An 82,578-nucleotide genomic window follows, 5' to 3' on the forward strand; every position below is an offset into this window, starting at 1 on the left:
CCCCGGCGCGTTGCGCGAGGCCGCCGCGAACAAGCACACGTGGTGGGTCTCGTTCCTCTACATCGGAACGTTCGGCTCGTTCATCGGTTACAGCTTCGCCTTCGGCCTGGTGCTGCAGACCGAGTTCGGCTTCACCCCGCTCCAGGCCGCGAGCTGGACCTTCCTCGGCCCGCTGATGGGCTCGGTGTCCCGGCCGTTCGGCGGCTGGCTGTCCGACCGGCTGGGCGGCGCCCGGGTCACCCTCGGGGCCTTCGCCGGCATGACGGCGGGCACCGGGGCGCTGCTGTTCGCGTCGTCGCAGGGCTCCTTCGCGCTCTACCTCGCGGCGTTCATCGCGCTGTTCGTGCTGACCGGCATCGGCAACGGCTCGACCTACAAGATGATCCCCGCGATCTTCGCCGAGGAGGCCGAGGACGACGTGACCGACGGCGGCGAGGCCATCGCGGCTTTCGCCCGGGCCCGGCGGATGTCCGGCGCGGTGATCGGCATCGCCGGCGCGATCGGTGCGCTCGGCGGCGTGGGCATCAACCTCGCCTTCCGGGCCTCCTACGGCGGCGCGGCCGCTAACGGCGATGCCGCCCTGACGACGTTCCTCGGCTACTACGTGGCGTGCGGGCTCGTCACCTGGGTGGTGTACCTGCGCGGACCTCTCAAGAGCGCGCCCGCACCGCGGCCGGCTCAGGAGCCGTCGAAAGCCGAGGTCGGTCGTGCCTGACATCCGGACCGTTGCCACCCACTGCCCCTACTGCGCCCTGCAGTGCGGCACCCGGCTGACGCGCGAGCGGCGCGGCGTGTCGGTGCGGCCGACGGACTTCCCGGTGAACCGGGGCGGGCTGTGCCAGAAGGGCTGGACCGCGCCCGCCCTGCTGGACGTCCCGGACCGGCTGCGGAACCCGCTGGTGCGCCGCGGCGGCGAGCTCGTGCCGGTCGACTGGGACACCGCGCTGGGCACCGTCGCCGCCGGCATCGACCGGGTGCGGCGCGAGCACGGGCCGGACGCGGTCGGGGTGTTCGGCGGCGGCGGGCTGACCAACGAGAAGGCCTACCTGCTCGGCAAGTTCGCCCGGCTGGCGCTGGGTACCAGCCAGATCGACTACAACGGCCGGTTCTGCATGTCCTCGGCCGCGGCCGCCGGCAACGCCGCCTTCGGCGTGGACCGGGGACTGCCGTTCCCGGTCACCGATCTCGGCGGCGCGGACGTGGTGCTGCTGGCCGGGGCGAACCCGGCCGAGACCATGCCGCCGCTGATGCAGCACCTGAACGCCGCGCAGCTCGTCGTCATCGATCCCCGGCGCACGGCGACCGCCGAGCGCGCCGCACTGCACCTGCGGCCCGCCCCGGGCACCGACCTGGCGCTGGTGCTCGGGCTGCTGCACGTCGCCGTGGTCGACGGCTGGGCCGACACCGCCTACATCCGGTCCCGGACCACGGGTTTCGACGCGGCGTGGCAGCGGGCGACGACCTGGTGGCCGGAGCGCGTCGAGCGGGTCACCGGGGTTCCGGTGACGGCGCAGCGGCAGGCGGTGCGGATGCTCGCCGAGGCCGAGAGCGCTTACGTGCTCACCGGTCGCGGGGCGGAGCAGCACAGCAAGGGCGTGGACACCGTGTCCGGGTTCATCAACCTCGCCCTCGCGCTCGGCCTGCCGGGCCGGCCCGGTCGCGGCTACGGCTGCCTCACCGGTCAGGGCAACGGTCAGGGCGGGCGCGAGCACGGCCAGAAGGCCGACCAGCTGCCCGGGTACCGGATGATCATCGATCCCGCCGCGCGGGCGCACGTGGCCGGGGTCTGGGGCGTGCCGCCCGAGGTGCTGCCCGGTCCGGGCCGCAGCGCCTACGAGCTGCTCGACGCCGCGGGCCGCGCCGACGGGCCCCGGGCGCTGCTGGTCTTCGGCTCCAATCCGGCGGTTTCGGCGCCCAACGCCGGTCACGTCGTCGAGCGGCTGTCCGCTTTGGACCTGCTGGTGGTGGCCGACTTCGTGCCATCGGAGACCGCGGAGCTGGCCGACGTGGTGCTGCCGGTGACGCAGTGGGCCGAGGAGGAGGGCACCATGACCAACCTCGAAGGCCGCGTGCTGCGGCGCCGCCGGTTGCAGGTGCCGCCCGGCCACGCCCGCAGCGATCTCGAAGTGCTGCACGGCCTGGCTGTCCGGCTCGGCGAGCCAGGCCACCGCTACCCCACTTCGCCCCGGGAGGTCTTCGACGAGCTGCGCCGCGCGTCGGCCGGTGGCAAGGCCGATTACAGCGGCATCACCTACGACCGCCTCGATTCCGGCGAGGCCCTGCACTGGCCCTGCCCCGACCCGGCACATCCCGGCACCCCGCGCCTCTTCCTCGACGGCTTCGCGCATCCGGACGGGCTGGCCCGGTTCGCGGCCGTGGAGCACCGCGATCCGGCCGACACGCCGCAGGAGGCGTTCCCGCTGACCGCGACCACCGGCCGGGTGCTGGCGCAGTACCAGTCCGGGGCGCAGACGCGGCGGGTGGCCGAGCTCAACGAGGCGTCCGCCGAGGCGTTCGTGGAGATCCACCCGGACACCGCCGACCGCGCCGGCCTCGCCGAAGGCGCCCTCGCCCGGGTCACGTCGCCGCGAGGCAGCGCGCTGGCGCGCGTGCGGATCGTCGCCACGATGCGCACCGACACCGTGTTCCTGCCGTTCCACTTCCCCGGCCCCGGGCGGGCGAACCTGCTCACCGGTGACGCGCTGGACCCGCGCAGCCAGATGCCGGAGTTCAAGGTCAGCGCCGTGCGGATCGAGCCCGCCGGGGAGGTGGCCGCCCGATGAACCGCATCGTCATCGTCGGCAACGGGCCCGCCGCACACCGGCTGGTCGAGCGGCTGCGCGCGCACGGCCACGCGGACCCGATCACGGTGCTGGGCCGCGAGGAACACCCCGCCTACAACAGGGTTCTGCTCGGCGCGGTCCTGGACCGGACGCTGGCCCCCGCCACCCTGGCACTGCCCATCGTGGACGCCGAGGTGCACCTGCGGGTCACCGCCACCGAGATCGACCGCGCCCGGCGCGTGGTGCGCACCGACACCGGCGACGAGCACCCGTACGACGTGCTCGTGCTGGCCACCGGCTCCCGGCCCCGGCTGCCCGAAATCCCCGGGCTGGGCGGCGAACGCCTGCAGGCGCTGCGCACGCTCGCCGACTGCGCGCGGATCGGCTCCGCCGCAGGTCCGGTCGCGGTGCTCGGCGGCGGGATCCTCGGCGTCGAGGCGGCGCGGGCGCTGCTGGCTCGCGGGCACGAGGTGACGCTGGTGCACCCGAATCCGCACCTGATGGACCGGCAGCTCGACGACGTCGGCGGGCGCCTGCTCGCCGAGCGGCTGGGCAAGCTCGGCGTCGAGCTCCGGCTCGGCCGCCGGGCGGTCTCCTACCGGCGCGGGCGGCTCGTCCTGGACAGCAGCGATGTGGTGCCGGCCGGCCTCGTCGTGGCGTGCACCGGAGTCGCTGCGGAGACCGGGCTGGCGGTGCGGGCGGGATTGCCGGTGCGGCGCGGGATCGTCGTCGACGACCGGCTGCGCACCAGCGATGCGCGCATCCATGCCATCGGCGACTGCGCCGAGCACGACGGCAAGGCGTCCGGCCTGATCGCCTCGGCCTGGGAGCAGGCCGACGCGCTGGCTGAGCTGCTCGCCGGCGGCGACGCGCGCTACCGCGGGACGCGCACCGTCACCCGGCTCAAGGCCCGCGGCATCGACCTCGCCTCGATCGGCTCGGTCGACTGCCTCCAGAGCACGGACGCCGAGGTGGTGACGCTGTCGGACCCGGCCCGCGGCCGCTACGCGAAGCTCGCGCTGCGCGAGGAGCGGATCGCCGGCGCGGTGCTGTTCGGCTTCCCGGAGGCGATCGCGGCGGTCAGCCAGCTGCACGACCGCGACCTGCCGGTGCCCACCGACCGCCTCGCGCTGCTGCTGGGCACGCCGGCCGCCGTGCCGGGCGCGCCCGCCGAGCTGCCCGACGACGCGGTGATCTGCCGCTGCAACAACGTGACCAAGAAGGCCCTGACCGCCGCCTGGCAGGGCGGCGCCCGCTCGGTCCCCGAGCTGGCCAGGGCGACGCGGGCGACCACGGGCTGCGGAGGCTGCGTCGACGACGTCGGCCGCCTCTGCGGCGCGCTGGCCGACCGCACCGAACACCAGAAGGAGGGCGCGGCATGACCCGCACGCTCGTCGTCGTCGGCCACGGGATGGTCGGCCACCGGCTCGTCGAAGCGCTCCGGGAGCGCGACGCGGACGGCACCTGGCGGATCGTCGTCCTCGGCGAGGAATCCCGGCCCGCCTACGACCGGGTGGCGCTGTCGTCCTACTTGGACGGCAAGAGCGCCGAGGACCTGAGCCTGGTCGACCACGAGCTGCTGGACGACCCGCTGGTCGACCTGCGGCTGGGCATCGGCGCCACCGGCATCGACCGGACGGCCCGCACGGTGTCCACATCGGATGGTGCGGAACTGAGCTACGACGCGCTGGTGCTGGCCACCGGCTCGCGGCCGTTCGTGCCGCCGGTGCCCGGCCACGACCTCGACGGCTGCTTCGTCTACCGCACCATCGAGGACCTCGACGCGATCCGCGCCGCAGCGACCGAAGGCGAGCCGGGCGTCGTCATCGGCGGCGGCCTGCTCGGGCTGGAGGCCGCGAACGCGCTGCGCCTGCTGGGGATGCGCGCGCACATCGTGGAGATGGCGCCGCGACTGATGCCCCTGCAGGTGGACGAGGGCGGCGGCCAGGTGCTCGGCCGGCTGGTCGGCGATCTCGGCCTGACGGTGCACTGCGGCGCCGCGACGAAGTCCATCGACGGCGACGGGCGCGTCCGCGGGGTCGCGCTGGCCGACGGCACCGTGATCGACACCGAGGTCGTGGTGTTCTCCGCCGGCGTCCGGCCGCGCGACGAGCTCGCCGAGCTCGCCGGGCTGGCGCGCGCGGAACGCGGCGGGTTCCTGGTCGACGCGAGCTGCCGCACCAGCGACGAGAACATCTGGGCCATCGGCGAATGCGCCGCGGTGGAAGGCCGCTGTTACGGCCTGGTGGCGCCCGGCTACAGCATGGCCGAGGGCGTCGCGGAGCAACTCCTCGCCGTCGGCGAGGGGACCTTCCCCGGCGCGGACCTGTCCACCAAGCTCAAGCTGCTCGGCGTCGACGTCGCCAGCTTCGGCGACGCCCACGCCCAGACCGACGGCGCCCTGGAGGTCGTCTACGCCAACAACGCCGCGGGCACCTACGCCAAGCTCGTGCTCAGCGACGATGCGCGGATCCTGCTCGGCGGCGTCCTCGTCGGCGACGCGACCGCCTACTCGGTGCTGCGGCCGCTGATCGACCGCGAACTGCCCGCCCCGCCGGAACAACTGCTGCTGCCCGCGGGCTCCGGCGTCGACGCGGGCGCGCTGCCCGCCGACGCGACGGTCTGCTCCTGCAACAACGTGTCCAAAGAGGACATCACGTCGGCGATCGCCGGGCAGGGGCTCACCGACGTGCCCGGGATCAAGGCCTGCACGAAGGCCGGCACCAGCTGCGGCTCGTGCGTGCCGATGCTGAAGAACCTGCTCGCCGAATGCGGCGTGACCGCCTCCAAGGCGCTGTGCGAGCACTTCCCGCAGTCCCGCGCGGAACTGTTCGAGATCGTCCGGGCCACCGGGATCGGCTCGTTCTCCGAGCTGATCGGCAGGCACGGCAGCGGTCACGGCTGCGACATCTGCAAGCCCGCCGTCGCCTCCATCCTGGCCAGCCTCGGGCACGGCCACATCCTCGACGGCGAGCAGGCCGGGCTGCAGGACACCAACGACCGGTTCCTGGCCAACATGCAGCGCAACGGCACCTACTCGGTGGTGCCCCGGGTGCCCGGCGGCGAGATCACGCCGGAGAAGCTGATCGTGCTCGGCGAGGTCGCCAAGGACTTCGGCCTCTACACCAAGATCACCGGCGGGCAGCGCATCGACCTGTTCGGCGCCCGGGTGGAGCAGCTGCCGCTGATCTGGCGGCGGCTGGTCGACGCCGGGTTCGAATCCGGCCACGCCTACGGCAAGGCGCTGCGCACCGTGAAGTCCTGCGTCGGCAACGACTGGTGCCGCTACGGCGTGCAGGACTCGGTGAGCATGGCGATCCGGCTGGAACTGCGGTACCGGGGCCTGCGGGCGCCGCACAAGATCAAGGCCGGCGTGTCCGGCTGCGCCCGCGAGTGCGCCGAGGCCCGCGGCAAGGACTTCGGCGTGATCGCCACCGACAAGGGCTGGAACCTCTACGTCGGCGGCAACGGCGGCTTCACCCCGCGGCACGCCGACCTGCTGGCCGTCGACCTCGACGACGAGCGGCTGATCAGGATCATCGACCGGTTCCTGATGTTCTACGTGCGCACCGCCGACCGGCTGCAGCGCACCTCGGCGTGGCTGGAGGCGCTCGACGGCGGCCTCGACCACCTGCGGGAGGTGGTGGTCGAGGACTCCCTGGGCATCGCCGGGGAGCTGGAGGCCGCGATGCACCGCCACGTCGAGAACTACGCCGACGAGTGGGCCGGGGTGCTGGCCGATCCCGGCAAGCTCGCCCGCTTCGTGTCCTTCGTCAACGCCCCCGACGCGCCGGATCCGACGATCCGCTTCGTCCAGGAGCGCGGCCAGATCCGGCCCGGCCCGGTCGCGCTCCCGATGCCCGCCATCCCGAACCAGGAGGTGCTCACGTGAACTGGCAACAGATCTGCGAACTCGACCTGCTGCGGCCCGAGTTCGGGCTGCCCGCGCTGATCAGCGACCACGCGGTGGCGCTGTTCCGCACCCGCGACGACGAGCTGTTCGCCGTCGGCAACGTGGACCCGTTCTGCGGGGCCGGCGTGATGAGCCGCGGCATCGTCGGCGACCGCGACGGCGAACCCACGGTCGCCTCGCCGATGCTCAAGCAGGTCTTCTCGTTGCGGACCGGGCTGTGCCTGGACGACCCGGGCGCGCGGCTGCCGGTCTACCCGGTGCGGCGCCGGGCCGACGTGGTGGAGGTCGCCGTCCCTTGATCGACGAACTCGCTGGTTACACCGTCGCGGTGACGGCGGCGCGACGGGCCGACGAGCTCGGTTCCCTGCTGGAGCGCCGCGGCGCGCGGGTCGTGCACGGCCCCGCGCTGCGGATCCTGCCGCTGGCCGACGACGCGGAGCTGCGCCGCGCGAGCCGGGACTGCATCGCCGTCCCGCCGGACGTGGTCGTGGCGACCACCGGCATCGGGTTCCGCGGCTGGATCGAGGCGGCCGAGGGCTGGGGCATCGGCACCGAGCTGCTCGACGCGCTGCGCCCGGCGCAGCTGCTGGCCCGGGGGCCGAAGGCGCGGGGGGCGGTCCGCGCCGCCGGGCTGCCGGACCCGTGGTCGCCCGCCTCGGAGTCGTCGGCGGAACTGCTGGAACACCTGCTCGACCAGCCGCTGGACGGGGTCCGGGTGGCGGTGCAGCTGCACGGCCAGCCGCTGCCCGACTTCGTCGAGGCGCTGAGCTGCGCGGGCGCGGAGGTCATCGAGGTCCCGGTGTACCGCTGGACCGCGCCCGCCGACATCACCGCGCTGGACAACCTGCTGACCTCGGTGTGCGCGCGGGAGGTCGATGCGGTGACGTTCACCAGCGCGCCGGCGGCGGCAAGCCTGCTGTCGCTGGCCGCCGAGCGGCGCTGCCAGGAGGCCCTGCTCGACGCCCTGCGCGGGCCGGTGCTGGTCGCCTGCGTCGGGCCGGTGACGCACGCCCCGCTGGCCGATCACGGCGTTCCCGCGGTGATCCCGCAGCGGTTCCGCATCGGCGCACTGGTGCGCGCGCTGTGCGTCGCGCTGCCGGGCCGGGCACCGACGCTGCCGGTCGGCGGCAGGCAACTGCAGGTGCGCGGGCACGCCGCCGTCGTCGACGGTGTGGTGAAACCCCTTTCACCGCAAGGGAAGACGCTGCTGCTCGCCCTCGCCGAACGGCCCGGCCGGGTGGTGTCGCGGCGCGGCCTGGCCGAGGCGCTCAACGGCGCCCGGAATCCGGCAGACGAGCACGCCGTGGAGCAGGCTGTCGCGCGGCTGCGGGCCGCGCTGGGCGCGCCGGAGCTCGTGCAGACCGTGATCAAGCGCGGATACCGACTTCCGCTGGAACCGATGGGGAACGCACCGCGATGCGCCGATCCGCAACCCTGACTCCTCCGCTGCTGCTGGTCGCCCACGGCACCCACGATCCCGCCGGGCCGCGGGTGGTCGAACGCCTCGCCGAAGCCGCGGCCGCCCGCCTGCGGGTGCCGGTGCACGTCGCGTACGTGGACGTCATCGGCCCGACCGTCGCGGAAGCCCTGCGGGCGGCCGGTGACGGACCGGTTGTCGCGCTGCCCGCGTTCCTCGCGGCCGGCTACCACGTGCGCACCGACCTGCCGGCGCAGATCGCCGCGACCGGGCACGAGGACGTGGCGGTCTGCGCACCGCTGGGACCAGCGCCGGAGATCGTCGAGGCGATGCTGCGGCGGTTGGCCGCCGCCGGGTGGCGGCCCGGCGACCGGGTCGCGTTCGCCGCGGCCGGTTCGTCGGACGAGCGGGCGCTGGCCGACGTGCGGACCGCGGCGCGGCTGCTCGGCCGCCGCGTCGGCCGGTGGCTGACGCCGAGCTACGTCGCCACCGCCGCGCCGGCGACCGCCGACGTCTGCGGCCCGGCCGACTTCGTCGCGCCGTACCTGCTGGCCCCGGGGTTGTTCCACCGGCGGCTCGCGGAGCTGCCGGTGGCCGGCGTCGCCGAGCCGATCGGCGCGCACCCGGGCGTGATCGACCTGATCACCCGCCGCTACCGGTCGGCGGTGCGCGATCGCGTCTCCGCCGCCTGAACTCCCGGCACCGGGATTCATCCGCGCGGATCGGGGTACTTCAACGGGATCGGCTTCAAGGCGATCTGACGTCCGGCGCGGCCTGAACGGCTGCGGCTCCGGAGGAGGGGGTGTCCCAACCATGGCCACCACGACAAGTCCGAGCACCTCGTCGACGAGCTCGGGCACCTCGCACCGCACTCGCAAGCAGCCCGCGACCAGGGCCGCCCGGGCGCGTGGCGGCACGGAGATCACCCTCCCCTACGTCACCGCCGAGCTCCACACCACCAAGGTCCACCTGCCCGGGCTCCCCGGGATGCCCGGCCGCAAGGAACTGGCCTCCGCCGTCGACACCGTGCGCGGTCAGCTGCCCTCCCGCGAGCAGGCGCTGTTCTACGGCGGGCTGACCGCCGCGGCCGCGTTCAGCCTGATCGAGTGGCCGGTGGCCGCCGCGATCGGCATCGGCAACGCGCTCGTCCAGCGCAGCGTGCACAAGGAGATCAGCGAGGCCTGATCGCGAAGGATCTCCGATGCCGCTGGGTTGGCTCCTGTCGAAGGCCGCCGAGGTCATCGCGCCGGTGGCACACGCGGCCCGCACTGTGGCGGCCACACCGGCCGACCGGCGGGTGTGGGCTGGCCGCAACCGCAGCCACCTGGAGATGCGCGGGGTGCACAGGCCCGGCACCGAGGCTGCGGCACGCGACGTCGAGCGGCGGCTGCGCGACGTCGACGGGGTGCGCGACGCCGAGGTGAACGGCGTGTTGGGCCGGGTCGTGGTCACGCACGATCCGGAGGTCGTGAACATCGCGGCGCTGGCCCGCGTGATCGCGGAAGCTGAGGCCGAGCACGGCTTGGACGACGAGCCGATGTCGCCGCGCAGCGCGGCGCACCCGGGAAACGCCGAAGCGGTGCTCCGCGACGTGGGCGCCCTGGTCGCGGGCGTGGCCGGGCTCGGCTACTCCGCGGTTGGGGCGTTGCTGCCGGTGCGGGCCGTTTCGCCGCTGGTTCCGGCCGTGGTGTCGCTGGTGGATTCGGTGCCGTGGATGCGCGGTGGCTTGGAGCGCAAGCTCGGCCGCGCCCCGGTCGACACCACGCTGGCGCTGGGCGGCGCCATCGCCCACGGCCTGGCCCGCCGCCCGCTGGGCGTGCTCACCGACATGTGCGGGCGGTTCTGCGCGTCCCGCGAGGCCATCGCCCGGCACCAGGCCTGGCAGCGGTGGGAGCAGGTCTCGCACCGCTGCGATCCAGTCGCGGTCCCCGACCGCCCACGTCCGATCCCGGACGGTCCGGTGGAGCGGGTCGCCAATGTCTCCGGCGGCATGGCGCTGGCCGGGTACGGCATCGTTCTCGCCGGGTCGCGCAACCCGCAGCGTGCCCTCGCGGCGTTGCTGGCCGGTGTGCCGCGTCCCTCGAAGGCCGGTCGCGAGGCCTTCGCCACCCACCTGACCACCGCGATCTCGGCGCGCGGCGGGCTCGTGCTGGAGCCCGACGCGGTGCGCCGGCTGGACCGGGTCGACACCGTCGTGTTCGACGCACCGGTCCTGCTCACCGGTCGCCGGGTCCTGGACGCCGTGATCCCGCTGGACCCCGAAGCCGATGCCGCGGAGCTGTTCGCCCGCGCCGGTGAACTCGTCGATCCCAGTGACCCGTTGGCCGAGCAAGTCCGCGACGGGTGGTCGACGGCGCCGCTCCCCGACGACCTCCCGGACGCCGCCCGCGACGTCGTCGAGGCCGAATCCTCGCGCGGCGCAACGGTATTGGCGCTGAACCGGGACGCCACCCCGGTCGCCCTGGTGAGCGTCGCCGACGAGCTCGACCCGCTGGCCGAGGCGCTGGTGGAGGCCGCGCGCGCCAACGGATCGGCGGTGGTGGCCGGGATCGGCAGCCGGCTGGACCAGCGGCTGCCGCTGGATCGGCTCGTCGCTGGCGGCAACAACCTGGCCCGCTCGGTGCGGCGACTGCAGGCCGACGGTGCCGTCGTGGCCGTCGTGTCCAACCGCGCGCACTCCGCGCTGGCCGCCGCGGACGTCGGCATCGGACTGTCCGAAATGGACACCCAGCCGTGGGGCGCCGACGTGCTGTGCCCGAGAGCCGATGTGGCCCACATGCTGCTGGCCGCAACCGAAAGCGCTCGCCGCGCCAGCCGGTACGCCGCGATGCTGTCGGTGGCCGGATCCTGCATCGCGGCGCTGTTCGCGGCGTTCGGCCCGGCGGTCGGCGCGCCCGGCCGGGCCTCGATGCCGGTGCACGCCGCGACGCTGGCCGCCTTCGTCACCGGCACCTGGGCCGGGATGTCCGCGTCGAACCGCGCTCCCCCGGTCCCGCAGGAACGCACCCCGTGGCACGCGATGCCGCCGCCCGCGGTGCTGTCCGCGTTGTCCAGTTCCGAACAGGGGCTCAGCGAGTCGATCGCCGATTCCCGGCACCGGCCGCAGGACGGTGGTCGGATCCCGCCGACCGTGGCCGGGGCCACCGTGGAAGGCCTGATCACCCCGATCACCCCGGTGCTCGGGGCGGGCGCGGTGATCTCGGCGGGCCTGGGTTCGATCATCGACGCCGCGCTGATCGGCGGCGTGCTGCTGGCCAGCGCGCTGGTCGACGGCGTGCAGCGGGTCGCCACGGACCGCGAGCTGACGCGGCTGCTCGACGCCGGCCAGATGCCCGCGCGGCGGCGGCGCGACGGGATCGCGCGGCTGGTGCCCGCCGACCAGCTCGTGCCCGGCGACGTGATCGAGCTGCGGGCCGGCGACGGGGTCCCCGCGGACTGCCGGCTGCTGGCGGTCGAGGCCCTGGAGGTCGACGAGTCCAGCCTCACCGGCGAATCCCAGTTGGTCGCCAAGGAAATCGAGGCCACGACCGCGCCCGCGGTCGCCGACCGCGCGTGCATGCTCTACCAGGGCACGGCCATCGCCAGCGGCTCCGGCACCGGGATCGTCGTGGCCGTTGGCACGTCCACGGAGCTCGGGCGCACCGCGCAGGGCACCGTGGCCGAGCACGACGGCGGCGTCGAGGCCAGGCTCGGCGAGCTGACCAAGCGGGTGCTGCCGATCTCGGTGGGCGCCGGCGCCGTGCTCTTCCTCGCCGACCTGGTGCGCGGCATCCCGCTGGCCCAGACCGTCGCGCGCTCGGTCGGCCTGGCCGTGGCGGCGGTTCCGGAGGGGTTGCCGTTCGTCGCCACCCTCGCCGAGCTCGCCTCGGCGCGCCGACTGTCCAAGCGCGGCGTCCTGGTGCGCAGTCCGGCGATGATCGAGGCGCTGGGCCGGGTCGACGCGCTGTGCTTCGACAAGACCGGAACCCTCACCCAGGGGCGGATCACGCTGCGCCAGGTGTCCGACGGCCGCACCGGCCAGTCCACTGAGGACCTCGACGACGGGCACCGCGAGATCGTGGCCGCCGGCGTGCGGGCCACGCCGCGCCAGCACGACGAGCACCCGCTGCCGCACCTCACCGACCGGGCGGTGCTCGACGGCGCCCGCGCGGCGGGCGTCGTGGCGGATGGGGCCGTGCTGGCCGAGTTGCCGTTCGAGCCCTCGCGCGGCTTCCACGCGGTGCGGACCCGCGATCTGCTGTCGGTGAAAGGGGCGCCCGAGGTCGTGCTCGACCGATGCACCGGCTGGCGAGATCGCGGGGCGTTCGACGCCGAGGCCCGCGCCGACGTGGAAGCGGAGATCGAGCGCCTGGCACTGCGCGGCTACCGGTTGCTGGCCGTGGCCGAACGCGCCGTCGAGGCGGGCACCGATCTCACCGAGTCCGATGTGGACGGCCTCGAGTTCGTCGGACTGCTGGGCCTGGCCGATCCGGTGCACCCGACCGCCGCCGACGCGGTCGCGCAGCTCGGCGGGGCGGGTGTGGACGTCATCATGATCACCGGCGATCACCCCAGCACCGCCGAGGCCATCGCCGCCGAACTCGGCATGCTCGGCGACAAGCGGGTGCTGACCGGCGCGGAGCTGGATCAGCTCGACGACGAACAGCTCGCGGGCGAGCTGCCGAAGGTCTCCGTGTTCGCCCGGGTCAGCCCGGCGCAGAAGGCGCGCATCGTGCGCCGGCTGCGAGCCGGCGGCCGGGTCGTGGCGATGACCGGTGACGGCGCCAACGACGTCCCGGCGATCAACCTGGCGCAGGTGGGCATCGCGTTCGGGTCCCGCGCCACCCCGGCGGCCCGGCAGGCGGCCGACCTCGTGGTCTCCGACGACCGCATCGAGACGCTGACGGACGGCATCGTGGAGGGGCGCGCGATGTGGACCTCGGTGCGCGACGCGCTGTCGATCCTGCTCGGCGGGAACCTCGGCGAGATCGGCTACGCGCTGGGCACCGGGCTGGTCAGCGCCGGCGCCTCGCTCAACGCCCGGCAACTGCTGGTGGTCAACCTGCTCACCGACATCATGCCGGCGATCGCGATCGCGGTGCGGCCGCCACCGCAGGCCACCCCGGAGAAGCTGCTCGCAGAAGGCCCGGAGGCCTCGCTCGGCTCGGCGCTGGCGCGCGACGTCTCCGCCCGCGCGGCCGCCACCGCCGGCGCTGCGGGGCTCGCCTGGATGCTGGCCAGGCCGCTGTCCACCGCGGCCCAGGCCCGCACCACCGGCCTGGTCGCGCTGGTCGCCGCGCAGCTGGCGCAGACGCTCGCGGTCCGCGGCCGCACGCCGCTGGTGCTCGTCGCGGGCGTGGGATCGGCGCTGGTCCTCGTCGGGCTGGTGCAGGTCCCCGGCGTCAGCCAGTTCTTCGGCAGCAGCCCGCTCCTGCCGCACCACTGGCTCATCGCGGTCGGCACCTCGATCGCGGCGACGCTGGCGGTGCTGCTGTGGCAGAAGTGGTCGCAGAACGGCCCCTGACCTGCACTGTTCTGGCTCGATTCACCTGCGCTTCATCTCCCGCGCAACCACGGCTAACCCGTTCGGCGCACAGTCGGTTCGTAACAACGCAGCAACGCGGGAGAAAGCAGACCGATGCCCCAGTTCCTCACCACCGTCCTGACCGGCGTGGCCATCGCGCTCATCGAGACCCTGTTGATCCACCTGGTGAAGTCGGCCATCCGCACCGCCTGACCTACACCCCGGCCAGCTCGGCGGACTGGGTCTTCGCCGGTGCCGCGCGCTGCGCGACGAAGGCGCCGACGAGGATCAGCGCCCCGCCGACCAGCTGGATCGGGCCCAGCGCCTCGGCCAGCAGCGCCCACGCCAGCACCGTGGCGACCACCGGTTCCAGGAACGCGACCGCCCCGGCCACCTGCGGCGAGAGGCGGCGCACCGCGACGATCCCGGTCAGGTACGCCAGGACCGTGCTCAGCACGACGATCCAGCCGACCGCGAACAGCGCCGGGAACTGGTATCCGGCAAGCTCGACCTGCCCGAGCAGCAGCGCCCAGTCCAGCTCCCACGGCTGCGCGAGCAGCGTGACGACCGCGGCGCCGAGCAGCAGCCCGAAGCCGGCGAGGGCGAACGGGTTGACCTCCGGCCCGCTGTCGGACAGCAGGAAGTAGGTGGCCTGGCAGCCCGCCGCGCCCAGCGCCAGCAGCAGGCCGACCGGGTCGAAGCTCAGCCCGGACCACAGCTCCACCACGCAGGCCAGGCCGACCATCGCGATCGCCACGCCGATGGCCGCCGAGCGGGTCACCGGCTTGCGGCGGACGAACCGGATCCAGCCCAGCACCATCACCGGGCCGAGGAACTCGATCAGCAGCGCCACCCCGACCGGCACCCGGGCGATCGAGGCGAAGTAGAAGACCTGCACCCCGGCGATGGCGAACAACCCGTACCCGGCCAGCAGCTTCGGCGCCCGGCGCACCGCGGGCGCGTAGCGGATCACGAACGGCAGCATCAGCAGCGCGCCGCCGGCCAACCGCAGCCAAGCCACCTGCAGCGGGGTGAACCCCGCGGTGATCAGCGGCTTGGCGAACGGCCCGGAACCGCCGAAGCAGAACGCGGAAACGATCGCGACCGCCACACCGGCGGACTTCGCGTTGTCGGTCAGGTTGCGCATGCGCCAATCGAAGCACGTCCCTCCGACGCCCCCGCAACGGCTTTCGGTACTTCCGTCCCAATCTCTGGGAAGTCCGGAAAAACGGCGGTTTTGCACGCCGTGGTACATGTGATCGAGAGTTTGCCGACCCTTAGTTGAGGGCGAATACAGGACAAGCGTACTGTTAGCAGCGAAGAGAGCGGGTCCCCGCGCATGCTCGCTCGACGTGCGCGAGACTCGCAATCGTTCCCGAACTTGCGCCCGTCGCGAGATGGAGTTGAACGTGACTGCACCTGCGAGCAAGGACAGCTTCGGCGCCCGCGGCACGCTGAACGTCGGTGACGCCTCTTACGAGGTGTTCCGGCTCAGCGCGGTCGACGGCGCGCAGCGGCTGCCCTACAGCCTCAAGATCCTCCTGGAAAACCTGCTGCGCACCGAGGACGGCGCGAACATCACCGCCGACCACGTGCGGGCCCTCGCCAACTGGGACGCCAAGGCCGAGCCGGCCACCGAGATCCAGTTCACGCCGGCCCGCGTGATCATGCAGGACTTCACCGGCGTGCCCTGCGTGGTCGACCTGGCCACCATGCGCGAGGCGGTGGCCGACCTCGGCGGCGACACCGCCAAGGTCAACCCGCTGGCCCCGGCCGAGCTGGTGATCGACCACTCCGTGATCATCGACGTGTTCGGCAAGCCGGACGCCTTCGAGCGCAACGTCGAGTTCGAGTACGGCCGCAACAAGGAGCGCTACCAGTTCCTGCGCTGGGGCCAGGGCGCCTTCGACGAGTTCAAGGTCGTCCCGCCGGGCACCGGCATCGTGCACCAGGTCAACATCGAGCACCTGGCCCGCACCGTGATGTCCCGCAACGGCCAGGCCTACCCGGACAGCTGCGTCGGCACCGACTCGCACACCACCATGGTCAACGGCCTGGGCGTGCTGGGCTGGGGCGTCGGCGGCATCGAGGCCGAGGCCGCGATGCTCGGCCAGCCCGTGTCGATGCTCATCCCGCGCGTGGTCGGCTTCAAGCTCACCGGCGAGATCCCGGCCGGCGCCACCGCCACCGACGTGGTGCTGACGATCACCGAGATGCTGCGCAAGCACGGCGTCGTCGGCAAGTTCGTCGAGTTCTACGGCTCCGGCGTGGCCTCGGTGCCGCTGGCCAACCGCGCCACCATCGGCAACATGAGCCCGGAGTTCGGCTCCACCGCGGCGATCTTCCCGATCGACGAGGAGACCGTCCGCTACCTCAAGCTCACCGGCCGCTCCGCCGAGCAGGTCGCCCTGGTCGAGGCCTACGCCAAGGAGCAGGGCCTCTGGCACGACCCGAGCCACGAGCCGGAGTTCTCCGAGTACCTGGAACTCGACCTGTCCACTGTGGTCCCGTCCATCGCCGGCCCGAAGCGCCCGCAGGACCGGATCGTGGTGTCCGAGGCCAAGCAGTCGTTCCGCACCGCGCTGACCGACTACGTCAAGGTCGAGACCGCCGACGACCGGGCCGTGGACGAGGCCGGCGAGGAGTCCTTCCCCGCCAGCGACGCCCCGGCGGTCACCCACCACGAGTCCGCGCCGGCCGTCGTCTCGGCCGCCAACGGCTCCCACGGCCGGATCTCCAAGCCGGTCACGGTGTCCTCCGACGAGCTCGGCGAGTTCGAGCTGGACCACGGCGCCGTGGTGATCGCCTCGATCACCTCCTGCACCAACACCTCCAACCCGTCGGTGATGCTGGGCGCGGCGCTGCTGGCCCGCAACGCCGTGGACAAGGGCCTGACCCGCAAGCCGTGGGTGAAGACCTCGATGGCCCCGGGTTCGCAGGTCGTCACCGACTACTACGAGAAGGCCGGGCTCTGGCCGTACCTGGAGAAGCTCGGCTTCCACCTGGTCGGCTACGGCTGCACCACCTGCATCGGCAACTCCGGCCCGCTGCCGGAGGAGATCTCCGCCGCCGTGCAGGACAACGACCTGTCGGTCGTCTCGGTCCTGTCGGGCAACCGGAACTTCGAGGGCCGGATCAACCCCGACGTCAAGATGAACTACCTGGCCTCGCCGCCGCTGGTCATCGCCTACGCGCTCGCGGGCTCGATGGACTTCGACTTCGAGAACGACCCGCTGGGCACCGACACCGAGGGCAAGCCGGTCTTCCTGCGCGACATCTGGCCGTCGCCGCAGGAAGTCCAGGACACCATCGACTCGGCGATCACCAACGAGATGTTCACCAAGTCCTACGAGGACGTCTTCAAGGGCGACGAGCGGTGGCGGTCGCTGCCCACCCCGGAGGGTCAGACCTTCGAGTGGGCCGCGGACTCCACCTACGTGCGCAAGCCCCCGTACTTCGAGGGCATGGCGATGGAGCCGGCGCCGGTCACCGACATCTCCGGTGCCCGCGTGCTCGCGCTGCTCGGCGACTCGGTCACCACCGACCACATCTCGCCGGCCGGTGCGATCAAGCCGGACTCGCCCGCGGGCAAGTACCTCACCGACCACGGCATCGACCGCAAGGACTTCAACTCCTACGGTTCCCGCCGCGGCAACCACGAGGTGATGATCCGGGGCACCTTCGCCAACATCCGGCTGCGCAACCTGCTGTTGGACGACGTGCAGGGCGGCTACACCCGGGACTTCACCCAGGACGGTGCCCCGCAGGCGTTCATCTACGACGCCGCGCAGAACTACGCCGCCCAGGACATCCCGCTGGTGGTGCTCGGCGGCAAGGAGTACGGCTCCGGTTCGTCGCGCGACTGGGCGGCCAAGGGCACCCGGCTGCTGGGCGTCCGCGCCGTCATCGCCGAGTCCTTCGAGCGCATCCACCGCTCGAACCTGATCGGCATGGGCGTCATCCCGCTGCAGTTCCCGGAGGGCCAGTCGGCCAAGTCGCTGGGCCTGGACGGCACGGAGACCTTCGACTTCGCGGGCATCACCAAGCTCAACGAGGGCGAGACGCCGCAGACGGTGAAGGTGACCGCGACCAAGACGGATGGCTCCACTGTGGAGTTCGACGCCAAGGTCCGCATCGACACCCCCGGTGAGGCGGACTACTACCGCAACGGCGGCATCCTGCAGTACGTGCTGCGCAAGATGATCCGCTCCTGATCCCCTGCCGATCCGGCGGGCACTACCGAACGGGCCCGGTGCGCCACAAGCGCACCGGGCCCGTTCCCGTTGGGGCGCCCCGGGCAGCGATGAGTCCCGTCGCGGACGTGGCCCGTGAGTGTTTTGGGGCGCCATAGCACCCCAAAACACTCACGGACCCAAGCACTTTCGGCACCGCAGCGTCGGCCCGTGCCACCCCTGCCTGCGAAGCACCGTCACGACCTCGCGCGCAACCGAACACGGGCTGCGGTCGACGTCTTGCCAGCCGTACACCAGCCGAGCCGTTCCGCTGAGCTCGGCGGCGTTGTCGCGCCTGCGGTCCCGGAAGGCCGTCTCGGCATCGCTGTGGTAAGCACGGCCGTCCAACCGGATGATCAGTGAAATCCCGAGGTCCTCGTAGCCGCAGTCCTCCAAGAGCTTCCGGCCGAACACCGATGCGGGAACCTGCCGTCGCGCCCTGGGAATCCCGTGCGCCCGCTCGACGTCGAGGAAGTACCGGGCTTCCAGCATCGAGGTGAGCCCCTCGTCGAGCAATCGCACAGCCCGGTCGAGAGCGGCCCCGTAGCGGTAGGCCGACCTTGCGGCCAGCCTCGCCCGGATCTCGCCGGCCGGAACACGGTTCGCCGCGGCCACCGTCAACAAGGTCCGCTCTGCAGCCGCCTCGTTCAGTTCGGCGGCGGCCAAGTCGACAACGGTGTCCGCACGCGACGTCCGGGGTGGCTCGTGGGCTACGACGATGTGCCGGAATGCTCGGCTGCGGTGGACCAGCACGCCTTCCTGCGGCATGGCCGAAGTCCCGTAGGGAACCGTGACGTGGATCGGGCCGTCGTCTTTCGGCAGCCAACCCCATTCCTGCGCAGCGGTCTGATGGCTGAGCACCGCCGGAAGACCGGCGTACAGCAGTGCGGCACTGATCCTGGCGCGTCGCGGAAGCGGGCCGCTGAACAGCGCGATGACGCCGCGATGACGCCGCGATGAACGCGTTGCCAGCGGTTCGCCCTGATGTTGGCCCGCACCGTGTCGTGGCTGATCCCGAAGCTTCTCAGCTGCTTGCGGGTGAAGACGGCGTGCTGGCCGCGGTTCAGCAGCTCCCACTCGGCCAGGTCTGGTTCTCGGATGTGAAGAGGCACATGGATGTAGAGGCGGCAACCTGCCGTGCAGATACAGCTGGACGCCTGCTGGAGATCGATAGCACCCCAAAGTGCGTGGCCCGTGAGTGTTTTGGGGCGCCATAGCACCCCAAAACACTCACGGACCGCGCTCAAAGTTGGCGGGGGCGGCGGCAGACGTAGATGCGGGCCGGCGGGACGTTGCGCCACACCGTGCGCGAGGTCAGCACCTCGTCGAAGCTCAGGTCCAGGCGGCGGCGGAACTGCTGCGCACCGGCCATGCCCAGGGCGTGCACGTAGGCGAAAGTCGTGAAGGCGCCGCCGGGCGCGAGGACCGCGCCGACCTGGCCCAGGATGTCGTGCTGCAGCTTCGCCGGGAAGATCGACCACGGCAGGCCGCTGACCACCGCGTCCACCTTGTCGATGCCCGCGTCGGCGAGCAGCTCGCCCAGCCGCGCCGCGTCGCCCTGGATGACCTCCAGCCACGGCAGTTCGGCGCCCAGGTACTCGACCATCCCGGCGTCCAGCTCGATCGCCACCTGCCGGCCGCCCGCGGGCAACCGCTCGGCGATCGCGCCGCTGAGCGCCCCGGTGCCGGGCCCGAGCTCCACGACCACCGGGTTGCCAGAAGTCGGCACCACGGCCGCCATCTCGCGGGCCAGGTTCGGTGAGCTGGGCGCGACCGCGCCGACCAGGTTCGGCTTGCGGACCGCGCGTTCGATGAACGTCCGGTAGTTGGCCAGCACCGATCCGGAGCCCGAACGGGGCAGCACCGGACCACCCGGCTGTGGACCGCTGGACTGTTCGACTGGACTCACGGATGCCCTTCCCGATCGGCGTGCTGACCTCGTTCGGCTCACCCTATCGGTCGCCGCACCCGCCGCGCCCCGCATGTGCGGCATCACATGTCGATCATCGCGCGCCGATGCACCCGCGACGCTAGTTACCTTTGCAAACAACCGGTGCCGATTAAACGCGGAATGAACGTGATGCAGTCAATCCGAAAATGCACCCGGAATTGGGTAACGAAAACCGGCCGGGCGACGATTGGATTCGCCGCCGTGGCCGGTCCGAGGTATGCGGGCTCGTTCCCACCGAGGGGAGCGAACCCGCTGCGCGCTTGCTCAGGCGATGCGCTCGGCCACGGGGCCGACGGGCTCGATCGCCTGGTCCGGGGTGCCCGGCCGAGGCCGCCACGCCCACTTGGTCATCGCTCCCGCCACCGCCAGCAGCACAACCGACTCGGCCGCCAGGGCCACCCACACCGTTGTCACTTCTTGCCTCCCTTCTGCAAACCTCCCCGTCTTCCGCACGCGCGCGCGAGGCACCGCCCGGCAAAGGGCAGGACGAACGGAAGAAGGTTTGGGGAACCACCGCTTTCGGAATCAATCGTAGGGCGTTGTTTCGGTGGAATTAAAGCCACCCCACGGGTGTCTTGCGTCGCACTCTCTTGGCCTATCGGAACAACTCCGCAGGCAGTGGCACAGACCACCTCGCGCGCGGGAAGATTCCGCCGCGGCGGCTGTTCTGGTGGGTGTGGAGGACATCGACGTCGTGGTGATCGGGGCCGGCCAGGCGGGCCTGACCGGCTCGTACCACCTGCAGCGAGCCGGCATCGACCACGTGGTGCTCGACCACGGCGACGGACCCGGCGGCGCGTGGCGGCACCGCTGGCCGTCGCTGCGCCTAGGCGGCGTGCACGGCATCCACGACCTGCCGGGCAGCCCGCTGCGCGAAACCGACGGTGCCCGCCCCGCCGCCGAAGTCGTCCCGGAGTACTTCGGGACGTACGAGTACGAGCAGGAACTCCCGGTGCTGCGGCCGGTGAAGGTCGACGCGGTGCGCGACGGCGGCGAGCGGCTGCTGGTGGACAGCTCGGCGGGGACCTGGGCCGCCCGAGCGGTCCTCAACGCCACCGGAACCTGGGAGAACCCGTTCTGGCCGCACTACCCCGGGCAGAGCTCGTTCGCCGGCCGCCAGCTGCACACCGCCGACTACCGCGGACCCGAGGAGTTCCGCGGCCGGCGCGTGATCGTGGTCGGCGGCGGGATCTCCGCGGTGGAACACCTGCTGGAGATCGCCGACGTCGCCGAGACGACCTGGGTGACCCGGCGGCCGCCGGAGTTCACCGACGCCGAGTTCACGCCGGTCGACGGGCGGGCCGCGGTCGCCGAGGTCGAGCGCCGCGTCCGGCTCGGCCTGCCGCCGGGCAGCGTCGTCAGCGCGACCGGGCTCCCGAACACCCCGGCCGTGCAGGCCGCGCGCGAGCGGGGCGTGCTGAACCCGCTGCCGATGTTCGAGCGGATCACCGCCGACGGTGTCGAATGGGCCGACGGGCGCTCGCGGCGCGCGGACGTGATCCTCTGGGCCACCGGCTTCCGGCCGGTCATCGCCCACCTCGCGCCGCTGCACCTGCGCGAACCGGGCGGCGGCATCCGGATCGCCGGGACCCGCGCGGTCGCCGAGCCCCGGCTGCACCTCGTCGGCTACGGGCCGTCGGCCAGCACCATCGGGGCCAACCGCGCCGGCCGCGCGGCCGCCCGGGAAATCACCGAGTTCGTGCGGGAAAGATCAAGAAAACCTTAATCGGTCCTGTCCAGGGACCTAATGCCCTGTAACCGGAGCGCCACAGCCAGCAAGCTGCGCTGTGGCGGCTCAACCACGCCGGCGGCGCCATCTCCAGGAGAGGGGGAGGTGGCGCCGCTTCACGTCGCGACTACCGGTCGCCGGTCAGCGACAGCGCGCCCGACGGGCAGACGTGCACCGCCTCCCGGGCCGCCGCGACCAGGCCTGCGTCGCCGTCGTCCACCTCGGCCGCCAGCAGCACCACCCGGCCGTCCTCGTCGTTCTGGTCGAACAGCGCCGGTTCGGTCAGCACGCACTGGCCCGCCCCGACGCAGCGGTCCAGGTCCGCCTCGATCCGCATGATCACTCCTCTCACCAGGTCACGGGCATCTCGTAGATCCCGTAGATGTTCGCGTCCGACTTGAACGGGAGGTCGTCCACGGCGACGGCCAGCCGCAGCCCGGGAAGCCGCCGGAACAGCGTGTCGAAGACGATCTGCAGCTCCAGCCGCGCCAGATTCTGCCCCAGACACTGGTGCGGGCCGAAGCCGAACGCGACGTGCCCGCGGGCGTTGCGGGCGAGGTCCAGCTCGTCGGGCCGGTCGAAGGCCTCGGGGTCGCGGTTGGCCGAGCTGCCCAGCGCGACGACGCCCTCCCCCTCCGGGATCAGCACGCCGCCGATCTCGACGTCCTCCGTCACGGTGCGCGAGGTCGCCGCCTCGACGATGGTGAAGTAGCGCAGCAGCTCCTCGACGGCGGCCGGGGTCTTGGCCGGGTCGGCGACGATCTCCGCCAGCTGGTCGGGGTTCTCCAGCAGCGCCAGGGTGCCCAGCGAGATCATGTTCGCGGTCGTCTCGTGCCCGGCGATCAGCAGCAGTAGCGCCATCCGCACGAGCGCCTCGTGGTCGGCCTCGCCGGCTTCGCGCTGCTTGCGGATCTGCCTGCCGAGCAGGTCGTCGGTGACCTCCTGCTCCTTGGCCGTCACCAGCTCGTCCAGGTACGCCTGGATCTCCTCGACCGCGGCGATGCGCTGCTCGACGGGGGTGGTCTTGCGCAGGATCTTGCTGGTGCGCTCCTGGAAGAAGTCGTGGTCGGCGTAGGGCACGCCCAGCAACTCGCAGATGACCAGCGACGGCACCGGCAGCGACAGCGCCCGCACCAGGTCGACCGGGCGGGGCGCGGCGAGCATCTCGTCGATGCAGTCGTCGACGATCTGCTGGATGCGCGGTCGCAGCGCCTCGATCCGCCGCACGGTGAACTCGCCTAGCACCGAGCGGCGGGCGGCGGCGTGCTCTTCCCCGTCCATCCCGATCATCGACGGAGCCACGGTGCCGACGGTGGCCCGCTGGCCGACCGAGAGCTGCGGGAATCCGGGGCGGCGCCGGTCGGAGCTCATCCGCGGATCGCCGAGCACCTGGCGGACGTGTTCGTGCCGGGTCACCAGCCAGGCGGTGCCGCCGCCCGCCATCGGGACCTTGGCGATCGGTGCTTCGGCGCGCAGTTCGGCGTACTCGGGTGCGGACGCGAACGGGCAGGTGCGGACTTTCGGGTAGGCCGCCGGGTCAACGGCATGTTCGGACATCGTGACTCCCTGATCACCGAGCGAACAAATGGATGACGCTCTTCCGGTTATAGCGAAGCGGAAGAATTTCGTCCACCTACTTTCGGCCCGGAACATGCGACAATCCGCCCACCCGACGCACAGCACGTGAGTGAGGACCATGACGACCGACGCCACGCCACGGCTGCGGGCCGACGCCCGCCGCAACCGGGACCGGATCATCGCTGCGGCGCGGGCCGTCTTCACCGAGCAGGGCACCGAGGTCCCGATGGAGGAGATCGCCCGCGCCGCCGGTGTCGGGATCGGCACCCTGTACCGCCGCTTCCCGGACCGCGAATCGCTGCTCGGCGCCATCGGCCGGGACGCGTTCCAGCAGGTCCTGGACGAGGCCCGGGCGATCGGCGACCACGAATCCGACCCGTGGCGCGCGCTCTGCGACTTCCTGCTGCGCGCGGCCAACCTGCGCACGGTCGTCCGGTTCTCGATGCTGTCCCAGCGGGCCAGGGCGATCCTGGCCGCCGATCCGGAGGTCGAGCAGGCGCGCGAAGAACTGCTGGAGATCCTCGACGGGATGGTGCGCGCCGCGCAGGCGAACGGTTCGATGCGGCGGGACGTCAGCGGCGGCGACCTCGGCATAATCCTTTCGATCGTGCTCCAGGGCGTGCACATCGCCCCGGACGACATCCGCCAGGACGCATCGGCCCGCTACCTGACGCTGATGCTCGACGGCTTGCAGGCCCGCCCCGGCACGCCGCTGCCCGGCAGGCCGGTGACCATCGCCGACATCGCCCTGGTTCGGCACAACGCGGCAGCAGCGGCCGACGAGCAGACCGTCTGACCGGCACGGCTCGCCGCCCCGGTCAGCTCGCCAGGTCGTCGGCCTGGAACATGCCGAAGATGTTGCCCTCGGTGTCCCGGCAGTACGCCACCCAGCCCATGCCGGTCAGCGCGGTCCGCGGCATCGCCACCCGGCCGCCCGCGGACTCCACGATCGACAGCATGGCGTCGACGTCCGCCACCTCCATGGTCGTCGCGAACGCCGCGATCGGCGTCTCGTCGGAGGGCTCGGAGCCCTTGCGGGGCAGCAGGCCGCCGTCGATGCCCGGACCCTCGCCCGTGAAGATCAGCCAGTACTGCTCGTCGCCCCACTGCTGGAACCGCCAGCCGAACACGGTCGAGTAGAACTCGCGGGCGCGATCCACGTCTCCCACGTGGATCTCGAAGTGCACGGGACGCAGCATGGCGGCCTCCTCGACGCCGGTCGTCGTCTGCGAACCTACGACCTGCCGGCCGCGGGCGCACTGACGATCAGCGGCGAGGAGCCGGTCACCCCCGGGCGGGCACCAGCCAGCGCAGCACGTGGTAGCCCAGCAGGGTCACGATGGTGCCCAGCGCGATGCCGCTGAGGCTGAACTGCGGCGTGATCTGCAGCGACACGCCGCCGATGCCGGCCACCAGCCCGGCGGCCAGCGGCATCAGGTTGACCGGGTCGCCGAAGTCGACGCGGTTCTCCGTCCAGATCTTCGCGCCCAGCAGGCCGATCATGCCGTAGAGCACGACGGTGATGCCGCCGAGCACGCCGCCGGGAGTCGCGGCGATCACCTCGCCGAACTTGGGGCACAACCCGAACAGGATCGCCACGAACGCGGCCACCCAGTACGCCGCCGTGGAGTACACCCGGGTGGCGGCCATGACGCCGATGTTCTCGGCGTAGGTGGTCGTGGGCGGGCCGCCGACCGCGCTGGAGAGGGTGCTGGCGAAGCCGTCGGCGAAGATCGCCCGCCCGAGGCTGCCGTCCAGCTTGGTGCCGGTCATCTCCTCGACGGCCTTGACGTGGCCGGTGTTCTCCGCGATCAGCGCGATCACCACGGGCAGCACCACGAGGATCGCCGCCGCGTCGAACGACGGCGCGTGCAGCGTCGGCAGGCCGAACCAGCTGGCGTCGGCGACGCCGCTGAGGTCGAGCCGGAGGTGCGCGCTGACCTCGCCGCTGGCGTTGGGCGCGGTGATCGGGCCGAAGCCGAGGTCGAACAGCCACGACAGGACGTAGCCGGCGACCAGCCCGATCAGCACCGCGATGCGGGACCAGAATCCGCGCAGCAGCACGCTGCAGCCGAGCACCACCATCATGGTGATCAGCGCGATCCACTGGTCCTGCGGCCAGTACGACTCGGCGACCACCGGGGCGAGGTTGAAGCCGATCAGCATCACCACCGCGCCGGAGACCGCGGGCGGCAGCACCTTGTGCACCACCTGCGGGCCGACGAAGTGGATGACCACGCCGACCGCGGACAGCACCAGGCCGAGCACCAGGATCGCGCCGGTGACCGTCGAGCTGTCCCCGCCGCCGGCCCGGATCACCGTCACGACGCCCACGAAGGACGCGCTGCTGCCCAGGTAGCTGGGGATCTTGCCCTGCACGATGAGCAGGAACAGGATGGTCGCCACGCCCGAGACCATGATCGCCAGGTTCGGGTCCAGGCCCATCAGCACCGGGAAGACGAAGGTGGCGCCGAACATGGCCACCACGTGCTGGGCGCCGAGCCCGATGGTTCGTCCCCAGGAAAGCCGCTCGTCCGGGGCCACCGCCTCGCCGGGGCGCGGCGTGCTGCCGTCCCCGTGCAGCTTCCAGCCGACGCCCAGCTTCGCGCCGAGTCCCTGCCGCATGGCGCCTCCTCGTTCCACCCCGCCGATCGGGGCTGCCACTTTCCGGCGGAACTCTACAAACCCGCGGCCGTGTGATCACCGCCGCAGGCCCGCAAGGCGTCAGGACATGGCCGGGATGACGGCATCACCATAGGCGTCCACAGTGGAGTCGAGCGCGTCGTGCATGGCGTAGATCGCGAACTGGTCGACCCCGGCATCGCGCAGTTCCCGCAGCTTGGCCAGGTGCGCCTCGACGGGCCCGAGCAGGCAGAACCGGTCCACGATCTCGTCCGGCACGAATTCGGTGCTCGGGTTGTCGGCGCGGCCGTGGTGCGAGTAGTCGTACCCCTTCCTGCCCCTGATGTAGTCGGTGAGCGCGGTGGGCACCCCCTCCGCGGCGTCGCCGTAGCGGGCGACGAGGTCGGCGACGTGGTTGCCGACCATGCCGCCGAACCAGCGGCACTGCTCGCGGGCGTGGTCGAGGTCGTCGCCGACGTAGGCCGGAGCGGCCACGCACACGGTGATCGACGCCGGGTCGCGGCCGGCATCGCGGGCGGCCTCCCGGACGTGGTCGACCATCCACCGCGTCAGGTACGGGTCGGCGAGCTGCAGGATGAAGCCGTCCGCCTGCCGGCCGGCGAGCTCCAGGGCCTTCGGCCCGTAGGCGCCCATCCAGATCGGCAGCCGGCCGTCGCGCACCCACGGCAGCCGAACCGGGGTTCCGTGCAGCTGCACCTCGCGGCCCTCGGCCAGCTCCTTGATCACGCGCATGGCCTGTTCGAGCGTCGCCAGCGTGGTCGGCCGCCCACCGGTGACCCGCACCGCCGAGTCGCCGCGGCCGATGCCGCACACCGTCCGCGGCCCGAACATGTCGTTGAGCGTGGCGAAGGTCGATGCGGTGACCGTCCAGTCGCGGGTGGCCGGGTTGGTCACCATCGGGCCGACCACGAGCCGTTCGGTGGCGGCCAGGATCTGGCTGTGGATGACGAACGGCTCCTGCCACAGAACGCACGAGTCGAAGGTCCAGCCGTGGCTGAAGCCGAGCCGCTCGGCCCGGCGCATCCGGTCCACCACGGACCACGCGGGCGGGTCGGTCTGCAGAACCAGTCCGAATTCCATCTCTCCCCCAAAACCTGTTCTTGAATCTGATTTGCTTTGCGGTGCGGGTAGCTGAACCTCAGACGCCGCCTGGACTGTGGGGCCCCGACTTGCGTATGACCAATGCGCGGCATCGGGGGCTGTCCTCGCCAGACGACGTCTGAGAACCCGCGGCGGTGCGAGTTGCGTAGGTGGGCTAAGCGGCTGCGCCGCTTCAAAACGAAGGGATTCAGATCAGGTACTGGCAGGTGTCTCGGGCCAGGAACCGGCCGTGCCCGGCCCGGCCCGTGTAGGTGCCGTCGTCGACGACGACCTCGCCGCGGGACAGCACCGTGCGGACCCGGCCGGTGATCCGCTTGCCCTCGTAGGCGTTGTAGTCGACGTTCATGTGGTGCGTCTCGGCCGAGAGCACGTGCTCGGCGTGCGGGTCGTAGATCACGATGTCGGCGTCTCCGCCGGGCGCGATCGTGCCCTTGCGCGGGTGCAGGCCGAACATCCGGGCCGGGGTGGTGCAGGCCAGTTCGATCCACCGGCGGCGGTCGATGCGCCCCTCCACGACGGCCTGGTGCAGCAGGTCGATGCGGTTCTCCACGCCCGGGATGCCGTTGGGGATCTTGGAGAAGTCGCCTCGGCCGAGCTCCTTCTGGTCCTTGAAGCAGAACGGGCAGTGATCGGTCGACACCACCGAGAGGTCGTTGGTGCGCAACGCCCGCCACAGGTCCGCCTGGTGCTCGGCAGGCCGCAGCGGGGTCGAGCAGACGTACTTCGCGCCCTCGAACTCCGGCCGGGCCAGGTCGTCGACCGTGAGGAACAGGTACTGCGGGCAGGTCTCGCCGAAGACGTTCAGCCCGTTGTCGCGGGCCCGGGTGATCTCGGCGACGGCCTCGGACGCCGAGACGTGCACGACGTAGAGCGGGGCACCGGCCACTCTGGACAGCTGGATCGCCCGGTGCGTCGCCTCCGCCTCCAGCAGCGGGTGTCGGACCTGACCGTGGAACCTCGGGTCGGTGCGCCCGGCGGCCAGCGCCTGCTGCACGAGGACGTCGATGGCGATGCCGTTCTCGGCGTGCATCATCGCGAGCGCGCCGTTGCCGGCGGCCTGCTGCATCGCGCGCAGGATCCGCCCGTCATCGCTGTAGAACACGCCGGGATAGGCCATGAACATCTTGAAGCTGGTGATCCCCTCGGCGACCAGCGCGTCCATCTCCTTCAGCGCCTCGTCGCCGATGTCGGAGAGGATCATGTGGAAGCCGTAGTCGATCGCGCACTGCCCGTCGGCCTTGGCGTGCCAGGCGTCCAGGCCCTCGCGCGGCGAGCCGCCGACCGGCTGGATCGCGAAGTCGACGATCGTGGTGGTGCCGCCCCACGCGGCGGCCCTGGTACCGGTCTCGAACGTGTCCGACGCGAACGTCCCGCCGAAGGGCATCTGCATGTGCGTGTGCCCGTCGACGCCGCCCGGGATGACGTAGTGCCCGGACGCGTCGATCACGGTGTCCGCATTGGACACCCACTGCTCGGCGACGGCGGGCGCGGCGATCGCGGCGACCTGCTCGCCGTCGACGAGCACGTCCGCGCGGGTCTCCTCGGTCGCGGTGATCACCAGGCCACCGCGGATGATCGTCCTGCTCATGATCGCCCCGCCTTCTCCAGTGCCGCCAGCAGGATCCGGCCGCCCTCGCGCGCCTCGGCCTCGGTGAGGGTCAGCGGCGGCGCGATGCGCAGGACGTTGCCCTCCAAGCCGCCCTTGCCGATGAGCACGCCGCCCCGGCGGGCCTCTTCCAGCACCTCGGTGGCGATCTCCGGCGCGGGCGTTCCGTCGGCGTGCGCCAGCTCCACGCCGATCATCAGGCCCTTGCCGCGCACGTCGACGACGGCCGGGATCCGGCCGAGCGCTCCGTCGAGCTGTTCGCGCAGCACGCCGCCGACGCGCGCGGCGTTGCCCTGCAGGTCGTGGGCGAGGAGGTAGTCGAGGTTGGCCAGCGCACCGGCCGCGGTGACGGGGCTGCCGCCGAAGGTGGAGATCGAGTTCGCCCGGACGCTGTTCATGATCTCGGCGCGGGCGATGACGCCGCCGACCGACAGGCCGTTGCCGATGCCCTTGGCGAAGGTGACGATGTCCGGCGCGCCGTTGGCGTCGTGCGCCTGCCAGCCCCAGAAGTGCTCGCCCGTCCTCCCCCACCCGGTCTGCACCTCGTCGCTGATCCACAGGATGCCGTGCCGGTCGAGGACCTCCTTGAAGCGGGCGAACATGCCGTCCGGCGGGGTGGCGAAACCGCCGACGCCCTGGATGGGCTCGGCGATCAGGCAGGCGACGTTGCCGTGCAGCTGCCCGAGCACGTCCTCCAGATCGGACACGCACGCGGCGGTGAACTCCGCGTCCGGCAGGCCGGCGAACGGGGTACCGCGCCGGCGGCTGCCGTGCACGTACGCCGTCTGCACCGGCGACAGGCTGGTCGGCGACCAGCCGCGGTTGCCGGTCACCGCCAGCGCCGAGAACGACCGGCCGTGGTAGCTGTTGCGCAGTGCCAGCACCTGGTTGGAGGCGCGGTAGCAGGTGGCCAGCAGCAGCGCGGTGTCGTTGGCCTCGGTGCCGCTGGTCGTGAAGAACACCCGCGGGTCGTCGATGCCCGAGAGCTCCGCGACCCGCTCGGCGAGCTCGATCATCGGCCGGTTCAGGTACAGCGTGGAGGTGTGCAGGATCCGGCCCGCCTGCTCGCCGACCGCCGCGGTCACCTCGGGCAGCGCGTGGGCGGTCATCGTGGTGAGGATGCCGCCGAAGAAGTCCAGGTACCGGTTCCCCTCGGCGTCCCAGACGTGCCGCCCCTCGCCGCGCTCTACGTCGATCGGCTCGTCGTAGTACAGCGCGAGCCAGTCCGGCAGCACCGCGCGGTGCCGCTTGGTCAGCTCTGCGTGCGTGCTCGTCATCGTCGCTCCTCTCACGGCTCGGTCAGCAGTCGGTAGGCGTCCGGGCGGCGGTCGCGGTAGAACGCCCACTTCTGCCGGACCTCGTCGATCAGGTCGAAGTCCAGGTCGCGCACCACGAGTTCCTCGTCGGTGCCGCTGGCCGGCTCGCCGACGAACTGCCCGTACGGGTCGACGAAGTAGCTGGTGCCGTAGAAGTCGTTGTCGCCGTACTCCTCGATGCCGACCCGGTTGATCGCCGCGATGAAGTACTCGTTGGCCACCGCCGCGGCGGGTTGTTCGAGCTTCCAGAGGTAGGAGGAGAGCCCGCGGCTGGTCGCCGACGGGTTGTAGACCAGCTGCGCGCCGGCCAGCCCGAGCGCCCGCCAGCCCTCCGGGAAGTGCCGGTCGTAGCAGATGTAGACGCCGATCCGGCCGACGGCGGTGTCGAAGACGGGCCAGCCGAGGTTGCCGGGGCGGAAGTAGTACTTCTCCCAGAACCCGGGCAGGTGCGGCAGGTGGTGCTTTCGGTACTTGCCGAGGTAGGTGCCGTCGGCGTCGATCACGGCGGCGGTGTTGTAGTAGAAGCCGGGCCCGTCGACCTCGTAGACCGGCACGACGATGACCATGCGGAGTTCCCGCGCCAGCGCGCACATCCGCTGCGTGGTCGGCCCGTCGGGCACCGCCTCGGCCCAGCGGTAGTGCTCCGCCTCCTGCACCTGGCAGAAGTAGGGGGCGTTGAAGACCTCCTGGAAGCCGATGATCCCGGCGCCCTGCCCGGCCGCGGCGCGGGCGTGCTTCTCGTGCTGGTCGACCATCGAGGCGGTGTCGCCGGTCCACTTCGCCTGGACCAGCGCCGCACGAACGATGTTGGGCATGGTTGCGCTGCACCCCTTCGGTCGGTGATGCCCTCTGGGACGACGTTCGGAGGGCGACCATGACGAGCCGGTCGGCCCGTCCATCGAAGGTATGACCAGTAGCCATGACGCGCAATGATCAAGCGATTGCGCAGTGTTCCCATTTCGGCGCGGCGGAACCGGGACACGTGCCGCGGCTAGGAGGAACGCCCGCGGAGCGGGCCCGGACCGCGTCCCCGAATTCCCCCGAGAAGGCGAAGCGCCGGTGTGTCGTGCACCGGCCGGTCAACTGCCGAGGCCGATGCCGCGGCTGTCGAGGAAGCGCAGCCAGCGGCCGCGGCGGCCGCCGTTCTCGTCGGCCCGGGCTAGGGCGCGGCGGGTGTACTGGACCAGCGGCCAGCGCAGGGGTTCCGGCGGGAACGGGATGGGACGGTCGCGCACCATGCTCAGCCGGGTGCGTTCGGTGTCCTCTCCCCACAGCAGGTCCAGCGCGGTCTGCGCGCCGAAGCGGGACGCCGCCACGCCCAGGCCCGTGTAGCCGACCGCGTGGGCGACCCCGCGGTCGCAGCCGATGACCGGCGTGAACCGGACCGTGGAGTCGATCGGCCCGCCCCAGCGGTGGGTGAAGCGCAGCCCCTCCAGCTGGGGGAAGGTCCGGAAGAAGTTCCGCGCCAGCGCGCGGTGCGCGGCGTCGTGCCGGGCCAGGGCCGGATCGGTGCGGCCGCCGTAGTAGTACACCGCGTCGTAGCCGCCCCACAGGATCCGGCCATCCGGTGTCGGGCGGTAGTAGTGGAAGCGGTTGGCGCCGTCGGTGACGCCCTGCCGCTCCCGCCACCCCAGCGAGTCCCACCGCGGTGCCGACAGCGGCTCGGTGACCAGGACGTAGTCCCAGATCGGGAGCACGTACCGGCGGATCGAGCGCAGCGGCGCGGGAAACGCGTTGGTCGCGAGCACGACGCCGCCGGCCCGCACCGTCCCTTGTGGAGTCTTCAGCCGGACCCCGGCGTCGCGGCGCAGCGCGCGCACGGGGCTGCCTTCGTGGATGCGCACCCCGAGCCGCTGCGCCGCCGCGGCGAGACCCCAGGTCAGCCTCGCCGGGTCGACGAGCCCGCCCGCGTCCGGCAGGCGCACGCCCGCCCGGTAGGTCGGCGAGTTCACGTCCGCGCGAATGCCGCCGGCGCCCAGGAACCGCGCCGCCATCCCGTGCTCGCGGTACAGCTCGGCCTCGTCGCTGAGCTCCTCGACCTCGTGGGGCTCGGTCGCGACGCTCGTCTTGCCGCACAGCCGGAAATCCGCGTCGATCGCCTCGTCCCGCACGAACTCGCCGATAGCTCGGAGGTTCTCCCGCCCCAGGCGCACCAACCGGTCGTTCTCCGCCGGCCAGCAGAAGCGGCCGTGGGCGAGCCCGTGCGTCAGCGACTCCGACACGAAGCCGCCGTTGCGGCCGCTGCCGCCGTGCCCGAGCCGGTGCGCTTCCAGCAGCAGCACGTCGAGGTCCGGCCGCCGCCGCTTGGCCAGGATCGCCGCCCACAGCCCGGTGAATCCGCCGCCGACCACGACGAGATCCGCGCGGTCGTCGCCGGTCAGCGGTTCGCGCGGGGCGGGCGCGTCCGCGCGATCCGTCCAGTACACGGCGATTTCGGCGTCGCGCAACGCCGGGTCGAGCTCGTCCATCCGGCGCTAGTCCCACCACGGGCGGTAGCCGACGCCGTGCTTCGCCGCGCGGCTGACGTCTCGGCGCAGCTCCCGGGTTTCACGCGCGACGCCGGGCGGGAAACCGTGCTTGATCGCCCGGTGCTCGGCGGTCTCGCCCATGTAGCAGACCGAGTAGAACAGCCCGACCAGCAGACCCAGCAGGATCGAGGTGAGCCGGATCCACAGCGGACCGGGCATCAGCACGAGGAGGCAGAAGGGCGCCAGCTGGGTCAGGGCGCGGGCGAAGTGCCGCAGCACCCAGGTCGAGCAGGTGACGTCGTGCAGCACCCACTCCGCGCACCGGTCCGGCAGCCTGCCGCCGAAGGCGTACCAGACCCACTGCGCCGGATTGGGTCGATTGGTCGCCATGTTCTCCAGGCTAGTCTTCGCGATTCCGGTCACCAGCCGTCCATTCGGCCGGATCCGAGGACGCGGCAATCCTAGGCCCGGCCGGGCACGGCAACCTCATCCGGCCGGAAATGCGTCCCGCGACACACCTGGGGGATACCGGTAACGAAGGCCGCCCCTGATCGATGTTATGGGCAGAAGGGGTGAGTGATCGTGTTCGTCGTCGTTGTCGCCTTGTTGCTCGTGCTTGTCCTGGGTGCCGTCATGTTCACCGACGTGCTGGACCGCAAGGGTTCGCCGAGCCGTGGCCTGAAGAACGCGGTGGCCCAGTTGCGGCGGGACATCCGCCTGCTCGGCCACCGCTGATCGTCCAGAGTGGACTCCGGCCTCGCCTCGCGGCGAGGCCGTTCCCGTTCCCGGCCCCACCACCTGCAGCCCTCCCACCAGCGATGATCTTGCGAATCACCGACCAGGGGGGCTGGCCACGCCAGCCGGCGGTGACGTAGGGTGCGACCGGCCGCCATCACTCGTTTGGGTGAAGGCGACGCCGCGAACAGACCAATCGGCCGGACAGGTGGGGTGGCAGAAGTGGGTAATTCGTCGTTGCCGCGAGCCCGCACTCGGGGCCGCCACCGGCGGGTGGAGCCCAAGACGTGGCAGCACGCCACTCCCCCGCGGGTGATCGGCTACGCGGTCGCGGTGTTCCTCACCGTGATCGCGGTCAGCAGCGCCTACCACCGCACCGACGCGCCGCAGGCAGCCCCGGCGCCGGCCCCGCAGCCGGCCGCCGCCCAGCCCGCCGCGCAGTTCCTCGCTCCGCAGGTCACGGCCACGGCGCCGGACCTGGCTCCCGCGACGCCGGAACCACGGCTGCTCGCCAGCGAAACCCCGGCCTCGGCTCCCGCCAAGACACCGGTCGCCGAGCAGCAGACCGAGGAAGCCCCGGAGACAACGAAGGCGCCGAAGGCGACCACCCGTACCGCGGCGACCTCGCAGCCCGAGGAGCCGACCCGGACCACGCAGCCGTCCGACGAACCGGCGCCCACCACGCAGCCGTCCGAGCCGCCGAGCGAGACCGCCCCGCCGTCGCAGTCCGAGCCGCCGAGCAACTCCGGGCCCGAACGCCCGGGCCTGCTGCCCACGATCGGCGGGATCGTCGACGGGCTCACCGGTCCGCTGCTGAAGCCGTAGCCGTCGCGACCTCGGCACCCCGGTGGGACAGTTGATCCGGAGGTGCCGAGATGGACACAGTCGCGATCACCGGCGGGACCGGACACCTCGGGCGCGAGCTGGTGCGCCTGCTCAAGCCCGCGCACCGGGTGCGGATCCTGACGCGCCGGCCCGGCACCGATCCCGAGCTGGAGTGGGTGCAGGGCGACCTCGCCACCGGTAACGGGGTCGCCGAAGCGGTGGCCGGTGCAAACACCGTGGTGCACGCGGCGACGTGTTCCCCCGTCGCCCAGCGCGGTTTCATGCACCCGGTCGACTTCTGGCGCAGCCCGCCCGACGTCGACGTCGACGGCACCAGCCGGTTGCTCGAAGCCGCCGCGGCGGCCCAGGTCCGGCACTTCCTCTACGTCTCCATCGTCGGCGTGGATCGGCCGGCCATGCCCTACCTGCGGCTGAAGCACACCGCCGAGGAGCTCGTCAGCGTCGCCGACGTGCCGTGGTCGATCGTGCGGGCGACCCAGTTCCACTGGCTGCTGGACCGGATGCTCAACCGCGCCGCCCGGCTCCCGGTGCTGCCGCTGCCGGGCGCGCTGCCCACGCAGCCGGTCGACACCCGCGACTTCGCCGAGTACCTGGTCGAATGCATCCGCGATGGCGCCGGGCAGCGGCGGGAGGACTTCGGCGGCCCGCAGGTGCTCACCCTCCGCGACGCGCTGCGCACCTGGCAGCGCGTCCGCGGCACCGACCGCCGGGTGATCAACGTGCCCGCGCCGCGGCGGCTGCGCCGGATCGCCACCGACATGACCTGCCCCGGCGGTCGCCGCGGCAAGATCAGCTGGGCGGACTGGCTGCAGTCGCACCCCGCTGAGTGACCGCCGCGCGGCGGGCTCCGGCCGCTCTCCTACGATCTGAGGCGTACGGAGTACGGAGAGGGCGCGATGGCGACGGAGTACAGCGGCGGCGGAGATCCGGCACGCAGCCTGGCGCTGCTGTGGCGGACGCAGGACGGGCCGACCAGCGGGCGCAAGGGGCGGTCCGATCTGGGCGTGGGCCGGATCGTGCGGGCGGCGATCGAGATCGCCGACACCGACGGGCTCGCCGCGCTGTCCATGCGCCGGGTCGCCGACCACCTCGGCGTCGGCACCATGTCGCTGTACACCTACGTGCCGGGCAAGGCCGAACTGATCGACGTCATGCTCGACACCGCCTACGGCGAGACCGCCCGCCCCGAGCCCGGCCCCGCCTGGCGAGACCGGTTGGCGCAGGTGGCGCGGGAGAACTGGGCGATGTACCACCGGCATCCGTGGATGCTGCAGGTCGCGGCCGGGCGCGCCGTGCTCGGGCCGAACGCGATCGCCAAGTACGACTACGAGCTGGGCGCGGTCGCGGAGCTCGGGCTCGCCGACGTCGAGATGGACTCCCTGCTGAGCCTGGTGCTGGGGCACGCCGAGGCCGCCGCCCGGCGGTCGGTGGAGATGGCGCAGGCCGAGCAGCGCAGCGGGATGAGCGACGAGCAGTGGTGGCAGGCGCACGCCCCGCTGCTCGGGCAGCTGGTCGACCCGCAGCGCTACCCGACGGCCACCCGGGTCGGCGCCGCCGCGGGCGAGGCCCACGGCTCGGCGCACAACCCGGAGCACGCCTTCGAATTCGGCCTGCAGCGGATCCTCGACGGCATCGAGGCGTTCGTCGCGGGCCGCGGCTAGCGGTCAGGCGATCTCGACCGGCCTGGACCCGCAAACCTGGCCGGCACGGGTGGATAGGCTTGAACAATGGTCCAACCAAAGGCAGAGCGGTCGATCATGGCGCTGGCCGACCTGGCCACCCCCATGGCGATCCGGGTGGGGGCGACGCTGAGCCTGGTCGAACACGCAGGGGGTGAGGGCGCGACGGCGGAGCAACTCGCCGCCAGAACCGGAACCGCGACGCAGGCGATGCGATGCCTCCTCGATCACCTGGTCACGATCGGCGCATTCGATCTCGATGCGGACTCCGGCCGCTATCGGCCCACGAGTCTCGGCGCCCAGATGGGCGAGGACGCCCCGGAAGGGGTCAAACCCCTGCTCGACATCACTTGCGCGGGTGGTCGCGGCGAACTCGCCTTCGTCGATCTCCTCGAGACGGTCACCACCGGCGCGCCCGCCTATCCGCACCGGTACGGGCGCGATTTCTGGGCGGACCTCGACGCCGATCCGAAGCTGCGGCGCACGTTCGACGCCCAGATGAACTGGCGGTTCCGCGAGCAGGCGCCGCAGATCGCCACGAGCTTCGACTGGAACCGCTTTCCCGACATCGTCGACGTGGGCGGCGGCGACGGGCCGTTGCTCATCGAGATCCTGCACGCCCATCCCGGCGTCAGGGGCCGGATCCTGGACCTGGCATCCACGGCGACCGCTGCCGCCGGGAGGTTCGCGGCCCTCGGACTCGAGGACCGGGCGAGCGCTGTCGCCGGCAGCTTCTTCGACCCACTGCCCGCGGGAGCCGACGCCTACCTGCTCTCCGACATCCTGCACGACTGGGACGACGAGCACGCCCGAAGGATCCTGGCCGAGTGCCGGCGGGCGGCCACCCCGAACGGCACCGTGGTGGTGATCGAGCCGGTGCGGGGCCACGGGGTAGGCACGGCCATGGACCTGTTCATGCTGATGTGCTTCGGCGGCAGGGAAAGGACGGTCGACGAGTTGACCGAGCTCGCCGCCGGCTGCGGGCTCCTGCTCCACAGCTCCGTTCCGGTGACGGAAGGGCGGATGGCACTGGAGTTCAGAGTCGCGCCCGATCTTGCGGATGAACCGCCGCAGGCCCGGTAGCGCTCTGACGTTGCCCCGCATCATCACCTGTACGCCAGTTCGACCTCTCCGACGGACAACGCCGTCGCGCGCGGGCTGACAGCCGCCCAGTGATCGACTGCAGTACGCACTTTCGGGAGTCAACCGAGAGCCGAATTTTCAACCAGTGCAGCGCGACAAGCGCCGCTAGGAGGAGCGGTTCAGCGCGGCTTTCAGGGTCTCGCGGGTGTCTTCCGGAGTGAGCGCGTCGGAGGTGAGGCGGTGCAGAGCGGCGCTGTGGACCTCGACGTCCTCGGGTTTGTCGAGGTAGAGGGCGCCGCAGAGATGTTCCAGGTAGACGATGTCGGGGATTTCCGGCTGGGCGAAGCGCAATAGCGTGAAGGGGCCCTCCGCGCCGGAGCGGCCGACGTCAAATGGCAGTATCTGCAGCGAGACCGCGGACATCGTGGTCGCCTCGAGCAGATGCTCGATCTGCTCCCGGAGCACGTCCGGGCCGCCGATCGGCCGGTACAGCACCGATTCGTCGATGACCGCCCACAGCCGCGGCGGCTTCGGCCGCGTGAACAGCTTCTGGCGCTGCATGCGCAGCCGTACTCGCCGGGCCACCTCGTCATCCGGGAAATCCGGGCGGCCCTGGGTGGCGACCGCGCGGGCGTACTTCTCGGTCTGCAGCAGGCCGGGCACGAACTGGATCTCGTAGGTCTGGATTCGGGAGGCCGATTCCTCCAGGCCGACGTAGTCCTGGAACCACAACGGCATCAGATCGTTGAAGCGGTGCCACCAACCAGGTTCGTTGGACCGGCGCACCAGGTTCAAAAAGGACTCGTGCTCCGCCTCGTCGGTCACCCCGTAGAGGTCAAGCAGGTCAGCGACGTCGCGCTCCTTGAAACCGACCCGGCCCAGTTCGAGGCGGCTGATCTTCGATCCGGAACCGCGGATGGCGTAACCAGCGTCCTCCCGGGAGATCCCTCTCGCCTCGCGCAACCTGCGCAGCTGGGTACCCAGTACAAGACGCCGAGCAGTGGGTCCGCCTTCCGTGGCACTGTCCTCGGCCACGTGAGACCTCCTCCACAGGGGGCTGCAACGCCAGCATGGTAGCCGACCCGCGCAGCCGGCATCCCTCAAGTTGACGACCGGCAACGCGACGTTCCTGCGGCTGCCGCGGTTGCTGGACCACCTCGAAAAGCTGCCGACCGGCAAGCCCGTTCACCTGGACCTGACGACTATCCGGCACCTCGACCGGGCCTGCCATCAGGCCGTCGAGCACTGGGTCGCGCAACGACGGCGCAGCGACAGCACCGTCGAAGTGGCCCTGTCCGCCCGGGTCGGCTGAGGAGGACGTAGCGGACGAGCCGGCGGAGACGCTGGGTGCGGGATCTCCCCGCACCCAGCGCCCTGGCCGTTGCGGGGCGTTGGCGTTGTCGTACGAGGGGTGGCCGGTGGCGCGGCCAGGCCGTCGGTGAGGCGATCAGCTCAGCTTCCGCAGTGCTGCGCGCACTGCGGCGAGGCTGGCGTTGGGTTCGTCCCAGAAGACCATGTGCCCGGCTCCGGGGACTTCGACGAGTTCGGCGGAGGGATTGGCCTTGGCGGCTTCCTCCGCGCCGGCGGCGGTGACGACCGGGCTGTCGGCTCCGTAGAGGAGAACCGCGGGGGCGGGCACTTTGGGCCAATGGGCGAAGAAGTCCTCGGATTCGAACCCGGCGTGAGTTGCCGCGATCGCGGTCCGCGAGCAGGAGGACAGCCAGCGGGCGCGCAGCTCCTGTTCCCTGCGGGGCCAGCGCGGCCAGGACTGCGCCACCTCGTCGGCGTTGGTGCCGTCGCGGGCTTGGTCGAGTTGGCGGAGGAAGGCTTCGAGGGTCGTGGGGTAAGGATCCCTGCCCGGGCCGCTCATCGGGGGGTCGACCAGAACGGTCCCTCGCAGTTCGTGATGGCCGGTGGTCGCGGCCAGCGCCGCGATCCGCGCACCCATGGAATGTCCGAGCAGGATGGGGCTTTCCAGCTGCAGCCCGGACACGACCGCATCAACGTCCGCGGCGTAGCCGGCGAGGTCGTAGCCGTGCAGTGCAACCGCACCGTTCGCCGCGATGGGTTCGGGCGGGTTGTCGGAGAGTCCGCGGCCTCGGATGTCGAGCACGAGTGGGCGCACGAGGTCGGTCAGTTCTCGCGCCACGAAGTCCATCGTGATGGCGGGGCTGGTGATGCCGGGAAGGATCAGCACCGGCACGCCGTCGGCCGGGCCGTAGTCGAGCAGGTGCAGCCGGAGTTCTCCCGAACGCACCCAACGGCTCACCGCGGGGACGGCGCCGAGATCGGCCAACGCCGGTTGGCTCATGGTGCGGGCGGTCGGTGCTTCGGTCGGGATCGACGGGAGGGACGTGGTCACGAGTGGCCTTTCCGTGTCGGCGAGTCGGCTCAGCGTTCGGCGCGCTACCCGGCCGCCGGTGCGAGGGGTGCGGCGGTGTTGTCGAGGTAGGCCAGGGCGTCGTAGAGGCCGATGACATCGGCGTACTTGGCTTGCAGGTCGAACAAGGCGGCATCGTGCGGGCCTTGCGCTCGGTCACCGCAGGCTTCTCGCACGACGAGGGTGTTGAAGCCGCACTGCACGGCATCGACCGCGGTGGCGCGGACGCAGCCGGAGGTGGTGGCGCCGCAGACGAGCAGCGTGTCGGTGCCCAGGCTGGTCAGCAGGGTGGCCAGGCCGGTTCCGTGGAATGCGGAGGCGCCCTTCTTCAGGACGAGGTGGTCGCAGGCCTGCTGCTCGAGCCGGGGATCGAGAGCGACCTCTTCGCTTCCTTCCCGCAGGGCTCGCATGCCCGGAGCTTTGCGGAGCCAGGCGATGGAGTCGCCGTCGGCCTCGGCGGGCGTGTAGCTGATCGCGGTGTGGATCACCGGCACGTCGTGTTGCCGGGCCGTGGTCGCGAGGACGGCCGCCGCGGTCACCTCCCGGGTGAGGTCGGATCCGGAGGCGAAGCCGGGTTCGGTGAATCCGCGGGTCAGGTCGACCACGACCAGTGCCGGGCGGCTGCCGCGGGGAACAGCGGCGCCGAACCCGGCCCGGTCGTAGGTGGCATCGGTCTCGGCCCCGTGCAGGCCGGCGGATCGGTGGTCATCGACGGGCACGCTGCAACTCCTTGATCAGTTTGTCCTGGGTGCGGATCCGGCCGAGCAGCCAGCCCTGGAAGAACCCGAGCGCTGCGGCGGCCGCCAGCGCGGCGTATCGCCGGGTCTCGGGCGGAAGCAGCATCGCCAGCCCGTCGAGGCTGTCGTTCGCGGCGGGGCTCGCGGCCGGAGCGGGCGCGACGCCGTTGCTGCCCGGGGTTCCGAGGGCCGGTTCCGGGGCTGCGGCGCTCGGCCCCTGCTGCAGTTGAACGGCGAGGTTGCGGGCGAACTGGTCGAGCAGCCGGTTGGACACGGTGCTGATGGCGCCTTTGCCGAACTGGGCGAGCTTTCCGCGCACGGACAGGTCGGTGCGCAGGTTGAGCGTCGCTCCCCCGGGAGCTTCGAGCACGGTCAGGGTGACATCGGCCTCGGCGTCGCCGTTGCCGTGGCTGTCCGCTCCCCGCGCGAGCAGTCGCAGCCGGCGATCAGCGGCAGCGACCTCGCTGAACCTCACCGTGCCGGAGTAGGCGGCGCTGATCGGGCCGACCTTGAACTTGACGCGGCCGCGGTAGGTGTCGCCGTCCCGCCCGTCGAGGGTCGCGCCGGGCAGGCAGCCCGCCACCCGCTCGACGTCGTTGATCAGGGTGAACACGGCATCCGGGTCGGCCGGGACTTCGAGTTGGTTTTCCAGGATCACGGTGTCGCTTCTTTCTCGGCAGGGATGCCGGCCGGGCAAGCAGGTTCGGTGTCCGAAGTGGACCGGCGGCGCTCAGCGGTCGCGGCGATCGCGTCGACGATCGTCTGGTAACCCGTGCAGCGGCACAGGTTGGCCGAGACCGCTTCGCGGATCTCCTCGCGGTCGGCGTCCGGCTGCTGCGCGAGGAAACCCTCGGCGAGCATGAGGAATCCGGGAGTGCAGAACCCGCACTGCAGTCCGTGGTGGTCGCGGAAGGACCGCTGCAGATCGGAGAGCTCCCCGTCCTCGCCGAGCGACTCGACCGTGCGGATGTCGCTGTTCTCGGCTTGTACGGCGAACATCAGGCAGGCCCGCACCGGTTCGCCGTCGACGAGGACTGTGCAGGCCCCGCACACCCCGTGCTCGCATCCGACGTGGGTGCCGGTGAGACCGAGGTCGTGGCGCAGGGCGTCGAGCAGGGTCTTCCGCGGTTCGACGAGGGCCTCGTGCGTCGCACCGTTGACGTTCAGCCCGATCAGGTGTCGCTCGCTCATGACGGGGTGGTCGCCTCCTCTCGGCTGGACAACTGCGGGGAAATGGCCGCGTCCAGCGCGGCCAGCACGGTCTGCGGGTGCACGGGCGTGGTGTCGAGTTCGACTCCGGTGTGGCGCAGTGCGTCGTTGATCGCGTTCAGCACGGCGGCCGGCGCACCGATGGTGCCGCCCTCTCCGGCACCCTTGGCGCCGCTTTCGGTGAAGGCACAAGGTGTTTCGAGGTGGGTGACGGTGATGTCCGGGATCTCCGTCGCGGTCGGCACGAGATAGTCGATGAAGCTGGCGGCCGAGGGCTCGCCGTTGTCGGCGTAGGTGACCTCCTCGAACAGCGCTCCGGCGATGCCCTGGGCGATCCCGCCGCGGCACTGGCCATCGACGACCTGCGGGTGGATCAGCACTCCGCAGTCCTCCACGCAGGCGTAGCGCAGGATCTTGATCCGGCCGGTGCCCGGATCGGCCTCGACGACCACCGCGTGGGTGGCGTTGGAGAACGTGCCGTCACCGGCGACGTCGAAGCTCGCGGTCGCCGTCAACGTCGGTTCGACGCCCTTGGGCAACAGGTGGCTGCGCAGATAGGCCACGTCCGCGATGTCCTCGAAGGACACTCGCTGCGCGGGGTCGTCGATCTGGACGACTCCCCCATCGCCGTCCAATCGGACGTTGTCCGGGCGCGTCTTGAGCAGGTGCGCGGCGATGGTGCACAGCAGCTCGCCGAGCCGTCCGGCCGCGACGGACACGGCCGACCCGCCGATCGTCACCGACCGCGAGGCGAAGGTTCCCCATCCGTAGGCGATGCGCTCGGTGTCGCCCTGCCGCAGCTTGACCTCGTCCAGGTCCAGTCCCAGCCGGTCGGCCACGATCTGGGCGAGGGTCGTCTCATGCGACTGCCCGTGGTTCATCGTGCCGCTGGTGACCACCACCGACCCCGTGGTGTCCATCCGGATCTCGGAGACGTCGAAACCGGGGACCACCTGCATCTTGCGCTTGGCGAAAGCGTCGGAACCGTAGCCGGTCCGCTCCGAGAAGCAGCAGTAGCCGATGCCGATGTGCCGCCCCTCGGCGGCGGCCCGCTCCCGGAACCCGTACCAGCCCTCATCGCGGAGGGTGGCCTCGGCGAGGTCGAGCGATTCCCGGTAGGTGCCAGGATCGTAGGTGACGTCGTTGACGCCGGTGTAGGGGAATTCGGTGATCACGTTGCGCCGGCGGACCTCGACCGGGTCGATGCCGAGTTCACGCGCGGCGCGCTCCATGACGCGTTCCATCGCCATGACGTACTGCGGACGGCTGACCCCGCGGTAGGGCGCGGTCGGCGCCTTGTTGCTGGTGATGGCGCGGCCGCGGACCCGGTAGGCGGGCACCTGGTAGACGCCCGGCATCTCGGCGGAGGCCATCAGCGGTTCGATGCCGGCCGTGAACGGGTAGCAGGAGTAGGCGCCCATGTCGCAGACGACGTCGACGTCCAAGGCGGTGATCCTGCCCTCGGCGTCGAACGCCGCGCGGGTGCGGTAGCGCTGCTCTCGGGCCAGGAATGCGGCGGTCAGCGCCTCCCTGCGGTCCTCGATCCACTTCACCGGGCGGTCCAGCTTCCGGGCCGCCGCCGCGACCGCGATCTCCTCGCGGCCGACCACGCACTTCTGGCCGAATCCGCCGCCCATGTCGGGGACGGTGACCCGCACGGTGCGCTCCGGGACGCGCAGCGAGCGGGCCAGCACCGTGCGCACCTGGTGCGGGACCTGCGTGCAGGTCTGCACCAGCAGCTGGTCGTCGCGGTCGTCCCAGGAGGCGACCACACCGCGCGTTTCCAGCGGCAGCGCGTTCTGCCGCCCACTGCGCGTGACGACCTCGACCACGCACCCCGGTCCGGATTCGGCGGCCTCGAACGCGGTGTCGACACCGGGTGTGTCGAACATCGACACGTCGAGGAGGACGTTCCCGGGCGCTTCCTCGTGCACGAGCGGTGCGTCCGCGGCGAACGCGGTCTCCTCCGAGACGACCGCGCCGAGGGGTTCGTAGGTCGCCACCGCGGCTTCGATGCCGTCTTCCACGCTGTAGGGGTCGCGAGCGATGACCACGGCCACCGGTTCGCCGACGAAGCGCACCTTCTCCTTGGCGAGGATGGGCATCGCGGTGGGCGCGAACTCCTCCGGCGGGCGATCGAGCAGCGCCACGATGTCGCCGAGGTCGAGGTCCTCAGCGGTGTAGGCGGCGACGACGCCCTCGACCTCGCGGACCGCGGAGAGGTCGATGCCGAGGATCCGGCCGTGCGCGACGGTGGAGCGGACGAAACCCGCGTGCAGCATCCCGCTCAGCTGGACGTCGTCGATGAACCGCCCCCGACCGCGCAGCAGGCGGGGGTCTTCGCGCCGGGGGACGGCGGCCCCGACCCAGCGCTTCCCGTCGGGCTGCGGAGATCCGTGTCGGACACCGGTATCGCGCCCGGTCATCGGGTCTCTCCTTTCTCCCACGCCTCGTGCAGGGCCTGGGCGACGAGCGTCCGGGTGAGCCGACGGCGATAGGCGCCGGTACCCGCTGCGTCGTCGGGTGGATCGATGGCCGCAGCGGCAGCCTCCCCGCACGCGGTGAACAGATCCGGCCCGGGGACACCACCGGCCAGCACGGCCTCGGCCTCGGGTACCCGGATGGGCGCCGGGGCCACGCCGCCGAGCACCACCCGGCCTCCGGTCAGCGGACCCGCTTCGGCGACGGGGTCCGCGTCGAGCACGACCGCTGCGTCGACGGTCGCGAAATCCCCGTGGCGGCGGGCGAACTCGGTGAGCGCGGCTCGCGGCGCCGGGCGCGTGAAGCGCACTTCCACGACGACCTCGTCGGGTTCGACGGCCGTGGCGTAGAACCCGTAGAACATCTCCGCGGCCGGGATCTCCCGTTGCCCGTTCGGGCCTTCGGCGACGATCACGGCGTCGAGCAGCAGGGCGAGCAGGCACCACTCGGCGGTGGCGTCGCCGTGCACGATGCTGCCCGCGACGGTGCCGCGCGAGCGGATCGGCAGGTGGCCCACCCACCGCATGGCCCGGGAGATCACGTCGAACTCCGGCCCCAAGGTGCGGCCGGCGATCTCGACCGCACGATGGGTGCTCAACGCCCCGACCCGGAGTTCCGGGCCGTCGCGCCGGATCGAGCTCATCGCCGGATCGCGGCGCAGCAGTCCCATGTCGACCAGGACCGTCGGCCGGGCGAGCCGGAAGTTCATCATCGGTATCAGGCTCTGGCCGCCGGCGATGAGCTTCGCCTCCTCGCCCGCTGCGGCGAGTTCGCCGAGCAAGCCGACGGCATCGGCGACGTCATGCGCCCGGTGGTAGCTGAACGCAGCGGGCTTCACGCGGTCAACCTCCTCGTTGTTGGATGCCTGGAACGGGTTTCGCCGTCAGCGCGCCGAAGTCTCCGTAGTGGCAGCGGCTTTCACGACCGTCGGCTCGGCACCGAGATCGGTGATGCGGTCGAGTTCGCGACCTCGGGTCTCCGGCGCGGCGACCATCATGAACACGACCGCGGCCACCACGAGCACACCGAGCACCGTGAAGGTCAACGGCAGGCCCAGCACCGGCCACAGCACGCTGCCGAACAGCAGCGGGGCGAAGCCGGTGACGGCGCGGCTCGACGACGACGCCCAGCCGAAGCCCGAGGCGCGCAGCTCCGTCGGGTAGAGCTCGGAGACGTAGGCGTACATGACCGGGATGACCACCAGGGCGAACAGACCGAAGGCGCCGATCGCCACGACTGCCAACGCAGGCGTCCCCAGCAGCAACGAGAACACCACCAGCATCACCGACATGATCGGCCCCGCGGTCGCGATGACCCGCTTGCGGCCCACCCTGTCCACGACGAGCACCGCCAGTGCGACGCCGACGATGCCCACCGCGTTCATCAGCGCGGTCGAAGCGAAGGCCGCGATCTCGCCGAAGCCCTCCGCCTTCAGGATCGACGGCATCCAGCTCAGCGCGGCGTAGTACACCAGCATCACGCTGGTGAACAACGTCCACGACATCGCGGTGATCCGCGGGTTGAAGGCCCACACCCGGCGAAGCTGGTCGAACGCTGCCGCCAGTGCCCCACCGCGGGTGTCCTCCGCGACCGCCGCCGGAATCACGTAGGGCTCCGGCTGCGCTCCGGTGCGCCGGACGAGATCGTCGATGACCGCGCGAGCTTCTTCCTCACGGCCCTTGCGGACCAGGTACAGCGGAGACTCCGGAACACCGCGTCGCACCCAGATCAGCAGAAGCGCCGGCAGGATCATCAGCACCAGCATCCAGCGCCAGTTCCCGTGCACCGGGACCAGCAACGTCGCCGAGACGCCTGCCAGCGTGGTCCCCACCGGCCACCAGCCGTCCATCGCCGAAAGCACCCGTCCCCGTTGTCGGCGGGGTGAGAACTCGCTGACGATCGCGTAGTCGACCGGAATGCACCCACCGAGACCGACGCCGGCGAGGAAGCGCAGGAGCAGGAAGATCTCAAGGTTCGGCGACAGCGCCCCGACTGCGGAGAACAGCGCGAAGAGCAGCAGCGTGATGCTGAACGCCCGCTTGCGGCCGATGCGGTCGGCCACCGTCCCCCAGGCGACCGCACCGACCGCCATGCCGATCAGGTTGGCGGTGGCCACCAACCCCTTCTGGCCCGGTGACAGCCCGAACTCGGTCCCCACCAGCGGGGTGAGGAAGCCGTTCAGCGCGACGTCCCAGGCATCGAACATGTAGCCCAGCCCGCCGATCAGGAAGATCTTGCCTTGCACGTTCCATCGCCAGGGCAGGTCCTGGACGACTTGGTCTCCGGTACGCATGAGTCACTCCGTTGCGCTGTAGCGGCGTCACGCGTCAGCGTGCGAACTGGTAGTGGATGGATTCGGTGTCCGGGTCCGTGAGCGGGCTGCCGTTCCACAGCCAGTCGTAGGACACGTCGGACTCACCATCGAAGCGACGCAGCTTGTCGTCGCGTTCACGCTGCTCCGGGCCATCGGGCAGGTGGTAGAAGCTCATGTTCTGCAGGGACGCATCCTGGACCATGCCCGCGTGCTTCGCCCGTCGATCGACGTAGCGGACCAGGGCCGCCTCGATCCCGTCGCGAGTCACCCGGCCGAGCTCCTCCGCGAGCACGGCGGCGTCCTCCATCGCCTGGGAAGCGCCCTGCGCCTGGTAGGGCAGCATCGCGTGGCAGGCATCGCCGAGCAGGGCGACCCGCCCGTCGACCCAGACCGGGTCGCGGCGCCGGCGATACATCGCCCACACCGACACGTCCTCGTCCTTCGCCTTGGCCAGCACGGCCGGAACGCGGTCGTCCCAGTCCTCGTACTCCGCGGCGAGCTGCGCCGCGGTCGCCGGGCCGCTCCAGTCCCGGGCGATCTCCTCGGTGCACGGGACGATCGCGACGATGTTGAGGTACTGACCGCCGCGGATCATGTAGTGCACCAGGTGCTTGTCCGGGCCGTACCAGATCGTGGAGTGGAAGCGGTCCACGAGGAACCGGGTCGCCGGGTCGGCGGCCACCAGGTCGCCGGGGATCAGCGCGCGGTAGGCCATCTCCCCGGAGAACTCCAGGGTGTCGTCGAATCCCGCCAGGTCCCGCACCGCGGACCGGATGCCGTCCGCCCCGATCACGAGATCCCCGGCGAACCGGCGTCCATCAGCGGTCAGCACCGCCGGGCGCGCCGGATCGGTGCGATCGAGATCGACCACCTGCGCCGAGGTGGCGACCTCGACCACCGGGCCGGGCCCGGTCGGCTCCAAGCACGCCTCCAGCAGGACGCTGTGCAGGTCGGCGCGGTGGTAGTGCCAGTAGGGCGCCCCGTACTGGTCGATCACCCGCTGCCCGAGCGGCAGCTGGGCGATGATGCTCCCGTCGGCCCAGCGACGGCGGACCTGGTCCTGGGGTTCGGTGCGCACGCGCTCGAGCTGAGCGCGAAGCCCCAGCCCGATCAGGATCCGGCTGGCGTTGGGCGCGGTCTGGATTCCCGCGCCGATCTCCCCCAACTGCGCCGCCGCCTCGACCACGGTGACCCGCAGGCCGCGCTGCCGCAGCGACAGCGCGGCGCACAGGCCTCCCAGGCCGGCACCGACAACAACGACTTCGAACGACTGGCTCGCAGCCACGCTGGCCTCCTCGTCCTCGCCGGAACCCGCGTCGGATTCAGGTGATCCGAACACGTACTATCCGGATATGCAAGGTCTTGTTTGAAAAGGTTTTGTTCGCAGGTGATTACCGCTTGATGCGCTTCTGATCAGCGCGAAGAGGGCGCAGGCGATCAGGATGCGGACGAGCGAGCACGAGCTCGCATCGGGTGAATACGCGCAGCGCAGCCCGAGGAGCCGGGACGCCCCGCCAGAGGGCGGTCCCGGCCACGAGCGTCGCGCGCCGGAGGCTCAGACCGCGTGCGTCGGCACGCCCGGGGTGGCGATCGCGCCGCTGAGCAGCTTGCCCGCACCGGGCACTCGGGGTTCGAGTCCGAGTTCGGACAGGATCCGGAAGGTGGTGGCGGTCGCGGCCGAGAGCACCGGGATCCCCACCTCGTCCTCGACCGGCTGGATCGAGGGCAGGGACGGCATCTGCACGCAGGCCGACAGGACCAGCGCGTCAGCGTTGGACAGGTCGAGCTTGCGGTAGTGCTCGCGCAGATCGGCCGGATCCAGCCGCGCCACGGCGAGGTTGTCCGGCACCTCCAGCGAGAGCGCGTCCACCACCTCGATCCCGGCGTCCTCGATGTAGTCCGCCACCGCCTTGGTCAGCGGCTTCATGTACGGCGTCAGGATCGCGACCTTGCGCGCACCCAACGCGCCGATGCCGGACAGCAGTGCACCGGCACTGGAAACGACCGGGGCATCGGAGCCCTCGGCGCGCAGCGCGCGGGTGATGTCGTCCTCCGCGGTGCAGTGGTAGCCCGGCCCCTGCGCCATGATCGCCACCAGGCACGCGGTGGCCACGACCGCCGGGCGAGCGTCGGCCAGTTCCGCCGCCGCTCGTTCGGCCTGCGCGTTCATCGCCCGCAGTTGTTCCGGGGTCACGTGCTGCATCCGCGCCCGCGCGGAGTGGAAGATGAACCGGTCCCCCGGATCGACCTCCTCCCGAGCTCGCAGCATCCGCGGCAGCTCGGTCTCCATGGTGAGGTTCGAGCTGGGCACGATCATTCCGATGTGGTGCTCGCGCACCGCCGCGCCCGCGCTCATCGCCGACCGACCGGGCGCATCTCGGCAACGGTCAGCTCGCCCGCGTCGACGATCAGCTCGTCGTCGAGGTACAGCGAGTTGCCGCGCATCGGGATGTCGAAGTGGCAGGCGGTGTCGTTCGGGCCGCCCAGCTCGTTGTTCGGCCCGATGGAGAACATCACGTTGCCGTAGAAGCTGCGCAGCTCCATGCCCATCCCGCCGGGGAACTGGGTCAGGCCGTGCCAGTGGGCACGCTCGTCGAGACCCCAGCCGACGTGGCTCATGCCGTAGCCGCGCGGGTCGTCGAAGCTCTCGATGTACGAGCGCAGCAGGTCCGCGTCCAGCCCGGACGACCCGGCGCCGCCGCGGATGTCCCGGATGAAACCCTTCTCGACGGTGATCTCCACCGGGGTCTGCACGTAGGTGTTGAACGGCAGGAGCACGTCCCCCGGCGAGAGCACGATCTTCCCGTCGACACCGTCGTCGGCTCCGCCGGTGAACACGAACGCGGCCGGCCAGTGGTCCCATCGACCTGGGGTGTCGGTGTAGCCGTACTCCGACAACGTCGGGTACATGCCGAGCTGGTAGGTGACGTCGGTACCGGCCGGGCTGGTGATCCGCATCGTGCTCGCCTTGGCCAGCAGCTCGGCGCCGATCTCCACCCGCTCGCGCAGTTCCTCGGTCGGCATCAACCGGGCGAGCAGCTCCGGCGGCTCGACGGCGGTCAGGATCCGGACTCCGGCGTCCTGGATGGCGAACTGCTCCTTGCTGAACAGCAAGAAGGTGCAGTCCACGACCATGTCGACGCCCTTGAGGGCATCCACGGCCTTGGGGATGTTCCCGAGGCCGGAGTCGCCCACGGCCCACGCCCCCGAGGCGCTCGCCGGCGAGGGCAACCGCATGTGGAACGCCGCAGCTCCCAACTGCTGAGCGGCCCACAGGAACGCGTCCGCGTACTCCGCGCGCTCCCCGCCGCGGGTGAGCACGACGACCGTCTCACCCTCGTGCACGCCGGACAGGCGCAGTTGCTGCAAGCAGATGTCGTTGAACAGGTTCTGGTCCACCGTTGACCACCTCCGCATGTAATCCGAGCACGGATTATCCGAGCACGCAAGAGTTGTTTTCGCGGAACCCGTGTGCACCCGAACCTGCGAGCCGCCAGTCCTGTACCAGTGCAACCATCCGGGCACGTATTATTAATCGGCACCTAACCCGGGTGCCGAGCTGCATGGGAGGAACGCAATGGGGGAGCCAGCGCGCACGGACCGACGTGTTGCAGATACGTCCGCCGTCGCTCCGGCACCACCCGCCGACCTGCTGGCCGCCCCCGGCTACGGCGCCCGCCGGCTGTACCAGGCCTACCTCGCCGCTTGGAACCGCCACGTCGACTCGGTGCTGACCGGTCCGCAGTTCGCGGTGCTCTCCGCCGTCCGCGCCTATCCGGGCAACGACCAGAGCTCGCTGGCCGGCGCCGCCGCGCTGGACACCTCGACGATGGCCGACTTGTGCCGCAGGCTCGAGCGACGAGGTCTCATCCAGCGCATCGAATCCCCGCGCGACGCCCGGCGCAAACTCCTGTCCCTCACCGAGGAAGGCGAGGCGGTGCTCACCCAGGTGCACCACCGGGCCCGGCAACTGGACGAGGCACTGCTCTCCGACAGCGACATCGCCAGCGACGCCAACATCGCAACACTGCTCAACGCACTCGGCGCCCGCTGGGAAGCCGTCGCAGCATTCGAAAAACTGGACTGAGCCGGGCGCGATACCCGCGCCCACGCAACTGGATCAAGCATTGGTGCTCAGCGAGATCGCGCGACCGCAGGGCAAGCGCTCCGCCCATGCGACAGGCGGTTTCGGTGTGCAGCCTCCCGAGAGGGAGATTCAGCACGGATAGAAGGACAGCGGACACGCGCGCAGTGCGGCCGGCCACTCCACCGCCTGGCGGCTCACGACCTGCTCAGCCAACGGCCCCACCCCGCGCAGTCGCATCCTCGGATGGCATGCACGGAGCGGGGCCGCGAACATCGTCTGGACCGGGGCCGAGACTCGTCGGGCCGCCGGTCGTCGTCGGAGAGAGCTGCGGGAACCTAGCCGGCGTTTGCGATCTTGACCAGCATCTTGCCGGTGTTCTCGCCGCGCATCATGCCGAGGAACGCCTCCGGCGCGTTGCGCAGGCCCTCGACGACAGTCTCCCGGTAGCTGATCTTGCCCTCGCGCAGCCAGCCGCCGACCTCGGCGAAGAACTGGTCCTTGCGGTGCGCGTGGTCGATGACGATGAAGCCCTGCAGCTTCAGGCGCTTGGAGACGATCTTGAACAGGTTGTTCGGGCCGGGCTTCGGCTCCGCGTTGTTGTACTGCGAGATCATGCCGCACTCCGCCACTCGGCCGAAGTCGTTGAGCACCTCGATGGCGGCCTCCAGGTGCTCGCCGCCGACGTTGTCGAAGTAGACGTCGATGCCGTCGGGCGCGGCGGCCTTGAGCTGCTCGACGACCGGGCCGTCGTGGTAGTTGAACGCGGCGTCGAAGCCGAGTTCGTCGACGAGGTAGCGGACCTTCTCGGCCGACCCGGCGCTGCCGATCACCCGGGACGCGCCGCGCAGCTTGGCGATCTGCCCGGCCAGCGAGCCCACCGCCCCGGCCGCGCCGGAGATGAACACCACGTCGCCTTCCTTCTGCGCGGCGATGTCGGCGAGCCCGACGTAGGCGGTCATGCCGGGCATGCCGAGCACGTACAGGTAGGCGCTCAACGGCGCGACCTGCGGGTCGACCTTCACGGCGTGCTTGGCGTCGAACGTCGCGTAATCCCGCCAGCCGAAGTAGTGCAGCACGAAGTCGCCGGGCTGGAAGCCCTCGGCGTTGGCGGCGACGACCGCGCCGACCGCGCCGCCCTGCATCGCCTTGCCCACCTCGAAGGGCGGCACGTACGACCTGCCCTCGTTCATCCGCCCCCGCATGGCCGGGTCGACGCTCATCCAGACGTTGCGGACCAGCAGCTCGCCCTCGCCCGGCTGCGGCTGCTCGACCTCGACGACGTCGAAGTTCTCCTGCGTCGGCCAGCCCTTCGGGCGGGACGCGAGGCGGATCTCCAGGCCCTTGCTCATCGTTGCTCCTCCATCGGTGCGGTCGACACCGACCATACATAAAGTGTCAGTCGCTGCCAATTGTCGCTACGTGACTTATGTCGTCCTCTGGCATAATGACGGACATGAGTGCCCCGACCGACCAGGGTGGCCTGCGCGCCCGCAAGAAGCAGCGCACGCGGGCCGCGCTGATCGACGCGGGCCTGGACCTGTTCCTCACGAAGGGCTACGACGCGACGACCATCGACGAGATCGCCGCCGAGGTGGAGATCTCGTCGCGCACGTTCTTCCGCTACTTCGCGGGCAAGGAGGACGTCGCGCTGGCCAAGGGCGACGAGTTCGACGAGCTGGTGCTCGAAGCCCTCGCCACCCGGCCCGCCGCCGAACCGCCGCTGCTCGCCCTGCGGCACGCGGTGCTGGCGATGATCCACGAGGCCGCTGCGGGTGACGGCGTCCGCCGGTTCCTCCAGGTCCAGCACCTGATCAACAAGACACCGGCGCTGCTGGCCGGCAACCTGCGCCGCGCGGCGGGCAGCGAAGAGCGGCTGACCACCGAGATCGCCGCGCGGCAGGGCGTCGACCAGGCCCACGACATGCGGCCCCGGGTGCTCGTCGGGATGGTCTGCGCGGGCCTGCGCATCGGCCTGGAGACGATGTGCGCCGACCCGCGCCGCGACCTGGAGCGGCTGGTCGAGCTCGTCGAGGAAGCCATCGACCTGGCCACCGCCGGGATCCCGCAGCGCTGGGGCGACGACCCGCACACCTGGTGAACGCGCCGGCTCAGAGCCTCGGCCAGGGGCGCTGCGCGGGGCGGAGCTGCTCGTACGCCCTGGCCAGGGCGAGGGTGCCCAGGTCGTCGAAGCGCTTGCCCGCGATCTGCAGGCCGATCGGCAGGCCCTCCGGGGTCCAGCCGCAGTTGACCGACACCGCCGGCTGGCCGGACATGTTGTAGGGCAGCGTGAACGCGATGTGCTCCATCGCCCGCATCGGATCGCCCGTCGGGTAGGCCTGCTCCGCCGGGAAGGCCGCGATCGGCGCCACCGGGGACAGCACGTAGTCGAAGTCCCGGGCCACCCGGTTGGCCGCCACCGAGATCGCGTCCATCTGGCTGAAGCCGTGGAACACCTCGGCCGCCGAGACGTCCTCGGCGCTGGTCGCCCACTGCGCGATGCCGGGCAGGATCTTGGCGCGGCGCTCGGCGGGCAGCGCCGAGATGTCGGTGAACGACCGGAAGCGCCAGAACAGGTCCATTCCGTCGAGCATCTCGCGGGACAGGAACGGGTCGATGGGTTCCACCGCCGCCCCTGCGGAGGCGAACAGCTGCGCCGCGGCGGTCACGGCGGCGGTGACCGCGGGCTCGACCGGCAGCCCCACCCGGTGGTCGAGCAGCAGGGCGATGCGCAGGCCGCGCACGTCGCGGTCCAGCCGCGTCCAGTCGACGTCGGCCGGGGGAAGCGCCGTGTGGTCGCGCTCGTCCGGGGCCGACAGCACCGACGTCAGCAGCGCGGCGTCCGCGACCGTGCGGGTCAGCGGGCCGATGACCCGGCCGGGATACGGCGGCGAGACCGGGATGCGGCCGAAGCTGGGCTTGAGCCCGACCACCCCGCACCAGCCGGCGGGCAGCCGCACCGAGCCGCCGATGTCGGTGCCCACGTGCAGCGGCCCGTAGCCCGCGGCGGCCGCCGCGCCCGCCCCGGCGCTGGAACCGCCGGGCGTTCGCGTCAGATCCCACGGGTTGCGGGACAGGTGGTGGAAGCTCGACGCGCCCGAGGAGAGCATGCCGTAGTCGGGCATGGTGGTCTTGGCGAAGATCACCGCACCGCCCTCGCGCAGCCGTGCGGGCGCGGGCGCGTCGCCCGCGGCCGGGATCAGCTCGGTGGCCGCGGTGCCCTGCGGCACCGGCGTCCCCTTCGTGGCGATGTTCTCCTTGACCGTCACCGGCACCCCGTCCAGCGGCCCGGCCGGTTCGCCGGCGTGCCAGCGCCGTTCCGACGCCCGGGCCGCGGCCCGGGCGCCTTCGGGATCCGGCGCGTAGAGGGCGCACAGCTTGGGCTCGCGGGAATCGACGCGTGCCAGCACCGCGTCGATGGCTTCGACCGGCGAGGCATCGCCCGCCCGGTACGCCGCCACCAGATCCACGGCCGGGAGGTCGGCCAGTTCTGTCATGCCACGTCTCCTCGTTCGCGTCCGAAGCCCCGAGTCTCGGCCAGCGCGCAGCGCGAGGAAAGTTGGCAACGTGTCCACACCGGGGGCGTGAACCGTGCACAACGTCAGTTGACTCGCGCCGGCCGCCGCGGACCGCGTCCGGTCCACTGTGGATTCCGCGCGTCAGTCCGGCCGAAGTGGATGCCCGGCCGGACCGGCGGTGAACTCCGCGGCTCAGCTCGGGCGGCGCGTTCGGCCCCGGGCCCGCAACTCGACGTTCGGCAGTTCCGGTGCGGGCAGCGCCGGGCCGCCGTAGCCGTGCACGACCCCGAACCGGCCGTCCGGGTCGGCGGCGGCGCGGCCGTGCTCCCACTCCGCCCTGGCCTGGGCGACCTCGTCGTGCGAACGCCCGACGAAGTTCCACCACATGACGATCTCCTCCTCGAACGGGACGCCGCCGAGCAGCATCGCCCGCGCCGGGCCGTCGCCCCGCACCGAGAGCTCGTCCCGACCGCGCCCGAGGTAGAGCATGTTGCCGCGGGCCAGCGGCCGGTCGTCGACGGAGACGCCGTCGGAGACCGCCAGCACCGCGTGCTCGAACTCCGGCTCCACCGGTAGCCGCAGCGTGCGGCCCGCCGCGATCGACAGGTCCGCGCCGACCAGCGGCGTGTAGGTCCGCGCGGTCGACTCGGCGCCGGCGAGCGCGCCCATCAGCACCGTCACGGCACCGTCCGCCGTGGACAGCACCGGCAGGTCGGCGTGGTTCTCGAAGTGCGGGGCGACGTCGCGCCGGTCACCGGGCAGCGCCACCCACAGCTGCACGCCGTGCAGGACCGGGCCGTGGCCGACCGGCGACTCCTCGGAGTGCGAGATGCCGAAACCGGCCGTCATCAGGTTGAGCTCGCCCGGCCGCACCAGCTGCTCGCTGCCCAGGCTGTCGCGGTGCAGCACCTCGCCGTCGAGCAGCCAGCTCACCGTCTGCAGGCCGGTGTGCGGGTGCGGCGGCACCTGCATGCCCGGCGCCCCGGCGATGTCGGCCGGACCGTAGAAGTCGGCGAAGCACCAGGCACCCACCATGCGCCGGTCGCGATTCGGCAGGGTCCGGCCCACCATCATCGCCCGCGGGCCGCCCAGCGGTACGGTGCGCGGTTCGAGAAGTTCGCATTCCCGCCCGGCGGCGGTCGCCACGCCACCGCAGCGCAGTTCGGCCGGATCGTGTTCCACGTTGCTCACCCGGCCAGCCTCCCCCATCCCGGGCTGCGTGCACAATCGACGGGACCGATGCCAATCGCTCTGGAGGCAGAACGTGACCAGTCCGACCAAGCCCGAGGTCGTGGACAACCCCGACGCCAAGCGGTTCGAGATCCGCGCCGACGGCGAGCTGGCCGGTTTCGCCGAATACCGGCTGCGCCCCAAGTCCATCGCGTTCGTGCACACCGAGATCGACTCCCGGTTCGAAGGCCGCGGCCTGGGCAGCGCCCTCGTCCGCACCGCGCTGGAGGAGGTCCGGGAGCGGGGCCTCGCGGTGCTGCCGTACTGCCCGTTCGTCCGCCGCTGGATCAGCACGCACCCGGACTACCAGGACCTCGTCCCCGCCGACAAGCGCGCCGAATTCGGACTTTGACAGTCCTTTGTGGTCAGTCCGGATGGTGAGCGGGGCGGCGCGGCGGGCCTAGGCTGGTGGTGGACCGGAAATCGAGACAACACCGATCGGAGCGCACGTGTCGCAACCGTCCCTGCCCCGCCGCGAACTGGGCCGCAGCGGCCCGCTGGTGAGCGCCATCGGCTATGGCGCGATGGGCCTGTCCGGGGTCTACGGCGCCGCCGACGACGCCGAGTCGGCCCGGCTGCTCGACCAGCTGGTCGACCTCGGCATCAACTTCCTGGACACCGCCGACGTCTACGGCGAAGGGCACAACGAGGAGCTGATCAGCGGCCTGCTGGCGAAGCGCCGCGACGAGGTCGTGCTGGCCACCAAGTTCGGCTCGAACAAGGAGACCGGCGGCGGCCGCCCCGAGTACGTCCGCCAGGCGGTCGAGGCGAGCCTCACCCGCCTGGGCACGGACCGCATCGACCTCTACTACCTGCACCGGCTCGACCCGACCACGCCGATCGAAGACACCGTCGGGGCGCTGGCCGAGCTGGTGCAGGCGGGCAAGGTGCGGTACCTCGGCCTCTCCGAGATCAGCGCCGGCACGCTGCGCCGCGCCCACGCGGTGCACCCGATCACGGCGGTGCAGCAGGAGTACTCGCTGTTCACCCGCGATCCGGAGGCCGAACTGCTGCCCGCGCTGCGCGACCTCGGCGTCGCGCTCGTCGCGTACTCGCCGCTGGGCCGCGGCGTGCTGACCGGCGCGTTCAGCGACATCTCGGACGTCGAGAACTTCGAAGTCCGCAAGAAGCGGTACCCGCGCTTCGAGGAGGAGAGCCTCCGCCACAACATCGAGCTGACCCGGCCGCTGCGCGAGCGCGCCGCGGACCTGGGGATCACCCCGGCGCAGCTCGCGCTGGCCTGGCTGCTCGCCCAGGGCGAGGACGTGGTGCCGATCCCGGGCAGCCGCCGGATCGAGCGGGTGGAGGCCAACATCCACGCCGCCACGACGCGGCTGGACCCGGCAGTCGTGGCGGAGCTGTCCGCGAAGTTCCCGCCCGGCGCCGCCGCCGGCGAGCGCTACACGCCCGCCGGGATGGCCCGGCTGGACCGGTGACCGCTCACCCGACGGTCGCGCCGAAGACCAACCCGAGCAGGTAGGTCACCGCCGCTGCCCCCGCTCCGATGGCGAGCTGCCGCAGGGCGCGGGGCAGCGGTGCCGCACCGGAGAGCACGCCGACGGTCGCGCCGGTGAGCATCAGCGCGAGCCCCACCAGCACGGCGGCGACCAGGACGGCGAGGCCGCCGGAGAGGCCGAACGCGAACGGCAGCACCGGGACCAGCGCGCCGGAGGCGAAGAAGACGAAGCTGGAGATCGCCGCCTTCGCGCCGGTTCCGACGACCTCGTGGTCGTCGGTGGACTTGTCGGCCGGCGGCACCGCCGGTTTGGGATTGCGCAGCAGCGCGTCCGCGCGGCGCTGGGCCTCCTCGGCGGACATCCCCCGGGCCCGGTAGACCAGGGCCAGCTCGTTCGCGTCGACGTCGAGGTAGGGCACCACGGCGCGGGCATCGGGATTCGGTGCCGCCGCTGCCAGCAACTCCCGCTGGGAGCGCACCGAGATGTACTCGCCGGCCCCCATCGACAGCGCGCCGGCCAGCAGCCCCGCCAGGCCGGTGAGCAGCACCGTCGAGGTCGGCACGTTCCCGCCGATGACGCCCAGCACCAGCGCCAGGTTGCTGACCAGGCCGTCGTTGGCGCCGAACACCGCCGCCCGGAAGGTGCCCGACACGCGGGCGCGCCCGCGCGCGGCCAACGCCCGCACCACTTCTTCGTGGATCCGCTCGTCGGCGGCCATCGCCGGCGGCGCGTCGCGGTCGGAGCCGTACGGCGAGCGGCTTTCCGCGCGCTGCGCCAGGGCGAGCACGAACACCGACCCGAACCGCCGGGCCAGGAACACCAGCAGCCGCATCCGGAACTGGCCGCGCCGCACCGGCCCGACCTCGTCGCCGAGCAGCGCCTCCCAATGGGCGGCGTGCCGTGCCTCGGCCTCGGCGAGGCCCAGCAGGATCTCCCGCTCCTCACCGGAGCGCCGGGCGGCCAGTTCCCGGTAGACCTCGGCCTCCTCGCGCTCGTCGGCGAGCCGTCGCCGCCACCGGCGCACCGACCGCGCATCGGCCTTGCCCGCTCGAGATCCGCTGTCCTGCACGCGCCAAGCCTCCCAGCAGAGATCGCCGTCTTCCACTCGAAGCATAGGTCCACTGTGGATTTTCAGCGCCGGATGGGCAGCAACTCCATCGAATCCGCCAGCACCCGGCGCGGCGTCGGCGGTGGTGGCGCCTCGGACGCCGGCCAGCCCAGCCGCAGCACCAGCTGGGGGTGGCCGGCCCCGCCGAGGACCGCCTCCCGGACCCGATCGCGCTCCTCGTCGACCTCGCCGAGGTGGTTCAGCGGGCAGCCGACCAAGCCGTCGCGCGCCGCGGCCAGCAGGACCGCGCTCAGCGCCTCCCCCACCGCCAGCCAGCTGTCGACGCCGTCGCCGCGGGTGGCCAGCACCGCGAACACGGCCTCATCGCCGAGCACCGGGAGCACCGGCTCGGGATCATCGAGCTCCGCGATCGCGCTCTGGTACGCGGCGGATTCCCGGAACTGCCCGGCCTGCCGCAACGACTCCAGCACGACCGAACGGTGCTCGGCGGCCCGCACCAGGACGCCGTGCTCCGTCTCGGCGGCGGCGCGCAGCTCCGCCAGCAGCTCGGGGGCGACGAGCTCCGACCGGAACGACCGCCGCTCGGTGCGCCGCTGCCCCGCCACGCCGGCGAGCGCGACCAGCTCCGGGGCCACTCGATCGCGCGGGCTGAACTGGATCGACGCCAGGTGTCCCGGCTGGGCCGGGTTCGGCAGCCGGTGCACCAGCGCCCGCCAGCCGAGCGCGGCGAACGCGACCCGCGCGTGGTGCAGCACGGCACCGCAGCTGATCACCTGCGCGCGCCCCGTCGGGTCGAGCACCTCGGGCAACCGGGACAGGTCCAGGAACAACTGCACCGATCGCTCGGCGAGCAGCCACCGCCACGGTTGGCAGTTGTGCGCGGAAGGCGCCCGACACGCCAAGGACAGCGCCGAGCACACGGTGTCGTACGACGGTGCCGAGACGCGTGTCATCCCAGCGCCAGCAGCCGCCGGACGCGGCGCGGCAGGCGCGGCAACCACCCGTCGCCGAACCTGCGGCGCGCTCCTCGCGGACGTTTCCCGATGATCGAACCGAACACCACCACCACGACCTCACGCACTCCGGACGGGCCACCATCGTTCGCACGACCGGGCTTATCGGTCCAGAGCAGAAAGTCACGGCGGTCGAGGCTAAGCGGCTGGCGCCGCTTCACATGCCAGAACAGCCCCTCAGTCGCCGAAGGCCGGGGGGCGCTTCTCCAGGAACGCCCGCATCCGCTCGCGCGCGTCCGCGGTCTGCGACGTCGCCGCCATCACCTCGGTGGCGATCGCGTACGCGTCGGCCTCCGGCCGGTCCAGCTGCGCGTAGATGGTCTGCTTGCCGACCGCCTTGGCGTGCCTGCTGCCGCGGGTGGCCCGGGCCAGCAGCGCCTCGACGGCCGCGTCCAGCTCCGCTTCGGGCACCACCTGGTTCACCAGGCCCCACCGCTCGGCGGTCACGGCGTCGACCAGGTCGCCGGTCAACGCCATCTCCATCAGCCGCTTCCGGCCGATGGATCGGGCCACCGGCACCGCCGGGGTGTGGCAGAACCAGCCGCCCTTGCCGCCGGGCAGCGCGAACCCGGCCGACTCGGCGGCCACCGCCAAGTCGCAGGTCGCGACCAATTGGCAGCCGGCCGCGACCGCCGGGCCGTGCACCCGCGCGATCACCACCTGCGGGACCGCGTGGATGGTGCGCATCAGCGACTCGCACAGGCGCAGCAGCTCGCGCATCCCGGCCAGGTCCCGGTCGGCCATGTCGCCGAAGTCGTGCCCGGAGCTGAACACCGGGCCCGCGCCCGCCAGCACGATCCCGGTCGCCTTCGTCTCGGCGGCCGCTTCGAAGGCCCGGCGCAGCTCGGCGAGGTGCCCCGCCGACAGCGAATTGCGGGTCTCGGGGCGGTTCATGGTGATCCGGACGGTCGCACCGTCCTGTTCGGTCAGCAGGTGCTGGTACTCCGGGTTGCTCATCGATGCTCCAGGGAACTCGACTCCGTCGTCGTTCTCCCGAGCCTCGCACAGCGAACACCGCCGCGGCACCCACCTGGCGGGGCAGCCGCAGAATGGGTCCATGTCGGGTTTCGAGACGGACCGGCGCACGCCGCCGGGGTTGCCGCAGACCGCCGACCGCGCCCTGCAGGTGCTGCTGGCCTTCGACCGGGCGAGGCCGGAATGGGGTGTCACCGAGGTCGCCACCGAGTTCGGCCTGCACACCTCGATCGCGCAGCGGCTGCTGGCGACCCTCGCGCACCGCGGTTTCCTGGTGCAGGACACCGCGAATCGCCGGTACCGGATCGGCCCGGCCGCGCTGCACCTCGGCCGGATGTGGGACCAGGCCGGCGCCCTGGACATCCTGGTGCGGCCGCTGCTCGCCGAGCTCGCCGAGGCGACCGGGCACAGCGCCCTGCTGGCGCTGCCGGACAGCGCGCACATGCGCTGCGTCGTGGTCGCGGAGGGCGCCGACGGCAGGCTGCGGGACTACCCGCTGACCAACGAGCTCTACCCGGCGCACGCCGGCGCCACGAGCAAGTCCTTCTACGCGTTCCTGCCCGACGAGCAGCGGTCCCGGATCTTCACCGACCGGCCGCTCGCCCGCTTCACCGACCGCACGGTGACCGACCTGGCCGAACTGGAGGCGCAGTTCGCCGAGGTCCGGGCGAATGGCTGGGCCTACACCGTCGGCGAGTACGACCTCGGCGTGGCGACCCTCGCGGTGCCGGTCTTCCTGCGCGATGAGCCCTACGGGAGCGTGAGCGTCGGCTGGCTGTCCGAGCAGTACCGGCACGACCCCACCGAGTGGGTGGAGTTGCTGCGCGAGGTCAGCTCCCGCGTCAGCCTCCGCCTGACCAGGCCGATCCCCCGGCGGCATCGGCGCGGCCGGTTGTGATCGGCGGTCGGATGTGATCGGCTTCCCCCACGCGGGTGAGAGGCCGCGCGCGGGGGCCCGGTAGGGTCTCGTCGGCGCCGGGGGCCGGACAGGAGGCTGATCTCATGAATCGCAAGGCCGTGATCGTGATCGTGGTGCTCCTGGTCGTCGTCTGCGGCTCGCTGCTGGTGCGCGACCCGATCGGGGCGGCGGACGTGGTCCGGTCCGGGTTCGACATGCTGGTCTCGGCGATCAGCGCCATGGTCAACTCGCTGACCACCTTCCTCCAGCACCTCTTCGCCGGCAGCTGACCGGCCGGGCCCCGCGCGGCGGCCGACAATTCATTCACCAACTGCATTGTCAGATATTTATCAACCTGCCGTCATCCGTGTTGGGTGAAAACGTCGCCATGATTCATTTCCGACACCTGAAGAAGCGGACAGGAATATAAAAGGATCGCGCCCAATACCCACTTGCCCAACACCGGAAACAGGCTTTGGAAAAAGCTAGGGACCAAATACCCGGATCCCTGCGGGCGCCGCGGAAGCAGCGCCGCAAAGACGAAAAAATCCGTCCGGCCAATGCGAAAGTCGGCTTGTCCTCCCCGGGGCGACCGCTTAGGGTGGGAACCGGTCACATCGAGGAAAGAGCCGGCCGAGGTCAGTGCCAATTGACATCGGCTACTGGGGAAGACCGACTCACCGGCGAAGTGGCCCGGCGCGGGGGAAAAGATTTCCGGCCGGTCCGCATGCCACAAAGCTCCCATCGGGCGTACGTTCGATCCAGGGCCCAGATCGAGCTGCCCGGATGGCATGCGGATGACTGGAATTCCCAAGCGCTGCGTGCAAGCGCGCGCCGGATCGCACGATCCGGCACGCGACGTGCATCGATTCCGGAAATGGTGATGGGAATGCAGATCAAGGATTCGTTCAGGTTCGACCGGTTCCGCAGCAACTGGGGCTGGGGAGGCGGCTGGGGCCGCGGCTGGGGCTGGGGCGGTTGGGGCTCCGGCTGGGGCTGGGGCGGCTGGGGCTCCGGCTGGGGCTGGGGCGGCTGGGGCGGCTGGTGGGGCGGCTGGGGCTGCTAGTGACCCCTGACGTCCACTGGACCGTTTCGTCATCGCGTAGCTCCCACCCCGCGGGGGTGGGAGCTACGCCCGTGCATGGGGGGTGAGGATTTGCCGGGCTTGGTGAACTGGCTGTTCCGGCCGGCCGACCGGGACACCGAAGGACTCGTCGAGCGCGCGCCGACGGTGCGGCTGCGAGAAGTCTTCCGCCGCTTCTGGCCGGATGCGCGGCAGTACCGCGGCTGGCTGCTGCTCAGCCTGGTGCTGGTGCTGGTGGCGCCGCTGCTGGACGCCGCCGCGATCTGGCTGTTCAAGGTGCTCATCGACGACGTGCTCACCCCGCGCAATTTCTCCCTCTTCCCCGCCATCGCCGCGGCGTACGCGGTGATCACGCTGGTCTCCGGCGCGCTGGACTTCTGCGGGCAGTACCTGGCGACGTGGATCGGCGAGAACTTCCTGAACAAGTTGCGCACCAAGGTCTTCGCCCACCTGCACACGCTGTCGGTCGGGTTCTTCGACCGCAGGCGCATCGGCGACACGCTGTCCCGGCTCACCGGTGACGTGGCCGCCATCGAGGGTCTGGTGCTCTCCGGCGTCGCGCAGACCTTCGCCTCGGTGGTGAAGGTCCTGCTGTTCGCCGGCGTGCTGTTCTACCTCGACTGGCTGCTGGCGCTGGTGTCCCTGGTCGGGGCGCCGCTGTTCTGGGTCGTCGCCAAGTTCTTCGCGCGACGGATCCGGGAGGCCTCCCGCGAGGTCCGCGGCCGCAGCGGCTCGATCGCCACCGTCGCCGAGGAGAGCCTCGGCAACGCGCCGCTGATCCAGGCCTACGGGCGGGAGCAGTCGGAGATCGACCGCTTCGCCAGGCAGAGCCGCGGCAACGTCGCCGCCGCGCTGGCGTCCGTGCGGGTCGGCGCGCTGTTCTCCCCGCTCGTCGACGTGCTGGAGGTCATCGGCGTGATGGCGATCCTCGGTGTCGGCATCTACGAGCTGTCGGCGGACCGGATCACCCTCGGCGGCCTGCTGGTGTTCCTGGTCTACCTGTCCCAGCTCTACACACCGGTCCGCAGCCTCGGCCAGCTGTCCAACACCGTCTTCTCCGCCGCCGCCAGCGCCGAGCGCATCATCGACCTGCTCGACCAGCGCCCGCTGGTGCAGAACCCGGCGCACCCGATCCCGCTGCCGCGGCGGGTCACCGGCCGCCTGGAGGTCGACCGGGTCACCTTCCGCTACCCCGACACCGCCGACGACGTGCTGCACGGGGTGAGCTTCTGCGCACTGCCCGGCCAGACCACCGCCGTGGTCGGCGCCAGCGGCGCGGGCAAGTCGACCCTCACCAAGCTGCTGCTGCGGTTCTACGACCCCACCCACGGCCGGATCCTGCTGGACGGCACCGACGTGCGGGCCGTGGACATCGCCGCGTTGCGCGCCAACATCGCCATCGTGCTGCAGGAAACGCTGCTGCTGGACGGCACCATCGCGGACAACATCCTGGCCGGGCGCCCGGACGCCAGCCGCGAACGGCTCGTCGAAGCGGCCGAAGCGGCCGACGCGCACGAGTTCATCCAGCGGCTGCCGGAGGGTTACGACACCCGCGTCGGGCAGCGCGGCCGGCTGCTCTCCGGCGGCCAGCGGCAGCGCATCGCGATCGCCCGCGCGATGATCCGCGATGCCCCGATCCTGCTGCTGGACGAGCCCACCACGAGCCTGGACGCCGAAGCCTCGCGGCGGATCCTCGCGCCGCTGCGGCGCCTGATGGCCGGTCGCACCACCATCGTGATCTCGCACAACCTGCTCACGGTGCGCGACGCCCAGCAGATCATCTACCTCGACCGGGGGACGATCACCGAGGCCGGCACCCACCACGAGCTGCTGGCCAACAACAACGGCTACGCCCACCTCTACCGGCTGCACCACCCGGAGACTCCGGCCGAGCCGGAAGCACCGGCCCGGCCGGACGGCCGACTGCCCAACAACTAGCGCCAGGACTCGCCGCGGCGCCGGGCGCGCAACCAGCGCTGCCCGACGCCGGCGAGCCGCTTCCCCTTGCGCACCAACAGGTTCTGGTTGACCAGGTGCTGCTGGTACCGCCACGGCGGCTGCACGCTGTGGCGGCCGGCCATCGCGAAGGTGAAGTCCACCGCGCCGCGATCGGTGTAGCGGTCGATGTTCTCGAACCACGCCATGCTGGTGCGCGCGGCGGTCTGCGCCAGGCGCAGCTGGGCGTGGCCCTCCTCGTCGAACTCCTTCAACGCGGCGGTCGTGTCGCCGTGGTCGAACAGGTACTGCGCGAGCACGATCGCGTCCAGCATCGCCAGCCGGGTCCCGGAGCCGATGGTGAAGTGCGTGGTGTGCGCGGCATCGCCGATCAGCACCATGTTCCCGTGCAGCCAGGTCTGGTTGTAGACCTGGGTGAACCGCTGCCACGCCGCGGGTTTCCCGCGGGACTGGCTGATCAGCGAGCCGCCCTGCAGCGGGCCCGCGAAGATCCGCTCCAGCAGCGCGACGGTGTCCTCCGGGCCCATCTGGTCCAGGCCCAGTCGTCGCCAGGTGGTGTCCTGGCATTCGACGATGAAGGTGCTGATGCCGGCGCTGGAGGGGTAGGCGTGGAACCAGATCCAGCCCTCGGGTGTCTCTTCGAAGTCGAAGGTGAACATGTCGAAGACCCGGTCCGTGCCCAGCCAGATGTAGGGGTTGCGGCCGTGGTCGACCTGGGTGCCGAACTCCTCGGCGTGGCGCTGGCGGGTGCGGCTGTTCGCGCCGTCGGCGACCACGATCAGGTCGGCGTCGGCGAACTCCGACAGGTCATCCGCGGCGTGCTCGTAGCGGACGTCCACGCCCAGCTGGACCGCCCGTTCGGCGAGTATCTCCAGCAGCGGCGCGCGGTTCACGCTGTAGCCGTATCCCCCGAGGTATGCCTTGTCCCGGCCGCGCATGGCGACGACCTGCTCCTGCCACAGCGTCGAGGCGGCGCGGATCCGCTCCGCGCTCTCCCGGTCGTTGCGGTACAGGGTGTCCAGCAGGTTCTCCCAGTACACGACGCCCCAGCCGTAGGTGGCTCCCGGCGGGTCCCGTTCGATCACGGTGATGTCGTGCCCGGCGTCCCTCATCTTGGCCGAAATGGCGAAGTACAGACCGGCGGGGCCGGCTCCGATGCACACAATTCTCACAGCACGACCTCCTGATAACAGGCGGGCAGCTGCGCAGGCGCACCGGGAGGCACGCCGTTGTCCGCGTGACGCTCTCGTTGTACACCGCCGCCCGGTTGGTCGCACTCCCACCCGGTGTGTCGGGGCACCCGCGCGCCGCTACTCCCCCAGGCCCGTGCGCACCGCGGACGAGACCTCCTCCAGGCCGCCGTCCTCCCGCAGCACCAGTGCTCCGGTGATCAGCCCCACCACCTGGCTCATGCTGTGCTCCCGGGGCGTCACCACGCCTACCCGGCGGCCGAGCCGGTGCACGTGGATCCGGTCCGCGATCTCGAAGACGTGCGGCATGTTGTGGCTGATCAGGACCACCGGCAGGCCGCGCTGCCGGATCCGGTCGATCAGCGCCAGCACCTTCCCCGATTCCGCCACGCCGAGCGCCGCCGTCGGCTCGTCCATGATCACCGCCTTGGTGCCGAAGGCCGCCGCCCGGGCCACCGCGACGCCCTGCCGCTGCCCGCCCGACAGCGTTTCCACCGGCTGCGCGATCGACTTCACCGCGATGCCCAGCTCGTCCAGCACCCGTTGCGCCTCGGCCCGCATCCAGCCCTGGTCGACCTTCCGGAACAGCTTCCCGAGCAGCCCCGGGTGCCGCTTCTCCCGCGCCAGGAACATGTTGGACGCGATGTCCTGCGCCGGGGCCAGCGCCAGGTCCTGGTACACCGTCTCGATGCCGTAGCGGCGGGCGTCCAGCGGCCCGCGGAAGTGCACCACCTCGCCGTCCACGCGGATCTCGCCCGCGTCCGGGATCAGCGCCCCCGACAACGCCTTGATCAGGCTCGACTTGCCCGCGCCGTTGTCGCCGACGACGGCCAGCACCTCGCCGGGCCGGACCTCGAAGTCCGCGCCGTCGATGGCGGTCACCCGGCCGTAGCGCTTGACCAGGCCGCGAGCGGAGAGCGTGGGCACCATCAGCCGTTCCTCCTCGTCACCCGGTCCACCACGACCGCCGCGATCACCAGGGCCCCGGTGGCGACGTCCTGGTAGAGCGCGTCGACGCCCAGCTGCGTCAGCCCGGAGCGCAGGACCGCGACGATCAGCGCCCCCATCAGCGTGCCCAGCACCGATCCCCGGCCGCCGAAGAGGCTCGTGCCGCCGAGCACCACCGCGGTGATCGAGTCGAGGTTGCCCAGCTGGTAGGCGTTCGGGTCGGCGTTGGGCACCCGGCCGAGCGCCTGCCAGGCGGCCAGCCCGAAGATCACCCCGGCCACCACGTACACCGACAGCAGCGTGCGGTTGACCTTGATCCCGGCGAGCCGGGCCGATTCCGGCGCGTTGCCGACGGCGTAGACGTGCTTGCCCCAGGCGGTCCTGGTCAGCGCGTACCAGACCCCCAGGTACAGCAGCAGCGCCAGCGTCATGCCGTAGGTGATCTCGATGCCGCCGAAGAGGTAGCGTCGGGTGCCGAGCCAGGTCAGCAGCGCGTCGCCGGTCGGCACCGCCTCGCCGTCGGCGACCAGCTTCGCCACCGCGGTGAGCATCGTGAGCATGCCCAGGGTGACGATGAACGGTGGCAGCCGCACCTGCGTCACCAGCGTTCCGACCACGGCGCCGATGGCCGCGGTGGCCGCGATTCCCAGCAGCAGGGCAACGAATCCGGGCGCACCGCCCAGCGCCAGCTTGGCCATGATCAGGGTGGCCAGCACCGCGGCCGAGGCGTTGGCCAGGTCGATGCCGCCGGTGAGGATGATCAGCGTCTGGCCGAGCGCGAGGGTGGCGATCACCAGCGACTGCTGCACCACCAGCGACAGGTTGTCCGGGTTCAGGAACGTGTCGGTGAACGCCGAGAACACCGCGATGGCGACGAGCAGCGCCAGCGCGGGCCCGACCGCGGGCGCGCGCAGGAGGAACTCCCGCACGCCCGGCCGCTCGCCGGTGTCCGGCGCGCGGAGCGTCGTCACTTGTCGCCCCAGCAGTTCTGCTCGCCCCAGGCGACCGCCTCGCTGCGCACGCCCGGCATCGGGTGGTCGGTGATCACCACGGAGCCGGTGTCGTGGAAGCCGCTGGGCTTCTGCTTCGTCTTGGCGTACTCCACCGCGGCGTCGACGCCCAGTTCCGCCATCTTGCCCGGGAACTGCATCACGGTCGCCCGGATCTGCCCGGCGGCCACGTTCGCCACGCCCTCGCAGCCGCCGTCGATCGACGCCATCACCACCGGGCCCGCCAGCCCGCGCGCCTGCAGCGCCGCATGCGCGCCGCGCGCCGTCGGCTCGTTCATCGTGTAGACGACGTTGATGTCGCTGGCGCGGGCCAACAGGTTCTCCGCGCCCTGCTGGGCGAGGTTCTGGTCGCCGTTGGCGTTCTGGGTGCCGAGGATCTCCGGCGCGCCTTCGGACAGGCCGATGCCCGCCAGGAATCCGTCGTGGCGGAGGGTGTTGACGGACGATCCGGCGGTGCCGTCGATCATCAGCAGCTTCGGCGGCGTCGCGCCGAGCGCGGCCTTGGCGTAGGTGCCTTGCTGCCGCCCGGCCTCGAAGTTGTCGGTGGCGAAGGTCGCGTCGACCGCGTCGACGGGTTCCGTCGCGGTGTCCAGGGCGATGACCAGGATGCCCGCCTGGCGGGCGCGGGCGATGGCGTCCAGCACGCCGGTCGAGGAGTTCGGCGTGATCAGGATCGTGTTCACGCCCTGCTGCACGAAGTTCTCGATAGCCCGCACCTGGCCGTCGTTGTCGCCGTCGAACTGCCCTGCCAGCGCGATGAATTCGGCGCCCCGCGCCTGCGCGGCGGCCTTCGCGGACTCGCGGAGCTGCACGAAGTACGGGTTGGTGTCGGTCTTGGTGATCAGGCCGATCTTGGCCGTGCCCGCCGGGCTCGCCGATCCACCGCCCCATTCGCGTTCGGCCGAACACCCTGCTGCGGTCAGCGCCAGCAGTGCGGCCGCGATCGTCAGGCCCCGTTTGAACATGATGCCTCCACGTCGAGGGCGTGCGTTCAAAGCTCTTTCCGACCGATCAACAACGGCATCGTAGGAACGCGACCATGGCCGGACAAGTCTTTCCCCGGTGGCCACCGGATCGGCCCATTGAGGACGGAAGCGGTGCCGGATTCCTTACGGGTCATTTCGAAATGCGGCGTCAGCCGCATGCGGTGGGGGACTCAGCTCGCACCGCCGCGGGTTCTCAGACGTCGTCCTCGCGAGGACAGCCCCGATGCCGCGTATTGGACATACACAAGTCGGGGATCCCACAGCGAGGCGGCGTCTGAGGTTCCGCCACCCGCACCGCCACCCAAGCCCATTGAAGAAATCACCTCCTACACTGGCGGCGTGGCTGCCCCACCGCGCGGCGTGTTCGTCGGCCTGACCACCCTGGACGTCGTGCACCACGTCGACGCGCGCCCGGCCGCCGACCAGAAGGCCACCGCGGCCGCCCAGTTCGTCGCGGCCGGTGGACCGGCGGCGAACGCGGCGGTGACGTTCGCCGGGTTGGGCGGCGAGGCGGTGCTGGTCACCGCGATCGGCCGCAGCCCGGTCGCGGCGGTCATCCGGGCCGATCTGGCGGCCTGCTCGGTCACCGTCGTCGACGCGGCCGAGGACCGGACCGCGGACGCCCCGGTGTCCGCCGTCGCGGTCACCCGAGGCACCGGCGAGCGTTCGGTCGTCGGCATCGACACCACCGCGCTGCAGGTGCACCGGGCGCCGGACCTGGCCGAACTCGTCGGGTCGGCCGACATCGTCCTGCTCGACGGCCACCACCCGGTGCTCGCCGAGGCGGCCGCCGACGCGGCATCGGCGCCGATCGTGGTAGACGCCGGGCGCTGGAAACCGGCCATGCGGCCGCTCCTGCCGCGCGCGGAGGCGGTCATCGCCTCGGCCGACTTCCGGGTGCCGGGCGCCCCGACCACCGATGCGACGGCCCGAGCCCTCGTCGGTCAGGGCGTGCCGACCGTGATCACCACTCACGGCGGCGGCCCGATGCGCTGGTGGCACGACGGCGACAACGGTGCGGTGCCGTCACCGCGCATCCAGGCGGTCGACACGCTCGGCGCTGGCGATGTCTTCCACGGCGCCTACTGCTTCTTCGCCTGCGAGCCCGGCTCGGGCATCCCGGCCAGGATCGAGCGCGCCGCGGCGGTCGCCGCGCTGAAGTGCGAGACTCCCGGGCCTCGGGCGTGGCTGCAACGCCTCCCCGAGCTCCTGCTACGTCGGGGGGAGTAGGCGGAGGTGCGCTCCTGGGACGACCCGCGCGGCTCGGACATCGCGGAAACTGCGAGCATGCGCGGGATCAAATCGCTGATCGGGGACGCGGTCCTCGCCGCCCTCGTCACGTTGGTCGGCATCGTCGGCACGCTCGGCGCCGACCGCTGGACCGCGACCGCGCACCGACCGGTCGACGCCATCGGCGTGGGTCTGGTGGCCGCCACCGGGCTGGTCCTGGTGCTGCGGCGGCGCCGGCCGGTCGTGACGCTGCTCGTCGCCGCCGGGCTCACCTCGACGTACCTGGTGCTGGGCTACACCTACGGCCCGATCCTGCTGGCGCTGCTGATCGCCGTCTACTCGGTCGCCAGGCACCGCCCGCCGGCGACCTCGGTGCCGACCGCGCTCGCCGCCCTGCTCATGCTGCTGGTCCACATCTTCACCAGCGGCGCGACACTGCCCGGCCTGTTCGGCGTGATCCCGGGTTCGGCGTGGGTCGTGGTGCCGTTCGCGGTGGGGCTCGCGGTCCGGCTGCAGCGCGAGGCGGCGGCCCGGGCCAGGGCCGAGGCGCTGCGCCAGCGCGTCGACGACGAACGGCTGCGGATCGCGCAGGAGGTGCACGACGTCGTCGGCCACGGGCTGGCCGCGATCAAGATGCAGGCGGATGTCGCGCTGCACGTGCTGCCGAAGAAGCCGGAGCAGGCCGAAGTCGCACTGGAGGCGATCAGCCGCACGAGCAGCGATGCGCTGGAGGAGCTGCGCGCGACCCTGGCCGTGGTGCGCCGAACCGCCGCGCAGGGCCCGGCGCCGGGCCTGGCCAGGCTCGACGACCTGCGGAAGCGGATGCGCGAGGCCGGCGTCCAGGTCCAGCTCACCACCACCGGCGAGCCGCGCGACCTGCCCGCCCCCGTCGACCTGACCGGCTACCGGATCCTGCAGGAGTCGCTGACCAACGTGCTGCGCCACAGCGGCGACAAGCGCGCGTCGGTCACGCTCGACTACGCGGCCGACGCGCTGGTCATCACGGTCACCAACCCGCTCACCGGATCCCCGGGCGACGGCGGTGGGCTCGGCGTTCCCGGCATGCGGCAGCGGGTCGCGGCGCTGGGCGGCGAGTTCACCGCGGGTCCCACCGGCGACGGCCGGTTCGAAGTGCACGCCCGCCTGCCCACCGAAGGACATCCATGATCACCGTGCTGATCGTCGACGACCAGGACCTGGTCCGCATCGGACTGCGCACCCTCCTCGACAACGAGGACGACCTGACCTGCGTCGGCGAGGCCGCGGACGGGCTGGCGGCGGTGGCCGCGGCGCGCGAGCACCGGCCGGACGTGGTCCTGATGGACGTGCGGATGGCCGGCGTCGACGGGCTGGAGGCGACCCGGCGGATCACCGCGGACCCGGAGTTGCCGGACACCAAGGTGATCGTGCTGACCACCTTCGAGGTCGACGAGTACGTCTTCGCCGCGCTGCGCGGCGGGGCCAGCGGGTTCCTGCTGAAGGACACCAAGCCGGTCGACCTGCTCCGGGCGATCCGGCTGGTGGCCGGCGGTGAGGCGCTGCTCGCGCCGTCGGCGACGCGGAAGCTGGTCCGGGAGTTCGTGTCGATGGCACCGAAGTCGCGCCGCCCGCACCCGCAGCTGCACACGCTCACCGAGCGGGAGCGCGAGGTGCTCGGCCTCGTCGCGGAGGGCCTGAACAACGAGGAGATCGCGGAGCGCCTGGTGGTCAGCCCGGCGACGGCCCGAACGCACGTCAGCCGGGCGATGATCAAGCTGGGCGCGCGCGATCGCGCCCAGCTCGTCGTCTTCGCCTACCAGTCCGGCCTCGCCGACTAGCGCGCCCGGCTAGTCGGCTCCATCGTCCACGGAGAGTCCGTCGAGACCCGATCCCAAGCCGCACAGCCGCCGCATGATGTTCGACGGTGCGTCGACCAGCTTGTACTTGTCCTGGCGCTGGACGACCGCCTTGACCAGTGGACTGGCCAGGAACTGCAGGGCATCCTCGATGGCCGTTCGCGACGGCCGGGGCGTCAGCTCCTTCCTCAGTACGTAGTGGAGGTTCTCCGCACTGATGAAACCCTCGGCAACCGGGTCCTCTTCGTTCGCCTCTTGGTAGAGCATGTCGACGAGCCGGGTAAGGATCTTGACGGAGTCTTCGGCGGCGTCGTACTGCTCCTCGACTTCCGCGAGATCGGAGTCGGAGTGCTCGAACAGGCCCTTCAGCTCGGGCAGCGTCAGCGGAGTCTTCTGGTGGCGTTCGAGAAGCCCGATCAGCTCGTCCACGGTCAAGAGCGTGAACTTGTTGTTGGCCGCCCATTCCTTGACCCGGTTCGAGAAGTCGGGGCCGACGACCATGCCGAAATCCGCGCGGTGCTTCCGCTGGTGATCCTTGAGCGCGTCGAACTTGATCGAGTTGTCGCCGATCAAGCCGGTAGCCGAAGCCTTGGCGTCGACGATGGAGCGGAAACTGTCCGCGGCCGACAACTCCACGGTCACGAGAACGTCGGTTCGTCCGCTGCCACCGAGGTGTTCGGAACGGAAGCCGAAGAGTTCGAAGGCCCTCGCCACCGCCTGTTCGAAGTCACTGCTGGTCGCGTCGCCAAGCCTGGAACAGCGCCGCAGATCGGCACTCGTCTGGTCCAGCGCGCCGTGGACCGGCCCATCGACCGGTGACTCCTGCTGCGGAGCGGAGTTCGCCGTGGTCGGCGATTCCAGCAGCAGTTCTTCCGCGAGCAACCGGCCGGTCGGGGTCGACCGGTAGCGGGTCCAATCGACGCGTTCGACCAGGCCCGCGTCGGCCATCAGGCTGAGGCGCCTGCGGATCTCGGTACCATCGATCTGGTGGCAACCGAACTGCTCGTTCGCGACCGCCACGAGTTTCGCGACGGGTGTGGTCGATTCCAGGCACGCGAGGAGCTCACCCACGAACCGGTAGCGGGTGTGCAGGAAACGGACGAGATCGACTTCGCTCCCGGCCTGCAACAGCGTCTCCCCTTCGCGGGTGAGCGCGTAGCGGTTGAAGGAGACCATGTCGATTAGCCGCATGTTCCGGAACGTGTGCATGCTTTGCGTGAAAGAGCTCTTCTTCAGCCCGAGTTGCTCGTTGGCTCGCCGGAAGAGCTCGTCGGTGGAAGCTCCGTTTCCCAGCAACTCGACGAAGTTCCGCATGGCTTCCAGGACCCCCGCCTGGCCGGAACCGGTGGGGCGGCCGGAGACCTTCTGCCCGCGCGGGATGTAGCCGATCAGGACCTTGCGCTCGGCGAGCTTCCGGGAGTCGAGGTCCGCGATCGCCTCGGCCACGCTCGCGCTCGCTTCGATCATCTCTGCCGGCTCCTCGTTGCCGTTGGACCCCTGTCCCAGCGCTTCTTCTGGTTGGCACAGCTCGATCGACGACAAGAAATCGCGGCCTTGTTCGGTCACCACCAAGCGGCTGAAGCCCCAGCGTTCCACCAGACCGAGGCTCTGCAACCACCCGAGCCGTCGAAAGATCTGGTCGGGGCTCTCCCAATTCAGCCCATAGCCCCCGGCCAGCTGAAGCAGGTCGGCGGTTCTGGTTTCGTCGTCCACCGCCGCGAGGAGTTCGCCGAAAAGCTTGACATTCGCATGCAGATGTCGGGCGAGGAAAGCGCTGTCGTCGGACTCGAACCAGTGCCGCGCCGCGTTGGTCGCGACCCACTCGAAGTCCGCGCCCCGCATGACCAAGGCACCTCGGGTGAGCTGGTTCCTGCAGAGGCTGTCGCACGCAAGCGACTTGGGTTCGCCCTGGGCCGACAGGAGCTCGATCCGGCTGCCACTCGGAAGCGGCAGTTGGGAGATGACGCGACGGAGCGGTTCGGTCTGCTCGTTGGCCTTCCCCGGCAGGATCCCGATCGTGTTAGACCGCTCGCGCCACGGCTTCATTTCGATATCCGGGGGCGCCCCATTGGTCATGCGATGTACCTCCGCAAGTCTCCGAACGAGTTCGCGAGAACTTACCAAGCACCGCTGACAGGGTTTTATATTCGTGTCATACGGGAGGCTTCGACGCGCACAGCGGGCCTTCGCGTTCTGCCCCACGGCTTGTAGATGGACAGCACCGTCGCCGCCACCAGCATGATCAGGTGGACGACCGGCAAGGCGAGCAGCAGTCCGGCCGACCACGGCTGGGCGCCGAAGAACGTGCCCCCGTCCCGCCACTCCAGGGCCGGTACGGCGCGACGCACGTACCGGTCTTCCAGCTGCACCGCGGTCACGATCACCGCGACGGTCAGCACCAGCTTCGTCACCACCCAGTAGTGCCGCAGCAGGCCCCACCTGGTGCCCAGCGAGAGCACCACGCCGGACAGCAGCGTGGCGATCGCCAGCGGCGGGAACGCCACGTCGACCGCGTCCACCGCCAGGTACAGGCTCTGCGCGCGGGGCGGAGCACCGGTCAGCACGGCGGCCAGGCCGAGCACCAGCTTGGCCGCCGTGACCCCCAGCCACGCGGACGCGACGACGAGGTGCACCGTGCTCCACAACTTGTAGGCGCGCGGCGAAAGCCGGCGCGAGCCGCGCTTGGTCGATGCAGGCCGGTTCGACACGATCGCCTCCCGTTGGTCCCGCGGCGGTCCGGGCGCCGCGGGACCAACTCTGGCCGGGCTCTCCCGCCGGCACATCGGGCCGCAATCGACTCCTGCCGTACGTCCGTCTGCGTACCCGGTCTGCCACCTGAAAAAGGAGGTTCGCCAGTGCCCGGCGTTGGGGCACACTGTGGCCGTGCTCGTCACCCTCACCACCACGCACCGACCGGCCACCGATCTCGGGTACCTGCTGCACAAGCATCCGCAGAAGGCGCAGACCTTCGCGGTGGCCGGCGGAACGGCGCACGTCTTCTACCCGGTCGCCGCCGAGGACGAGTGCACCGCCGCGCTGCTGCTGGACGTCGATCCGGTGAACCTGGTGCGCGGCAAGAAGAACGACGCCTTCGCGCTGGCCCAGTACGTCAACGACCGGCCCTACGCCGCGGGCTCGCTGCTCGCCGTGGCGCTGGGTTCGGTGTTCCGGACGGCGCTGAACGGGCGTTGCGATGCGCGACCTGAGCTGGCGGAGACACCGATTCCGCTGCGGGTCCGGGTTCCCGCGTTGCCGTGCCGGGGTGGTGCCGAGCTGGCCGCGCGGCTGTTCGAGCCGCTGGGCTGGCGGGTCGAGGCCGCGCCGGTCCCGCTGGATCCGCATGTTCCGGGCTGGGGCGACTCCAGTTACGTGGACCTGCGGCTGTCCGGCGACCTGCGCGTCTCCGCCGCGCTCAAGCACCTCTACGTGCTGATTCCGGTGTTGGACAACGGCAAGCACTACTGGGTCGGCTCGGACGAGGTGGACAAGCTGCTGCGTGCCGGTGACGGCTGGCTGGCCGACCACCCCGAGCGGGAGCTGATCAGCAACCGGTACCTGGCGCACCGCAAGTCCTACGTGCGCTCGGCCTTGGCGCAGCTGGCGGAGTCCGGCGAGGACGAGCTGGACGACGCGATGGCCGAGCCGGCGGTGACCGCAACGTCCGAAAAGGACGTTCCGCTCGCCGTGCAGCGCCGCGGAAGCGTGCTGGCCGCGCTCAAGGCGAGCGGGGCGCGGCGCGTGCTCGACCTCGGTTGCGGTGGCGGCGCCCTGCTGCACGACCTGATCCAGGAGCCGTCGTTCACCGAGATCGTCGGCGTGGACTTGTCGGCCCGCGCGCTGGAGGTCGCCGCGCGCCGCTTCGAGCGGCTGCCGGAGCGCCGGCGCGAGCGGCTCGCGCTGCGCCAGTCCGCGCTGACCTACGTGGACACCTCCCTCGCCGGATTCGACGCGGCGGTGCTGATGGAGGTCATCGAGCACGTCGACCCACCCCGGCTGACCGCGCTGGAGCACACGGTGTTCGCCGCCGCCCGGCCCGGCACGGTCGTCGTCACCACCCCGAACGTGGAGTACAACGTGCGCTTCGAGAACCTGCCCGCCGGTGCTTTCCGGCATGCCGACCACCGCTTCGAGTGGACGCGGTCGCAGTTCCGGCAGTGGGCCGGCGGCGTGGCCGGCCGGCACGGCTACGCGGTCGAGCACCTGCCCGTCGGGCCGGAGGATCCGCAGGTCGGGGCGCCGACGCAGCTGGCGGTGTTCACCAGGACGGCGGTGGCGTGATGCGACTGTCCATTCCGGACATGGCGCTGGTGGTGCTGATCGGCGCCTCCGGCTCGGGGAAGTCCACCTTCGCGCGCACCCACTTCGCGCCGACGCAGGTGCTCTCCAGCGACTACTTCCGCGGTCTCGTCGCCGACGACGAATCCGACCAGTCGGCGAGCGCGGACGCCTTCGACGCGCTGCACTACGTCGCGGGCAAGCGGCTGGCGGCCGGGCGGATCACGGTCATCGACGCCACCAACGTCCAGCGCGGCTCCCGGTCCACGTTGATCGAGCTGGCGCGGAAGCACCACGTGCTGCCGGTCGCCATCGTGCTCGACATGCCCGAGTCGGTGTGCCTGGAGCGCAACGCGGCCCGCCCCGACCGGGATTTCGGCGCGCCGGTCGTCCGCCGGCACCGTGCCGAGCTCTGCCGGTCGCTGAAGTCGTTGCAGCGGGAGGGTTTCCGGCGCGTGCACGTGCTGCGCAGCGTCGAGGAGGTGGCGGCGGCCACCATCGAGGTCGAGCCGCTGCTCAACGACAAGCGCGCCGAGACCGGGCCGTTCGACGTGATCGGCGACGTGCACGGCTGCCGGGCCGAGCTGGAGGAACTGCTCGAATCCCTCGGCTACGCCATCGAGCGCGACGACGAGCGGCGCGCCATCGGCGCCGCGCACCCGGAAGGCCGGCGCGCGGTGTTCGTCGGCGACCTGGTCGATCGCGGCCCGGACACGCCCGGCGTGCTCCGCCTGGTGATGGGGATGGCCGGGGCCGGGACCGCGCTGGTGGTGTGCGGCAACCACGAGCAGAAGTTCGTCCGCGCGTTGCGCGGCCGCAACGTCAAGATCGCGCACGGCCTCGCCGAGTCGCTGGCGCAGCTCGCGGCCGAGCCACCGGAGTTCCGCAAGCAGGCGGAGGAGTTCTGCGACGGCCTGGTCGCGCACTACGTGCTCGACGGCGGCAAGCTCGTGGTGGCCCACGCCGGGCTGCCCGAGCACTTCCACGGCCGCGCGTCGGGAACCGTGCGCAGCTTCGCGCTGTTCGGCGAGACCACCGGCGAGATCGACGAGTTCGGGCTGCCGGTGCGCTACCCGTGGGCCAACGACTACCGGGGCAAGGCGATGGTGCTCTACGGCCACACTCCGATGCCCGAGGCGGAGTGGGTCAACGGCACGATGTGCCTGGACACCGGCTGCGTCTTCGGCGGCAAGCTCACGGCGCTGCGCTATCCGGAGCGCGAGGTCGTCTCGGTTCGGGCGCACCACGTCTGGTACGAGCCGAAACGCCCGCTGCTGCCGCCCGAGGAGCTGCCCCCGGCGGCGGATTCGGTGTCGCGGCGGGAGCCGCACGTGCTCAACCTCGACGACGTCGCGGGCCGCCGTTCGGTGGAAACCCGGCACCACGGGCGGATCGCCGTCCAGCCCGAGCGGGCGGCCGCGGCCCTGGAGGTGATGAGCCGCTTCGCGATCGACCCGCGGTGGCTGCTGTACCTGCCGCCGACCATGGCGCCGGTGGCCACCTCGAACCGCCCCGACGTGCTGGAGCACCCCGAAGAAGCCTTCGCGGGCTACCGCGCGGCCGGTGTGCAGGACGTGCTGTGCGAGGAGAAGCACATGGGCTCGCGAGCGATCGTGCTGGTGTGCCGGGATTCTTCGACGGGCGCGTCCAGGCTCGGCATCGACGGTCCGGGCGCGGTGCACACCCGCACCGGACGGCCGTTCTTCGCGCCGGACCAGACCGAGGAACTGCTCGGCCGCGTGCGCGCGGCCGCTGCTTCGGCCGGGTTGTGGGAGGAGCTGTCGACGGACTGGCTGCTTCTGGACGCCGAGCTCATGCCCTGGAGCGCGAAGGCGCGCGGCCTGATCATGGACCAGTACGCCGCGGTCGGTGCTGCGGCGTCGGCGGCGCTGCCCAGCGCCGTGGAGATCCTGGCCGCCGCGTCGCAACGCGGCGTGGACGTCGCCGAACTGCACGCCAAAACCGTTGCGCGGGCGGCGAATGCCGACGCGTACCGCGAGGCGTACCGGCGGTACTGCTGGCCGACCGAGGGGCTGACCGGTGTGCGGCTCGCGCCGTTCCAGGTGCTGGCCGCCGAGGGCCGGACCTTCCACGACCGCGAGCACGGCTGGCACCTTTCGGTGGCGGACCGGCTCGTCGGCGCCGACCCGGAGCTGTTCGCCACGACCCGCAGGCTCGCCGTGGACACCATCGACCCGGATTCGACGGCGGCGGGCGTCGCGTGGTGGGAGGAGCTGACCGGCGACGGCGGCGAAGGCATGGTGGTCAAGCCGGCGGCGAACGTCACCAGGGGTCAGCGCGGCCTGGCGCAGCCGGGCGTGAAGGTGCGCGGGCGCGAGTACCTGCGGATCATCTACGGGCCCGACTACACCGAGGCGGCGAACCTGGAGCGCCTCCGCCAGCGGTCCCTCGGCCGCAAGCGCGGCCTCGCCACCCGCGAGTACGCGCTCGGCCTGGAGGGCCTGGAGCGGGTCGCGAGGGGCGAGCCGCTGTGGCGGGTGCACGAGTGCGTTTTCGCCGTGCTGGCCCTGGAATCCGAGCCCGTCGACCCGCGGCTGTGAGCCGGTCACGCCCCGAGCGGCCACCCGGCGTGCTTCGCCGCGGCCGAGCTGTGGCCCGCAGTCTGATCCGCGATCACTGGCCGATCGGGACGAACTTCGACCAGGCGGTCTCGCTGAGCTTGGTCTTGCCGTCCCAGAGCTCGACCTTGAAGCGGACCTCGCCCTTCTCGCTCAGGTCCAGGTTGCAGTCGACCGGCGGGCCTTCCGCGCTGTTGTCGTCCTTGCACTCGTCCTTGCGGCCGTAGTCGGTCTCCGACAGCGTCTTGACCCACATGCCGTCTTTGCTGGTGTCGTGCGCGAAGAGGTGGTCGCCGACCGCTTCGAAACAGCCGGTGCCGCGCTCCGCGCCCTCGTAGCTGACCGACTGGCACCACTTCGTCTGCGCCGGTGTCGCCGGCGGCGTCTCCGGATCCTCCGCCGGCTCCTGGGTGTCCGGTGCCTGCGTCGCGGTGTCCTGCGCCGGCGGCGGGGCGGGCGCGGAAGACGGCGGCGGGGGCGGCGGCGCGCTGGACGTCGGCGGCACCGAGGTCTGCACCGCGCTCGTCTCCGGCAGCAGCGGCGACGGGTCGCCGACCGGAATCGCCTGGCCCGGCTCGTTGTTCATCGTGGTCGCGAAGGCCGCCACCCCGGCCACGGCCGCGACCACGCCGACCCCGGCCAGGGCGTACACCCAGCGCGCGCCGCCCTTTCGCTTCGGCGCCGCGGGCAGCGCGGCGAACTGCGGCGGGATCGCCGTGACGCTGGTCAGCGCCTGCCGGGCCGCCCTCGCCAGCTCGCCCGCGCTGCCGAACCGGTCGGCCGGGTTCTTCGCCATGCCGCGCGTGACGATCTGGTCGAACTCGCGCGGGAGATCATTGCGGACGCCGGTCGGCGCCGGCGGCGCGTGGTTGAGGTGCGCGTTGATCAGCGACGCCGCGGTGTCCCCGGCGAACGGCTTCGCGCCGGTCAGGCACTGGTACAGCACGCAGGCCAGCGAGTACACGTCCACCCGGTGGTCGACCGGGCCGTCGTCGAACCGCTCCGGCGCCATGTAGGCGAGCGTGCCGACGGTGTAGCCGGTGGAGGTCAGCGTCGCGGAGGCGCGCAGCGACGCGGCGATGCCGAAGTCGACGAGGTAGGCGAACCCGCTGTGGCTGACCAGGATGTTGGACGGCTTGACGTCGCGATGCACCAGGCCTTCCTGGTGCGCGGCGTCCAGCGCCTCCGCGACCTGCTCCAGCACCGCCACCGCGTCCGCCGGGCGCATCGGGCCGTGCGCGGCGAGCAGCGACCCGACGTCGCTGCCCTCCACCAGGCGCATGTCGAGGTAGAGCCGGCCGTCGATCTCGCCGTAGGCGTGGATCGGGATGACGTGCGGCTCCCGCAGCCGGCCGGCCGCGTGCGCCTCCCGCTTGAACCGCTCGCGGAACTCCTCGTCGGCGGCGAGGTTCTCGGCCAGGAGCTTGAGGGCGACCACGCGGTCGTGACGGGTGTCGTACGCGCGGAGGATCTCGCCCATCCCACCCCGCGCGATCAAGCCATCCACCCGGTAAGGGCCGAACTGCCACTTCACGGTGCGTAACTCCTCAAGACCGACATCGGCCGTCATCCTATTGGGTGAGTCACAACGGCGCCGAACACCCCGAGTGCCGCACCCTACCGCGACCTACGGAAGCGATCCGGTCACCCAGTGCCGCCGGTGAAGTTTCCGCTACGAACCGACACCGACCGGTGCGCCGGGCGACCCGGGGCTGCTACAAGAAGTGGATCATGTTCGACCACCCGGCTGCGGAAAGGACCGGTCCACCGATGTCGACCGACGGGACGAACGCACGCAAGATCGATCGAGGCGAACCCGAGGGCGGCTGCCCGGTCAGCCGCGGTTCCGACGGCGTCTGGACGATCCGGGGCCACGCCGCGGCACGCGCCGCGCTGCGCAGCACCGACACCGTCCAGGCCGGCCTCGGGGTGGAGACGGTCGAGAAGATGCCCGCCAAGATCCGGCGCCCGGTGCTGTACCGGGACGGCCCGGAGCACCGCGAGCACCGGCGCCAGACCGCCAAGTACTTCACGCCGCGCCGGGTGGACGAGAGCTACCGCGAGCTGATGGAGCGGGTGGCGGACGCCCAGCTCGACAAGCTCCGCGGCGCCGGGCAGGCGCAGCTGTCGGACCTGAGCTTCACCCTCGCCATCGACGTGGCGTGCGCGGTGATCGGGCTGACCGAGAGCCGCCCCGGCCTCCAGCACCGGCTGGAGCGGTTCTTCCCGGAGGAATTCGGCGAACCGGGCTTCACCAGCCTCAACGGGCTCTACTGGATTTGGCGGCAGGCCACCAACTGGTCCGGGATCTACTTCGGCGACGTCCGGCCCGCCGTCCGCGCGCGCCGCAAGCAGCGCCGCGACGACCTGATCTCGCACCTGCTGGACGAAGGCTGCTCGTCGGCCGAGATCCTCGGCGAGTGCATCACCTTCGCCGCCGCCGGCATGGTCACCACCCGCGAGTTCGTCAACCTCGCCGCGTGGCACCTGTTCACCGACGAGCCGCTGCTGGACCGCTACCGCGCCGCCGAGGAGCCCGAGCGGCTCGCGATCCTGCACGAGCTGCTGCGCCTGGAACCGGTCGTCGGCCACCTCAGGCGGCGCACCACGGCACCGGTCGAGCTGCCGGCGGAGAACGACGAGACGGTCACCGTGCCGACCGGCGAGGTGATCGACATCCAGGTCAGCGCGACGAACACCGACCCGAGCGCGATGGGCGACCAGCCGCTCGCCGTGTGCCCCGCCCGCCCCCTCAACGACGCCTCCGCGCCGGGACTGTCCTTCGGGGACGGTGCGCACAAGTGCCCCGGCGCGAACATCGCGATCATGGAGACCGACGTCTTCCTCAAGAAGCTGTTCGCCCTCCCCGGCGTGCACATGAAGAAGGAGCCGCGCGTCGCGTTCAACGACGCGATCGGCGGCTACGAACTGCGCGACATGGTCGTGGCGATCCCCACCTCGTGAAGCCGCTGTGCGGGGCGTCCATGACCCGGGCGCCCCGCACAGCGCTTCGGTCTCACGACGTCCGCGTCAGCGCGCGCATTCCGTCGATGAGCATCCGCAATCCCTGCTCGAACGCCTCGGGGCCTTCCGGCGGGCCGCCCTCGCGGATCGCGGCCTCCAGGACCGGCAACCGTTCCCGAGGAGCGGCCTCGTCTTCGCGGTCGCGTCGCCCCCGGCGCTCGTCCGCACCCGACTCCGCCCGGTTCCGCCGCTCCTGCGCGGCCTGCTCCTCCAGGACGAACCCGGTGATGTAGTGCCCGATGGCGATGACCGCGCGCATCGCCTGGACCGGGCTGAACCCGAATTCGGTGAGCACTCCCAGTTCCGCGTCGAACATCCGCGCCGCCGCAGGCCCCGGGCTGGTGCCCGAAACCAGCCGCGCACCGTCGCGGCGGGACAGCAGGAGGCCGCGGCGCTCGTGGGCCCGCCGGGCGATCCACTCGGGCCAAGGCTCGCCGTCGAGTGGTCCCGCCGTCCCCTGCTCCGCCTGAAGCCGCTGGGACATCAGGTCCAGCAACTCCTGCTTGTCGCGGAAATGCCAGTACAGCGCGGGCGACTTGACGCCCAGCTCGGTGGCCAGGCGGCGCACGGTCAGGCCGTCCAGCCCGACCTCGTCGAGCAGGTCCAGGGCCGTCGCGACCACCGAGTCGCGTTCGAGTCCGCCGCGCTTGGCATGGCTCAGATCCTCCACGGCTTGACAGCTTAACAGCGCTAAAGCTAGCTTAGCGCTGTTAAGGATTTAGCACCGTTAAGGAGACCGATGCCCACGCGTCCCGACCGGGTCACCCGAGCCCTGCTCGCCTGTGGTTTCGCCCCCCTGCTCTTCATCGTCGTCATCCTGGTCCAGGGCGTGCTGCGCTCCGGCTACGATCCGCTGCACCACTGGGGCAGCGAGCTCAGCCTGGGTGACCAGGGATGGATACAGATCGCCAACTTCATCGCGACCGGCGCCTTGACGATCGCCTTCGCCGCGGGAGCGCGGCGCGCACTCGCCGGCGGGCGGGGCTCGGCCGCGATCCCGGTCCTCACCGGCATCCTCGGCCTGTGCCTGATCGTCCAGGGAGTCTTCGTCACCGACCCCTACGTCGGCTATCCGGTGGGCAGCCAGGGCACCGCCGAACCCACCCTGCACGGCTGGGTGCACGGCCTGAACATGTTCCCGACCTTCGGCGTGCTGACGGCCGCCGTCCTCACCACCGCCTACCGCTCCGCCCGGCGGCCCGGCGAACTGGCCTGGGCCGTCGTCAGCGTCATGGCGGCGATCCTGATCCCCGCCACCCTCTACATGGCCGCCGCCGCGTTCGACATGGACACCCAGACGGGCCAGTACCACGGCGTGTGGCAACGAATCAGCCTGGGCATCGTCGGTGCCTGGTACGCGCTGTTCGCCGTCCGCCTCCTCCAGCAGGGCAGCAATCCCCAGGTCGAGCGCCGCAGCAACGAGAAGGTCCCCGCATCCAGCTGACGGGAATCCTGGTCACTCCCAGTGGATTTCGCCGCCGCCGACGGGGACGCCGAGCGGTGGCGCCCCCCTCGTTCGTCCCGGATCAGGATTCCGGTGCGTCGCTCCCGGCGGGAACGGCGATCGGCCGCAGCCGGGCCCACACCACGAGCGCGGCGGCGAACACGAGCATGCCGATGCCCGAGTAGAGGTTGATGTTGATGCCGCCGGACTTGGTGATCTCGTCCGCGCCGTCGGTCGCGCCGACGACGACCAGCACCGCGCCGAAGATGCCGAACAGCAGCGCGATCACGGTGCGGATGTCGAAGGCACCCGCGGTGCCAGAGGTCTTCGCCATGTCGGTTCCTCCTCAGCCGAAGATGATGTTGAGGGCGATGATCAGGACCAGCGCGATCCCCGCCAACAACCCCGGACGGCGATACCACCCCGCGTCCTCACCACTGGTCGACGCCTGCAAACTCGCCCGCGGCGTCAACCCGTACACCAACCCCACCAACTCCGCCTCCGGCTTCGGCCGCGTCACCAACGACACCACCACGCTCACCACGATGTCCACCACGAACGCCACACCCGCACCCACGAAACTCGCACCCTGCCCCGGCAGATCCAGCACCCCGGTCTCCGACAACCCGAACACCACCACCGCCGACACCGTGCCCAGCACCAGACCCGCCCACCCCGCATGCGGCGTCATCCGCTTCCAGAACATCCCCAGGATGAACGTCGCGAACAACGGCGCGTTGAAGAACGAGAACAACTGCTGCAGGTAATCCATCAAGTTCGAATACCCCGCCGCGATGAACGCCGTACCCACCGCGGCCAGCGTCGCCCCCACCGTCACCCAACGCCCCATGCTCAGGTAATAACCATCCGCCCTGTCCCGCACCACATAGGACTGCCAGATGTCATACGTGAACACCGTGTTGAACGACGACAGGTTCGCCGCCATCCCCGCCATGAACGACGCCAGCAACCCCGCCAGGGCGATCCCCAGAATCCCGTTCGGCAGCAGATCCCGCATCAACAACAAGATCGCATCGTTGTAATCCACACCCCCACCACCGGACCCACC

General features: G+C 71.4%; 75 protein-coding genes (1 of these 75 cut by a window edge). 33 read left to right on the top strand and 42 right to left on the bottom strand.

Annotated elements, in window-relative coordinates:
- The 9 genes from ACWEV3_RS04780 to ACWEV3_RS04820 all read left to right on the top strand — a co-directional run.
- Positions 1–715 carry the 3' portion of a nitrate/nitrite transporter gene (locus tag ACWEV3_RS04780; RefSeq protein ID WP_452612584.1) on the top strand. 677 nt of this gene lie to the left of the window's left edge, so 715 of the gene's 1,392 nt are visible here — the last part of the coding sequence; its start codon lies beyond the left edge, outside the window; it ends in the stop codon at positions 713–715.
- Positions 708–2,783 carry a molybdopterin oxidoreductase family protein gene (locus ACWEV3_RS04785; protein ID WP_452612585.1) on the top strand — a complete coding sequence of 692 codons (2,076 nt, stop codon included), beginning with the start codon at positions 708–710 and terminating at the stop codon, positions 2,781–2,783. The genes ACWEV3_RS04780 and ACWEV3_RS04785 overlap by 8 nt, the downstream gene beginning before the upstream one ends.
- A complete protein-coding gene (locus tag ACWEV3_RS04790) occupies positions 2,780–4,165 on the top strand; it encodes an FAD-dependent oxidoreductase (protein WP_452612586.1) in 1,386 nt (461 codons plus the stop codon). Before ACWEV3_RS04785 ends, ACWEV3_RS04790 begins: the two co-directional genes overlap by 4 nt.
- A complete protein-coding gene (nirB, locus tag ACWEV3_RS04795) occupies positions 4,162–6,675 on the top strand; it encodes a nitrite reductase large subunit NirB (RefSeq protein WP_452612587.1) in 2,514 nt (837 codons plus the stop codon). The genes ACWEV3_RS04790 and nirB overlap by 4 nt, the downstream gene beginning before the upstream one ends.
- Positions 6,672–6,995: a nitrite reductase small subunit NirD gene (nirD, locus tag ACWEV3_RS04800; protein WP_452612588.1), complete on the top strand. Its 324-nt coding sequence runs from the start codon at positions 6,672–6,674 to the stop codon at positions 6,993–6,995. Before nirB ends, nirD begins: the two co-directional genes overlap by 4 nt.
- Positions 6,992–8,134: a uroporphyrinogen-III synthase gene (locus tag ACWEV3_RS04805; protein WP_452612589.1), complete on the top strand. Its 1,143-nt coding sequence runs from the start codon at positions 6,992–6,994 to the stop codon at positions 8,132–8,134. The genes nirD and ACWEV3_RS04805 overlap by 4 nt, the downstream gene beginning before the upstream one ends.
- Positions 8,113–8,805, top strand: coding sequence for a sirohydrochlorin chelatase (locus ACWEV3_RS04810; protein ID WP_452612590.1), 693 nt, complete (start codon positions 8,113–8,115; stop codon positions 8,803–8,805). The genes ACWEV3_RS04805 and ACWEV3_RS04810 overlap by 22 nt, the downstream gene beginning before the upstream one ends.
- A 121-nt stretch (positions 8,806–8,926) precedes the next feature.
- Positions 8,927–9,298: a hypothetical protein gene (locus ACWEV3_RS04815; protein ID WP_452612591.1), complete on the top strand. Its 372-nt coding sequence runs from the start codon at positions 8,927–8,929 to the stop codon at positions 9,296–9,298.
- A gap of 16 nt (positions 9,299–9,314) precedes the next feature.
- On the top strand, positions 9,315–13,616 hold the full coding sequence (locus ACWEV3_RS04820; RefSeq protein WP_452612592.1) for an HAD-IC family P-type ATPase: 4,302 nt from the start codon (positions 9,315–9,317) through the stop codon (positions 13,614–13,616).
- A 214-nt stretch (positions 13,617–13,830) separates the two neighbouring features.
- On the opposite strand, the gene ACWEV3_RS04825 is transcribed toward ACWEV3_RS04820, so the two are convergent.
- Entirely contained in the window at positions 13,831–14,763 is a 933-nt protein-coding gene (locus ACWEV3_RS04825) for an EamA family transporter (RefSeq protein ID WP_452612593.1), read from the bottom strand.
- Positions 14,764–15,013: 250 nt separating this feature from the next.
- On the opposite strand from ACWEV3_RS04825, the gene acnA reads away from it, so the two are divergent.
- A complete protein-coding gene (gene acnA, locus ACWEV3_RS04830; protein ID WP_452612594.1) occupies positions 15,014–17,830 on the top strand; it encodes an aconitate hydratase AcnA in 2,817 nt (938 codons plus the stop codon).
- A gap of 150 nt (positions 17,831–17,980) precedes the next feature.
- On the opposite strand, the gene ACWEV3_RS04835 is transcribed toward acnA, so the two are convergent.
- The 3 genes from ACWEV3_RS04835 to ACWEV3_RS04845 all read right to left on the bottom strand — a co-directional run bounded on the left by ACWEV3_RS04835 (position 17,981) and on the right by ACWEV3_RS04845 (position 20,213).
- Positions 17,981–18,709, bottom strand: a complete 729-nt coding sequence (locus ACWEV3_RS04835) for a hypothetical protein (RefSeq protein ID WP_452612595.1) — start codon at positions 18,707–18,709, stop codon at positions 17,981–17,983.
- A 382-nt stretch (positions 18,710–19,091) separates the two neighbouring features.
- Positions 19,092–19,685 carry a class I SAM-dependent methyltransferase gene (locus ACWEV3_RS04840; protein ID WP_452612661.1) on the bottom strand — a complete coding sequence of 198 codons (594 nt, stop codon included), beginning with the start codon at positions 19,683–19,685 and terminating at the stop codon, positions 19,092–19,094.
- Positions 19,686–20,063: 378 nt separating this feature from the next.
- Positions 20,064–20,213 carry a hypothetical protein gene (locus ACWEV3_RS04845; RefSeq protein WP_452612596.1) on the bottom strand — a complete coding sequence of 50 codons (150 nt, stop codon included), beginning with the start codon at positions 20,211–20,213 and terminating at the stop codon, positions 20,064–20,066.
- A gap of 262 nt (positions 20,214–20,475) precedes the next feature.
- Between ACWEV3_RS04845 and ACWEV3_RS04850 the strand changes: the two genes are divergently transcribed.
- Positions 20,476–21,525, top strand: coding sequence for an NAD(P)-binding domain-containing protein (locus tag ACWEV3_RS04850; protein ID WP_452612597.1), 1,050 nt, complete (start codon positions 20,476–20,478; stop codon positions 21,523–21,525).
- A 130-nt stretch (positions 21,526–21,655) separates the two neighbouring features.
- Here the strand turns inward: ACWEV3_RS04850 and ACWEV3_RS04855 are convergent, their stop codons facing one another.
- Together ACWEV3_RS04855 and ACWEV3_RS04860 are read right to left on the bottom strand one after the other, a co-directional pair.
- Complete coding sequence (locus ACWEV3_RS04855) at positions 21,656–21,865, bottom strand: ferredoxin (protein ID WP_358379066.1); 210 nt, start codon at positions 21,863–21,865, stop codon at positions 21,656–21,658.
- An 11-nt stretch (positions 21,866–21,876) separates the two neighbouring features.
- Positions 21,877–23,085 (bottom strand): cytochrome P450, encoded by a 1,209-nt coding sequence (locus ACWEV3_RS04860; RefSeq protein WP_452612598.1) that lies wholly within the window; start codon positions 23,083–23,085, stop codon positions 21,877–21,879.
- Positions 23,086–23,224: 139 nt separating this feature from the next.
- On the opposite strand from ACWEV3_RS04860, the gene ACWEV3_RS04865 reads away from it, so the two are divergent.
- Positions 23,225–23,902, top strand: coding sequence for a TetR/AcrR family transcriptional regulator (locus tag ACWEV3_RS04865; RefSeq protein ID WP_452612599.1), 678 nt, complete (start codon positions 23,225–23,227; stop codon positions 23,900–23,902).
- A gap of 22 nt (positions 23,903–23,924) precedes the next feature.
- On the opposite strand, the gene ACWEV3_RS04870 is transcribed toward ACWEV3_RS04865, so the two are convergent.
- The 8 genes from ACWEV3_RS04870 to ACWEV3_RS04905 all read right to left on the bottom strand — a co-directional run bounded on the left by ACWEV3_RS04870 (position 23,925) and on the right by ACWEV3_RS04905 (position 32,630).
- Positions 23,925–24,305, bottom strand: a complete 381-nt coding sequence (locus ACWEV3_RS04870) for a VOC family protein (RefSeq protein ID WP_358575898.1) — start codon at positions 24,303–24,305, stop codon at positions 23,925–23,927.
- Between the two features lie 85 nt (positions 24,306–24,390).
- Positions 24,391–25,731 carry a uracil-xanthine permease family protein gene (locus ACWEV3_RS04875; RefSeq protein ID WP_452612600.1) on the bottom strand — a complete coding sequence of 447 codons (1,341 nt, stop codon included), beginning with the start codon at positions 25,729–25,731 and terminating at the stop codon, positions 24,391–24,393.
- A gap of 99 nt (positions 25,732–25,830) precedes the next feature.
- Positions 25,831–26,829, bottom strand: a complete 999-nt coding sequence (locus ACWEV3_RS04880; RefSeq protein WP_452612601.1) for a TIGR03842 family LLM class F420-dependent oxidoreductase — start codon at positions 26,827–26,829, stop codon at positions 25,831–25,833.
- Positions 26,830–27,037: 208 nt separating this feature from the next.
- Positions 27,038–28,438 carry a dihydropyrimidinase gene (gene hydA / locus ACWEV3_RS04885; protein ID WP_452612602.1) on the bottom strand — a complete coding sequence of 467 codons (1,401 nt, stop codon included), beginning with the start codon at positions 28,436–28,438 and terminating at the stop codon, positions 27,038–27,040.
- Entirely contained in the window at positions 28,435–29,733 is a 1,299-nt protein-coding gene (locus ACWEV3_RS04890; RefSeq protein ID WP_452612603.1) for an aspartate aminotransferase family protein, read from the bottom strand. The genes hydA and ACWEV3_RS04890 overlap by 4 nt, the downstream gene beginning before the upstream one ends.
- 11 nt (positions 29,734–29,744) lie before the next feature.
- Entirely contained in the window at positions 29,745–30,587 is an 843-nt protein-coding gene (locus tag ACWEV3_RS04895) for a nitrilase-related carbon-nitrogen hydrolase (protein ID WP_452612604.1), read from the bottom strand.
- Between the two features lie 264 nt (positions 30,588–30,851).
- A complete protein-coding gene (locus tag ACWEV3_RS04900) occupies positions 30,852–32,240 on the bottom strand; it encodes an NAD(P)/FAD-dependent oxidoreductase (protein WP_452612605.1) in 1,389 nt (462 codons plus the stop codon).
- Positions 32,241–32,246: 6 nt separating this feature from the next.
- On the bottom strand, positions 32,247–32,630 hold the full coding sequence (locus ACWEV3_RS04905; protein WP_358575907.1) for a DUF5313 family protein: 384 nt from the start codon (positions 32,628–32,630) through the stop codon (positions 32,247–32,249).
- Between the two features lie 186 nt (positions 32,631–32,816).
- Between ACWEV3_RS04905 and ACWEV3_RS04910 the strand changes: the two genes are divergently transcribed.
- From ACWEV3_RS04910 to ACWEV3_RS04930, 5 genes are all read left to right on the top strand, one after another.
- Positions 32,817–32,975 carry a hypothetical protein gene (locus tag ACWEV3_RS04910; RefSeq protein ID WP_358575908.1) on the top strand — a complete coding sequence of 53 codons (159 nt, stop codon included), beginning with the start codon at positions 32,817–32,819 and terminating at the stop codon, positions 32,973–32,975.
- 222 nt (positions 32,976–33,197) lie between these two features.
- A complete protein-coding gene (locus ACWEV3_RS04915; protein WP_452612606.1) occupies positions 33,198–33,800 on the top strand; it encodes a hypothetical protein in 603 nt (200 codons plus the stop codon).
- A gap of 50 nt (positions 33,801–33,850) precedes the next feature.
- Positions 33,851–34,651 (top strand): SDR family oxidoreductase, encoded by an 801-nt coding sequence (locus ACWEV3_RS04920; RefSeq protein WP_452612607.1) that lies wholly within the window; start codon positions 33,851–33,853, stop codon positions 34,649–34,651.
- Between the two features lie 66 nt (positions 34,652–34,717).
- Positions 34,718–35,482: a TetR/AcrR family transcriptional regulator gene (locus ACWEV3_RS04925; protein ID WP_452612608.1), complete on the top strand. Its 765-nt coding sequence runs from the start codon at positions 34,718–34,720 to the stop codon at positions 35,480–35,482.
- Positions 35,483–35,548: 66 nt separating this feature from the next.
- On the top strand, positions 35,549–36,583 hold the full coding sequence (locus ACWEV3_RS04930) for a methyltransferase (protein WP_452612609.1): 1,035 nt from the start codon (positions 35,549–35,551) through the stop codon (positions 36,581–36,583).
- A gap of 165 nt (positions 36,584–36,748) precedes the next feature.
- On the opposite strand, the gene ACWEV3_RS04935 is transcribed toward ACWEV3_RS04930, so the two are convergent.
- Positions 36,749–37,618: a helix-turn-helix domain-containing protein gene (locus tag ACWEV3_RS04935; RefSeq protein ID WP_452612610.1), complete on the bottom strand. Its 870-nt coding sequence runs from the start codon at positions 37,616–37,618 to the stop codon at positions 36,749–36,751.
- Between the two features lie 70 nt (positions 37,619–37,688).
- Here ACWEV3_RS04935 and ACWEV3_RS04940 point away from each other — a divergent pair, with 70 nt between their 5' ends.
- Positions 37,689–37,895, top strand: a complete 207-nt coding sequence (locus ACWEV3_RS04940; RefSeq protein ID WP_452612611.1) for a hypothetical protein — start codon at positions 37,689–37,691, stop codon at positions 37,893–37,895.
- A gap of 135 nt (positions 37,896–38,030) precedes the next feature.
- Here ACWEV3_RS04940 and ACWEV3_RS04945 read toward each other — a convergent pair whose 3' ends face one another.
- The 10 genes from ACWEV3_RS04945 to ACWEV3_RS04990 form a co-directional block, all read right to left on the bottom strand.
- A complete protein-coding gene (locus tag ACWEV3_RS04945) occupies positions 38,031–38,945 on the bottom strand; it encodes an alpha/beta fold hydrolase (protein WP_452612612.1) in 915 nt (304 codons plus the stop codon).
- Positions 38,946–38,989: 44 nt separating this feature from the next.
- Complete coding sequence (locus ACWEV3_RS04950; protein ID WP_452612613.1) at positions 38,990–39,682, bottom strand: isochorismatase family protein; 693 nt, start codon at positions 39,680–39,682, stop codon at positions 38,990–38,992.
- The gene (locus tag ACWEV3_RS04955) at positions 39,669–40,358 is read right to left on the bottom strand and encodes an SRPBCC family protein (RefSeq protein ID WP_452612614.1); all 690 of its coding nucleotides are present in this window, start codon (positions 40,356–40,358) and stop codon (positions 39,669–39,671) included. Before ACWEV3_RS04955 ends, ACWEV3_RS04950 begins: the two co-directional genes overlap by 14 nt.
- Positions 40,355–40,891, bottom strand: a complete 537-nt coding sequence (locus ACWEV3_RS04960) for a (2Fe-2S)-binding protein (RefSeq protein ID WP_452612615.1) — start codon at positions 40,889–40,891, stop codon at positions 40,355–40,357. Before ACWEV3_RS04960 ends, ACWEV3_RS04955 begins: the two co-directional genes overlap by 4 nt.
- Positions 40,888–43,335, bottom strand: a complete 2,448-nt coding sequence (locus ACWEV3_RS04965; RefSeq protein ID WP_452612616.1) for a xanthine dehydrogenase family protein molybdopterin-binding subunit — start codon at positions 43,333–43,335, stop codon at positions 40,888–40,890. The genes ACWEV3_RS04960 and ACWEV3_RS04965 overlap by 4 nt, the downstream gene beginning before the upstream one ends.
- Entirely contained in the window at positions 43,332–44,228 is an 897-nt protein-coding gene (locus ACWEV3_RS04970; protein WP_452612617.1) for an FAD binding domain-containing protein, read from the bottom strand. Before ACWEV3_RS04970 ends, ACWEV3_RS04965 begins: the two co-directional genes overlap by 4 nt.
- Before the next feature lie 45 nt (positions 44,229–44,273).
- Positions 44,274–45,683, bottom strand: a complete 1,410-nt coding sequence (locus tag ACWEV3_RS04975) for an MFS transporter (RefSeq protein ID WP_452612618.1) — start codon at positions 45,681–45,683, stop codon at positions 44,274–44,276.
- Positions 45,684–45,717: 34 nt separating this feature from the next.
- Positions 45,718–46,989: an FAD-dependent monooxygenase gene (locus tag ACWEV3_RS04980; RefSeq protein ID WP_452612619.1), complete on the bottom strand. Its 1,272-nt coding sequence runs from the start codon at positions 46,987–46,989 to the stop codon at positions 45,718–45,720.
- A 270-nt stretch (positions 46,990–47,259) separates the two neighbouring features.
- The gene (locus ACWEV3_RS04985) at positions 47,260–48,042 is read right to left on the bottom strand and encodes a maleate cis-trans isomerase family protein (RefSeq protein WP_452612662.1); all 783 of its coding nucleotides are present in this window, start codon (positions 48,040–48,042) and stop codon (positions 47,260–47,262) included.
- A gap of 14 nt (positions 48,043–48,056) precedes the next feature.
- Positions 48,057–49,103: a leucyl aminopeptidase gene (locus ACWEV3_RS04990; RefSeq protein ID WP_452612620.1), complete on the bottom strand. Its 1,047-nt coding sequence runs from the start codon at positions 49,101–49,103 to the stop codon at positions 48,057–48,059.
- Between the two features lie 178 nt (positions 49,104–49,281).
- Here ACWEV3_RS04990 and ACWEV3_RS04995 point away from each other — a divergent pair, with 178 nt between their 5' ends.
- Complete coding sequence (locus ACWEV3_RS04995; RefSeq protein WP_452612621.1) at positions 49,282–49,791, top strand: MarR family winged helix-turn-helix transcriptional regulator; 510 nt, start codon at positions 49,282–49,284, stop codon at positions 49,789–49,791.
- A 335-nt stretch (positions 49,792–50,126) separates the two neighbouring features.
- Here ACWEV3_RS04995 and ACWEV3_RS05000 read toward each other — a convergent pair whose 3' ends face one another.
- Positions 50,127–51,140 (bottom strand): NADP-dependent oxidoreductase, encoded by a 1,014-nt coding sequence (locus tag ACWEV3_RS05000; protein ID WP_452612622.1) that lies wholly within the window; start codon positions 51,138–51,140, stop codon positions 50,127–50,129.
- A gap of 104 nt (positions 51,141–51,244) precedes the next feature.
- Here ACWEV3_RS05000 and ACWEV3_RS05005 point away from each other — a divergent pair, with 104 nt between their 5' ends.
- Entirely contained in the window at positions 51,245–51,889 is a 645-nt protein-coding gene (locus tag ACWEV3_RS05005; RefSeq protein ID WP_452612623.1) for a TetR family transcriptional regulator, read from the top strand.
- A gap of 10 nt (positions 51,890–51,899) precedes the next feature.
- Here ACWEV3_RS05005 and ACWEV3_RS05010 read toward each other — a convergent pair whose 3' ends face one another.
- Together ACWEV3_RS05010 and ACWEV3_RS05015 are read right to left on the bottom strand one after the other, a co-directional pair.
- Positions 51,900–53,285 carry an amidase gene (locus ACWEV3_RS05010; RefSeq protein ID WP_452612624.1) on the bottom strand — a complete coding sequence of 462 codons (1,386 nt, stop codon included), beginning with the start codon at positions 53,283–53,285 and terminating at the stop codon, positions 51,900–51,902.
- A 213-nt stretch (positions 53,286–53,498) separates the two neighbouring features.
- Positions 53,499–54,497 carry a pirin family protein gene (locus ACWEV3_RS05015; RefSeq protein ID WP_452612625.1) on the bottom strand — a complete coding sequence of 333 codons (999 nt, stop codon included), beginning with the start codon at positions 54,495–54,497 and terminating at the stop codon, positions 53,499–53,501.
- 73 nt (positions 54,498–54,570) lie between these two features.
- Between ACWEV3_RS05015 and ACWEV3_RS05020 the strand changes: the two genes are divergently transcribed.
- Entirely contained in the window at positions 54,571–54,888 is a 318-nt protein-coding gene (locus ACWEV3_RS05020) for a GNAT family N-acetyltransferase (protein WP_452612626.1), read from the top strand.
- Between the two features lie 97 nt (positions 54,889–54,985).
- Complete coding sequence (locus tag ACWEV3_RS05025) at positions 54,986–55,972, top strand: aldo/keto reductase (protein ID WP_358575936.1); 987 nt, start codon at positions 54,986–54,988, stop codon at positions 55,970–55,972.
- A gap of 4 nt (positions 55,973–55,976) precedes the next feature.
- Here the strand turns inward: ACWEV3_RS05025 and ACWEV3_RS05030 are convergent, their stop codons facing one another.
- The 4 genes from ACWEV3_RS05030 to ACWEV3_RS05045 form a co-directional block, all read right to left on the bottom strand.
- Positions 55,977–57,107, bottom strand: a complete 1,131-nt coding sequence (locus ACWEV3_RS05030; protein WP_452612627.1) for a VIT1/CCC1 transporter family protein — start codon at positions 57,105–57,107, stop codon at positions 55,977–55,979.
- 17 nt (positions 57,108–57,124) lie between these two features.
- Positions 57,125–58,015 (bottom strand): Acg family FMN-binding oxidoreductase, encoded by an 891-nt coding sequence (locus ACWEV3_RS05035; protein WP_452612628.1) that lies wholly within the window; start codon positions 58,013–58,015, stop codon positions 57,125–57,127.
- Positions 58,012–58,143: a hypothetical protein gene (locus ACWEV3_RS05040; RefSeq protein WP_268951841.1), complete on the bottom strand. Its 132-nt coding sequence runs from the start codon at positions 58,141–58,143 to the stop codon at positions 58,012–58,014. Before ACWEV3_RS05040 ends, ACWEV3_RS05035 begins: the two co-directional genes overlap by 4 nt.
- Positions 58,144–58,252: 109 nt before the next feature.
- Positions 58,253–59,032, bottom strand: a complete 780-nt coding sequence (locus tag ACWEV3_RS05045; RefSeq protein WP_452612629.1) for an enoyl-CoA hydratase-related protein — start codon at positions 59,030–59,032, stop codon at positions 58,253–58,255.
- A gap of 100 nt (positions 59,033–59,132) precedes the next feature.
- Between ACWEV3_RS05045 and ACWEV3_RS05050 the strand changes: the two genes are divergently transcribed.
- The 4 genes from ACWEV3_RS05050 (at position 59,133) to ACWEV3_RS05065 (ending at position 62,970) form a co-directional block, all read left to right on the top strand.
- Positions 59,133–59,948 (top strand): IclR family transcriptional regulator, encoded by an 816-nt coding sequence (locus ACWEV3_RS05050; protein ID WP_452612630.1) that lies wholly within the window; start codon positions 59,133–59,135, stop codon positions 59,946–59,948.
- Between the two features lie 104 nt (positions 59,949–60,052).
- On the top strand, positions 60,053–60,238 hold the full coding sequence (locus tag ACWEV3_RS05055) for a hypothetical protein (protein WP_132486206.1): 186 nt from the start codon (positions 60,053–60,055) through the stop codon (positions 60,236–60,238).
- A gap of 599 nt (positions 60,239–60,837) precedes the next feature.
- Complete coding sequence (locus ACWEV3_RS05060) at positions 60,838–61,014, top strand: hypothetical protein (protein ID WP_452612631.1); 177 nt, start codon at positions 60,838–60,840, stop codon at positions 61,012–61,014.
- A gap of 102 nt (positions 61,015–61,116) precedes the next feature.
- Positions 61,117–62,970 carry an ABC transporter ATP-binding protein gene (locus ACWEV3_RS05065; protein WP_452612632.1) on the top strand — a complete coding sequence of 618 codons (1,854 nt, stop codon included), beginning with the start codon at positions 61,117–61,119 and terminating at the stop codon, positions 62,968–62,970.
- Here ACWEV3_RS05065 and ACWEV3_RS05070 read toward each other — a convergent pair.
- The 4 genes from ACWEV3_RS05070 to ACWEV3_RS05085 form a co-directional block, all read right to left on the bottom strand.
- Positions 62,967–64,160, bottom strand: coding sequence for an FAD-dependent monooxygenase (locus ACWEV3_RS05070; protein WP_452612633.1), 1,194 nt, complete (start codon positions 64,158–64,160; stop codon positions 62,967–62,969). The genes ACWEV3_RS05065 and ACWEV3_RS05070 overlap by 4 nt on opposite strands.
- A 138-nt stretch (positions 64,161–64,298) precedes the next feature.
- The gene (locus ACWEV3_RS05075) at positions 64,299–65,108 is read right to left on the bottom strand and encodes an ATP-binding cassette domain-containing protein (RefSeq protein WP_452612634.1); all 810 of its coding nucleotides are present in this window, start codon (positions 65,106–65,108) and stop codon (positions 64,299–64,301) included.
- Entirely contained in the window at positions 65,108–66,097 is a 990-nt protein-coding gene (locus tag ACWEV3_RS05080; RefSeq protein WP_452612635.1) for an ABC transporter permease, read from the bottom strand. The genes ACWEV3_RS05075 and ACWEV3_RS05080 overlap by 1 nt, the downstream gene beginning before the upstream one ends.
- Positions 66,094–67,101 carry a substrate-binding domain-containing protein gene (locus tag ACWEV3_RS05085; RefSeq protein ID WP_452612636.1) on the bottom strand — a complete coding sequence of 336 codons (1,008 nt, stop codon included), beginning with the start codon at positions 67,099–67,101 and terminating at the stop codon, positions 66,094–66,096. Before ACWEV3_RS05085 ends, ACWEV3_RS05080 begins: the two co-directional genes overlap by 4 nt.
- 360 nt (positions 67,102–67,461) lie before the next feature.
- Between ACWEV3_RS05085 and ACWEV3_RS05090 the strand changes: the two genes are divergently transcribed.
- Genes ACWEV3_RS05090 through ACWEV3_RS05100 form a run of 3 tightly spaced genes read left to right on the top strand, consistent with a single transcriptional unit; the run spans position 67,462 to position 70,169 of the window.
- Positions 67,462–68,352, top strand: a complete 891-nt coding sequence (locus ACWEV3_RS05090; protein ID WP_452612637.1) for a PfkB family carbohydrate kinase — start codon at positions 67,462–67,464, stop codon at positions 68,350–68,352.
- A gap of 57 nt (positions 68,353–68,409) precedes the next feature.
- Positions 68,410–69,519: a sensor histidine kinase gene (locus ACWEV3_RS05095; protein ID WP_452612638.1), complete on the top strand. Its 1,110-nt coding sequence runs from the start codon at positions 68,410–68,412 to the stop codon at positions 69,517–69,519.
- The gene (locus ACWEV3_RS05100) at positions 69,516–70,169 is read left to right on the top strand and encodes a response regulator (RefSeq protein ID WP_452612639.1); all 654 of its coding nucleotides are present in this window, start codon (positions 69,516–69,518) and stop codon (positions 70,167–70,169) included. The genes ACWEV3_RS05095 and ACWEV3_RS05100 overlap by 4 nt, the downstream gene beginning before the upstream one ends.
- A 9-nt stretch (positions 70,170–70,178) precedes the next feature.
- On the opposite strand, the gene ACWEV3_RS05105 is transcribed toward ACWEV3_RS05100, so the two are convergent.
- Positions 70,179–72,263, bottom strand: coding sequence for a hypothetical protein (locus tag ACWEV3_RS05105; protein ID WP_452612640.1), 2,085 nt, complete (start codon positions 72,261–72,263; stop codon positions 70,179–70,181).
- Positions 72,264–72,328: 65 nt separating this feature from the next.
- On the bottom strand, positions 72,329–72,895 hold the full coding sequence (locus ACWEV3_RS05110; RefSeq protein ID WP_452612641.1) for a hypothetical protein: 567 nt from the start codon (positions 72,893–72,895) through the stop codon (positions 72,329–72,331).
- 175 nt (positions 72,896–73,070) lie between these two features.
- On the opposite strand from ACWEV3_RS05110, the gene ACWEV3_RS05115 reads away from it, so the two are divergent.
- Both ACWEV3_RS05115 and ACWEV3_RS05120 read left to right on the top strand, forming a co-directional pair.
- Positions 73,071–74,465, top strand: a complete 1,395-nt coding sequence (locus ACWEV3_RS05115; RefSeq protein ID WP_452612642.1) for a 3' terminal RNA ribose 2'-O-methyltransferase Hen1 — start codon at positions 73,071–73,073, stop codon at positions 74,463–74,465.
- On the top strand, positions 74,465–77,023 hold the full coding sequence (locus tag ACWEV3_RS05120; protein WP_452612643.1) for a polynucleotide kinase-phosphatase: 2,559 nt from the start codon (positions 74,465–74,467) through the stop codon (positions 77,021–77,023). The genes ACWEV3_RS05115 and ACWEV3_RS05120 overlap by 1 nt, the downstream gene beginning before the upstream one ends.
- 73 nt (positions 77,024–77,096) lie before the next feature.
- Here ACWEV3_RS05120 and ACWEV3_RS05125 read toward each other — a convergent pair whose 3' ends face one another.
- Positions 77,097–78,575 (bottom strand): serine/threonine-protein kinase, encoded by a 1,479-nt coding sequence (locus ACWEV3_RS05125; RefSeq protein ID WP_452612644.1) that lies wholly within the window; start codon positions 78,573–78,575, stop codon positions 77,097–77,099.
- Between the two features lie 236 nt (positions 78,576–78,811).
- Between ACWEV3_RS05125 and ACWEV3_RS05130 the strand changes: the two genes are divergently transcribed.
- Entirely contained in the window at positions 78,812–80,005 is a 1,194-nt protein-coding gene (locus tag ACWEV3_RS05130; RefSeq protein WP_452612645.1) for a cytochrome P450, read from the top strand.
- 52 nt (positions 80,006–80,057) lie between these two features.
- Here ACWEV3_RS05130 and ACWEV3_RS05135 read toward each other — a convergent pair whose 3' ends face one another.
- Entirely contained in the window at positions 80,058–80,735 is a 678-nt protein-coding gene (locus tag ACWEV3_RS05135) for a TetR/AcrR family transcriptional regulator C-terminal domain-containing protein (protein ID WP_452612646.1), read from the bottom strand.
- A 69-nt stretch (positions 80,736–80,804) separates the two neighbouring features.
- Between ACWEV3_RS05135 and ACWEV3_RS05140 the strand changes: the two genes are divergently transcribed.
- The gene (locus ACWEV3_RS05140) at positions 80,805–81,509 is read left to right on the top strand and encodes a DUF998 domain-containing protein (protein ID WP_452612647.1); all 705 of its coding nucleotides are present in this window, start codon (positions 80,805–80,807) and stop codon (positions 81,507–81,509) included.
- 82 nt (positions 81,510–81,591) lie between these two features.
- Here ACWEV3_RS05140 and ACWEV3_RS05145 read toward each other — a convergent pair whose 3' ends face one another.
- On the bottom strand, positions 81,592–81,843 hold the full coding sequence (locus ACWEV3_RS05145; RefSeq protein WP_358575954.1) for a hypothetical protein: 252 nt from the start codon (positions 81,841–81,843) through the stop codon (positions 81,592–81,594).
- Between the two features lie 12 nt (positions 81,844–81,855).
- A partial coding sequence (locus ACWEV3_RS05150; protein ID WP_452612648.1) for a sodium:solute symporter family transporter occupies positions 81,856–82,578 on the bottom strand: 723 nt, incomplete at its 5' end.

The sequence above is a fragment of the Saccharopolyspora sp. NPDC003752 genome, assembly GCF_053605825.1.

Excerpts from the sequence above, each read along its gene's own strand:
- ACWEV3_RS05145 (WP_358575954.1), bottom strand. The coding sequence starts at position 81,843 with ATGGCGAAGACCTCTGGCACCGCGGGTGCCTTCGACATCCGCACCGTG.
- ACWEV3_RS05045 (WP_452612629.1), bottom strand. The coding sequence starts at position 59,032 with ATGAGCAACCCGGAGTACCAGCACCTGCTGACCGAACAGGACGGTGCG.
- ACWEV3_RS04790 (WP_452612586.1), top strand. The coding sequence starts at position 2,780 with ATGAACCGCATCGTCATCGTCGGCAACGGGCCCGCCGCACACCGGCTG.
- ACWEV3_RS04875 (WP_452612600.1), bottom strand. The coding sequence starts at position 25,731 with ATGCGGCAGGGACTCGGCGCGAAGCTGGGCGTCGGCTGGAAGCTGCAC.
- ACWEV3_RS05105 (WP_452612640.1), bottom strand. The coding sequence starts at position 72,263 with ATGACCAATGGGGCGCCCCCGGATATCGAAATGAAGCCGTGGCGCGAG.
- ACWEV3_RS04865 (WP_452612599.1), top strand. The coding sequence starts at position 23,225 with ATGACGACCGACGCCACGCCACGGCTGCGGGCCGACGCCCGCCGCAAC.
- ACWEV3_RS04930 (WP_452612609.1), top strand. The coding sequence starts at position 35,549 with ATGGTCCAACCAAAGGCAGAGCGGTCGATCATGGCGCTGGCCGACCTG.
- ACWEV3_RS05000 (WP_452612622.1), bottom strand. The coding sequence starts at position 51,140 with ATGAGCAAGGGCCTGGAGATCCGCCTCGCGTCCCGCCCGAAGGGCTGG.
- ACWEV3_RS05005 (WP_452612623.1), top strand. The coding sequence starts at position 51,245 with ATGAGTGCCCCGACCGACCAGGGTGGCCTGCGCGCCCGCAAGAAGCAG.
- acnA (WP_452612594.1), top strand. The coding sequence starts at position 15,014 with ATGGAGTTGAACGTGACTGCACCTGCGAGCAAGGACAGCTTCGGCGCC.
- ACWEV3_RS04995 (WP_452612621.1), top strand. The coding sequence starts at position 49,282 with ATGGGGGAGCCAGCGCGCACGGACCGACGTGTTGCAGATACGTCCGCC.
- ACWEV3_RS04820 (WP_452612592.1), top strand. The coding sequence starts at position 9,315 with ATGCCGCTGGGTTGGCTCCTGTCGAAGGCCGCCGAGGTCATCGCGCCG.
- ACWEV3_RS05055 (WP_132486206.1), top strand. The coding sequence starts at position 60,053 with ATGAATCGCAAGGCCGTGATCGTGATCGTGGTGCTCCTGGTCGTCGTC.
- ACWEV3_RS04960 (WP_452612615.1), bottom strand. The coding sequence starts at position 40,891 with ATGAGCGAGCGACACCTGATCGGGCTGAACGTCAACGGTGCGACGCAC.
- ACWEV3_RS05035 (WP_452612628.1), bottom strand. The coding sequence starts at position 58,015 with ATGACACGCGTCTCGGCACCGTCGTACGACACCGTGTGCTCGGCGCTG.
- ACWEV3_RS04920 (WP_452612607.1), top strand. The coding sequence starts at position 33,851 with ATGGACACAGTCGCGATCACCGGCGGGACCGGACACCTCGGGCGCGAG.
- ACWEV3_RS04880 (WP_452612601.1), bottom strand. The coding sequence starts at position 26,829 with ATGGAATTCGGACTGGTTCTGCAGACCGACCCGCCCGCGTGGTCCGTG.
- ACWEV3_RS04825 (WP_452612593.1), bottom strand. The coding sequence starts at position 14,763 with ATGCGCAACCTGACCGACAACGCGAAGTCCGCCGGTGTGGCGGTCGCG.
- ACWEV3_RS04975 (WP_452612618.1), bottom strand. The coding sequence starts at position 45,683 with ATGCGTACCGGAGACCAAGTCGTCCAGGACCTGCCCTGGCGATGGAAC.
- nirB (WP_452612587.1), top strand. The coding sequence starts at position 4,162 with ATGACCCGCACGCTCGTCGTCGTCGGCCACGGGATGGTCGGCCACCGG.
- ACWEV3_RS04895 (WP_452612604.1), bottom strand. The coding sequence starts at position 30,587 with ATGCCCAACATCGTTCGTGCGGCGCTGGTCCAGGCGAAGTGGACCGGC.
- ACWEV3_RS05120 (WP_452612643.1), top strand. The coding sequence starts at position 74,465 with ATGCGACTGTCCATTCCGGACATGGCGCTGGTGGTGCTGATCGGCGCC.
- ACWEV3_RS05140 (WP_452612647.1), top strand. The coding sequence starts at position 80,805 with ATGCCCACGCGTCCCGACCGGGTCACCCGAGCCCTGCTCGCCTGTGGT.
- ACWEV3_RS04815 (WP_452612591.1), top strand. The coding sequence starts at position 8,927 with ATGGCCACCACGACAAGTCCGAGCACCTCGTCGACGAGCTCGGGCACC.
- ACWEV3_RS05010 (WP_452612624.1), bottom strand. The coding sequence starts at position 53,285 with ATGACAGAACTGGCCGACCTCCCGGCCGTGGATCTGGTGGCGGCGTAC.
- ACWEV3_RS04855 (WP_358379066.1), bottom strand. The coding sequence starts at position 21,865 with ATGCGGATCGAGGCGGACCTGGACCGCTGCGTCGGGGCGGGCCAGTGC.
- ACWEV3_RS04810 (WP_452612590.1), top strand. The coding sequence starts at position 8,113 with ATGCGCCGATCCGCAACCCTGACTCCTCCGCTGCTGCTGGTCGCCCAC.
- ACWEV3_RS04905 (WP_358575907.1), bottom strand. The coding sequence starts at position 32,630 with ATGGCGACCAATCGACCCAATCCGGCGCAGTGGGTCTGGTACGCCTTC.
- ACWEV3_RS04900 (WP_452612605.1), bottom strand. The coding sequence starts at position 32,240 with ATGGACGAGCTCGACCCGGCGTTGCGCGACGCCGAAATCGCCGTGTAC.
- ACWEV3_RS04860 (WP_452612598.1), bottom strand. The coding sequence starts at position 23,085 with ATGTCCGAACATGCCGTTGACCCGGCGGCCTACCCGAAAGTCCGCACC.
- ACWEV3_RS05130 (WP_452612645.1), top strand. The coding sequence starts at position 78,812 with ATGTCGACCGACGGGACGAACGCACGCAAGATCGATCGAGGCGAACCC.
- ACWEV3_RS05075 (WP_452612634.1), bottom strand. The coding sequence starts at position 65,108 with ATGGTGCCCACGCTCTCCGCTCGCGGCCTGGTCAAGCGCTACGGCCGG.
- ACWEV3_RS05060 (WP_452612631.1), top strand. The coding sequence starts at position 60,838 with ATGCAGATCAAGGATTCGTTCAGGTTCGACCGGTTCCGCAGCAACTGG.
- ACWEV3_RS05085 (WP_452612636.1), bottom strand. The coding sequence starts at position 67,101 with ATGTTCAAACGGGGCCTGACGATCGCGGCCGCACTGCTGGCGCTGACC.
- ACWEV3_RS05050 (WP_452612630.1), top strand. The coding sequence starts at position 59,133 with ATGTCGGGTTTCGAGACGGACCGGCGCACGCCGCCGGGGTTGCCGCAG.
- ACWEV3_RS04925 (WP_452612608.1), top strand. The coding sequence starts at position 34,718 with ATGGCGACGGAGTACAGCGGCGGCGGAGATCCGGCACGCAGCCTGGCG.
- ACWEV3_RS04965 (WP_452612616.1), bottom strand. The coding sequence starts at position 43,335 with ATGACCGGGCGCGATACCGGTGTCCGACACGGATCTCCGCAGCCCGAC.
- ACWEV3_RS04890 (WP_452612603.1), bottom strand. The coding sequence starts at position 29,733 with ATGACGAGCACGCACGCAGAGCTGACCAAGCGGCACCGCGCGGTGCTG.
- hydA (WP_452612602.1), bottom strand. The coding sequence starts at position 28,438 with ATGAGCAGGACGATCATCCGCGGTGGCCTGGTGATCACCGCGACCGAG.
- ACWEV3_RS04870 (WP_358575898.1), bottom strand. The coding sequence starts at position 24,305 with ATGCTGCGTCCCGTGCACTTCGAGATCCACGTGGGAGACGTGGATCGC.
- ACWEV3_RS05100 (WP_452612639.1), top strand. The coding sequence starts at position 69,516 with ATGATCACCGTGCTGATCGTCGACGACCAGGACCTGGTCCGCATCGGA.
- ACWEV3_RS05030 (WP_452612627.1), bottom strand. The coding sequence starts at position 57,107 with ATGCTTCGAGTGGAAGACGGCGATCTCTGCTGGGAGGCTTGGCGCGTG.
- ACWEV3_RS05095 (WP_452612638.1), top strand. The coding sequence starts at position 68,410 with ATGCGCGGGATCAAATCGCTGATCGGGGACGCGGTCCTCGCCGCCCTC.